Below are 115,343 nucleotides of genomic sequence, written 5' to 3' on the forward strand. Positions count from 1 at the left end.
AAAAGTCTGACCAAAGTGGCTTCTTATCCAGCACATTTAAGTTTAGTTTTTATAAAAAAGTTTGATCATATTTAAAATACTTAAGCATTCTATTCATTAAAATGCATCTATAAAATCATTAACGATTTCACTCATTTCCTTATAACGAGACCAATGTAGGTAGTAATGACCTTCTAATACAACGAGCTTATTAGAAGGTAAATGGCTTATTTGCGTTTGATAAAAAGATACAATTGTTTTCCCATCTTCCGTCACTCTGTCATCTTTGTCAGTAAATATCATGACAGGAATCTCTGAAGGAAATGACATATTAATCGTTTTATCGATATTATGTTTCATTTCATTTACTTCAGAAACTATATTTTTATTAGCTAGATTCCAGGCAGAAATGCTCTTAATCATCTTTAAATTATCATCAGAATAAGTTCCTTTATCCGTAATGGGAAGGTACTTCTCTGGATTCATATTTACTGCCAGCCTTGCAATTCCAGTCGGGGATAAAACGCTCAAATACCGGGGCATGGTTGGAGCAGGTTCATTAAAATACTCCACCACTTGTGGCAAAGTACAATCAATACCTATGATTGCCTTAATTTCATCAGGGTATTTATTAGCATAATACATGCTGTAAATACCAGAAACGGAATGAGGCATTAATATGTATGGCCCTTCTATATTGGCTTTTTTAAGTGCGTCTCTTATTTCCTCTACGATGTTTTCAACTGTTCGTTCCTTATTTGTGATATCACTCCAGCCATATCCAAATGTCTCTATCACTACTATTCTATTATTCTTTGATATTTCATTTATTAAAGGTTCATAATCCAATGCGGGTGCTGCCATACCCGCACCACTTAATAAGACAATAGTGTTTTCACCTTCACCCTTTGTATATACATGCATTTTCTCACCATTCACGTCAACTAATTGACCTAACGGAGGATATTTATTTCGTTCATTTAATAAAGACAAATAAAAACTAGCAAAATGAAATTTGCTAGTTTTTATTTACTTCGGGACTACTATTCATCAGAATCATCCCTAAACATTACATTATCAATTGCTTCCCTGTCTTTTGCAATCCCTTCTATTGTCCCAATTAAATTTCTTACCATCTCAAGTGTAATCCATTCTTCCTCTTCATAAATTTTTATACTTGCTCCCATTGAAAGTAAGTCCTCAGCACATTTTACTAAAGATCTCAATTGATCTGCATCATCATAATTACATTCCATTACAGGCTTTTCTGTTTTCATATTTTGTTTGATTTCACTTATCGATTTAGACGTTTTCTTTCTATTCAAAGGCAGATACTTATTACAATTCGAATCATGAAGCACTACTACATTCACAGTAACCAACTTAACTATCCCTCCTCCAATTAAAATTCTATTATTCCATCATTTCAACCACTATTATAATTTAAATCCATAAAAATATTTTTGACCTCTTTCCCAACTTCTTTTCGAGATAGTATCTATATAGGTTACAAAATCTTTATAGTTATCATTACAAATTATCGTATGATAATCAGCAGGTACTTTCTCTCCTGTCCATATTGATAATAAGGATGGTATCAACTCCATTTTTAATGGTTCTTCATGATTTGCTGCTCTTATGACTCTTTCAAACAGTTTCTTTGTTAAATCCCCAGGAAACGCTGGGCTCTGATAGCAATAATACTTTTCCATATCACAGTCTTTTGTCTGATTAAGATAAAATTCACCAATCTCGTCTATACTTGCTTCTTCTCCAATGATATCTTGATAATTTATATAAAAATCAATGGAATCCCTTATGATCATCGAAGTATCTGTGATTTCATCCCACTCTTCAAGTAACACTAATAAATACGGAATAACCTCCATAGAGAGCGATGTAATAGCTGCGGATGAAAATGTATCTACTGCGTATTCACTTGCTAAAGCTAAAAATGTAAGATTATTAGAATTCCTAATATCTTCATGTGTAGCAATAGAACAAAAAATTCGAATACATAAGTTTAATATTTGTTCATCATTCGTATGATTCATTAGTTGAATTAGTAATTGTTTTTGTGAAAAATCACCAGCCTTAAACAGCTCTATTACATTTAGCAAAACTTCCTTTTCTGTTTTAGCATTCAAAATATTCTTTTTTATATCTGAAATCGATTCAATTGGTCTATTCCCATACCAAATACGACTCATTATATTTGTACCCTCAATCAAAACATCCAACTCCCTTGTAATGACCGTTTTCTATATCCCTACATTTACTCTTTTCCTATCAAGAATGTCTGTGATACCTTTTTCATTCATTTTATTTAATACATATTTATAACCTTTCTCTAAGGCAAGTCTTCTTTCTTCCTCATAAATTGGTACAAGTGAATAAAAATTAATAATCTCACCTTGTGAAGTCACTAATTTCTCCAACCCCTTTTCTTGCACTTTACATACCATAATACAGGATAGCTTTGTATGAGACGCAAAAGGCTGCGGTGGTTCTCCATTTGGAAGAATAACTCCTTCGGTTAACCATCCGTCATAACTATGCGGAATATGGGCTGTTTTTCTTAACCATCCTAGAGGCCAATAAATATTTTGATCCTTCAAATCCTCTTTATTCATCGGCCAGTCTACAGGTAACTTTTGTATCAATTCAGCATACTTAAACTCACTTGCTTCTTCCGAATTGTCCATCGGATAATCACTCATCCCAGTAGTCACAAGCATTATGAAATGATTCTCTTTAGATGGTGGTATGATATGAATATGAATCCCTACTCTACTTCCAGGTATGATTTCACTTATAGTCGTAACTGGAGATCCGAAGTATTTTGCTACATGTTCTAAAATCTGATTTTGTTTACTCTGATTATCGTAATTTGTTACAGATGAGTTACTTTCATCTACAGTTTCTAATAATTGAATCATTTCAGTTTGTCCCTGCTCTCGAGCAAAAGCCAATGCATCCCTATCACCACTATACTTTACACTTGAATCAATACCACTTTTGATTAGAATCTCTGCAATATCTACATGACCATTACTTATTGCACCAAATAACGGATTCCTTTCTGGTTCGGTGACATCCATCTTTGCGCCGCAAGACAATAAATATGTAACAATATCTATATATCCTCCTGAAGCGGCCTCGTTGATTGCCCCGCCGCCGTATACACCACCATTTCGATTCACGTCTGCTCCTAAGGCTATAAGCTGCTTAACAATCTCAATTCTTCCTTTCGAAGCTGCTACATGAAGCCATGTTCCAAAAGGTGTCATCATATGTAATCTCTCAATATCATTACCAATTAGTTCAACAACTCTTTCCGTATTACCTAGCTTAATTGCTGAGCGAATTTCTTTTGCAATGTGTATATGATTCATAATTTCTCCTCCCATTGCGCTACATCACCTATTTATTTAACATAAAACAATCGTATATCATAATATAGATATTTTTAACAATTACTAAAATTAATTATATTACAAATAAACTTAACGTAAACTTCAATTCACTCAAAAACAAAGAGGATCTAAAATACGAGATCCTCTTCAATTTCCTATATAACCCTCCAATCCACACCATCTTCTAACTCATTTTCAAGTTCTTCTAATAGCCGAGTCCCTTCTTGTTCAATACCCGCTTCATATCCATGAACCTCAAAATATCTTTTTTTATATTTTGTATACCAATAATATGTACTATACATAATCTTATGTTTATCTTCTTTCGCGCTCAAATTCATTGCAGTATTACTTAAAAAATCATAATAACTCCAAAACTCTTTTAATCTCTCATCACTAAATATCTTACTAGCAACCTTTTCTACTTTGTCTCGTTGCATTAATTTTGTTAATTCCAATTCTTTTATTATTTCCACTAAGTTATCCCTTTCCGTCCGTGTTCATGTTTATTATATTCCGATTCTTCCATTGAACCCAATGTCTTTACCACCTCTCATCAACAATTACAGTATATTGAGCAACACCAATACACTCCAATTCGTTATTTTTATATGTAATCTTTGTTTTTCTAGCGTCATATTCAAAATTATAAACTAGAATCGCAGTATTAAATTCTTTATTAAAGTTAACATTATCAAATTGTTCAGTAAATTGTTCGTAATATGAAAGCCCTTCAATACATCTTGAATATTATTTGTAAGTGGTTGAAAAATCCATTTCTTTTCGACTAAATCACGATCATAATAACCTAGGTTAAAATGTTGTTCGAATATAGAAGGTATACTATCCCCATCTTCTGTATATTTAATATTCGTATAGTTTTCAAACTCATCATTACTCTCAAAATTCCCAATCCATACTGTTACTTTTTCATTCATCTTATACTCCCCTTTTATTCTTTTGGCGAGGTGATGTTTCGGTTCTTTAATTTATCTTTTCTATGATATGTACTATTTCGTTTAAACCATAATAGACCTTTATCGGGACTAGCTAATCCTCAATTTATAGACTCCCTGCTAACATGAAAAGGATCCACATGATTCTCTTCTAATAATTCCTCAAATTTCTCTGTTCCGTATTTTAGAAAATATTCATATTCCGACTCCGAAATAAAAAATGCCAGCAACACTTTACCATCCTTTTCTGCATTTCCAGTCAGTACATAGCTGTATTCCTCTGGGAAAGCGAACGGTTCAGTAAAGTAAACTGCACTTTTATTGTATTTTCGAACAAAAGACTTATCGATACTTTCAATGCCACTAATTGCTGTTCCACGACCTATTTCTATTCGATTCGCTATACAATAAAATAAAGCATTTGCCAAAATATATCCTACACTACGAAATGCCCCATCAACTACCATGGAAACTTCAACATTATCTCCTACTATTTCTTCATATCTACTAAACCCAAGTGTATGAAAAACAAGACATTCTTCAAATACATTTTCATATTTCAAAATTTGTATACTCGGCATGTCCTCACCATTTTTAAATACTTCCCGGTCGATTGGCTCACCTAGGTATTTACTATAATGGTCATAATACAGCTCTCCATAATGAATCATTCTTTGAATTCCCCTTTATACACATGAATTTTTATTCTATTCCCCTGAAGGCTATATAACTGTTTAACTTTACTCCTCATATAAATAATCAAGAAATTCATTTATATTATTGGCTAAAAAATACATATTTTTCATACCGTCGTGCTCTTCATCATGAGCCCAATGAAAGATTTTTTCACAGTATTCCTCATTGATCCCCAAACATATTTGGTTACCGCCAGGATCATCTGCAATTGGTATAAATCCCATATCTAAAAGATCATCAAAAAAATCTATTATTTTATCCAAATTATCATACATACTCCCAATTCCATAGAAAATATTTAATACACTTTCTCCTGCATCATCAGAGATTTTATACATACTTGCCTTTGGATAGCCTCCATTATATTTTAATAAAAACTCTCTATAATATTTCGGTAATCGCAACTGATGTTTTTCCTCAAAAGCTTCTAACTCTTCTAATGATAATTTTTCATGAATCATTTCAATCTCCACCGTAGTTCCACTCCTTGGCAAATTATTTTCACCATCTCTTTTTGATTGTGTATCATTGGCATAAGTTGGTTAGACATATCCTCTTCCAATAAAAATCATTTTTCTCTATTCTGTGATACTCTAAATCTATTAATGAAACATTATTATCTACTACTCTCTTAAAGCAACTACTTCTTCCCTGTTATAATCTATCATTGCTAAAAAATACTCTTCGAAATTTTCAAATCGATCTATTTCCTCTCCAGCAAACCAAATGACTGCTCCAGAAGTGGAAGAGTTCGGCAAACATATTGTAAATAAATCTCTGTCAAATTCCGTGACTGCGATTGGCAATAAGTGATGTCGGAAAAATCCACTTTCTTTTAACACATCGTCCTCTATTGCATGTAATAATACTTTTGCATAATTCATCACATTAGATTCTTTCAATTGCTCTGTACCGAATAAATCAACTGTTTGATAAAACCCTTTCCAGCCATTCGCATATTTCAGGAAATCTCTATACTTTTGATCAAGTTTGTATCCTATTTTTTTCTCAACAAGGCAAATCTCTGCCTCATTTGCTCCAACCTGCGGAAAGTGGTGTGGCCATATATGCTCCACATCCTGTTTCAGTAATTCCTGCTTTACTACTACCATTGTCGATAGATGATCCTTCCAGTTTATCATCGTTTAAATCTCCTTTTATAGCCAAAAATATTGTATAGCATAACGAATATCAATTGTAAAATCCGTATTCAAGATAGACTCTATATGTATACTACTTATCATTCACTAGACGACTTTGCCGATTATTGTTTTGGTGAATAGCAACCTAAGATTTATTAGTGAAGCATGTCCAAAAACTGTTGAAAAGTATTTGTAACATAATAAACTACTGGTTCAAGCTCAACAGAATTTTCATGATCCCACACGCAAACTGTAGGACTATTTCTTGATTCGCGAAAATCGAAACATAAAACATTACCAGCAAACAAAACAGCAATTGGCAATAAAGCTACTCCTAGTAAATCTCCATCATCTGTAAGCCTTTCATCAAATCGAGACCATATTACATCAATATCAAACATGCCACTTTCAATATGTTCTGGAGCTTCAAGGATACATAAGAACCTAATCACTGCGTAACTATGATTATTACAAATAAAAGAGTTCTTTTCTGGAAGTCCACCATTATGCAGTTTTATGAAATTCTTATAATCTAACGGTAATTCAACTCTCCAAGCCTCTTCTTTCTTAAATATTAAGTCTTCAGAAGGTAACGGAAAAATCACTGAATCTTTTTTTATTCTCATTAAAAATACTCCTTTTTTCCATATTTATCCTATTATCTCATCTCTTGTTCGCAAAATAAAACACCTAAACAACTTCATTTGTTTAGGTGCCATTTTTACCGTATTTGCTTATTTAATATTACTCACCTTAGTATAATTTCTTTAGAAATTCAGTAAATGATGCCGCTATGTAGAATACATTTTCTCGTGCAGCTTCCTTTGCTTGTTCTGCAGTAATCCCTTCGCTCTCCATCAATGCTTCTTTTTCCCATGCACCTTCATGTTTCCAAAAAACGACTATTGGATTCTCTTCATGATTCTTATAATCAAAACAGATTAAATTCCCCCCCTGGATCAATTCCAATTGGAAATAGTTCACTAGGAAAAGTATCTTTATATTCATTATTAGTTTCTAAGATAAACCCCTCACTCTCATGATTAAAAGATAAAAGCGAACCAAAAACTCTCTCAATCCCCTCAACATCAAACAGCATTGGCTCGACATGTCCTCCATTATTCATCGCAACGCATTCTATATAATCTAACGGAAAATCAAAACCGGTACTTTTTAAAATTTCTTTTACATCATCTGTACTAATTTGATTATATGTATACTTCCATACTATCTTATTCATCTTATATGTATTCGAAAAGGACATACCTTTCAGTAGTATCTACTTAAGGTATGTCTTTTTTTGAACAGAAAGGAATATAGACATGAAATATACAACAAAAAACAAAGAAATTACTAATTACAATTTAGAATACCCATGTAATCTAGATTTTCTTAAAGGCTGCGTGAATGGATTATTAATCGTGATTCCCTTTTGGATTGCTGTTATTATTGCATGCTATTTATTAATCATTTGATATATGTTGATTGAAAAACTAAATTTAATACTGAATCGATGATGGAACAAGTATATTAGAGCAGCCCCCTGTAACTAAGCCTTCTATCCCTGAAATTCCGAATATAGATGATTTATTTCAAAAAAAATTATGTTTGATTTTTATGTTATAAATAAATGTAACACTGATTAGATCGGGTTATGACGCTAAGGGAAGGGTACTTATAATATCAAAATTTTTCTCCATAGTTTCATTAATAAAATAGGGCATGTTATAAAATTACAATTACGTATAAATACGGTAAAATCATATTGAGATATTTGCTATTAGAAAGGAGGTGAATATGATGATAATGCAGATAATATTGTATTTTTTCTTCCCGGTAACATTGTTAGCTACTGTTTTTCTTTCTAAAAAGTCACATCTAAAATCAATCTTCAAATTCATTCCAGCTGCTGTTTCAGTAATTTTAGCGGTTTTCTTCTATTCCTTGTTTTTATATAATAATGGAATAGGTGAATTCATGTCCGCTCTCTTTTTATGCGGTATGGCATTAGCAAATCTATTTTTAATTTTAGTATTTAAATTATTCAATAATGCTGCTCCAAGTAATTAGAAAAAGGGCTGTTAAAAGGTAACAGAAGTAGAGCATTGATTTTAAATGCTCTACTTCATGTTCTTATCTCGTCTCCCCACAACACAAGCCTTATCATTTTCATCTGTATAGTCGAACAGTAAATGCGAAGAAATTAATCCACATAGCCAACCTCCGTTGTTCACTTACTATCAGCAAAAAAATCAATTCTATTACATTAACTTCACCTAAACATCCAAATTCTTTCTTAATCTTTTTAAATACACTAAATTTGCCATTTCATTTTAGGCTTTCAATTACAATGCAAGCAAATGAAACTGTTAATCCCACCACTTTTCCTCATCAGAAACCCATATATTTTTCTGTAAGTCAAATGATTGATTAGCATCATGAAAACCACAATAGGCAGGTAATTTTATACTTCCTCCATTTGCTTTATTCCAGCAATCAACAAACCATTCCACAAGGATTTTTTCCTCATCTTCCGATATGATCTCATCGTTTTCTTCATAAAACTCCCAGAACTCGTCTGATTTATCATAAGAAAGGTTATAGTATGATATACGTTCGAGTAATTCATGACTTCCTGCAAAAACACTACTATCGTTTCCTTCGTAAAAAACCTCACTTGCTTCTCTATTCATAGAAAACATCATGATAGAAAGGTCAAATGATCCGATAAAAATCATAAAATCTATTAACTCTATTTTACAGTAATAATTAAAATTAAGAATTTCTCTTATATTATGAATCAACCTTTCTGAATTTTTTTCAAGATTTTCTTTTACCGAGCTAATGTATGTATCTTTTGTAAACAATTCATTCACCTCATGCTTCATTTAAGTTTCAATAAATTCATACCATATATATTCACACAACTAAATGTCCATAAAAATATTTTTCACCAATCTTCCATTCTTTTTTTGTTAAAGAATCAATATATAACATCAACTCTCTGTATTTTTCATCAGTTATTATTGCACCATATTGTACAGGAGATTTAATCCCACTCCAAATAGATAAAATAGATGGAATTGTAACCATATCAAATGTTTTTTTGTCTCTTAAAGAAACCATTACTCTCGGGATTAATTTCTTTACCAAGTCTCCAGGAAATGACAAATCGTTATGATAGTAATATTTGGTGGCATCACAATTTTTAACGAGCTCAAAATATATTTCTCCTAATTCTTCTATTGATCGTTCATAATAGTCATCATTAATTCCTAGCATTAATGCAAGTGTATTTCTGATTGATTTCTCAATAAAAGTATCTTCCCATTCTTCTAACAAAGTTAGAAGGTATGGTACTACATTATATGAAAGGGTTTCACCAGCACTTGCCGCAAAAGTATGAACACCATCCTCTGAAGCATTTGAAAGGAATTTCAAGTTATTTGTGTCTAATAAGTCATCATGAGTAGCGATTGAGCAAAAAAGTCTTGTACATAAATTAAGAATCACTTCATCTTGCGTACTATTCATAAGTTGTATGAGTAATCCCTTTACAGAGAAATCACCTAATTTTAGCAATTTATTAATTAAGAGAAAGCTTTCTTTTTCAGTTGTAACATCTTTTAGCTTGGATTTAAGATTTTCGATTCTATCATTTGGAATATCACCATACCAAATATCTCTTACCATATTTTCCAAATTCATAATCCTTCTCCTTTGTAATTATTCTCTCAGGCCTTTTCTCTCTGTCACTTTGTCACCCAGTAAAATTTTTTCTCACTTATTTATCGTTCTTATCACACTATCCTAATATGAAAACAAAACTCCATGATGGTAAAACCTTCATAAGCTTTCGAACTTTTATATAATCAGCTAGCTATGTAATCAATCTCCACACTTCTTAATTGATCTATAACTTTTTTATTCGTTTAGCTAGGTCCTTTATAGGGTCTTGATCCAATGGTGCTTTTGCTGTTGGTGAAAAATCGGGGACTCCATTTTTGAAACAAGTGTGACAAGATCAAGCTACTGCCCGTCTTCCTTTATTTTTCGTATCAACTTGAATATAGCTTGACGTACAGCCGTAGAAAAGTGCTGCTCAGTTAGCCGGCATTTCTTAAACAGTTCACCATCAAGAAGCAAAAATCCTAATACCATTTTTCAGCCTCAACATGTTGAACACTCACGGCTGCCACCCTTCTTCCCGCAAGAACCTCTGTAGCTCTTCCTCAGACGGTACATTCTTCTTCCACTCTTCACATTCCTCCAAAAACTTCTCCGTTTCATTAACAACAGACGGCTCCTTCTTCCGAAACTTCAATGCCGCTCCCTCTACTTCACAGAGCTTTGTATATCCCTTCCTCTGCCAATCTCGTAAAATCCCCTTCACATAAGCAAGCGTCCGCTTATTATTTTCATACGCAATTTGGAGCGCTTTCAATACGAGCTCCTCTGACAATTCTGCCATCCATTCACTTAATGTTTCCACTGCATAAGATGACAAACTACCGAAGTTTTGTTCATAAAATGTGAATACACTGCTACCTGGATTCACTTCTTCTACTTCTATTTCTTCCTCTACTTCCTCATCCACTTCATAACCTTGAACAACTTCTTGCGGAATCATATCAGGTGCTTCAACCGGCATTCCGAAATACTCTAGCAATAACGGAATATTCAACTCTTCCTCGAGGCATCTTCGAAGAAACATATGTACAAACTCTTTATTTTTCACAGTTTTCAACTCACGTAACACACACTTTTCTATGTTCGTATTCGTAACAGGGTTATAGCGTAACCAATTTAGAACATATAACTCCTTCGTTGTCGCATCATACAATATCTTTCCATACGCAATAAACCTCTGCAACAACTTCTCAACCGTTTCACGATTATACCCCGTTTCCATCTCTACCAAACGTAGTGGCAGTGGGTAAATCCCGCATTGTCTTGTCTTCGAACATGTCAGCAAATACATATAAAAGTAGCGCTCCTCCGGCGTTAAATCAAGTACAAACTCATCTTGCCAAAAATTCACCTGTACACTCCGGTATACTCCCATGTTTTTTCCTCCTGCCCTTTTAGTGGTAAATATAGAATTGGTTACTCCTTCATATATATAGGATTGCAGGCAGAAATTTGGTGGATTTATTTTATAATTTTTACTAGTACTAGAATGTTACTTTTTTATTTTTTCATAGTAGTTCTTGTAGTTGTTTTTTCTTTTGTTTATTTAATGATTTATTACTTCGTAGGGGTTTATAAGGGGGTTGGAAGAGGCTTATAAGGGGCTTGTTTGTCATCTACTGAAGAACTTATAAAATAGAGCTACATGAAAAAACTAGTTTTGTTTTATAAGTTCATTAATGGTCACTTCTTTATCGGCGACTACATCATAAAATCCAATATGAATACCTTCTTCATATAGCCAGCATAGATCCGTTCCATAAGGCGCTTCAAAAATCTCAAACATTACAGGGGCGATTTTAAAAATAGATTCCGCGTTTAAAATGATGAAATTATCCGCATGATTCACATATTCATCAGTATCATCTATAGCATACAAATTCCAGCCATTTAATTGCGGGATAGAACTTTCTTGTCTAAATGAATATCTAACTGGTTTTCCAGCCAGAATATTTTTTGAAACGACAAAACCACCATACTCACTATTATTTATTTTCATTTTCAAACTCCTTAATACTTGAATTAACAGCATGCTTTATTAAAATTTCATAAACTAGTTTCATCTTATCAGTAGGCAATTTATTGTTTGTTACTATCCAGTTGCTTTTGTAGTTAATCTATCCTCGCCAAGATTAGCTAACAGCTCAAATCATAGAAATGGACGAGCAGCTCCAGGTAACCCTGCTTTAATTAGAAAATCATTGGTTTCTTAAAATAAAGATTATGAGTTTCTTTTTTATTGCATCATGGTTAACTAGACCTGCCGTTATCCTAATTATTCCGTCTTCTAAATAAAAAGAGTGTAACAAAAATTATTGATAATTTTCGATAGCCGAAATAAGGGAACCTGTTCCTTCTTCCGCATAATGAATGAAGTCCAAACATTTTTCACTCCAGCCACCGATTAAATTTGTTTTCTCTCCTACGAATTGTTGATTACCGTAACTATTTAAATTGAAAGAGTGAACCCAAACATCAGGATTCATTTCACGACGATATGTTTCAAGAAGAATTTGTGAAGAATTGTCTCCATACCTATCTCCGTACACTTGCTCATCAGAGAAGACAAGAATGCGGTCAACTTTGATTTTGTGATCTAATAAATATTTGATAGAAAGATGTAAGTTTGTTCCATATCCATGTTTATTCACTTCTGATAAAAATGTGTTCATGTTCTCTAAAATACCAGAACGGGTAGAAACATTTATCGCTTTGAAATCAGTTGCGAATACAGATGTAATAGAATTATCACAGAAGGAGTGTGCCATTGCCATCATTAGTGTAGCAATATCCGCACATTTAACACTCCCATCTTTTGAAACAGGATAACATGTCATAGATCCTGAGATATCTGCTGTCATAAATGTTGTTCCTGATAATCTCGGCATGTTTGTAACAGATGCTTCAATTGCGTCATTCAATATATCTAATAATTCGCTTCCTGCTTGTGGTAATTTTTCTTGCACAACACGATATGCTGAAAAAAAGCGAAATGGTAATTGTTTTGATTTTTTTACTCGCTCAGGATCGCGAAGAATGTTATATACTGTATCAATATTTGAGACACCTGAATTTACGATATTGCGAAGGTTACGAAGTAAGGCCATATAACCCACTTTTCCGCTATCAATTAATTCTTCCCACACTTCTTTTTTGTTTCCTTTTTGAGAAAGCTGTGTTTCCCATGTATATGGTACTTGCAGTGTGTTTTCTAACAAACGTTTATAAAGTTCGTAACGTTCTGTTCCTTTTTTGGCAGATGGGCTTACTAAACGGAATACATCTTTCAATGTAACGTCTTTTCCTGTGCGATTGTATTTTGCTAATTGATATTCATCAAATGTAGAAAAGGCATCTGCTAACCCCTTTTTCAAAGAGTTTGGAATTGGATTTTCCCGACCGTATACCCCTAATTGATATGCCATTATTTCTGTTACATCATCCGGACGCTGCGCAATACGAGAAACTGTTTGACGAGCATATTTACGACCTTCAGGGTGGTTTGCAAGTTCCACTGCTAATACATGTGTAACAGAACGCATGTAGAACACTTCACGTGCATAGACTGCTAAACTTGCAACAAATTTAGGGTCTCTGTCCATGATTTGTTTTGCAGTAGTAACTAATTCTTCGCTGTTATCACCATAAAATTTTGGCTCATTAAAGAAAGATGTTAATACCATCGTAACTAATTTATCTTTATCATACATTTTATAAGCTTTTCCGCCCTCTTTTGTATATGTTTGACGGCTTCCTTGAGAAGAATGATTAAACTTTGACATTATGATCTACCCCCAGAGATTTTTTGACACTACTGGTTGAAATACAAATAAAAAAGGCAACGTATATACGTTGCTCTTTTCACTCATTCCTAACACTTAAGAAATATTCAAAACAGGAATCGAATCCCACAAACACAATCCCTATATGACGAAGTAACTCCTACCTTAGTGTTATGAATCAAAGAAAAGTACGAATTCAGTGCGGACCTTTCCGCATCGATTAGGATCGAATCTATAGCACTTAATATTAGCAAACGAAGCATGAGCTATCTACACTGTTCCTGTTATACATAATGTTTAAAGATTTGGGAGATAAGCGAAAAGGCTCATTACGTTGCTCTACCACTGAGCTACCTTCCAAAATGGGAAGGATGGGATTCGAACCCATGACACACGGCACCCAAAGCGAAGAAATCCTTCTCTACACTGCCCAAATCTATTAAATATGAATTATAAAAAAGGGAGATAGGCGGAAAGACTCAATATGTTGCTCTACCAAACTGAGCTACTCCCCTAATGTTAATAAAACATCAGGGAAGGCAAGGATTCGAACCTGCGACCTACCGCGTGAAAGGCGAAGAAATTCTTTCCTACACTGCCCTTTTCTTTTTATCACTCATCGTTCTTACTATTATTATACTTGCAAATTAATATTTTGGCAATTATTAGTACTTTCGGAAAATCAGTACAATTTCTCCCCACTGCGAGCGTTTTCGTTTCTTCTTCAGCATACTTCTAGCGAAAACCTTTTTATTTAAATTCAATATTCATCTACTAACCCAGCTATTTATAAATGCAGCATTTCAGCCTTTATAACTTGAATATATTCCTGCAACTTACAAAACGCTTCTGTCAGTTTGTTTGTTTCTTCTTTATGAAGAAAGCGGGCCTTGTTTCGCTCTTCCTCTATGATAAGCACCTGCGTGGCGGCATAAGAAAGACCATACTTTTCGCATTCTCGTTTTATATCCTGAAAAAAGGAAAGAGGGACAGTCCCTGCTCCTGAGACAAGCATCTCATCTAGAACTTCTTCCAATTCATCAATTAGGCGCATTAACTCGATCATAGAACGTTCCCCCTCCACTCAGTGTAGTATTTATAATCTCTCCTGCTTCTGTATATAAAATGATAGGTGTAACAACGAGCTTTGTTCCTTCCTGATAAGGATGAACTAGCATTCTCTTTATATGCAACGAGTCCATATATATTTTTACAAGTCGAATCATTCGCTCATTTTCTGGTCGTTTCATCATTTGCATTTGCAATGTTTTCCCATTCTTATCGATAAGAGGTATGATCCATTTTTGTTCTTGCTTCTGAAACTTCCATTCTCCTATTTCAGCAACTTCGATACAAAAGATTCCTTGTTTATTTGCCTCTAACCTTTGCTCTTTTACTTTTTTTAATAGTTCTTCCCATGAGGTTAAAAAGAGAGATTGCCACTCTGCCACATTTGTTTTTCCTTCCACTTCTCCTAATGTCTGTGAGCTAGATGACAATTGAAAATCGACGTTAAGTTTTGCCTGCTTCAATCGGACAGATGAACGAGATAGTTCGTATCCTTTCCCTGCAATTCCCCATGGAACTTGCCTTTCATGGAGTTCTTCAGGAGTTGTGCTGCTCCCTTCATAAAACATGGGGCGCGACTGTGTGTATGTAATCCACTTTTCCTGTTCTCGATTATAGAAATAATACGTCACACCAACATAACCAGACTTCGTTTGCCAGCCAGATGCACCAAAAGCATGCAAAATAAGTGGTGGAACTTCGTAATATTCCGAACGAAACGGACCCTCTTGCAGATGGTGGCGTTCCAACAACAAAATGTGTTCATAAATCGCGGACACCGTTTGCCGATAAGATGCCATTTGAAAAGATGCATGCTTCATCCGATATAGCCCAATATCCGCCCCGAGCTTACGAAATAAATTCTCTAACTTTGCGAGTTTCAAAGAACGTGCTTTTACAGAAAGTTGTTCTATTTCATAGATTGTATTTTCGGTAAGGCGTGTTAATCCAAAGTGAACAATTTGCTCGATCATTTCTTTGAAAATAGATAGCTTATCCGGCGCAATGATAAGAGGATGCATCTGTTTCGTTTCGTGCGAGATTCCCTTCTCTTTTTGATACCAATATACCGCTTCTGCCTTATGCCGGCATATCCCCTCTGCTTTGCACGTACAGATCGCATCCGCTACCGATTCAGCTGTTAGAAAGCGAACTGTTATATTCTCTTCTGGGAAAGTGGCAATTAAAGCCCCCTCTTCTTCTAAAACAAACTTTTGCTGAAATGTTTCGCGAAACATCATTTCAGCCCACATTTTTTCGGAGACAATATTGCGAACGTTCACATTCAAAAGAGCAGAGAAATCAACTTTTATGTTCTCTTCACCTTCGTACATCTTCTTTGCTTCTAATAGAGCCATAATGACATGTTTACAAATCGAACGGGCTTCACAACTACAAGAGTAACTGCGTATATCACCCGTAAACGTTACAGTAATTCCGTCATCAAGATGTATTTGCGCTGCACCCTCTTCTACGTCCATTTTGACATTTGATACAACGGCCAAATCCTTCATTGCTCTCTTATATGTTCCTTTGTTAGACATGGCAATTAAGTATGTTTCATCAATAGAGGAAAGAACATTTAAGAAATGATTGTTGCGATCCATTGTGCCAACCTCCCTGGTGTTAACGCCGCTACATGAGCACCGAGCGCCGCCATTTTTTCAGCTGCCTGTTTATCATAAAAAGGCTGTGCAGTCGGATCCAGAGATGTTAGCACGATCAGCTTTGCTCCTGATTCTACAATCTTCATCGCTTCTCGGTACATTTCATTGTAACTGCCACCTTCATATAAGTCTGTTACAAGCACGACAATTGTTTTATGAGGCATCTCGATTTTATTCGTTGCGTAGCGCAGCGCCTGAGCAATATATGTTCCTCCCCCAAGCTGTACGCTCATAAGCGTTTCCACCGGGTCGTCAATACGATCCGTTAAATCAACAACAGCTGTATCAAAGATGAACAGATCTGTCTTAATCGTCGGTAAGCTTGCAAAAATACCCGCCATAACTGCGCTATGAATAACAGAATCAATCATACTTCCGCTCTCGTCTACTGCGAGGATCACACGCCATGGGCTAACGTGCTTCGTGGCAGCATAAAAGTACGGTTTTTCAATATGAATGGCGTTTGTTTCCTTGTCAAAATGCTTTAAGTTCTTTCGAATCGTTTTCTTAAAATCAAAGTTGCGCATCGTGCGAACGCGACTAGAACGATTTCGATCTGGTCTACCGCTTAATGCGTGCTTCACTTCTTGCTCTAAATTACGCCGCAACTCCTCAGCGACTTTCGCTACAATACGTTTAGCTGTGTCTAATACATCCGGTTTTACATAATCTTTAAATTGTAAAATGCATTTTAATAAATTCATATTCGGCTCCATTTTTTCAAGCGTTTGCTTATCTTGCAATAGAGCCGTTAATTCATACTTTTCTAGCGCATGATTTCCCATAATCTCAATGGTTTCTTTCGGAAATAACTCCCGCACTTTCGAAATCCAAGTCGGCACTGTTAGCTGAGAGGGATCCAACGACCCGCCGCGTTCTTCTCCGCGTTCTCTCTCGTACAAAAACTCCAGTACCTCATCCATTGCTCTGTATGCAGGGTCTTCTTCCTGAAATGTGATTTGGTCATCTGCATGTTTCCCAAGAACAAGACGCCAGCGATTTAAAGAAATGTTATTCTCCATCTTCTAGCCCCCGTCTTATTAAAATTTCCCGTGCCTTGCGATCTAACTGTATTGCATACGCCAGCACTTCTTCGGAAATTGCTTCTTCTTTTATCACTTCTTCTGTGGCTCCATATAACCGCGCAATCTGTTTAGCAATCGTATCCACCTCAAGCGCCGTGAATTGACTGAACAAGAGGCGCAACTGCGGCAATACTTGTAAAAATGTCTCTTCATCAAGTTCTTCTAGAACATGAGACATTCCGTCAAGCAGCGATTCGTTATATAAGAAGATATCTTTTGCGCCAGCAAACAAACCATTCAAAAATATCGGAGCTTGCTTTTGCATATCGCCACTTCCATAAAAATATCCTTCTGCCACTTGCATTACCTCATCGATTTTCCGCTTCCCTAAAGAAGTTAACAGCCCAAATACTGCCCCTTCTACTTGGCTTTCTCGTTTTTCCCTTTGCAAATAAAGCTCCAGTGCTTCAATAAATTGCTGGTCTGCAGGCTGCATTGTATACAAATCGATAAGTTTTTCCGCAATAATTGCTGGTTCGCCCCCATCTAAAACAGAAAATAACGAAAGTGCTTTATGTCTAGCATGATCCGCTTGCTGATTTACTTTTTCTATTTGTGATAAATAGTAAGCACAATCTGCCATAGAAGCAAAATCTCCATCCGCCTGTATTGCTTCATCTATAAACTGATTGTACATAGCGAAATCGGAAAACAAACCGCTTAAGTAGGCCTCTAGCAATAAAAGAGCCACCTCTCCAGCCCGTCCCTTTGCCTTATACAGCTTTGCCCTTAGCATTTCCTGCGCAGCTTCTCTCACCGTTCCGCCATACACAGATAAATCAATCAGAGCACTTTCTACTTGTGCTGAAAAACGATACTTCCAAGTTTCTCGCATAAGATTAATATTCTGCTTTCTAGCTAAGTTTGGGCCGCGCAGCTTCTCGCAAAACGGAACTCCTAAAAAAGCGAGGCAATGAAAGAATTGACTTAAACGCAAGTGCCTTTCTTTCTTGTATATGTCAAGAATCGTCTCCTGTGGTACAGTAGAATGCGCCGGAAGACGAAACGAACGAACAGAAGCACGAAAATCATGCACGAGCGGCGGCACATCCGCTTCTTTTGACAATTTTCCGCGCTTCGTCCCTTGCAAACTCGTCTGAAGCAGCGCTAAAGGCTTATTTGCCGAGAATATCTCACCTTTCACGAATGCACTACGCACTGCATCCATCAGTTCATACAATCCAGGTTGCATCTTTCCCCGAAGCAGTGCAAGTTCACGTATCATTCGCGCAGCCTCAATCTCATCTGCCATTGATATTCCTTCTGCCTTTAGCTGTCTAGCAATTCGTATCATAAATTGCTCAGCTACCGCTTCATCCCTGTTCTCCCAAATATGTTGGTAAAAAGCAGGTGCAGGCATACCGCTCTCATAGCCACGCATCTGATCGCTTTCCAAAAAAGAATACGGCATAAGGTAGTTTTTGGCATACGCTTTAGATAATGGGCTTTTGGACAGCTTTTTCTTTTTCCCTTCCAATTCAAGAAGCCCTTTCACATGAAAGCCTCCGGTAATAACGAGCACCTTGTCATACACTTTACACGCTTTTTCAATTTCCTTTGCCATGTGTATCTCCCTGGCTTCGCAACCGTCTTCTATCAACATCTCCTGCGTATAGTCCGCACGCGTATAATAACAATAATCGAAGAGCTGACGGACAAACTCCTCACTTGTCATATGAAAGCCTTGCAGTTCAAAATATTTCTCCCAAAATTCATGGAAACTTCGGCACCCCGTTTTTTCCGAAAGCATACGGACATATTGGCTATGCCGGAAATATTGCTCGTCATACTTCCCATTCTCTTCCTCATTTTTCGTTGCAAACAAATATTCTTTATAAGGAAGATCAATAAATGAAACTGGAATATTGCGCGCAGCTCCTTCCCGCAGCGCGACAAGTTCCGGTGAATAGTCGAGAAAGGGATAGTACACACGGTACTTTCCACTTTCTCCTCTTTCAAGCACATCCGTTTTATCATCATAACTGCAATATATACAAATTGGAGCCTCACTTTCTGCACTCACAATATGCGGAATAAGAGGATTGCAATCTATCGGTCCTTCTATAAGAATCGCATCCGGTTTATAGAATTTAACGATCTTTTGTACATGAAAAGAGCACGCAGGACTATGATGGCGAATCGGCACGTATACGACGTTGTGATCTAAATTGTAAGCTCTTTGAAACAATGCATTTACTTCAGCTGATTGCGAGCTTCGAAAAACGACTTCCATACCTCTCCTCCTACTTGACCTCGCGCCCTAACGATGCTTGTAAAGTAACTGCGCAGCTTTTCTAAATCATCCTTGTTTTCTTTCGCAATTGTGCCCGATAAATACCGAACAAGCGCATCCATCTTCACTTGTCCGCTTCCATAATAATACGCATCCATTGCGCTTTGATAATATACCGATACTGCTTCTGCAGTACTCATAACAGAAGATGGCTGATCGATTCGTTTTCCTTCAGCAGTTACACCTTCCCGTAGTTCATGAAAAACAGTCGCTAACAGCTGAACAACCGTCTCATCCACTTTTGGTGTGATGCCTGATGCTCCTAATAAGCGCGTTACTTGTGACTCTATTATTTTTGCTTCAAGCTTTACATCCTTAATCGGATGCACCGTTTCAAAATTAAAACGACGCTTCAATGCACTACTCATCTCATTCACACCGCGATCTCGTGTGTTAGCCGTCGCAATAATATTAAATCCAGGCTTAGCTGTAAGAATTCCTTGCTCCCCAAACTCCGGAATATTTAGTACTTTATCGCTCAGAACGCTGATCAATGAATCTTGCACTTCCTGCGGACAGCGAGTCAATTCTTCAAATCTAGTTAATCTCCCTTGTTCCATCCCAACAAAGAGAGGTCCTGGCACAAGCGCCTCCCTTACAGGCCCTTTCGCAAGAAGAAGTGCATAGTTCCACGAATACTTAATCGTATCTTCCATCGTAGCAGCTGTTCCTTGCACAGTGTTACGGCTATTTCTGCATATTGCGGCAGAAAGCAGCTCGCTTAGCATCGTCTTTGCTGTTCCTGGCTCTCCGATTAACATAAGTCCTCGGTTTCCTGCTAATGTGACAATTGCTCGTTCCACAAGCGCATCATTACCATAAAACTTACGACTAATTTCCACTTCTTTTCCTTCTAAAAGAAGCGGTTCTTCTTGTCCGATAATAAACGTCCGAACGGCACGCGGTGACAATCGCCAGTTAGGTGGTTTCGGAAACGAATCATTCGCTTCTAACGCATTCAATTCTATTTCATATAATTCTTCCATTAATGGTTTAATAGACTGCATATGTCAGTTCCTTTCTTATCGCTTGCTGCGCCAGTTTTCATCACGGCCAAGATTCGATTCTGTTGCCCGTTTTATATCATATAAAATTTCACTGAAAAAGCGTTCCGATACTTGCTTCGGTAAAACGCGTCTCTCATGATCAATTTCGTCGTAGTCATATGAACCGCGGCTCACCGTGCCTGCTTTGTAAAATTGAATTTCAAAAACGCACACATCCTCCTCACCTTCATATCCAACCGGTGCCCCTTCAAACGCAAGCTCCGCCCCTAGTCCGGCGCGAGTATCTTCTTTATAGAATGTATAATATACACCGGCATCTTGAACCGATCCACGACTCCAGCCGTACTTCGTCATCTTACCAAACAGCGAACGGCCATTGATCTGGATACCAGCAAACCTTTCCACAGTGACTTCCTCATTCTCCTCAACCTGAAATACTTCGCGGTCAATTTGCGGAAATGGCTGAGTAACCTCATAATCTTCTAGCTGTTCCTTCCATAATTCCCTTTCGTCCTCGGACAATTCTAACGGATGAATTAGACCGATAACAGTGTCTGGCGTAAGTTCATGCTCTTCTTCTTCAATCGTATTAAACGTGCCATCCTCCATATAGCGGAACATCGCAAGCAACTTTCCTTCCTTATACTCACCCCAAATAAGGGAGATAGCAAACTGCTGCAGAATTGGATTTTCTACAAACAGAGACTTCCATGTATTTTGTGACCAATAGCGATTCAGAGAAAGTGCTGTTTCAAGACGCTGCGTTTGCATCGTAATCATAGTTCGGAGCTGCTTCTTTATAGAGGATAACTCCGCCTTAGCCTCCTCGGCTTTTTCCGCATCATCTTTTGCATTTGGTTTCGGAAGCGACTTTATTCGTTTTCCTTCTCCCGTTTTTAGCTCAATTTTCAAGTTTGGAGTTAAATAGGCAGTAAATGTTCTGCTGCCGTAATCAATTGTCTTTTCACCGCGTTTATTAAACCCAAGGTCTGGGACAAGCTGATCTTCTAGCTCTTCTTCTGTAATACCACGCGTTTTAGCAGCGAGACTCAGCGCTTCTTTCGCAGCATTACGCACTTGCTTATGTTTATACTTAAATGCCATCGCATGGATAGACATTAGCCCAATATGTGATTGGGACAACGCTAGCGCCTGAACAGCTGCAGCAGCAATCGCTCCGCGCATACCAAGTGCCCACTCATCAATCTGCTTTTTGAGTTGCATCGCCATTTCATCATCACTGTAAATACCGTACAACGAAAGAATACCGCGTTTCTTCGATTCCGCGCCTTGAGAAACCCAAAGCTGATAGATCGCTTGTATATTTTCCTTCAAATCTTGTTCGTTAAGAGCAGCGCTTATTGCTTCTGCTACTTCCTTCTTCTCAATAACAGAATCTGATACGTACTGCTGAAAATATGTAAGAGGAATCATTGCATCTGCAATGGTATCGGAATCGCGAAGACGAATCTGCGGTTCAAATCCGAGCCACTGCACAAGTGCATTCCTTTTTTGCGGCGTTAAAATACGCGTGCAAAGAGCTTCTATACTTCCTGATGCTCCTTCTAATTCCCCGTCACCAAGCAATGGAGCAAACTTCTCCGTCAAAGAAGCGTTTTTCTTTTCTTGTAAAGCTTCCTGTACAAGCTTTGTATATTTGTCAATTTTATAATATAAAAGTGTTTGCATTGCATTTTCGCGAACAACTTTCTTTTTATGATTTAATTCCTTTGCTACATCTTCTGCAGCCTCCGTATCTTTTGTAAGAAGTTCTACTGCAGCGGTACGTACCTTTTTAGAGGAATCCCCAAGGCTTTGAATGAGAAGATCACGCGTCTGAACTACGTTATCCTTTGCCAGCTCATCCAAAATAAAAATCCGTTCATCTGCAGAATACTCAGGAAATTTCTCTGTCACATACGCTCGTTCTTTTACAAACAAACGAACGAGTGCCTCCGTTGCCTTATCTCGCTTCTCACTATGCCCGGAAGCTTGTTCAATAGAATAAGAAACGAGCTTCTCCATCGATAAACCGTAGGAAAGCAGATCTTCCAGCACCTTTTCTGGCGAGTTCTCCATAGCAGCATACCGCTGCAAAAGTTCATATAAACTATAGTTATAACCTTTCCCAAGTTGAAGCGTAAGAGCGGCTTCCCTCTTTGCTGCTTCCTCTATATCCCAAAGTAATGCAATTTCTAAAACAGGCATTCTCCAGTAATTATTTCTAAACTTCGAGCTTTCGAACCATTGCTTCATATCCTCAAATGATAAAGTGCCTAATAAATAGTCACGATATGTACCACGTATGTCAGATGATTTTGTTTGAAGGACAACCATTAAAAACTCTTCACGTACTTTGTTTCTATGTAACTCGTACCCTTTTTCCGCTAAAAGCATTGATACGAAAAGGTAATGACTTTGACTTAAATATTGCAGTGTACGCTGCACAAATTCCGGTTGCTCTTCTACCATACGAAGCAAAAATTGGTATTCATATACGCGATCAAAATCAACAGTACCTAAATGATGCTGCGTAAGGCGATATGCGAAAAATCTTTCCTCTGAAATACCGAATTGCTCACACAAATCTCGGGTTGTTTCATACAACTGTGCATAAAAACTTTTTGTTTTTTTGTAGTTTCCAGACTGTTCAAGAGTATGGCTGACATGTGAAATTGCATAATTCATAAAATTTTCCACAGAGCATTTCACTAATAATTCCATATATCTTCTTGCAACATCCGAATGCGGATACATACGAAAAATTTGCTGCCAAGTAAAGTCAGGTAAAGATGACCCGGCAAACACCTTACTAACAGATTCGCCTCGAACGTACCTTTGAGCTGCTTCAACCTTGTCTTCTGCACCGCTTAGCCTCAATATATACTCCGCATGCTCTTGCAATTCTTCTTCCAGTAAAGAACGATAAGGAAGAAATCTCTCATAATCTGCATCTAACATAACTAGAAGCAAAAGTAATTTTGGCTGACCTGTTATAACTTGCAACTGTTCTTCTATATACTTCGGATTTTCCTTTATTAATTGTCTTAGAAAAACATCCGCTTCATTTACAGAACGCGAAAGATTCGTTAAATACTTACAAGCAAATACTACAAGTCTATCGAATGAAAGACCGCTTTTTTCGAAATAAACCTTTATATCTGGAAAACTCATATATGAAAAACGCACGAGAAGAACATTCAACAATTGATCCTCAAGTAAATGATAGAATAACCGAAAAAACACTGGATCTTGCTTATATGTTTTCCTAAAGTCATTCATGAACTGCCAAGCAAAATCACTACGCTTATTTTCGCGAATGGTCGTTTGTTCTATATGCTTTAAAACTTCTTCATCTCTCGTCTGCAAGTAACGCAATGCTAATTCTTCTTGTGCTCCTGTCATATTAAGTTGTTGAAACAACTGATATGTACTGACTGCCATCCTCTCTGCCTCCCTAGTTCTTTTATAAATTCATCGTTATATCATATACATATGATAATACCTATTCTCTCGCATATCTGAAATTCCAGATATAAAAACGCGGAATATATTTACATTATTAGTATATCATATCAACCCGAATACGAACATACGTTTCTTTAAAACGATCATTAAAAATTTGATATAAAGATAAACAAAGTAAGTGATGAGCGTTTTCATGGTATGATGTATAGGTACTAATTTTTTAAATTATAAGTTTTTATGAAAAAACGTATGGAGGCATTGATTGGCAAATATCAACTAACATATGAAAGAAGAGCTATTGGCGATGTTTGTAAATGTATAAAAGTTGTGCCAAGACATGAGGAAGCATTACCGATAGGTTGTTCGAAAATGGGGAGAGCTCTTAATTTACCCGTATTATTTATGTATCCTACATATAAAGAGCATCCCCTTCATTTTATCACTCAATTGAATTTAGAAGAATTGCACAACGAACAAACACGCAAAATGGTTTACCGGAAAGTAGAATGTTATATTTTTGGATTTCAAATGAAGATTTAAAACATCGCCGCTTTGAGAATGTGTGTTGTATGTTGCAGTCCTGTTGGGCGAAATAGATTATATATAAATTGAAAAGGCACATAAACTTTTCAATTTATATAGGATAGGCATTTTGCTTTCGGTTCTGCATAGCGATGACGAATATGTTGGAAAATAAAGGTGGATTTATATGAGTGGGGGGGAATCGTATGAGAAAATATGATATTTATGAATCAAAGAGAAAAGTAGTTGGATTATTTTTTTTGACTTTGGTAGTTGAAGTGATGTTTCTCTTTATTGTTATGTATGCATTTTCGTCTGAGGAGCCTAATTTCATAGTTGGATTTTTATTTGGAGCTCTTGCATTCGTTGTACTAATTGCTCTTTGGAAAGTTATCCAAAAAATGCTTACGAAAAAACCAGCCATCATTTTAGAACAAGAATACATTACAATTATTAACAATCCAAACTTTCCTGTGAAAATTGCTTTGGAGGATGTATTAGGTGTTTTACCTTATGCAATCCAAGGGCAAAAGTATTTAGGAATTGTGATGGAAGATGATGTTGAAGATCGATATATTGCCTCTATACCTTCAAAAGGACAACGACTGTATCGAGTTAATAAGCGTGCTGGATTTATACCATTTAATATTCATATGAATTTATTGAGAATCGATGGAGAAGCATTACTTGAGAAGTTAGATGAGTATGATATAAGCTTTTTAATCCCTGAAGATGAAGCGAAATAATATAACAAAAGAATTAATTTAGGTATATGGAAAAAAAGAACATCTCGATGAAAAAGATGTTCTTTTATATTTATTTTGTTCTGCTACTTTCCATTAAATAGTTATAATTTTAATTAATGAGTATATTTATCCCCCCCATTCTTTATTCATTTGCAATTATGCTATGAAAGAATGGGGGGTACATTATGGTTTTAATTGCTTTAAATCTAGTATCTTTTCTTTCTGCTATTAGATATAGAATTCCCTTCTTGAAATCTTTTTTATAAATATTTTAACTTCATTTAATATCTACAATAAACATTTTGAACCTCTCATGTCTTTAGTTGTAAGAGGTTACTGCTCATCTCTGACGATGCATTACCTTTATATCATTTGATTCATGCGATGTTCATTTGTTTTTACGTCGATATTCATTCACTTGTTTTATGTACTTTTGTATTTTTAATTTTAGAACTATTAGCTTTATGACCCGTTTATATGTTTACAATAACAGTTATTAAAATCACTCCATAGCATTTAACCTTCTCAAATTAAACCTCGTCAGCCAAAGCATCATCGTAATCCTGTAATTCTTCCATAATTTCTTTTAATTGTTCAATACTATTCATAAATTCTTGGTGAGAAATTTTTTGATAATCACCCGCCTTGCCATATTCATCACTTTCAAATATTTTTATTTCTGCACCTAAGTCCAATAAATTGTCAATTAATTCTTTTAACTTCTCCATATTATCCAGATCATTCGCATCAGTTTCGGCAATAAAATCTCTGTTTGCAATTTTATTTTTGATTTCTATAATCGCTAAACTCGTGTACTTTCTTAAAGGTGCTATATATGTATGAAATGGAGCATTAGGAATTATTTTAATTGCTATTTTACTCATCTATTATTCTCCTCTATATATATTCTCCCGCCTAATTTAGGCTCTCATTCAAACTATCCACTATTCAATGTTAATTTTCTATAGTTTTCATAACTATTTATCTACCATTTTCATAAGGTCTAACCCTTGTTGATTATAGAATTAGGTTCTGTGTTTACTGCGTATAATGATGTGTTATGTTAACTTGACGTGAATGGAGTATTCATTGTTCCTTGTTCAACTAACGGACAGATTAGTAGAAGAATATCCAAGGTAAAAAGTAAATCGGCCTCCTTTACCAAGAGGACCGATTTATTATAGCTAAACAGATTATAATATTAATTCGAATTGCTTGGCATACAGGTTTGCATACATCCCATTGTTTGCAAGTAACTCATCGTGTGTACCTTGTTCCACAATGCCATCCTTCGTTACTACGATAATTCGTTGGACATTTCGAATAGTGGAAAGACGATGGGCAATTACGATTGTTGTACGCCCTTTTGCTAACAGTTCGAGTGATTCCTTAATGATGCTTTCGCTCTCATTATCTAGTGCACTTGTTGCCTCATCTAAAATGAGGATTGGTGGGTTCTTTAAAAAAACTCGAGCTATGCTTACCCTTTGTTTTTGACCGCCAGAAAGTTTAACACCTCGTTGTCCAATCTCGGAATGGTAGCCGTTTGGCAAGTTCATGATAAAGTCATGGGCATTTGCATGCTTGGCTGCATTCATTATTTCTTCATCACTGGCTGCTGGATTACCATATCGAATATTTTCCATTACCGTTCCTGCGAAGAGATAAACATCTTGCTGTACTATTCCAATACTTTTTCTTAAGGACTGTAGGTCGATATGGCGAACATTAATACCGTCTACTAACACCTCCCCCTCCGTCACATCATAAAAGCCAGGGATGAGTGAGCATAACGTCGTTTTCCCCACGCCCGACGGACCAACAAACGCCACGAACTCCCCTGGATGTATTTGAAGTGACATATTTACCAAGACATCGGTCAAATGGTCTTCGTAACGGAAGGAAACCTGCTTAAACTCAACTTCACCGCGAACTGCTTGCAGAGTCACTGCATTCGGATTACTTTCGATTGCCGGCTTCAAATTCATGATTTCCATAAAGCGCTGAAAGCCGGTGATTCCTTCTTGAAATAGCGTATTCATTTGAGTCAGTTTTTGAATTGGCTCAATCATAAAATTTACATACAGTAGAAATGTAATCAAATCCGCTAAATCTAACGTATTGTTGACAATTTTGGCACTCCCAAAAATGACCACTGTAATCGTTATCAGTTGGATAAAAGTTTGTATTCCGTTGTAAAAGTTCGCTTCTGTCTTGTAGAATTTTTTTCTACTATCAAGGAACCTTTTATTTTCCCGGTTAAACTTCTCGATTTCAACGTGCTCGTTGGCGAACGATTTTACTACACGGATTCCTGCTAGACTATCCTCTACCTGTGCGTTTATATATCCAATTCGCTCTTTGTTTCTTCTTAATGCCCTATTCTCGAGCCTGTTAAAATATAAAGAAAAGACACCTAACACTGGCAAAAAGCAGAAAACGGCAATCGTTAATGGAGCATTAATAAAGAATAAAATGAAAAACGCTCCCACAAAGCGAACTATATATTTTACATAATCTTCAGGACCGTGATGAAAAAGTTCAGAAATCATTAGCAGGTCGTTTGTTATCCGAGACATGAGCTGGCCTGTCTTTTCCTTGTCGTAAAAACTAAAAGAAAGCTTTTGCATGTGTGCAAACAGCTCACTGCGCATATCACCTTCCATCCGCGCACCTACTTCATGACCTTTATAGTCCACAAAGTAGTTCCCTATATTTTGAACTGCAACCAAGACAAGCATCAGCCCGCCGATCCATAACACTTTACTTAGCGCCGTTGATAAATCCCTTTCAAGAACATCCTTCGTAATATACCGAACAAGCAAAGGAAACACCAAAGACACTGAAGATACGATTAAGGCACATGCCAATATAATTAAAAACAGCTTTAAATACGGTTTGTAGTAAGAGAAAAATTTTTCAACTGGAAAATTCATGATTTACCCCTTTTTAGTGTTTTTGGAATGACACATATAAGGGAGTACACCGTTTACATTTAAGAAAGTGTTCCACCCTTATATGTTTGTGCGGTTTGAATCTTCACATTTTTCATGTAAATTACCTCCTTGTTCATTGATATTATCATTGTAATTTATTTACCAATCATTAAACAGAATATTCCGACGATTTTCCATAATTGGAACAAATGACAACACAAAAAAAGTACCTTTTTTCTTTTTGGTGAATTATCAACGTTAATGTTTAACATAGCAAAAAATACAAGCTTTTAACTTTCGTTTTTAGTACGTTACGTTAACCTTACATGAATGTTTATTCATCACCATTTTTCACAGTTTAAAGAGAAAACTTATACCCATTTTTCAAGCGTTCAAATTTCCGAACACCTCCTATTATTTCTTTCATATTTTGATTTAGGCATGCCCCTTGCTTTTGGTCTGTCGGCTTGGTGGTAAAAGCGAATCAAGCCGAAAAAAGTTTTGCAAGAATTAAATAAAAAAAGACAGCCATAACTGCCAACAATACTAATTATATGAACTCGAAAGCCCTTCAGTTCGTTTAACTGGAGGGCTTTCGGTTGTCTCCAAAATACATTGAATCCCGATAATATGATCTAATGTTAACTAGAACTGAATGGGATATGCATCATCTTTTTTGTATCTGGTTGTATTATTTTTAACATGATATGATGTTCGAAATAAGAAAATCAGAAAAGAGGGAATTTTCATACGGATAGTTCAACAATGGAATCAAGAAGATAGTAATTACATTAGACAGAAAGTTATAGAATATAATACTTCACAACTACCAGATGAAGTAAAATCTCCTTCTGAGAATGTAAGCCTGGTGGTAAGAGACGAAGAAGGAAACATAATAGGTGGTATAACAGGAACCATCTTTTGGCGTCACATGCATATTGATTATCTATGGGTAGATAATCAAATACTGTTTTGAGAGTTCCCTTCTTCTCTTCTATAATGAATGATAAAATTATATAAAAAATCATTCATCTTACTCTTCTCTACTAAATTTACAAGAATATTAAATGTATTCTTATCAATTTCTAACATAATACCTATAGAAAGGTATTCGTAACATTCCCAGATCATACTCCTCCACCTTCATCCGGGCATAATCAACATATGCAGTAACACTAACAACCAAAATTAATAAAGCAGCTATCCATAAGATAATTGCTTTATATTATTATGAACTACATGAATTTTATATTATTCTGGCTTATTTGGAGTGTTAGGGTTTGGAACATAATCAGATTTGTAATCTGTATATTTCACTTCTGTTACCATCCCTGCTGAAGCATGGTGTAAATCATGACAGTGGAACATCCATTCCCCCGGATTATCTGCTACAAAGGCTACTTCATATTCTTCTCCAGGTTTCAAGTTCAAAGTATCTTTAACAATTGGAGAACCTTCTATCGTTTTTCCATCTTTACTTAATACTTGGAAGAAATGACCGTGTAAATGCATCGGGTGATCATCTGTTTTAGAGCGATTTACTAATTTTACTTTTACTAAGTCACCCTTTTTCACTGGAATTGGGTCGATATCCGGAAATACTTTACCGTTAATTGTATATACCATTTCATTTCCATTTATTTGAGTATTCAAGTCCATATTATATGTGACAGTATACTGCTGGTCTAACGTGAAATCACCTAATTTTTTAGCACCATATTTTGTCATATCTAATTTTGGTAGTTTTTCTTTTTCATTTGTCTTGTCTTTCATCTCTTTGCTGCCATCATATTCAATAACAGCTTTCATTCCTTTTGCACCTTTATCTTCTGAATGGTCCTCAACATACCATTTTCCAGGGTTGTTAGCAGTAAATTCAACATCATAACGTTCACCTGGTGCAATTGAAATTACTTTGTCCTTAATAACTTTTGGATCATTAATTGGTTGGCCATCTGTCGCAATTACTTTAATATCATGACCATGAACATGGATATCATGTGATAGGTAACCAGCATTAACTAGTCGAAGTCGAACTTTGTCTCCCTTGTTCACTTTTAATGGCTCCACTAAATCCCCGCTTTTACCATTGATTGTGAATAAGTCATACATGCTCATATCATGACCTTTCATCCTCATATTCCCAGAGTCTTTTTTATCACTGCCCATGTCCATACCGGAATGTTCCATGCCTTTCATATCATCATTCTTTTTCGTATTTTTATTATCCATACTAGATTTATTACCGTCTGCTTTTTCTGTTTTCCCTTTTGTCATTTCTTTTAACTGCTTATCGATTTCTTGTTTATCTGTTACCCATTCATCTAACATTAATGTGTAATCTTTATCATACTTTTCATTCGTATCTTCTACAACGAGAGCACCATACAAGCCTCTATCTAGTTGATTTACAGAATCTTGATGCGAATGATACCAATACGTTCCTGGTACGTTCGCTTTAAATTCATAGGTGAAACTTTTTCCAGATTCAACCGCATCTTGTGTCACACCTGGAATTCCATCCATGTTATTTGGGACAGGATACCCATGCCAATGAATAGATACTGGTGCAGATAATTCATTTTTTAATGTCACTTTAACCTTTTCACCTTTTTTCACCCTAATTTCTGGTCCAGGAGATGAACCATTAAATGTCCAGACTGGAACAATAACACCGTTACTTAGCTTTTGCTTTTCTTCTTTTGCTATTAAAGTAACTTCTGGTCCTTTTACAACTTTCAATGGTTTTGTAGCCGTTTCAGTCTGTGCTGTTTTTTTATCATTCATATTTTTATAATCATTTGTTGTATTTGTGATCGCAGAACATGCAGCAATTAAAGATATTACGGAGACTGTAACTGCTGTTAATACAAATCTCTTCATGGAAAATTCCTCCTTTTGCTTTTTCAAGATTATTATATAAGACGATTTTCAAGAAAATATGGAGATGCCAAATGAACAAAATAGTAAATGTAAAAGACGCCCAAAAATTGAGCGTCTTTTACATTTACTATTTTGTAACAACTTGTCTTTCCTTAACGTTTTCATTATTTTCTCTCATAAACTCTTCAATCTCTTCAACCGTTCTAATGATATCTTTTGACAAGTTTTCATATCCGTCCTTTGTGACAAGAATATCATCTTCAATACGAATTCCAATTGATTCTTCTTCAATATACAAACCTGGTTCTATCGTAATGACCATACCTTCTTCTAATACTCTATCTTTGTATGTTCCTACATCATGAGTATCTAAACCGAGGAAATGGCTCACACCATGATAATAATATTTAGATAGTTCCTCATCTTCTTGAATTAAACCAATTTCTTTACACTCTTCTGCCAGTACTTTTTTTGTATGTTCATTTAATGCAGCGAATTTTAATCCTGGCTTTATAAGTTCAGTTGTTTCTTTTAATGCTTTTAATACAATATTATATATTTGTTTTTGGCGATTAGAGAATGTTCCACTAGCTGGGAATGTGTAACTAATATCAGCATTGTAGTAGTCTTTTTGAGCACCTAAATCGAGCAGTACTAAATCACCTTGTTGCACTTTTGCATCATTATCTTCATAATGCAGCACAGTAGCATTTTTACCACTCGCCAAAATTGTATCGAATGCATGATATTTAATACCAGACGATTTTAATGTGAAATCAAAATGCGCTTCTAATTCATATTCCATTATGCCTGCTTTCGCTTGTTTCAGCACATTATAAATACCCTCTTGAGTAACCGTAATTGCTTCTTTTATTTTTTCAATTTCTTCATCTGTTTTGAACACTCGTAATTCACAAATGTTCGGATAGACATTCCCAATTGAAAGATGAGGATATTGTTCTCTTACGTGCTTCGCAAATGCTAGCGCCTTCGTCTCAGTACCTTTCCAATTACGACGTTCCAAATCTAAATACACATGTTTCACATTTTCTGCGAAAAGTGTATTCGCAATTGTTACTTCAAAACTTTCTATATATACAACCTTCTTAATACCAGAAATATTTTCTGCTTCTTCTTTCGAAACGGTTTTACCAACCCATTTTTCAAGCACTGGATCTGGTTTTTCAATGAAAAGAGTTTCTTCTACACTATCTCCAAATTTTTTTAAAATAAAAATAACATTTGGCTCATCGATTCCCGTTAAATAGTAAAAATTTCGATTCGGCACAAATTTATAGTGTGCATCAGCTGACATATGTGGTGCCTGTCCGGCAAATAAAATAGTAATCGATTCATCTGGCAATGTTCTCGTTAATCGTTCTCTATTTTGGGCAAAAAATGTTGGCTTCATAATAATCCCCCTTGAATTCTATGTATCAAAACAAATTATCCAATGTAATTCATTTTATTATTGTTATAATTTTTCGTCAATTAATAATTATCGTGTAGAAAGTAAAACATTAATCAGTGAGCGTCCTACTGCCAGTTTAAGCGAGATACAGATTCCCCAACGATTCCTTTCCACTCGAAATCATGCATATCACTCCACAATTTCTTGACATTTATTCCATATACTTAAAATCTCATACATATAGGAAAGGAGTCTAAAAACGTGAAATATTATGTAGCAACAGGATTAGCAATTACTTCTTTATTTATAATTACAGGTTGTTCTAACAATGTAGAAACACAACTAGTAAAAAAAGAAACGATTCAATCTCAGCCCAAAAATAAAGAAACAGCAAATACGATTCCGCCAAACTTCTATAAAGAAATTACATCTGGAAAAATCGAGCACATTCATGGAATTGGCTATGCAGGAAATATGCCTGGGGTTTCTATCGCAACTCACAATGGTATAAAAGTTTATCAAAATGGCAAATGGTTTGATACTACTACCCAACTACACGATTATATGGGATTTCAGGCAACGAAAAACGGATTCTTTGCCAGCGGGCATCCTGAACCAGGCACAAATTTAAAAAATCCTTTAGGGTTAATGAAAAGTTCTGATGGTGGAAATACCCTTGAAAAGCTAGCCTTTTATGGAGAATCTGATTTTCATAACCTTGCTGTCGGATATAATATGGAAGCGATCTATTTATATAACGAGCGTCCAAATTCTAAATTACAAAATGGTGTTTATTTCAGTACAAATAACGGACAAGAATGGAAAAATAGTAAGTTAAAGGGGCTATCAAGTACAATCCATTCATTTTCAGTACATCCGGATCAATCTAGTGTAGTCGCGGTAAGTGCTAAAGACGGTGTTTATTTATCTACAGATTACGGGAATACGTTTGAATTATTCTCTAAATCACTTGAATCGACCGCAGTTACATTTAGTAATGAAGATGTTATTTATGCCCCTATTAGTAAGCAAAATCAACAAACGATAACGAAGCAATCTATTGCTACAAATGAAGAGACAAACATACAAATTCCATCTTTAGATTCTAAAGATAAAATTATGTATATTTCACAAAACCCTCAAAATTCATCTGAAATGGTTTTTGCTACAATGAAAGCAAATGTATTCTTTTCTACGGATAGCGGTAAAACGTGGAAGCAGGTTGCTAAAGATGGGACATTACAATATAACTAGTTAGAAAGGTGAATATAACGTGTTTTCAACAATTAGTGAATGGAGTTATCAACTGATGTCTCCTTTAATGGATGTCGCGAATTCTACGAAATCAAAACCTCTATTATTTGCGTTTTTATTAGGCATAGTAGGTACCCTTGCTCCTTGCCAATTAACAGGAAACATTAGTGCTAATGCCGAACTAATTGTCTCTGACTCCATCACTTTATTAACTACTATTTCATTTTTCGTCAAATATGGTTCAAGTACTTCTTTACAACCAGAAAGCGGCATTATAAAAGGATAATTTTTCAACTCTTTAATTGTAAGATCAGATGGAACAGACTTAGAAGAAACCATGACATACGGATCTTCACCAATGACATCATAATGAAACCCTGAAATTAAATTTTCTTTTATAGAAATAGAAAAATCTGCACTTCCAGAAGACAGCCAATCTAACACTTCCTGATAGCTTCCTTCTCGAACTGCAAGCACATACTGACTTTGATCAAAATTGCCTAATTCGATACACTCGCCAAACAATATACAGTAACTGAGTAAATGTAAAGTAATTCTAGAATCAACCTTTATTGTATATTTTGGAGTTACTTGACGTTTACATCTAAAGATTTTTATTAGTTGCAGTAGCCGTAGTTTATTTTTGTTTTACATACTTGATAGTGTTATAAGTCTTAGGACTAAATAATTGAATGTTCTTTCCATCAAAGTTTTGAACTGTATACGGAACATCTACATTCTTTGCTTCTTTTTGTTCTTCACCGTTTATTAAGTTCTTTTCCACATGCAATGTGATAGTTTGAGAATTAGAGTCATAAGTCCATTTACCTTTAGCATAAGTCTTATCCTTGTTTGAATAATCACCTTTTCCATACGCTTCGTATGTTCCATCTTCATTCATGATTAAAGAAACAATAAAACCTTCCAATTTATCTAATCCCCACTTACCTACTAGTTCTTTCCCTTCTTTAGATAAGTTAGTTCTTACTGCTTCTGAGTCGATACCAGATTTCTTATCTAATTCTCTTAAAGTTTTAGCGGTTACTGTACCATCAGTGCCGATTTTTATCTTATCTTCAAGATTTTTATAGAATTTAAACCAATACTCGTCACCCTTTTTCAGTTCAGATTCAGCTTCTTCCATTAATTCTTTATCTGTTTTTGAACCTTGTTTTGTTCGAGTGAACACTTCATTATTTAGTTTAAATGCCTTTGTATAATGTTCCATAGCTTTTCCCCCTCAAATGATCGCGAATCTAGAACCTCGTATTCAACAGATTACAGATGAATTATTGGATGCAGTACAGAAAAAAGGGAAGATGGATCTTATTGCAGATTTTGCTTTTCCATTTCGGGTTATTGCTGAGATGTTAGGAATACCTGTTTTGTATCAAGAGAAAATTTATGATTTGTGGGTGAGCATAAAGGCAGATCCTAATCAAGACCATCATGCATGGATCAAAGAGTATTACTCATGTTTCCGAGAAACATTGGAAGAAAAATGAAAACATCCAACGGAGGGTGTAATCAGCTCCCTGATACACGCACACGATCAGGAGGATAAACTGAGTGAACCCGAACTGCTCTCTACCGTCCAATTACTCATTACTGCTGAACATGAGACCACAACCAATTTAATTGGAAATGGTATGGTTGCTTTGCAGAAACATCCCGAACAATTAGCATTGTTGCGTAGTAATCCTTCTTTGCTACCGAATGCTATCGAAGAGCTACTTCGCTATGCTGGACCGCTCATGATCAGCTGGCGTTTTGCCAAATTCGCAGGATTTCAAAGTATTCGTCATGCTTCACGTACCTTGAAAGGCATTGAAACCGTTCATGCTCTATATAAACGAAAACGAAGTTTGCAACAACCAAACTTCGTTTTTTCGACGTATAATAAATTACAACAATTACTAAGGATTGCATAAAATCCATCTGCAATCCTACCAACTTTTTATCTGTTAAAAAACTTTGCAACAGAACTCTCTGAATCATCTTTTTCACTTAACTTAGTGTCCAGTTTAGTGTACCATCTCCAATAGCTGCGTAATTTTTCTGTCTAACTTTTCGGGTTCAGTTCATTATATTTTCTACTTTGTCTTTATATACAACGTATTCTTTCCCATCTACTACTGCTACCACCGCAAATTCATCTTTTGGATTGAATGAAAGCCAGTCAGCCCACATGTTTGTATTTGGTCCTCCACTCCACATATTATGAACAGTGTTTTTAGTTAAATTCATAACTTTATAAGACGCATTTGGTGCATTTGTTCCAGTCTTTATTTCAAATGTGTATGCGTTATGAATTTTTTTATAAAAGTAGAAAACGTTTGATGGACGAAGCTGATTCATAAGATCCTGTTCTTTTTTCTCTGCAATTTTCATCCCTTCTTGTAATGTGACAACATCTGTTCTTAATGTTTTCCAACTGTCTTTAGCTGAATTCAAGTTAGGGTTTAAGAATTTATATCTATTTTGATCAGCTTTTTGAGCTGCTGTATCAATATGTCCCAGTACGCCCGAATATTGAGATTCTAAATCATCCCATTGCGTGGACATATAAGTAAGAGCAGTAATAGCATTATCAATCGTACTATGCATATCACTAATATTATGAAACGCAACTCCAACTACACGATTTAATGTTATTTTATAATCTACAGTCTTACGTAATTCTGTTAATGTAGGCTCTAATCGGCCTAAGTTATCTCTTGCTGTACCTATCATTATACCACCAGAAATCAATGTGGGAATAAAAGGGATTTTCACCATTGTTAATCCATCAGATTCTAATTTTTTATAATAGTTTACTTGTCCTAAAACTTCATCTAAACGCTTTTGGTCAGTCTCCACATCAGCACCTTGGTTTTTTAAAATCGATTGCAAGGTCTCTTTATGGCTTCCAAACGCTCTAACATCTTCTCCAATATCGTTTTTTAATTTAGTTAATTCTTCTATTAATGCTTTTGCAGACTTTTGATTTTGTTGAATTTCCCCCCGTAAATCTGTAATCCCTGTTTTTAAAGTATCTCCATTCCCTGTATTGATCGCCTTTACTAATGTTTCATAATAATTTTCAAATTTTGTATCGTATTCAATAATGTCTGTCAATGTATCTAAAAGCTGTTTTTTTACTTGCGTATCCCATGTAACAGCATGTGCTCTAGCATTCTTTTGATCTTGTACAATTTTAATAGGTAAATCTGCATACCCATTAATAGTAATTCCTTCAAAACTCACATCTGGATTATTAATTAACAAATAAGAATATTCATTCATAGATTTTGCAAATACCCCAGCATCTTGCAAAACTTTTTTCATCTGTTCTTCATTTGCTGAAAGGGACATATCTCCATTGTTAGTTTGTTCAATTTCACTTGCAAAAGCTGCTACTGATGTGACCGCATAAGTGGTTGTTATAGTTAAAAACGTCGATACAGCGAGTATTTTGTAAGGGAGTTTTTTCATCATTTTATATTCCTCCTATATAGATTTTGATTTTAAATTCTATTCTTCTTTAAAAGCGATGTCTTTCGAAATGAGTTCTGCATCTTTTAGGAATATCATTCTAACTTTCTTTAGCAACCTCTACATCATCAAATATGAAAGAGAATCTATGTTGTTGCATAGATTCGATATTATCAAGTAAATCTTTATAATCTGTCCCCAATTAACCGATTCTGTTGCAAGTTTTTTAAAAATAAGTAAAATTGCACGTTTATCTTGTTATTTGGATGAAACTTCTATATAAGTGAAAGGCGAAGTCTTTCATGAGACTCCGCCTTTTCGGTGTATAAGGAATTACTAATTGTTGCATTACTATTTAACAATGTAATCATAGATTCTCTATGTTTTAGGTAACTTTGCAACGGAACCAATATTTCCTTATTTTTGCGGAGTAACAGGTTCCACTTTTAATTCTTTTATCCCTTCTTTTAATGTAACCGCATCTGTTCTTAATGTTTTCCAACTATCTTTAGCAGCATTCAAGTTAGGTTTTAAGAATTTAAATTTATTTTGATCAGCTTTTTGAGATGCATTCTCAATATGTCCCAGTACTCCCGAATATTGAGAATCTAAATCATGCCATTGCGTGGACATATAAGTAAGAGCATTAATAGCATCATCAAGTGCCTTATGCATCTCATTAATATTAATATACGCAACTCCAACTACACGATTTAATGTTGTTTTATAATCTACAGTCTGACGTAATTCTGCTAATGTAGGCTCTAACTTAGATAAATTATCTCTTGCTATACCCACTATGATACCACCAATTATCGGTAGGCCCAAAATGGCGCCCTTCATTACATTAAATCCATCAGACTCTAATTTTTTATAATAGTTTACTGAGTCTAAAATTTGTTGTAGACGCTTTTCATCGGCCTCAACATCAGCACCTTGGTTTTTTAAAATCGACTGCAAGAGTTCTTTATCGCTTCCAAATGCTCTAACATCTTGTCCAATAGCGTCTCTTAACTTAGTTAATTCTTGTATTAATTGTTGTGCAGACTTTTGGTTTTGTTGAATTTCACCTCGTAAATCTGTGATCCCTTCTTTTAAAGTCTCTCCATCCCCTGTATTAATCGCATCTACTATTGTTTCATAATAATTTTCAAATGTTGTATCGTATTCAATAATGCCTGTTAATGTATCTAAAAGCTGTTTTTTTACTTGCGTATCCCATGTAACCGCATGTGCTCTTGCATTCTTTTGATCTTGTACAATTCTACCAGGTAAATCTACATATCCATTAATAGTAATTCCTTCAAAATTCACATCTGGATTCTTAATTAACATATAAGAATAGGCATTCATAGATTTTGCAAATAACCCAGCCTTTTGCAAGGTTTCTTTCATCTTCACTTCATTTGCTGAAAGAGACGTATCTCCATTGTTCGTTTGTTCAATTTCACTTGCAAAAGTTGCTACTGGTGAGACTACAGAAGTTGTTGTCATAGTTAAAAGCGCCGATGCAACGATTAATTTGTAAGGGATTTTATTTAGCATTTCGTATTCCTCCTAATATAGGTTTTGATTATAAGTTCTATTCTTGTTTAAAAGCGATGTCTTTCGAAATGAATTCTGCATCTTTATGAATATCACTCCAACTTTGTTTAGCAGCTTTTAAATCATCAAGTATTAAAGAGAATTTATGTTCTTGCATAGAGTCGATATTATCATGTAAATCTGTATAGTTGGCCCCCATTTTATTCCATTGTTGTTGGATATTTGTTAGAGACAGTATCGCTTGATCCACTGTTTGATACAGATCTGTCAAAGTTGCTTTCGCGTTAGTAAGCGAAATAACTGCTTGGCTAGCAAGATCGGCCTTCGTACCTAATTCTCCGATTTTTTTAGAAATTTCGTTATAGGAGTCCATATGCTTAGACGCCGTGACACCAGCAGCTGTTCCTAAACCGATACCAGCTGCACCGAGAGCTGCAAGTCCACCAACAACAGCTGGTGTTGCTGTACCGCCAGTCACAACAATTACTACCGCTCCTCCAATGGCTGCAGCAACTAAAATGAATGCTCCCAATCCACCACCAATTGACCATGCTAATACATTGTTAAAATGCTCTGTCTGAGTAGAACGTAGCTTCTCAATTTCAGCTTGAAGTTGTGGAATCAGTGCATTATTTCCAGCTAATAGTGCCGTTAATCCACCTTGCCCATCTGGGCCACCAACATTATTTTTAAACCCTATAGAATTGTCATACAGTTTTGTTTTGAAGTCTTGTAACATCTTAATTACTTCTGTGACTTCTTTTGAATTTGTATTAATTGTAGTGATTAAATCATTTATGCCCTCTTTTAACTCTGCTTTATCTTTCTTTTGTACAGCAGCTTCCAATATATCGTAATAATTTTTAAATTGTTCATCGTAATTTACAATATTACGTGCTGTTTTTTGAATTTTCGGCTTCGCTGTATCTAACCAATAATTCGCATTGATTCGTGACAGTTCCTGATTAAGGTGAATATTTTTAATTAATTCTGCTCCTTCTGAACCTAAATCAATATTGGATAAATTTACATTTGGTTGTTTAATCATTGTTTTTGCGTACAAATCCATTACAAGAATATGAGATCCTGTTCCAGCTAATGCTTTCTTCAGCCCTTCAGGCCCTAATTCATAATTCCCTACTTTTTGTTCTTGAGCGGTCGTTTCTTGTGCAAATGCATGAATAGTGTTACCGGTAGTAGCAGTGATAACCGTTGCCAGAGTGGCCAAAGTCAACACTTTAAATGGAAATTTCTTCATATCTATTCTCCTCCTTAGTCTTTCGATAGATTCTTATAATCTTTGCAGATTTCAAAAAACATAATATTAAAATTTATAAACTTGTTCTTCAAGGTAACTTGTTACATTTTTTAATTGTCTTAATGTATCTTTTTGAGACTGCTGGTCAGTTGTATCAACATTAGTAGATAATTTTGTAATATTATTTTTGATTAGATTCAAATCTTCTTTATAGCGTTTTAGTAGGTCAAGTTCTACATTTACTTGATTTGCAAACGTATGCAAATCATTTTGCATAAGAATAAGCATTGATTTTTGTAAATCTGCTATTTTTAGGTTCTTTGTTAAATCATAAAATTTTTGGTTTTGTGTCTCTAAATCTGCTAAATGTGCTCGCTGTTCTGCTGTTAGTTTATTTACCTCAGCGAAGGCACTATATGTTTTCTTAACTTGTTCAGGGTCAATAACTTTCGTAAGGTCATACTCTTTTGTTTGTGCAACTGCAGCTGCAGCTATTTCAGCTTGTTTGCTTTTCTCAATTGCATCACGAGCTTCTTTTTTGGCAGCTTCAATCTCTAAAGCAGATTTCCCTTTTTCTATCGCTTCTTTCCCTGCTTTTTCCTCTGCTTCTAAAATAGATTTGTTAATTTCTTTTCCTTTGTTATACGCTGCCACCGCTGTTTGAGCAGCAGGTTCAATGATATCTTTTGAAAGGTTATAGACTTCTTTGAATATAACAAACCCTTGTTCATTTAAAGCTCCTGGTAACAATGCGATTTGTTGTAAATCATTTTGAATTGATTTTTGGGTATTTAGTAATTCATTTTTTAGCTGGTCTATTTTCCCTGTTCCATCTGAACTTAGTACACCCTGTGCTTTTGTCACATCAGTATCGAGATCTTGAAGTTTTTTATCAAGCTGTAATTTAAGATCTGTTAATTCATTAATCTGACGTTGTACGTTTTCTTGGTTTGTCATCGCTTTATCTTGAAGAACTTCTAGTCTATCCAAGAAACCTTCTTTATCTTCTTTATTGTCTACAAACTCTTTTAATGTTGGATAATAGCTATTAAATTGATTTACAAATCCTTTACTTTTTGAATTTAATAGAACTAATTTTGGATAAAGTTCCGATGACCATTCGTTCATATCTTGTTTGATTAGGGATTGGTTCGTATTTAAAGATGGAACTTCCTCTAGCTGTACATTAGGGCTCATTAAAGCTTGATCTATATATGTTTGGATTAATTTCGATTGTGCACCTAATTTTCGTAATGATGAGGAAATATCCGTGTTTTCCTGTTGCGTTTCTGCTTGAACGATTGGTGTTGCGAGAGTATTGATAGGAATAGTCGCTCCAGTAACAATGGATGTTATTAAAAATCCTTTAATTATTTTATTTTTCATTCCGTACACCTCTTCACTATTGTCTTTTTAGAATCTTATACATACATCTTGAACGCTCTAACGATAGGCTCTTTTCTTACACACTCTTGAGGAAGGAGAATTCTTTCAGATAGAGTGTTAAACTCTCGTTATTATTTACTTCTCATAGAATGTAAGAACCTTACTTCCCCCTCATTTAAAAGTAAACTATAAAATTTCATCACCTATATCTGAATTAGCTTCCAAATGAATAGTATAAATATTTATGTTTCTCTGGAATTGCTGCTTGACTTGCAGGAGCCCAGATAGATAAATCCATTGCTCCTACAGCTAACCCTGCCATGACTTTTTTTGATAGTAATTTCATAATATCCCTCTTAGTTTTGTCGGTAAGAGCCCTACAAGATTACAAAAGATGAAATTATACTGTACATTGCTTATACTTTCACCTCGGAATAAAATAAGATCATTTTTGCTTTGTAGAAACTTAGAATTCTATTTTTTACAAATGAGATGTTTTTTTGATTCTAAATTATTACCAAACAAAATTAACTGAGTATTACGAAAATTGCCTCGACATGATGTTACTTGCAACTTTAATTACACTTTTATTAGTACAACCTTCTCCTCCTCTTAGTGGTCATACCAATTACACCTTTATTAAAACATTAAACTTCCAATGCGTAAATAGTAGAATTTTGTCGATTATATTCAATAATTTGGTTATTTCATATTAATGTGAGTGGAAATATTATACTTCTAAAATTATTGTTTAATATTATTTAAGTAATTATAATAGTTACAACTTGATATATCCGATTGAAAAATAACTATTTAAATATTTAAACAATACTTGATTATTGTTTAATATAATTTAATCACACTCTGTATATTTATCTCCTTTATTTAGATATGCAAAATTACATATCCGAATAAAGGCTTAAATAAGATGTGCTCTTATAAATAGCTAGCTGTAGAGAAAGAAAATTTTTTGTTTACACGGAGTTCTGGTGCAAAAAATTATTTGATAGAGACATAGAACCTACACGGTTCTGGTACAAAAAATACGGTTCTGGTGCGAAAACTTCAAGATAATTGCAAGTAATCTCTAAATCTTGGACATACTGATACTATTATTCTAAAAAAGGTGCGTGAATGGAACCTACTATAACACGAGGATGAGCATGAGTAATTTCAGTATATCTTTTTATCATTTCTACTTCTTTTACAAAATCAAACTCATTATATAGTAGTATAAAAGCCAATGGTGCTATTCTCATGATTGCACCATTACCATTATCGAACTCAGCTTTCCCACCACATTTTTCTGGTGAATGTCCTTCCTCAAAACGAATAATAGCATCATTTGTAGTTCTTCCAATATCGAACATTTTTCCAAACGGAGTCCAATATCCCTCCTTTTTATATTTAATAAATTTATCCATTAAAATACTTATGCTTTCTTCTTTTATCAGATTTTTGATTAGACACAAAATCAAAGAGGTATCATTTGACCATGTTCCAGGTGGTTGGTTATAGGTTCCATATCCACTCACATCATCTATATAAAATGTGTCTCTTTGCTTAAATTCAACTGGAACGCCTAAAAAATCCCCAGTAATTTCACCATATATTGTGGGAAAAACTCTTTGTTTAATGCTCAAGCTAAGAAAAGACTTATTATCATCTTCCCATTTATCAATCATTCTTCTACCAGGCATTTCTATCACGCCTATTCCTTATCTAGCTAAATACTGTTAGATTTTTAAGAGATTGATGGATACCAAGAAAATTTTGTATCACTATCAAGTGGTGTATCCTGGGTTTCCTTTTTGATTATGCTGAACCATTTGTTTAATATTTGAGCTTTTGGTAATTGTGAGGCAGGGTCGTCTTCCCAGATGATGTGTGAAAACCAGGCCTTTGTTTCCCATTCAAATTGCAGTTCTGCAAACGAAATTGTAGGATGGTCCGCTTCATAAAATTGTCGGTTTACTGCATCTGAAACTTCCGAAGCTTGTGGTAACAACTCATTCTTAATTCTATTTTTAATCGTCTGATTTTCTAACTGATCCCAAAAATACAATTGCCCGTTCATTTGATAAAAAATATCAAATGAAGCCTCACCATTTTTCAAATTAAGCAATATAAAAGCACGTTCCACATTATTGTCAGCAGCTTTTACAGTATTGATAATTAAATTTTGTGCAATTGAGACCCAATAGCTATTGGCTTCTTCTAATGGGGATTCAACATACAATTCTTCATTTAATTCATTGAGGGTTGCCTCATTATTGTTTACTTGTTCCACTTTCTTAAAAAATCTATTGAAAAAACCCATGATTTCTCCTCCTCTTTTTCATTCCCTTATAATACATTTGAATAATTAGATAATATCGACAATGCAATCATATCATTTTCAGATGAGGTATGAAACCAATTTAATGAATGGAGTTTGTTCTTGTATTTACTTTTTATATTTGAGAAACTGAATTTAAACAAAACCTTTGTTTAAAGTAAGGATGGAAATTAGAAGTTCAATTTTGCAAAGATGGTGGGAAAATGGAAGAGAAAAAAACAAGAAGTAAGAAATATTATAGAATTGCTTTTCTTGTATCAACAAGTTACATTTGGTTTTTGATTCTAGCGGCATACAGTATGGGGATTCCGCAATATATCAAGTTGCTCGGGGAGATCGCTCTAATAACAGCCTTTACATGTTACTTTTCCGTGCCTATTTTTTATATTGCTTTGCCTTTAGTATATATTCGCGTTGTACTTTCCTGTTTCCGTATATACACTTCAGAGCGAATGTTGGCTTATTATGCACTTTCTTGTTTTGTTTTAGGGCTTGCTTTATTTCTTCCTTTAAAAATTTATGGTTTTTATGAGGAGAACTACATATTCACGAAGCAGGTTCATGATCAACGTATTGAAGAAAAAATAAAACAAGCGATTGAAAAAAATAATGGTCCCATTCAGATTACATATGTGACAAGGGAAAGTGTACTGCAATCGAATGAAGGTTCAGGAAGTCCTGTATATCCCAAAATAAACATTCATTTTGAGTTATTAAACTGTGCTAAACAAAATGGTGGAGGCAGTGGCTTTTCATGTGAATCTTCTGTCGAAGCATACTACAAAGATAAAAAGTGGTTGGTAGATTATAATTCAAAAGAAAATACAGGTGTTATGAATCTATCTAAAGATAACCAACGTGCTGTAGAAGTAGAAAAGCAGCTAGCTCTTACTCCTGAGGAAGAGGTGAATATCTGTAACAGTGCTGAATCAAAAGCGATTCAATATGTGAAAAATGAGTATAATTCAGATTTAACAATTGTTAAAAAAACGTTTAATAAGCATACAAGTTCCTACAAGAAAGAAAATAGACCATCGAATGCAATTCATGCGCTAACCATTAATGGATATTTAAACACGGATTCCCAAAAAGATATCACGGTTAGGGTAGAATATGATCCGATTGCAAGGGAATATTGGTCTCATATCTATGAAATGAGCGATGGAGCTAAAAAGGAGATAGAAAAACAAATCGAATTAAAAAAAGAGATACATAATAAAAAATGAAATAGCAAAGCAAACATCCCCCATGTCTTCTGTCATATATAGTGAACCACTGGTTGAGGTGTTTGTGTTTGTTTTCGTTCTAGAAACAATCTATAATTTCTCTTCAATTGTAAATTTAGCCATAAGAAAAGCACCTCCAATTGTTAGACTGTGTCTAACAATTGGGGTGTACTTCACTAAAGGTGGATTTCTAATTTTTATATTTATCTTTCTCCTGTTAACAAACTATTTTATATTCATTTAATATCTTCTTCAGCAATTATTATTTCATTTATTAACTTTGTTTCACATACCTAGTTGTATTAAATGATTTATCGTTGAATAATTGCAAGTTCTTTCTATCATAGTTTTGAACTTTATAATCTATGTCTTTTTGAACAACCTCTGCTTCTACACCGTTTGACATTTGTTTTGTGATATGTAGTTTTAATGTTAAACTAGCTTTATCATATTCCCATGTACCTTCTATATGGTTCGTTTTCTTTGGATACTCTTCTGCATTGTAAACTTCGAAAGTTTTAGGACTTCCACCTTTTAAGATAAATGATGGTTTAAATCCGTCAGAAGTCTGTACACCCCAGTTACCAATTAATTCAGTACCATCTATTACGTTCTTCTGTACCGCATCATAGTCGATTCCGGCTTTCTTATCTAAGTCTTTAATATCTTTAACCGATACTGTACCATCACCGACTTTTGTATTCTTATCTTTAAGTGAGTTAATTGCTTTATACCAGTATTCGTCACCTTGTTTCAGAATCTTCTCTGACTCTTCAACCATTTCTTTGTCAGTCTTTTCGCCTTTTTCTCTAGTTGATTTTCTAGTAAACACTTCTTCTACTATTTTGGAGGACTCTCTAAAGTAACCAGTCGCTTTTTCAAGGTTTTTCTGTTCTTCTATATACTCTTTAGGTGGGTCTATAGATTCAATCTTATCTAATACCCCATCAAGTTCTTTTATTGAATCTAATACGTCTGATTTCTTTTTCTTGCCGTCAAAGAGTTCTCCTATTGTATCATTATGCTTCTTAAATATAGTATCAAACTCTTCAACTAGTCCAACTACCCTAGTTGTGTAGTCTTCTTTTGATACCTTCACTTTCTTAACAGAAGACTTCTTTTCATCTTCTTTAGCGGATTTAGACTCTTCTGTCTTTGTTTCCTTAGATTCAGTTTTATCCGATACCCCACAACCGAATAATAACATAACTGGAATTGCTACACCTACTAGTTTCTTTGCTTTCATGACTAATTTATCCCCTTTAAATTTTACTGATTAAAACCGTTTTCGTTACTTCCACCATATCCATATTAATCCTATATATCGTACCATTCACCTTCTTCAACGTCAAAATGTCTTTCCTTGAAGTCTTCATTTCTTCTATAGGGATTTTCAAAGGTTTGTTAACACAATGGCTTTATGTTAACAAAAGGTGCTTTCATATACAGAAAACACCTTTTCAGTCTTCAATCTATTCGGTCGTCCTGCTGCGACTTGCATTCCTTTGTTTCGTTTTCCTTTTTTAAGTATTAAATTTTCCGCCTCAACTTCTACTATTCTACCAAGTTCATCTGTTGTATATTTATAACCTTCCTTCTTTAATTATAGGCATACAAATAGGCTCTCAAGTGCCCTATTTATATATTTTCTACATCTACACTTTCCATTTCATTATGAAAATAGCATTACACCTAACAGTTATTCAATCGGTCCCATAAATTGAGTAATTAAATAAATATGCTCGATCAATTTAACTTTTTGCAGATTCTCTACTTTTTCTGCGCCCCCTAATCCAAGAAGAGGAACATAGCCAAAACACTCATTATAAGCTGGAATTCCGTAATTCTGAATAGCTACTAAATAGGGATTCCATTCAATATATTCTTCTAAATATTCTTCTTCCTCAAGAAATCTTAAAAACAGGTTGAATTTAGAGGCAATAACTTTTGATTTTCCTTTACGATAATTTAATTGAATAATATATGATTTATCACCATACTTCTCAAATAAAAGGATATCCCCCATGCTTGTCGTAAACAACGGTATTGTATTTTGATTTCTAATATACGTTTCTTTAACAATTTCAAAGTACTCTTCTGGATTAATCAACCTAAGATAGCCATTTAAAACCTTTCCAAATCCATAGTTTTCCCAAATATTAATTAACGTTTCAGGAAGTACATTAGAATACTTTTCAACTAAACTTTCAGGAACTCTTTTTTCCAATTCAAAGTCCTTCATTATTTTTAAGTTAGTTATACAAAACTATTCCCCCTTTTCAATTGTTCCTCATCATGTTCGGTGATATTTATTGAATTTTTTCATCCAAAGTTTCTATTCGATGCCCTGATGGAGAACATAGTAAAGCGTTCATACTAATATCCTACATGCCCCACTATTAACTGCATATCTCCCAGCTACTTGATCTGGATTATGTATAGCTGTCTGCTAATATGTATTACTTTCTATTGCGCTATCTTCATCAAGAAGTCGTTTTCGATTTTCCAAATATTCATTTACCTTTAATATTTCCTTAAGCTTTAAACTGTCTTACAAATTCTTCAGAATCAAATTTAGTATTTTAGTTAAAATCCACTTGAATTTCTACTTCATCTCACCTCTTAGCCCTTCTAACTCCTTTACTAACTTCATAAACCGACTTAGTATGATGCTTAATTGAGCATAAAAAATCCACAGTTTAAAAGTTTTTCAATGTGGATTCTTACATTTATTTTTCTCGATAATGCACCATATCATAAGGATAATATGGAGTATCTCTCAAGGTTGAGTCATCTAAATTTAATATTTTTGCGATTGCTCCACTTTCAAAACTCCAGTAACCACTAAAAATCTGACTTCGAATGTTCACTATAGAAGTATTATGGGATTCTGTTATTTTTCCGCTAAAATCTCATCTGTTAATCCTTAACAATAGACTATAGCCATTTTCATTTGTTTATTCATTCCTAATCTACCTAAAATTCATAGTTTAATAAAAGAATACACTTCTAGGATACAAATCAATTTTTTGATATTAATTCAAATAGGTTGGTAATTGATTTAACCAGTCTTCAAAATTATCCGCTTCTTTGGTTACACCATGTTCTTCATGAAAATAATAGTAAACTCCCGTTTGGTGGCACTCCTTTGAATGAAAACAAAAATAGTCTCCATTACCTATACTGTAAAAAGGGATTAGTTCGTTTTTCCAAAAGCCTTCTTTCATTTCATAATCATAAGTAAATTCAATAGTATCATTTCCGTTCGTTTTACCACTAGAAACATTTAAAATCTCTCCTGGAAAGACATATTCAGACATTAGTTCAATAAAGTATTTAAATTCTTTAGGAAATTGACATCCAAACTTTTTCTCAATTTTTACCCAATCATTAGCTGAAGGGGAATCTAAATCCCCTAGTTCTTTATCTAACATACTCTCTAATAAATTTGCAATTTCATCTTTTGTCACTAACTTTTCCTCCCTTATACTAGAAAAACGAGGGAGTTCTCTCTTATTTACAAGTATTCCCTCGATTAAAATCAAATGCCGCTTCAACACCATTTTTCATTAACTTTTGTAATAACGTATCAAGTCCATCTTTGAAATAACAATGGATTTCCTCTTTATATAATGGTAATAATGTATGGAAGTAGATTGGCCAGTCACCCTCTATTCTTTTAACATCCTCACGAAATTCCATTTTGAATGTACCTGAACATTGTGGCAGCGGCGGTACAATCATAACAACAGAAAATTCCGTCTCTTTATCATATGGATGAATTGACGCATTTGGATCCCATATCATTTCACCTAATTGGACTCCATACGTCTGTTTTAAATATCCCTCTGATTGATTCGGAAATACAAGCCACTGTCCTAAGCCATATCCATTTCGCCGTACATTTTCCCCAAGCTGTCGTAAAATGCGCAAGGGTCAACCGTATTTCGCACTATCCAAAGCAGACGTTGATACTTCCCAATCTTTTGGCAGATACATGACAAGTTCTGCATAACCACTATCTACACTTGATGGAGTAGGCATACGGAAATAGCTATTTCGATTAAGATTTAAATGGCAACGTCTTGGTAACCCACTTCAGTTACTTTTTCATTTAATAGACGAATCCCTAGTCCATTTTCTGTGTCCCATGTACAATCAAAAGTTATCCCAATATCTCGCTCTTCATAAATATCTCCATATGGAACTACAATTCCAACTAAAGTTATCATCTCAAGTAATTGATTAGTTGTTTCGATGTGTGGATAATTTTCATTAAATTCAATATCATACCCTAGTTCTTGACGCTCTTGTTTGTAATAGTCTAATATCGCTTGTAAAAAACCTTGCTGTAATTGTTCCCAATTTTGCACTAATGAGTTATAAGCAGTATATTGTTCTTCATCAAACTTACCGTCTTCTTCACCTTTAACCATCAATGCTATTTCAGCTTCTTTCCCACAAAATTCAATGGTAATATACTTAACCCATCCATATGTATATTCAAGCTCACCAAAAACCACATCATTTATTATCATTTTCAAACTCTCCCTTTTTATTTATCAGAAAATCTCTTGGGCCAAGATTTACTTCTCTGATAGTACAAAAGTCATCCTCTTCATTAACATTATTTTTATTGTAAAACTAATCTAATCAGCTACAAAGTTGTTTAAATTAAAAACTTTGAAGGACTTTAAACCAATTAAAAAGTTGTTCTATCCTACTCTCTAATATTAACTGTTATTGCCAATAGGTTCTATACTCAGTACCGTACCACTGGTTCCTAGTTTTTCAATTAGTTTTTTTGCCTTACCATATGGAAATCTCTCTACTAATATATAAGGAGGATTTTTTGAACCCTTTAGCAAATCTGCAGTGGCAATCTCAATCCCTAATACGTTCTTTATTCTTATTAAATCTTTCAAACCTTCATTAGGAGTTTTTGCTAACACTATATTACAAATATCAGATGGCTTAATTATTGTTTTCTGTTCTATTTCACTTAAACAACCACTATTCACCCATTTGTTAAAATCAGAGGTAATTATAGTAGCATGGTTTGGATTCATATCCCCAGAATCAATAACTAATACCTCTTTTCCCTCTGCATCTTGAGACATAAAAAAAACATTGCCTCCACCGTCATCACCAATCGAGATATACCCAATTGCATATTCATCTACTTCCCAAACCTCATTTCTTTCTACAATATGCTCCGTACCATAAATAACTAACCCACTACCGATTGAAAAACCATTTGTACATCTTAATAAACCCTTATATACATTGGGGAATTTAACTTTCATACGATCTTCTACTTCTTGGATTGCAATATCACTTGCTGCCGTTTTTTTTATCAAGCTCGGAACCTTAGATAGATTAATCATTTGACAAATCCTCCTAAACTATCAAGATATTTATATACATCAATCATTGCCTTTCGTGCCGTTTTTGATCCTGCTTTAATCATTTGCCTATAGATCTCATTAAATTCATAACGTATATCAGTATTCAAGCCTTCATTTTTTCTCCGTTTCCTCTGCATAGAAGAAATTATTGCACGTGATCGGCCAAAGCTTGAAGGGAGAAGTATTACAGAAGCTTTCTTTTCCTTATAATCAAAAATCCTCCCTCTTTAGCCCATCCTTTTACCTATTCATTTTGCAATGGATAATGAGACTGTATTCGATTATCAGAAGCAATATCTTTCTTTCCTGGTGCACGATTATCATGAGTTATTCATTCAATTTAGATATAACTATTATTGTAAACCCTTTAAAGGTTATTATTTTTCACCTCTTCAAACCACTCATCAGCAATATGATTCGCCGTTTTAACATCATCATTCGTATATACCAAATCATAATTGTATTCAGCTTTAAAGTTGCCACTCTGAACATTATAGATTAATTTCATCTCGGTCGGCATCTCTCTCTCATATTCTTTACATAATGCTTCTACTTTTTCAATATCTTCATTTATTATGTTCAATACCATGAGCATTCTGTTTGGAGACACATCATATCTTTCGTCTCCATCCTCCAATGCATCATTCACTTTATGACATTTTACGTACTTATTGTTAATTAAATAAAAGAACTTACTCGAAATAATATTTCCTTCACAAGAAGCATAAACATACAATTTATCCGCTCTATCTTCAACAAACTCCATACATATGGAAATCATATCTGCTTGCAATTCACTAAATCTATCTTCAAATTCTTTCATACTACTTTTTCGCTCCTTAGATTAATTTTTAATAACTTTAGAGACAGGCTCTCCATCAATAAAATAATTAACTATAAATTTATCTGGACGCATATTATTCCCAGCATAAATTATTTCAACATCAACGGTTACTTCTTTAGGAGGTATTTCTTTCAAAGCCACAACCCATTCATCTTCAATCTTCTTATATCTTTCAAATTAACATCTGATAATTGCGAAACCAAATTGTCAACTTTAGGTGAACCTCCAAATCTATCACCTGCTAAATGCCCTGTATGATCTTGTCCTTTTACTTTTCCTGGTGTATTTCTACTATGCGACAATCTTCCTTCTCTCGTTGTTAATTGTAGCTTTTCTGTTTCAAACTTTACATCCTACCTGCATTATCTGTTTCATAAAAGTAATCATACTCTCCTGTTTTATACCTAATATCAGGTTTTAACCTATTTTTTCTTCCGTTTGTAAAGTGTTGTCCTTTATCTACTAATGTTTTAACTCCACTTACTCTAGAACTACCTTTATCCGTACCCTTAGTTTCACTCTTAACAGCAGAAAATAACTCCCCAAGTGTTTTTCTTTCTCCTACATTCCCAAATCCAGCTCTGAAAGTTCATGGACTTGATATAAATTTAGAATGGGATAAATATGAGGCGGGATTAACCCAAGAAGAGTGGGGGAATTTTTCTTTAAAACATATTCGAGAGTACTAAAAAAGCTATATTAACTCTTCAAAACGGACAATGAAAGATATACTTCCGATTAAAAAAGCCGTCTCAGATCAGAAACTCAAAAAGATTGTAAAATCGATATAATGATTACTTCTGTTACGATGAATTTGGAGAAATACTTGATGGGAACAAACATCCTAATCCTTACGATCAAGAAGTACGAACGAAAGTCAAGCTAAATGATGATGGGAAAGTTATTGAGAAAAAAACTTATAACTTTGATGATTTTGAGGACTAACTTAAAAAGCAGTAGCCTGAAATTAATTTCGGGTTACTGCTTTTTAACTATATTCAAAAAATAATTAATTCAACTTTTTATCTTCATGGCTTTAATATCTTTTCCAATCTTACTCGTTTAATAAAATCATCTAATGCCTCTTCTTCATTACCATAATGAGCAATTGAGGTTTCTACAATACTCGCTCTCTCATCAGTTGCACAAACAACCAACTTATTATCCTCTTTATAAATTAGAACCTCATCCGGATCCACATCTTTTTCATGAAACCAGTTATAATATTTTAATCCTTCTTCTGATAGGATTCGTTTTGCCTCATCCCTTGTCATATTAAAATTATCCTCCTTATTTTATTTGTTTCAATAATTTCAATCCTTCTAATTGTTCGACTGTTAAAGGAAGTTGTATTTGTGTTCCCCCTTTTATTGTCCCAAAACCTGGAGCTATCTCTCCAATTTGTGCTTTTAATTTGCTATAATCACCACAATAGTACTTTTGAATAGCAGCATCTACCTGTGCTTTTAGTGTAGGATCACTACAATTATCAATATAGGTTTTTATATTCGAGAAATCACCTACAACCTCATATTGATGGTATTTGCTCACATCTTCCAAATATGGAAGAGCTCTCTCGTCGTAACTATAAGGTTTTCCATTTACCACAGGTGATGTATACGTACCATTTGACGGTCCATATCGGTCAATAACTTCACCTATTTTTAGTGTATACTCATCCTTCATGACTTTCCCATCTTTATTTACAACATAGCTGCCGTTTGGTACTTGCCCCCAATCAATGTGTCCATCAGCCCTTAAGACATCAGAATTCTTTGGAATTTGTACTTCTTCTGGCCATTGCCCTGTTTTCTTGAATTCTTCTGCTAACTTACTGTCAATATTATTTAAGTAAACATGTAATTCATCAGTCGTACAAGTTGATTGTTTTAATAACTTCTGTACATGTTGTTCAGCCTTAACAGCTCCCTCACCAACATTACCCGTACCCTATGTTGTAATCTCAAAATAAAAAGCACTTGTTGTCTTTAGTTGACAATCAAGTGCTTTAAGTTCATCTATTTTTAAGTAGCATTAAACTTGTAAGTTTTGTAGTAATAGTATGACGCCTTTTGTATGTCGTGACAACTACTACGTTAAAACTTACGAGTTTGTACGAGTTCGTTAGTTTCATGTCTATCCCATGTCTTTATGTTCGTCGCATAGTAGAATGTCATCTCGCCTAAGCTCGTACTTCTTTTTCTATTCTATCATTGCGCATAATACTCTATGATGATACAACCATCATGAAGTATGTACTTTTTAACGGCTTATTTTTTTTCATCCATCTTCTGCTTTAAATATTCAGCAATTTCTGTTTGCCCTCTTTCAATAGCAAATGCATAAGCATCCATATCTTTCATGGTGTCACCAGAGTATTTTATAGATATATCTATATTGTTCTCAACTAACAATTTAACAATCTCCAAATGCTCACCGTATATTGCAGCAAACAGAGGATTTCTATCTGGTTCACTAATATCAATCTCTACATTCCGACTAATTAGATATTCAGCAATATCTAAATGTCCTTTTGTAGTCGCTCTTTCAAGAGCATTTGTAGAGAAAGTTCCACCTTGTGCATTAATATCTATTCCAGCATTAATAAGATATTCTACTATCTCTAAATGTCCATGAGCTGCCGCTACATGTAACCACGTACCAAAAGGTGTCATCCATGTTAACATTTCTGGTTCTTTCTCAAGTAAATCTCTTAAAGTATCCAATTGAACACTTTTTATGGCACTTCTAATATCTTTTGCAAATTGAGTCTTATTCATATTAATCTTTTAATAAATCTTCGTCTAAAAAGAGTTCGATGTCATCTAAATTTACATTTTTTTTTCTTTCATGAATTGAAAATTTTAAAATAAATTCTTCAAAAGAGTTTGCTATAAGATAATAATATTCTTTTCCATCTTCGTCTATTGTTTCACCTTCATGATACCAATAATAAATTTTACCCCTGTATTTATCTTTTAAGCCTATACATATTAAATCTCCCCCGTCCGCATCTGCAATAGGCATTACAATACTTCCTAAAATATCCTTATAAGTTTGAATGATTGATTCAATTTCATAGGCATCATTAGTAATACCATAAAAGCCACCTATCGAGTCAAAACCATCCTTGGGGGTTACAGGGGTAACTTCAATTGCCTGATACATTCTATTATCTTTAATAAAACACCCTCCATATTCAAGCAAAAACTCTTTGTAGTCTAATGGTAAATCTACACCATATATTCGTTCAATTGTTTCGATCGACTTATATGCATCTTCTTTTTTTGAGACTACCATTTCCGAATCAATTATTTCATTTAATACTTGCTTTATTATTTTGTTCATTTTATTTTCCTCCTCTTAAATCTGATGCTGAACCTATATGTGGTATATTAGCATGTAAATCTGTTGGAATTAACTCAATTTCAGTAGAACTTTTATGGTGAGGTGTTAACCCTTTTTCTTTTAACCAGGCCTTTCCTTGATTCTTTGATTTAGACCCTTTTAATTGCATAATTTTTTCATACACTAAATTAAAATCATTATTAGAGCCATCTAACATACCTTCTTTAAATTTTATAGAACCTTTACTCCAAGGTGTGAAGTTAGGTCTACCATCAATAAATTCTACACCTTCACCATTCGTTATACTTGTAACTTCAATTTTATCAGAATACCATTTCCCATTACCTGGCCCACCTTTCCAGTGACCATTACTTCTCGGTAACCTTGTTCCGCCTTCTTCTTTCTGCCTCTACTCAGCTTTAATACAATCTCGAGACATCGATATTGGTCTAGTAGCTCTAACATTCCATTTACTAAAAAATCATTGGGGTCATGCGTGTATATACTATAATTTGGTTGTTCAATCGCTTTCACATAAACCTCATGTTTCTTTAGCTCTCGTTGTATTAACACTTTTGCCATATCAGAGCTCCATAACCGAGATGTATTGAGTACAACAACTTGGCTCACTTTATGATATGCCATATCCGACAATAGCTCTTGTAGACCTTCACGTTCAACTGTTAATCCATCTTCCTCTACTATTGCTCCGCTAATTCCTTTATCTTTGTATATGTGAAGCAGTTGTAGTTTATTTTCGTTACAGTACCGCTCAATTTCTTCTACTTGATACGTTAGGCTGTACCCTTCACGCACTTGCCCTTCTGTTGAAACTCGTACATAACCAACTACTTTCTCCCCCATACTGAATCCCTTCCCGTTACAGCAATTAAAGTCCCTGTAACGTTTACCCGTTTTTTGCGGATAACTTGTGTGTAACATGCATCCGTTAAAACGTACTTTACGATGACTTCAAAACATAACACAACCCTTAAATTTTTTAGTCGTTTTTTCTCTAGTAGTGTCGTACACTGTGCAAAGCCATTACAGTCTATAAAATTTAACACTTAATACACTTATAAAATTATACGTGTACCTACTTATTTCTACGCTAAAACATAAAAAAGCACTCGTTGCCATAAGTGACAATCAAGTGCTTTAAGTTCGTTTGTTTTCTAAGTGTCTATGTTCGTTCTAAGTTTGTAAGTTTCATTGTATCGTAAACATAGTATGACCCTTTTGTGTCTCGTGACAAGTAATACCTTTAAAACGCACGAGCTTGTGTGCATTCGTTAGTTTACTATGCGTTCCATGTCATTTGTACCCGTCACCCATTAAAATGTCATCTCGCCTAAGTTCGTGTGTCTTATTTTATCGTATCAAGGGACGGAGGTCCAAACAAGAGCTTATGATGGTAAACCATCATAAGCTCAATTCTTCAAAATGACCTTTTCTTTTTTTGTACACTTCAAATAAAGTTTGTTTTATCAGTCTATATTTCCCTATGCCGATAAGTTCCAATCCATGTGTATTATTGATTAATAGTTACACTTAAATCGCAATATCCTGGTAATCCACTTCAGTTACTATCTCATTTAACATACGAATTCCTAGCCCATTCTCTGTATCCCATGTACAATTAAGTGTAAATCTAATGTCTCTACCTTCACACAAATCCCCATAAGGAACAACAATCCCGTCTAAATCTATCATTTCTAATATTTGATCCATTGTTTCAACTAGTGGATAATTTTCATTTACTTCAATATCATAACCTAATTTATGCCTTCTTTGTTTGTAATAGTCTAATATTGATTGTAAAAAGTTCTGTTGTAAGTGTTCCCAATTCTGCATAAGTGAAGTATATGCTACATATTGTTCCTCATCAAAATTGCCGTCCTCTTCCCCATCTATCATTAAAGTTATCTCAGTTTCTTTTCCCAAAAAACGAATTGTAGTACCCTTAACCCAACCATACTCATACTCATATTCAAGTTCACCGAAAACCGAATCATTTAAAATCATTTTACAAGCTCCTCCTTATGTCTATTAGCAAATCCTCCGGGTTTAAACGCTCCTGCGTTTATCTCTCCTACACCACCCAGATGTCCAAATTCAGCATTTATGATTGTTGGCACGAGTTTCATTGTTTTACCATCATTTAATTCATGCCACGTTAATTTATTTTTTTCTCTATATTTCTTTATATCTCTTACACTAATATTACCAGATTCCATACCAAATTGGCTTGCTAATTCAGGTGAACTATTAAGTTGATCAGCCAATTTTTGATCTGATTGAACAAAATTAATTCGTCTAGCTTTTCCTCCAAAACCATTTTTGCCACCTAGCATATAGTCAATTTCAATCTGTGCTTTTTCTACTGGTGAAAAATCAGGAACAGCATTTTTATATTGTATACCATCAATACCAGCTTCATCTAATATTTTTTGTATTTGAGGGTCTGGCGGTGGTTTAAGCGTACATAGAGATTCACCTCGTTCTCCTTTAAATTCGACCGTTGGGTTATCTGGTGCAGGTGTTTGATTATATCTACCTTTATATGTACTGGCAAATTCCGCTTGCTTGAAGGCTGGTGGAATATCCTCAACTTTACTTGCTCCCGTACCCTTAGTGCCACTCTTAAAAACCGAAAATAACTCTCCAAGTGTTTTTCTTTCTCCTACATTCCCAACGCCAGCTGCCGAAAGTTCATGGGATACATTCGGGATATGAATATTTTTAATCTTCTCCCCGACATTCTTCATACTTTTCGGCAACTTATTCACGAATGCCACTACTTCTTCCAACTTACCAACTATTTATGAAGTTAAAGCATACCAATCAATAAAAAAAGCACTTGTTGCCTATCATAGACAATCAAGTGCTTTAAGTTCATTTGTTTTTAAGTATCGTTAATTTTGTAAGTCTTGTAGTAACAGTATGAAACCCTTCATATGTCATGACAAGTAATACGTTAAAACTTACGAGTTTGTACGAGTTCGTTAGTTTACTATACATTCCATGTCTTTGTACCCGCCGCACAATAAGATATCATCTCGCCTAAGCTTGTACTTCGTTTTCTATTCTATCATTGCATATAGTACTCTATGATGGTACAACCACCATGAGTTATCCATTCAACTTAGATATAACTATTACTGTAAACCTTTTAAAGGTTATTATTTTTCACTTCTTCAAACCACTCATCAGCAATATGGCTAGCTGTTTTAACATCATCATTCGTATATACTAAATCATACTTATATTTAGCTTTAAAGTTGCCACTATGAACATCATATATTAATTTCATCTCCGTTGGCATGTCTCGTTCATATTCTTTGCATAATTCTTCAATTTTTTCAATATCTTCACATATGATACGCAATACCATAGACTGTCGTTTTGTAGACACATCGTATCTTTCGTCTCCATCTTCCAATGCATCATTTACTTTATGACGTTCTACATACTTATTGTTAATACAATAAAAGAAACTTCCCGAAATAATGCCTGCCTCACGTGAAGCATAAACATACACTTTATTGGCCCTATCTTCAACATATTCCATACATATAGATATCATATCTGCTTGCAAATCACTAAATTTATCTTCAAATTCTCTCATACTACTTTTTCACTCCTTAGATTAATTTTCAATAACTTGGAAATCCGCCTTACCATCAATAGAGTAATTAACTATAAATTTCTCTGGGCGCATATCATTTCCAGAATAAATTATTTCAACATCAACTTTTATTTCTTTGGGAGGTTTTGCTTTCAAAGCTGCAGCCCACTCATATTCAATCTTCTTATATTGCTTCAAATTAACATCAGATAATTGCGAAACCAAATTATCAATTTTAGGTGATCCTCCAAATCTATCACCTGCCAAATGTCCTGCATGGTCTTGTCCTTTTACTTTACCGGGTGTATTTTTACTATGTGATAATCTCTTCTCTCTTTCAGTTAATTGTAGCTTATCTGTTTCAAATTTTTCAATTCTTCCAAGGTTATCTATTTCATAAAAATAGTCGTACTCCCCTGTTTTATACCTAATATTCGGTTTCAACCTATTTTTTCTACCGTTTGTAAACTGTTTTCCTTTGTCCACTAATGTTTTAACTTCACTTACTTCAGCACTACTTTTACCCGTACCCTTAGTGCACTTATAAAATTATAACGCTCTTTTCACTTTTCATGCTTAAACAAAAAAGCACTCGTCGCCTATTGTAGACAACAAGTGCTTTAAGTTCATATGTTTTTTAAGTAGCATTAAATTTGTAAGTTTTATAGTAACAGTATGATACCTTTTATATACCATGACAACTGCTACGTTAAAACTTACGAGCTTGTACGAATTCATTAGTTTTAAGTCCATTCCATGTCTTTTCAATAAAATGTCATCTCGCCTAATTCTCACGCTTTTCTTTCTAGCCCAGTTGTAAAAATAAAAAAGTCAATAGCCACTACGTTCTCCTAACGTCGCTATTGACTTCCTTTATTGAGCATGTACCTTTGTCAGTGTCCAAGTAACTCACAAAATAGGCACATTTCTCAACTTATTTTTCTATTTCTAGTATCAAGCCTTCCAAATTCAAAACATCTTTATTATTTTGACTAATGTTCATGCGAAAAGTTTTAAATAAATTTGCAAGAACATGAACGATCACCGTAACACATGGCGTTATTACAATCGTACATGGCCAAAAATAGCACATTCTAGATAGCTATGCAATCTTGATATTAACTTATAAGGAAACCTTGACCGGAGTCAAGGTTGAAGACGTACAATCTTAGGTCTATCTATAATACTTGATACACCTTTCTTGAAAAGGGATTCTATCATCGAGCAGCACTTCTTCTTGCAGCAATTTTGTTATATTCTCTATTTTTACAATGAATAGTGCGAAGAAGTCGCCCGAATTTGGATATGAAAATAGTCCATACCCCTTTGGTGACAGTATTTTGTTGGCCTCCTTGATCTTTTCAGGTAAAAATTCATAATTAAATGCTTCTAATTTCTCGAGTTCTTCTTGTGTTGCTAATTCAATTTGGTGGGCAAATTCGTAATCAAGAATAAAGTTGACAATTTCTTGGTATTGCTCACCTTTATAGTCAACGTATAAAAACTGTTTCGTCGTCAATCCATATTTTAATAGGTCTTCATGTAAGTCATAACCTCCTTGCTCCTTCAAAAACGTTTCCAAATCCTTGCTATCAGGAAATATAATCTGTGCTATCCCTTGATCAGGCATATTAGCTTCCTCCCTTTTATTAAAATAATTCTCCATGCTTGTTAGGAATATATTCCGGGTAGTTTTTACGATAAAATTGATCGATTATCTCAAGCACGGGATCCCATTCAGGGTATGGCTCACGTTCTCCAAATACCATTTTCGCTTCTGGAGTATTCATCAGAAAATTATCGATTTGAGTAGGTACTGGCAACCCTAGTTGTTTCCTTACATGGATCAAGAATAAGATTTCAAAAGGATAAAATCCGTATCTGAAATCGCCAAATTCACCTAGCTGTCCGATTTCAGAAGCTAATGCAGAATGATACTGAGACATTATCGAAATTAGATGTTCTATTTCTTCTAAATCACCAGTCGACCAACGTCCCAGCACTTCATCATAAATGTTCAGGTCTTCAGGGATTAAGTCGCATCGCAGTTCAGCTTCCTTAAACTTATTTTTCACGGCTAGATGCAATTTTTCATCCGTTCCCATGATGGTTTTATTTTTATACTGCAAGTACAGCTCTAGCAAAAACCAAATATGTCTATTCTCTTCATTGGCATCTATTAAATGTCCACCGAAGTGATGAGCCATAAAATCATATAATATATTTTCTTCTTTCTCCCATCCATACATTGCAAAATGAACTAATGTGAGGACGACTTCTCTAAACGAATATCCCAAGATCATCCTTGGATACCTGATTGTATAGAGATCCTGTCCCATGCACCGATAAAATAAGACTTTCTGCATGTTCTTTAATCCTTCTACATTGTTTCCACCGCTGATCAATACATCGTTTTTCCATAGTGACAAGTGATATGAGAAAATTTTGCTTAGATTTATTAATAGTATGTGATCTTTCTCTGTTTCATTTTGCTCAACGATTTTCTCATTCTCTCTTCTACTAACATTATATTTATCTTTAACATCTTCAAATTTGATTCCATCCACAAAATTTTTGCTATATCTTTTAAAAGCCATTTCTAACTTTTTTTGGTTTATCATTGCATCCTCCCTATGAATTAATCTATTTTCTTATTCCAGTCTTTTACCTTTAACTCATCAACGCCGAATCCGGTATCAGTAATCTTGATATCTGTTTCAACTCTAATAAAATCTAATTGTAGACCAGGACTCTCCTCCATTAGTTCCTCTAAGTTATCTCTAAAACTGGCATACCTAGGATCATCGCTGTTAACCATGTTTTTGAAGTACTTATCTCCGCCCATTTTCTGTTTATCCGAGTAACTAAAACTAGCGGAATCTGATGCCTTCGATTCAATAATCGTTAACTTTGGCGGCGGCCCTTTCGATAGGAACGCTGCATCTATGCCGTTTCTCCCCACTTGGAACAGATCGGAAACGTCTTGACCTAAATTACTGTCTCTAGCTACGATTTTTGTTACTTCTTCCCCAAAATCACCTTTATCATGAGAGGAATATTTAGAATTATCGATTTTTCTTTCATACTCCTTTGCAACCTCCAAGTCATAATAATCACTAATATTATCTTTCGTATCCAACCTGTTGGCCAATTTATTTCTTTCTCGCGTTAATCTTTTGACTTCTTTGTCATTTCCTTCTTTTTTCAATCTTTCTATTTCTTTATCTAACTTTTTAATTTCTTTTGAGATATTGTCTGAATTGTTACTGCCAGAGCCACCTTTACCCACACCCTTAGCAAGCGAAGCCTCAATCCCCTGAATCTCATTATTAATTTTCTTACTACTCTCTGCATGGCGTGCATGAACCCACCCGGTAACCTTTCCTGGACCACCACCTTGCTTTCCTATCAATGTACCGCATTCCAGCTGGCAGTTTCACTAATAATCCAAGGCCAGCTGTTACTTTGATCCTTTTTACAACTTTCTCCCTACTATCATCGTATACTGTACATAACCATTATAATCTATAAAAACAGCAACAAAGGTGTAACACTTAGTGCACTTATAAAATTATAATGTGTCTACTTATTTCTATCTTAATACGCCAAAAAGCACTTGTTGCCATTAGTAGACAATCAAGTGCTTTAAGTTCATATATATTCGTATGGTCATATAGACACAACTTCATGAAGCTCTTACAATAGATCTCAAAGAGGAAATGTCCGTTTGATAACACTTGTATCAAGTCGTTTCATGCCATTCTAAAAAAAAAAGTACACTGCACACAATATGCCACGTTTGAACAAACAAATCTAGCACTATTTCAGTACATTGAGAAATTTTATAACTGTAAGCGAATCTATATTTACACCCGTTATAAAACTCCTCAAGCAATAAAAAATTGAATTAAAGAGGAGTTATATATTAATTTAAAACATTTTACAAACAAAGCTCTTTTTGAGAAATTTTTTGACAGTGTAGCAGAAGAGAGAGAGATTAGTATTGATGAAATAAACGCATCAGAAAAAAATTCATGATTACTCCTCTGAAAGAAAACAACACCCACAATGCCCCTTCGTCAAAGTGGGTGTTATTCATTTTTATTCCATTAAATTTCACCAATATCAGTTAATGTTCCAATTCATTTAAGCATTGCCTTTATTATCTATTCTATCTAATTCTTCATGCTTAAGCTCTTTAATAATACCGTTTTTTGGAAGATCATAACAATTACGTAGCCAAGCATATTTTCCACAAAGCAGTTCATTTTGGTGATAACTTATCCTACCACCTCTTTCATATAACATGATTATTGGTTCATACAGATCCTCAAACTGCATAGCAATTTTATTCTTTGAACTAATCAAATATGACCATTCTAAAAAACTCTTACATAGATATCTAGCAGTCCAACCATACCTTAGTAAATTTAGGTCATTAACAATACCTTCAATATCCACTTGGATTTCAGCGTTTATAGTCTCAGCTGCACTAAAAATTGCTAAACGATACTTATTTTCCGGACTATATATATCCCTGAAAATATTACCCCTTCTAATAAATTCTGAAACCAATAATTCAAATGATGGTTGGTTCTTCTTTACATTATCCCAATTTATATCTTTTATTCTTTGAATTGCATTTTCAAATTGTGTCACAAAATCACCATCCCATGTCTGGAATAAAATCTGGAAAATCCCCTGGAGGCTCTGGAGCTGAATCGCATGCTCCAGGGGGGTTACCAGTTGGGCGACCATCTTCAATCGCCTTTACATCTCTATAAGGCAAACCACTCTGCATCAATCTAGCTTCCTCAAGTTCATGTTCAGCTAACTGTTTAAACCAAGCTTTTTGCTCTGCAGTTAATTCACCTTTCAAAGCAAGATCCCAGCCATACGCAAGTGCATGTCGGATTGAAAGTAATCAGCGAAATATGTTCCCTCACCATAATTCACAAGATTTTCATGTTTTGTTAAAAATAAATGTTGCTTCAAAGTAGTTGCCTCCTCAACACTTAATCCAGTGTTTTTTGCGGAAATTCCTATTTCCTTTATGTCTACACCAGTTAATCTTAATCTTTCATATGTTTCAAGAGCAAATCGATCTTGATTAAATACTATCTCATAATCCAATGAGTTTCCCCTTGCCTTGGTTCAAGTCTTTCTATAACTCTTCTATCATCCACACCCTTAGCAAGCGAATCCTCAATCCCCTGAATCTCATCATTGATTTTCTTACCGCTCTCTGCATGGCGTGCATTAACCCTACTCGGTAACCTTCCCTGGTGTCCACCACCTTGCTTCTCTATCAATGTACCGCATCCAGCTGGCAGTTTCACAAATAATCCAAGGCCAGTTGTTACTTTGATCCTTTTTACAACTTTCTCCTTACTATCATCGTACACTGTACATGGCCATTATAATCTATAAAAACAGCAACAAAGATGTAACACTTAGTGCACTTATAAAATTATAATGTATCTTTTCTATGCTAAAGCGCAAAAAAGCACTCGTCGTCTATTGTAGACAATGAACTGCACCCCAATTGTTAGACACGACTAACAATTGGGGTGCAGTTCATATCAAGCGCTTTAAGTTCGTAAGTTTTATAGTGACAGTATGACACCTATTACATGTTGTAACAAGTAATACATTAATACTTACGACTTTGTACGAGTTCGTTAGTTTAACTTCCATGTCATTGTATTTGTTACCCAGTAAAATGTCGTCTCGTCTAAACTTGTACTCCTCTTTCAATTAAATCATTGCATATAGTAGCCCATGATGGTACAACCATCATGAGTCTCTACTTTTAAACAACTGATTCATTTTTTATCAACTTCAAATAAATTCTCTTCACCTGTATGTTTACAAGAGCTTTATCGTTTTCATACATATATAAGCTTATAAAGTTACTATAACCCCTTGCGCCTACTTAGCATCATGAATAAAATCATTTTATCCAACATTAACTTAATCTCCATCTAACAGTTAAAATATTCTTTTAAAACACATAAAATGCTGGCCAAGTTTCCTTTAACTCTCCGCTTAAAAGTAGCTCATCTCCACCTTCAAAATTAACCGAGTAAACTTTATCAGTTACACTATCAAGTACTAGTACAGCATTTGCTGACATTTCACTTAAAACTAGATACTTTTTAGGAAATCCATGTTCATTTCGAGCAATAATTGTGTATGATTCAATACTATTCTCTTCATCTACAACATCTAGTAACTCGTAAGGAACGTGTTCTTCCCAAAAAGGTCCTGCATATCGATAATAAAATTCTCTGAATGTATCAGATACTTCTACACCTAGGTTAGTTAATGTCTCCTTCACTTTATTCTTATCTTCACGTTTATAAATATCTTCTTCAAGAGCTTGGTCTAATTCATCAAGCAAAGCATTCATTGTAATTCCCTCCTAAAACTTCATTCCCTCTAGCTTTCCAATAATTTATAGAATCTACTTTTTGAGTGCTCTTCTTATTGGCTCATCCATGGGATAAAATGGATTTAACTTCCCTTTATACGGATGTAATGGTGCCCTTTTGGCATTACTAATGTTATGATACCTAGTCGATGTTTCAAATAATGGACCCACTCCCTTTGTTCGAACCATATTCCAATCAATATCTCCTCTTTGATAGACTTTATAACTAAAGCCTTTTCCTTCTTTACCTGCATTATACTCTACACTTAAAAGCTCCTGCTGGCTGCAGCCTTGAATCCAGATTTTCTCTAACTATTTTTACGTTTGTATATGGTCATATCTGTTTTTCTTTCTACATTCAGATACATTATTATTAATCCTCCCAGCTTCTTTGCATAAAAATAGAACCAACGCTTCTTCCATTAGAAACATTGGTTCTATTCTTAGTTATAATATAAATCTATTTCTTCTTTTCATTACATCTTTAATTTAGAGCAAAAGGTGGTTAAATAGCAGAATATTTTAAAACTTCCTTTAGTTTCATCAACTTAAAACTACTTTTTAATTTTATCTACCACTCTGCTCCTTTTCCCCTACTCACTACTTAATTACAGTTACGCAGTAGGTTAGGACAGAATTTTGCATTGAAAAATATTATTACCCTTCAAATTTATCCCAAATCACTGTTCCTTTTCCAAGAATAATATGATCAAATGCCTCCAAAGCATTATCTCCTGCCCACCCTGTTGATTTAAATATTCTTCCTGATTCCGATATGTATAAATTTAGCCCGAAATCATATAATGAACCTACAGGAATAACTTTTTCATCAATATAATCCTCTAAGCCAAAACACGAACTATCTAACACACCTATGACTTCCTTAATACAAGTGGTATGTTCAGATATGTCCTTAGTAACCCCATCTGGCCAAATCCTTTCAACATTGAATTGTAATTCTCCGAACTCCTCCATAAATTTTTTTGCACTTTCAAAAACTTCAAAGCCTCTTTCTTCAAGAAACTTTACATTTTCTGATATGTCTATTTTTCTATCCTCATACCATCCCGCTTTTTTTAATTCTTCTATTGTCTTATTTGATATTTCCATTTTCATTCCTCCTAGTAATCAATATTATAGAATCCAAAAACGTTCTACTACAATTCCTACAAAGTTCAGCAAAATCACCTCGTAAGTTTTCCGTTAATCATAAAATTATCATAGTGGTCGTAAACACATTGTTGGAAGTAAAGGTATCATTCATTGTGATTTTGTCTTTGACGAACTCTTCAAAAGCGTCCAACCTGCCGCAATAAGTCGTATTCGGTAAATATGCAGACATTCAGAAGAAAGCAAATAATCTTGGGAATGCTGCAAAAGAAAGTAAAAAAACAATTGAAATAAATAATCCAGTATTAGAAAATATTCGTACAGGTAGTGCATTAAAGAAAGATTCAGATCACGCTTTTAATAACATTATTGATAATTATGTAGGATCAGCTACACGATTTGATTTAGTTGGTGGTGATAAGATTAAACGGGATCTATATCAAATCGAGGGTTCATTAAATGGCAAAAAAGGGATATTTGAATGGATTGTTGATCCGGATCCTGCAAAGGATGTCACACATAGACGATTTATCGAAGGTGTTGGTATTACGGGTAAATCCAACGCAAGAAAGAAGTGAAAATTTAAATGTACAGCTATACAATCTTTATAACAAATAATATTCCATTTAATTGGGCAACTTTGCTAATAGGATTACAATCTAATTTTATTACGGTAAATGAGATAAATAAGTATGCAGAGAATTTTTTATTAGAACATCCTGACGCAAGTACAGATGAGATATTAGAGTTAAATTGGCTGAAAGATGATACTGAAAAAGCAATACTTTTATTAAAGGAACTGGCTAAAAATATAGATTGGAATCTCCATGATGAAATAAAAAAATGGAGATATTGTGGTTTAAAACATATTAGAAATTCTAGTAATAACTACGCTGATATGTTAGAACGAGTTGCTTTGTTATACAGTGATTTAGATTATCCTGAAGAAATGGAGAGTTTCATTTATTATTTACCACCAAATGATGATTATAATCCAGATGAATTTACAAAGGAACAAAATACGCAACGTCTTATTTCTAATTTAGATTACTTCCTAAAGTGTGAATATAACGATTTAAGACGATTTTACACTTTAGAATAATAGTGTAACTACTGTAATAAAAACGTAAGGGTTAGGAATCCTTACGTTTTTTATATTACATTTCTGGTTCTGGTGTCAGTAGAAAAGGAAACCCTTATGACAATGCATTGATGGAATCCTTTTACAAAACCATAAAAAGAGAGCTTATTCAAGGTGCCAAATTTAAAACACCTGAACAAGCTCGAAAAGAAATATTTAAATATATAGAGTTGTATTACAATCCAAAGAAGAATGCATTCTTCTTTGGATTATCTTTCTCCTATCGAATTTGAGAAAGCCTATTCATTATATTCACCTAACTTAGTGTCCAGTAAATGTCGACAAGTCCAACCTCCAATTGTTAGTCGTGTCTAACAATTGGGGTGCAGTTCACAATGAAGTTCTTTTTTGCTAACTATATGAATTAATTTGTTACAAATCTTATCCTCAAACCAATGGTCCTATTTAATTTCGTAAGTTTATGGTTTGTTCTCTGCGAAAATAAGTCGTATATTTAAAATTGCTTTTCGTCTACGTATCGTTCTTATTTTTATAAATAAATATCGTTATATAACTCCATAATTTCCTAACCATCATGAGTTCTTCATTCTACATATTTATTTCCTTATATTCTTAGTAAAAAGATTTATTCACTACTTGGTAGCCCCAAAAATAAATAAGTACTTTTTACTTAATCTCATCATCATTAAAAATGGCTTCAAACTCCTCATCAGTATAATCTCTATTACTTGATAGATGATAACGATGAGGTATCCCGTTATGGTCTAGAACATGATCTACAACACCTTCTTCATCAGAAACAACAAAAGTAATTTCAGCATCACCTTCATATGTCTTGGGTGTGATATCTGCCAAAACGAGCCAAGCACTTCCTTTAATTCTATAAAATTCACTATAAAATCTTACGGACCTTTCTATATCCTCATGTATGATCCCATGTATATTATGCTTTTTCTGATATCGCTTAGCAATTTGAATAGCTTGACTTGCAGTTAGATTTGTTTCCTTTTGTTCCATCACTATTTCTCATATCCTTTCCAATTAGGTAATGGCCATTGTTTGTTTCTAATGAAGAAAATATATCTTTGTGCTTCATATATCTCTTCAGCAATAAATTTTTCCTTATTCTTCATAATTTCATTATAAACGTACTCTTCTCTTTCTGATCTTGATTGTTTCAAATAATTTTCTTGTCCAAGTTCTCTAAATTGTTTAGCATGGTAGGATTCATGAAGGGCACTTAAAAGTGATGCGTCAGTTCTCAAAACCATTTGTTCAGTATAGGGGTCAAAGCCCCCCGCAACATTTCTAGGGAGAATTCCCTCCTTTTTGTCAAGAATAACTTTAATACCGATTTCATTCATGTCTTTCTTAAATTCCTTTAAATCTCGAATACTCATAATTCTTAATCCATCAGCTGTTAGACGAGTTTGACCACCAACATGCATCTCTTCCCATTCTTTAAAATCAAGATTATCAGTACCCTTAGTAGATTCTTTTAATTCTAAATCCTTCGCATCACTCTTCAAATTCAGTCCCTCAAAAACCTCTGCCGATTTCTTTTCCAATACAGGTTCATTTCCCACAGATGCTTTCTTCTCTATATTCAGCGAAAGATTATCGAGTTTCTCCTCAGATAACCGGTTCGCATTTTGCGCTTGCCCTGACCAACATTCCCTATGCTCTCCGCAAGCGAATCCTCAATCCCCTGAATCTCATTATTAATTTTCTTACTGCTCTCTGCATGGCGTGCATTAACCCGCTCGGTAATCTTTCCTGGACCAACTTGCTTCCCTATCAATGTACCATCTTCAGTAAATTCAACGCTTTTGAGTGTAGCTGTTACATAATCTACACCCCCGGCTATTGTTTGGCCAAGCTGATACAGTTTTTATTTTTCTGTTTTTAATCTTGCTAGTTACATGCGGTCAGGCGAAATATTTTTGTTGTCTCACAATGATTGTACTATATTTGGATTAAAACTAGTTTCTCTACCTCACCTTTTCGCTAATAATCCAAAGTTTGTTGTTACTTTGACACCTTTTACAATTTCCCTCTACTATCTTCGTATACTGTACATAGCCATTACAAACTATAAAAATTTAATGAATCTTTTAATTCTATACTTAAACGCAAAAAAGCACTCGTTGCCTTTCGCAGACAATCAAGTGCTTCAAGTTCATTTGTTTTTAAGTATCATTAAATTTGTAAGTTTTATAGCAACAGTATGACACCTTCTATAGTTCTAATGAGTGGATTACATCTTTGTATATGTTGTGACAAGTACTATCTCAAAACTTACGAGTTTGTACGAGTTCGTTAGTTTCATGTGTTTATATTCGTCACCTAGTAAAATATCATCTCGCCTAAGCTCGTATTTCTTTTTCTATTCTATCATTGCACGTAATACTCTATGATGGTACAACCATCATGGAGTATCTACTTTTTAACAGCCTATTCTTTTTCATCCATCTTCTGCTTTAAATATTCAGCAATTTCCGTTTGCCCAAATTCTCTAGCATATTCATATGCATCCATATTCTTAATACTCTCTCCAGTATATCTAATTGAAATATCTATTCCTTTTTCAACTAGAAACTCAACTACTTCTTTATACCCACCATAAATCGCTCCAAATAATGGATTCCTTTTTGCTAAGCTCACATCTAATTCTGCGCCAGCCTCTATTAAATACTTTACTATCTCCAAATGCCCCGCCCCTGCTGCCAATCTTAAAGGAGAAGCATCAAATATATCACCTTTTGTATTAACATCGATTCCTTTATGGATCAGATATTCTACTATTCCAAAATGTCCTTTCTTTGCTGCAACATGTAACCACGTACCAAATGGTGTCATTGAATGTAAAGATTCTGGATTATCGCCTATTAAACGCTTTACTTCATTAATATCACCAAGCTTAATAGCATTTCTTATAGTTTTATTTAGACTTTTTTCATCCATAACATTACCTCCTGTATTTCTACTATCTTGTACTAGCTATGTCTCCTAAATCTTCAAGAGCTTCAACAATATCATCAAAGTCACCGCCCATTGCTTCAACAGCCCTTAACCGATTCACTCCTTCCTCTAAAGCATCAAGGCTATGTTGTCCTATTACGGCATTTGGTGCCCAAACAAGATTTTCTTTACCAATTATCGGTTCTACTCCATACCTTTTTAATATTTCTTGACCTTCTCCAACAAATTCTTGTTGCTTCTGGCCCAGACCTTTTTTAAATAGAATATGATGTGCATGTGGATCTATCATAGCAGCAGGTAGGTTACCTATTAGTCCTCTAAGATACTTACCAAAATCAATTTTAATTAATGCTTCATTATATTCTTTTGTAATGCCTAACTCAGACATCTTTTTACTAATCTCAGATAGTTCATCTACACTAAAAGTATTATTTTGAATAGCATTTTTAATATTGTTCATCTTGTCTGTATTAACATTACCAGCCACAACTATATCATCTAAATACTCGTTTACATTGTTTACCGTACCCTTAATACCACCACTCTCCAAATTCGAGATCCGACTGATGTATCGTGGACTTCTTTTACTCTTTCACTGAAGTTCGTCCACCGTATTTTCTTATGCTTCCATCAGCTAATACTTCTCCACCTTTAAAAATGGCGGTTATGTTGTCTGCTATTTTGCTCGTGTAGTTTCAATTATATAATCTTAACGATTTATTTCATCTATTAATCCTTAAAACAATCTATTCTCATAGATATATTATTAAGCCTCAATATACCCATCGCCCATTATAATGTCATCTCGCCCAAATCTAGTATATTAAAATCAAACTCTATGATGATACTACCTTTATGGGCTCTGAATTTCAACATAACATCATTCATGTTGTCCAAAGCATAATTCCCGAAAAAAACACTTGATGCCCAAAAGGCAATCAAGTGCTTTATAGTTAGCTATATAAATTAATTCATTACTAATCCTATCTTTAAACCAACAAGCATGATATCATAATTAAAAGCTCTTGCAATCGCCTCCTTATTACTCGTTTTTTTAGATTCTTTATATTCAGTTTAGGCCTTATTTACATACTCTTCCTAACTATAAACCATTTTATAGGAACCTCTGAAATTCATTTTGAAGTTTTAGGTTGAATCAGTAGATCACCAATATAGACAACTTCAATTGTAATATTTTGATACTTTTCATTTTTTCTTAATTATGGCCTCAAACTAAGAATATATTCAATTCTTGATTTTGCACCAAAGCTTGATTCAATAACCTTATAATCTTTACTTTCCATTAACTGTCTACAATTATTTATATCTTGCAATAATTGTTCGATATCTTCTTTATTAGCATCACCTTTAAATTCAATACTATTGATATAAAAATCTGATTTTTCATATATAAAATCTGGTATTTCTTTTAGTTTAAAACACTCAATTGCAACACAAATATAGTATGCAGTCTTTGTAAAAGCATTATAGTTTAGCTCTCTCCAATCTTCTTCGAATACTTTTGCTGCAGATTGAGATGCTGTAAATCCATCATCTTCCACATATTCTTCAAAACCATATACAACAGAATCTTTGATACTTTCATAATCAACATTATTATTCATAGCACAAACCTCCTTAAATCTATGCCCCTATGGAGTTACTGTATTATTTGTAAAGATATTTAGCTTTATATTAGGATACTTTTCTCTAAATTCTAGTATAATATTTGTACAACTTTGACAAGTATCGAACTCTGAGAAAAGATTAACTTCACCTTTAATATTTGGGTCTTTTATTTTAGAAGCTATGTCTTCAAGAATCTTCGCTTCTGTATCCTTATACCTCGGAAATTCAACTACTACATAATTTTTGAAGATACGCTCACTTTGAAAAAGTGTGCTAAACTTGTGAGGTCGAGCACGAACGAATTCCACTGAAGACACCAAATATGAACGCCCCTATTGAATCATTTCATTGTTTACTGGAGTACGAATGTCTGAATCGCTACATGTTTCAAACATATGCCGAAGCTTATCAAGTAATAGCTACATATATTGAGTTTTACAACAACCGCAGAATCCATTCTAATATTTTGGATTTATCACCAAATGAATTTTATTGACGAACGTAAACAGAAACGTTAAAAATCAAAGAAGTTAGAGTATGAGACGAGATTTTTTCTTGTCTCATATGAAAAAAGAAGCAACTTGCCAAAATAAAGAGCAACTCTATGAAACAATAAGTTAAGGATAGTATGTGTCCAAAATTAGGGGAGAATCCGCAAAACCGATGTTTTGAAGGGCGTACCTAGATTCAGAAGGAATCCACAAATATTAGATGAAGATTAAGGTATTTTTCAAATCTCAAGAGATTTCCCATTTTCACTTTGGAAATCACAGAAAAAGACATTCAATAATTTTAGAATTCTTAAAGATAGAAAAAACAAGAGAACCCTCGTTGGTTCTCTTATGTCCGTTAGCATTCTAGGTTTGATCCGAACATGTCTCAATGAAGACTTTTCCTTTAAGCTGGTACCCCATGGATGTTAATTCATTATTTCTGCGAAATATTAATTGATTAATCATCATATTCATCTGAATCATCATCTAAATGCGAAGTTACAGGGTAGCCTGATGGATCATATATATATTCAACACATGATTTTTCATCAGAAATAATAAGATACACATTATCATCACCACCAAAAGGTGAAGGTGGTACCTTCATTTTAACTTGCCATGCATAGCCATTAAAACCATCATAACGTTCATAAAAAGCTATCGATTCTCTAATATTTGTGGGGAGTACCCCTTCCAAATGATTCTCCTCATTGTAATCTTGAGAAATTTGAATCACTCTGTCTATATTTAATTTAGGATGTATACTTGGTATTTTGTTTTTATCAACTCCTATTATTAAAAACTCAATAGCTTTTTTTTATCAGAAATAACCAAAAACCTGTCAAAATCCTGAAAATCTAATTCAGCAAGCCATACGCAACCATCAATTGCAAAAAACTTATTATAAAATTGAATTGATTGACTTGTATCATTATTTATTGTCCATGGAAGGTAATTCTTATTACGTTCATTTAAATATTCTTGTGCAACATGTAGTGCTTCCGTTACAGTTAGTCTGGGTTCATTACTCATCTAAACACCCCTTAAATATTTCAGAATCAGCGTGTGGCCATTTCTAAGCGCTTAAATATAACGTTCAGTAGCAATTATCTCAGCCCTTGTGAAGTTTGCTCTATTCTCCATAATTTTATTGTATACATGCTCTTCTCTTTGTAAAACGGTTTGTTTCAAGTAATTCTCTTTTCCCAACTCTAACCATTGTTGCGCATGTACATTTTCATGATAAGCAGCGATTTGTGACGGTCTTCCTCTAAAATAAATTTTACCTGTCTCAGGATCGAAACCACCAGCTTTTCCTCTTGGTACTATTTTTTTATCAATTACAACTTCAATTCCCTGTTTACTTAACTCCTCTCTATAGGCTTTAAAATCAGCTACTCGCATTATTCTATTTCCATTTTTATCAAGTTTAAATACATTCCCACTAACTCTTTTTGTATCCCAATTAGCGAAATCTAATTTATTTACCATCCATAAACTTACTACTCTCTGCATGGCGCGTATTAACCCACTCCGTAACCTTTCCTGGGCCACCGCCTTGCTTCACTATCAATGTACCGTCTTCAGCTACTTCAACACCTTTGAATGTAGCTGTTATGTAATCCACACCCTCGGCCATTTTTCCGCCAAGCTGATACATTTTGTGTTTTCTATATTTTTCTATTTTTAATCTGACCAGCTGAAAATACTCTAATTATTATTTTACCTATCTGAATTTTTTATTGAAACTATTTTTATACTAAAACAAAAGGGCTATCTATTAATCATGCAATTTATTTAAAAAATCAGTGAAACTACTTGCCACATAAAATACATTTTCTCTTGCTACTTCCTCTGCTTCTTCTGCTGTAATTCCTTCACTTTCCATCAGTGCTTCTTTTTCCCATGCATCTTCATGTTCCCAAAAGACAACAATTGGATTGTCTGCATGATTTTTATAATCAAAGCAGATTAAATTTCCTGCTGGATCGATTCCAAAAGGAATTACACCATTAGGCAAAGTAGCACGATAGTTATTATAATCTGTTACAATGTAATCACTACTTCCCTCATCAAACGAAAGTAATGAACCAAAGACTCTTTCTATTCCTTCAACATCAAAACAATATGGTATTACATTAGCGCCATGATTCACTTTTGCACACTCGATATAGTCTTTCGGAAACTTAATCCCCATTGATTTACCTATTTTTCCAATAATTTCTTCAGTAACCAGATCATCTGCATACTTCCATTCTAAATTTTCCATCTAATTCCGCCTCCCCATAACTTATTTCCCCTAAATGATTTACACTGTGAGTTTCAGATACTACTAACTGCATTTTCCCAGGTATTTGATGGTGACGCCAAGTTAAATCTGATATACGTGGCAACCCTATTTTTATTTCTTTTAACTGTTTGGGAGTGAATATATCTTTTGGAATTTTCCCCTTCTCTATCACCTCCTTTAGCATTCAAGTAAACTCTTTAAAGTGTGTATCATCTGGCTTAATATATAAATCTTTCTCTAATCTCATTGTAAACTTAACATCATTCCCTTTAAATATTGGGAATCCTAAAATATCAAAATCTACTCCTTTTTTCACATGCGTTCCTCTACATTTACTGTTTGTAAAAATTTAAAACTTTGTGAACTTATAAAATTATAATATGTCTACTTATTTCTATCCTAAAACGCAAAAAAGCACTCATCGTCTATTGAAGATAATTTATCCTCTTTCCTTAATAATCTTTTTCACCAATAATAAAAAGTTTTCTATCCATCTATTCCCTTAACATTTTTTGATCCAATGCGTATATACGATGATCACTAATTTTAGTATAAGTTCCACTTTCCATATTAATCCAGACGAGCCTACAATCCCTTTTATTGGTGCTATGCACAAAGGGCATTAACTAAGATTAAATTTCCTCAGTCAATGCCCTTAATTTTAATGATTCTTTACTACTTCAATCACATTCTCAATATTATCTTTTAACTCATTATTTTTAGCTTCTTCATATTGATAATACCCTTGAATTCCTCTATGAATGATAGAATGCATAGTTGGATGAAATGATTTATCTGTACACTCAATTAAAAAATTACAGAATTCCGCACTAGCTGCTGGAGAATAAAAGAACATTTCTATCAATATATCAATTGTAGCTCCCTGTATTTGTATGGCGTTCTTTTTATTTTTTAAAGAATAACCATTTATCATACCAAAACAAAATGTTGCTACTATTTGCTTTTCTTGCTCGTTTAACATTTCTGGAACCAATTGTGAAGTATTTAAAAACTGCTGAATCATTTTTTTCACTTCACTGTAATATTCTACATCATTAGTCATTTTTGTCCCCCTAGTATATAAATATATTTCCTTCTGTATACTTTCCATTCCACCCACAAGGAATATGTCCACTTAAATAGATTTCCAACATTTCGTTATAAAATGCTGACTTATAATATTCTTCATAAGATAGTACCATTATTAAATTCACTATATCGAACTTAATAGGATTCAGTATCTCTTTTGGTAATCCCAATATTAGGATCTGTTTTTCAATGTCGTCAGTAATTTTTGGCAATACCTCTGCTTTGATTTTTTTAACTAAGGTGTTCCAATTTTTATTATATATTTCAGGTTCATTCTTTGCTAAATAGCCAGTTAAATTATTTCTTTCCTCCAGACAAATATTTTCCCATTCTAGCTTTTTCATAGTCTTAATCATTATCTTTTTTTGTGATAAATAGGTATACCCAATTCCTTGGGGAAAATTGCTCTCTGTTCCACAATGTTTTAACCAATTATTAGACAATACAGCTTCCACTACAAAAGTATTTAATTCCATGTAAATGCTCCTTTATTGACGTTTTGGTAAATTAATTCTACCAGGAATCCTTGGAACAAGTGAATCTCCAGTTATTGTTGTTCCATTTCTCGTTGAACAGCCTTCTGAGCTTGTGCATCACTCAAACCAGCTGACTTTAAAGTTATATATTAGACCTTACTTTTGCTATACCTACTTTTTCCTTTTCCTCCTTGCCTTTTTCGCATGCAAAAAAGACCCATTCCAACTCATCACTCAAGTTGGAATAAGCCTTTTAAATTTATTAAGCGTGTTTGACAAATTTTTTAGCGTTTGATTTGTTGATTGTATCGTACAATCCTACTTCTAAAAAGTAAACCCACGAATTGATTTTCATGTACATAGTGTTTATCCAATATTAAATTTATGTCTAATTTCTTTCAAGCAAGCTTCAACTTCCTCTGCATTATGTTTATTCCGAGATACATAATTTCCACTGACCTCTTTTAAATAATTATAAAATGTTTCATAGTCTACAATTGCATAGACTTCCACACTTGTTACTGGCGGAATCGTAGTAAAGTTGACTCCAGTATCTCCAAAATACTCCTCATCATGTGGTTGACATTCGGTAGCAAAGTAGCAACTTGTAAATCCAATTCCAAATCCTTTAGCAAGTTTAAAATGATGTAATGCTTCTAAGAAATATCCGTCTCCAATGGTATTAAAATAAGCTTCCATATTCTGAACTTTTTCCTCAAAATTTTCTACGTAATAAATTTCATCATCCATTATCAACATTCTCCTTAGACTATTGTTTAGGAAACACATGGAAGAAATTTTTAACCTCTCCAGTTGTTTTATCAATCTCTATTAAATGGGTATCATATCCTGGCTTAAAAATAATATTTTCACCCATACCCTTAACTCCACTAACTTCCTTACTAACTCCTGAACCAGCATTCCCTATTCTCGTAGCAAGCGAAGCCTCAAGCCCCTGAATCTTACCATCCATAAACTTAGTACTCTCTGCATGGCGTGCATTAACCCACTCGGTAACCTTTCCTGGACCAGCTTGCTTTCCTATCAATGTACCGTCTTCAGCTGCTTCAACGCCTTTGAGTGTAGCTGTTACATAATCTACACCCTCGGCCATTTTTCCGCCAAGCTGATACATTTTTTCATTTCCGTATTTTTCTACTTTTAGGCTTGCTAGTTTTAGATAATCTAGCTATCAATTTTCTTATCTTATACTTAATTAATACAATGAAAGGTTTAACAAATAAAGAAAATCCACAGGTAAAAAAATCTTCTACTGTGGATTCTTATATTTATTTCTTTTGATTATGCACCATATCGTATGGATAATGTTAGATATCTTTCAAAGTTGAATTAGATCGAGACTTAACACATTCTATCGTGCCAGCCGTATCATTAAAGTGTTTTTTCGTTATTCACAAATAATTCTTATTATACAAAATATAAAAATATCAATAAAAATCATCAATTTTACACTTTCGGATAAATTACTAAAGTTTATATTTTTCAACTTAACTTTTCAAACTCATTATAAATCTAGTTATACCAAGCCTTACAAAGATTTATTGCCTATATTCCTTGCTCTTCCTCTTCTTCCTCCAACAATTCTTCAAAATAATCTGCATAAGTCTCCCACTCATCTGGTTTGGACGTAAAAGACTTTTTCTCTAATTCAGAAATTTCTACTCCATCAAACCAGATAATTGCAGGAGTATTTAGAGTATCCATTACTATTAAACTTTCAGGCGGTTCAGCTAAAACAATAAATCTAGAGGGTAAATGAACAACCTCTCTTAATCTAATTGTTTCATCTATGATATTTAGACTGTTATCTACATTCGAAAATGAGTGATTACTTATTCCCCCAAAATATCCCCCACTGAAAAATGTAGCTATCTCACAAAAATCTTCTGGTAATTTTATATTCAATTTCTCTTCTATTTTCACTAAATCTTCATCATTAATTCCTTCATTAGAGTATAGTGCTTCATATCTTTTTTTCATTCCAGAGATTTTCTCACCCCTTTTAATACCTCTCTCTATAATTTATTTATTTTCTACTCTCCATTTCCAATATTCTCTTGTATCTACTCCAAATTTTTTCCTATCAATTGGAAAACTAGGATTAGGTTTACTTTTACCAAATTGACTGTGTAAAATATCTTGACCATATTTTCCAACACCATGATACCTTGTACTAGCTTCAGCTAATGGCCCCCTTGAATCCTGTCCAATGTGATACAATGTAGCAAATCCACCATCCGGGAGTTGTGGTGCTACTCGACTTACGGCAGCTTCAGCATTTGTTTTACCGATGAATCGTTTTTCATCCGTAGTCCTTATTTGATTCCAATCAATATCATTTTTTAAACACCTCATATGTTTGTTGTGTTCCTTTAGGTCTAGTAGCTGTCCATTCTACCTTAGAATCAAATACTTTTATTCATATCCACTAACCTATTATCTCCAATAGTTTCCTTGCCTCATCTACCACCCACCATTCCCTTTCCTCACCGCAAGCAAAGCCTTAAGTCAGCACCTTCATAATTAGCTTTTACATTATTCTTTTATGTCCGCCGCTCATTGATTTTCTAACTTCTTATATTTACTCAAATTTACACTACTCGATAGTAATGCAAGATTATCTAAATCTGAAGAACCTCCAAATCTATGACCAGTTTCTTTTCCTGTCTTACTAGATTTATGCCCTAATCTACTTTTGTTTTTAACACTGCAACCAATCTCGTACATCTGTTTACAATCATAGAATGTTAATTAAAATATAAAAAACCTTGAAAAGCTTGGAGCCAATCAAGGTCAATATAGTTTTATTCCCTATTTGTTTACCTATCAATAATTCATTTAGTTTTTTTCTATATCTATTAAAGATTAAATTTTTTCATTTGAATACACTTTATCTATCTTATGAAGTATCTTTCATTCAAATGCTCTAACAATCTATTATCCATCTTACCCCAAAAGTTAACTTATTTACTTCGATTCATATAAACCATCTAAAAAATCATTAATATTATCGGCTAAGAAATACATATTTTCCATAGACTCATCAGTTTCTTGTTCATGATCCCAAAAATAAATCTTTTCATAAAAACTTTCATTTATACCTAAACAAATTTGGTTTCCACCTGAATCACTCGCAATAGGAATAAAGCCTATTTCCAATATCTCATCAAAGAAATTAAATTTTTTCTCTAGGTTATTATGCATGTTACCGATACCGTAGAATACATTCAAAGCACTCTCTCCCTCTTCAGAAGAGATAGAAAACACGTTAGGATTTACGTATCCCCCATTATAATTCAGCAAAAATTCCCTATATAAATCAGGAAATTTCAAATTATGTTCCCTTTCAAAAACCTCTAAATCCTTCAAAGATAATTTATCATGTATTAATTCAATTTTCGCCATAAATTTTCCTCCTATTTTTTATTTTTTCCATTAACCGTGGATTGTCCCCCAATATGTTTAAATTCATCATGAATATCTTCCTCAACCAATATCATTGTCTTACCATCTTCGTGATGATGCCAAGTATAACCTTCTGGTGGTTGACTTTTGTTAGGTACTGGAGGATTTGAACCCTTACTTAACCCGGCTTCTAAATTTGCTGCTTCAAAATCTTTTTGATTATTTTTTGGAGAATGGACTTTAATTGTAACCGGCGGTATATCTGGATGGGCATAAGGTGTAAAATCAGGATAGCCATTTGGGTATCTTACTGACTGTCCATTTTTATTTGTATATGTCCAAACTCCCTTGTCGTCAATAGAAATTTGCCCCCCTTTTTTTAATAGCCACCTTTCAGGTCTTGGAGAATTCATAGGCTTGGTTTTCAAGACTTCTTTTGTAAAGTCTTCTAGTTTTAAATTTTTAGCCTTACTAGCTCCCTTAGCAAGCGAAGCCTCAATCCCCTGAATCTCATCATTGATTTTCTTACTACTCTCTGCATGGCGTGCATTAACCTACTCGGTAACCTTTCCTGGGCCAACTTGCTTCCCTATCAATGCACCGTCTCCAGCTGCTTCAACGCCTTTGAAGGAAGCTGTTACATAATCTACACCCTCGGCCATTTTTCCGCCAAGCTGATACATTTTTTCATTTCCGTATTTTTCTGCTTTTAGGCTTTCTAGTCTCACGCGGTCAAGCGTAATATTTTTTCCGTCTTGCAATGATTGTACTATATTTGAATGAAAAAAATTCCCCTCATTCACTTTTTGTGAATAAATCCAAGATTAGTTGTTAATTTAATCCCTTTTATATTTTTCTCTATGACCGTCATACACTGTACATAGCCGTTACAAACTATAAAAATTGCTATAAAATTTTAGCCCTTCATGCTTTTATAAAATTATAATGAACCTCTTAATTTCTATACTAAAACAAAAAAAGCACTTGTTGCCTTTACTAGACAATCAAATGCTTTAAGTTTATATGTTTTTAAGTAGGATTAAATTTGTACTGTCTTTTGATTATATGGTTACACATAGTACCCTATCATGAGTCTTTACTTTTAAATAGCATACTTTTTTGTCCACTTCAAAAGTAAATCCTTTTTATCTGTGTATATTTAACTTTAACAACAAAAGTTTTGTCGTTCTCATGTGTAAATATATACCGAGCAGTAAGTGTTATTTTTATTTTTTGTCACAGGTTTACTCATCTTCATGAGTTTTGATTCAGATATCAGGGTATTTTAACTATAAAATTTTTTAAGTAAAAAACCTTGAAAAGCATTTAGCCAATCAAAGTATGTAAAACTTTAATTTTCTTTAATCTGATATTTCCCTTTTATTTGTTCTAATAGATTTTTAACTTCAACTTTTTTATCAGTGTATTTCTTAATATAGAAGTCACAAGCCACTCCTAAATAGTCACAAAGTTCTTCATGGTTGACAATATCCTCTTGTGTTTCATCTAATCCGTAGTAATAATAAAATAATACTTTATCCTCTCCAAAGTATTCATCGTCGTCAGGATCAAATTCATCAGAATACACAACACCTAATGTATCTCTTCTTACAACATTTTCAACTAAAAATCCTTGTAAAATTTCTATGAAGTTATAATCTAGAGTTAATTCTACTAAAACATTTATTACATTTTGCTTTTTTAAATTTTTATTAGTGTAAGTATCTCTAAATAATTTTCGTTCTGATTTAAAGTTTTCGTTCATACGTATCCATCCTTTATTTATCAAATTAAATAACTGGATAAAAGTTACTAATTTCGCCTGTTTCTTTGTTTCTAAACCCTTCAAACTTAAGTCCGTTACTGGATGTTCCCCATATTTTATCTTGATATCCTAATTCATCTATTTGTTTTTTCAGAAGACCATCTTCCATAGCTTCTTTACCAAGTTTGATAATTTGTTCATTTGAAATCACACTAGGATCATATCCGGTCTTGCGTAAGGGGTCTTTTCCTTCCTTCGGTACAAATTTAAATTCCCCGGTCCCTTGACCTCTATAATCTTTTGTCTCAATTTTCAATCTATACTCTATATCATATATACCTTTAATATCTGAGTGCTCAACTCTCTTGACTTCCTCCAATTTATATTGGTCACTGTTATCAAAGTATTTTTTAAATTGATCATAGTTATGTCCATCACTTACACCGTGACGGTTTGTACACTTTTCTACTTCTCCAGTTAAATGTTCAACATAGTAGCCTTCTTTATATTTTATATTATCCTTAGCAAGCGAAGCCTCAATCCCCTTAATCTTACCCTCCATAAACTTAGTACTCTCTGCATGGCGTGCATTAACCCACTCGGTAACTTTCCCTGGACCAACTTGCTTCCCTACCAATGTACCGTCTTCAGCTGCTTCAACGCCTTTGAATATGGCTACTATGCGACCCACATCCTCGGTCATTTTTCCGCCAAACTGAGACATCTTTCGATTCCCATATTTACCCATTATTACTCCGGAGAATTTGAAATAATCTAATTATTATTTTACCTATATGAATTTTTTATTGAAATTATTTTTATACTAAAACAAAAGGGCTATCCCATAAGCAAGTGAAACCAACTTATGGAACAGCCCTTTTATTTTAAATACCTGTTAATCATGTGATTTTTTTAGTTCGTATTTTACTGATTGTATTTTAAGCCCCTGCTACCTGCTAATTGGATTGTAAAATATAATACTGAGACCCAATTTATTTGGGACATTTATCTAGAAAATATGCACAAAATATTTGCGAACTCGGTTCATTCATCGGTAGACATTGCATAAGCTTAATTTTCTTTCTCTAAAACACTAGCTTTTATTCTGTGCTTTAATTATTTCCATACCCTTCATAAATTTCTTAATAGAATCCTCATTCTTCATTAATCCACTTAAGTATAACAATACATCAAATTCTTCAGGGTCTGCATCATAATATATCATTCCTGGATCGATAAAAGGCTCATAAACTATATTACATATGTTTTGTCCCCCTATTTGTACACTAAAACATCTTTCCAATTTGGAAATATAACTATTTGTACAAATTAGATCGTCTACAGATGTTTCAAATGATTGTCCATTGTAGAAAAAAAATAGTTTGTTATCTTTAACATAAATACCAACTACCTGTCCATCTTCACTTATCCCACCAATCCCTTGTACTGTTTTATACCTATCCCCAGTTTCTTTTATTGAATACGTATTATTATCAATTAATATGTATGATTCCAGTTTTGGATAATTATGCAATGTTATCATAATGATTATACTCCTTTCCAAATAGAAGACGTTATTATTTCACTGCTATACATTGTTATTTTCTATTTTAATTATAAGTTAGGAATTTAGATAATTTATGACTTTGTAGCAAAATTATACTCCTGATGTTAAAATTTCTTATGAGTTTTTTAATCTATTCATTCCTTTAATAAAACTTAACATGGAATCCTTACTTAACATCAAATTACTTAGGTATAGGAAATAATCGAATTCATCCTCATCATCGCCAAAAGTTAAAACGAATGGGCTTATATATGGTTTATATGTAATATCACACACAACCTTATCTGTTATTTTAACTTGAAAATTACGTTTTCCATTATCAGTTCTCTCATTTATACAGATAATCTCATCAGGAATTGCCTCATATTTCTTCTCATTATATATAAAAAAGAATTTATTTGAATCAACAGAAATACCTATCAATTGTCCATCTTCACTAAATCCTCCCACACCTTGCCTAACTAACTGTACTTTATTTTTTTCAACTATTGAATATCCACTAGGTTCTAATATAATATATGTGCCAGTCTTAGAGTAATTATTCAGTATTATCATAGGTTACACCTCCTAATGTACTAATCCTAATAGTGTATTTATTGCATCTTTTTGCATTGATTTTTCAATTATAATTTTCCATACTTGTTCATCTCATTCATAAATTCCTTTATCAATGTATGAATCTTTTATCTTATTAAACATACTCTCAGCTGTTGTTCCTATTGGATTACCGTATTTTTAATATTTCTTTCCTCTAAACCAGCTCTCTCCTCTGCAGTCATATTTCCCCTTGCTGTAATTTTTGCCGATTACACGCTTCTACAACTTGCACCATAAAAAGCAGCAGAGATTTCTAGTATTTATCTCTGCTACTTTTTTCATTAACTTCCAAAACAAACTAATTTTCATTCCTCATAATCGTACAAATACTTTTCAGATAAGATTATCTAATGAGAGCCTCTTATTTCTTTCATAACTTTTTGAATTGTCTTACTTATGTCTCAACTCACTCAAATCCGTCTAAACTATTCAGAGTTTTATCACTTATGTCAGAAGGTTCAAATTCCTCCCAATTGTTTAATTGAAACGATACTCCATCTACATTTACAAAGCCACTTCTCTTATAGAAATAACCACCGCGTTCATAAAGTTTTATTACTGGCTCAAATAGATCTTTGTTTTCAATAGCGATTTGATTTCCCTCATCTATAAGTGCATTTAGTTCAAGGAAACTTGTAACTATTGCCTTTTGATAACTATTCTTCACTTCATTAATTAATTCAATTCCTTCTATATTTACTTGCGGTGATGTGATTGAATTAGAAATACTTATAAAGGGGTAAACACATTTACCTGGATATGTCCGGAAAAATATCGCAGTTCTTCTTAAATACTCTTTGCACAATTGGACATTCGATTTTCTTTCTATTTCCCCAATACGACTCCAATCAATTGCTGAAATCCGCTTAATTGCTCGGTTTAAATTCCCCAAATATTTCCACACTTTACATTCATCGCCCATTATAATGTCATCTCGCCTAAGCTTGTTTTTCTCATCCTATTTTTATGCACGATAGTTCACCCATCATGAATTTTCAATTTTTATATAATCAGCTAATGTACTCAATCTCTTATAAATATCACTGTTCTGCTGAGGGATTATAATCAACCTCTGCATTTTTTAAGCCTTCTATTACTTTATTTATTCGTCTCGATAAGTCCTTTATTTCTTCTGATGTTAATTCATCTTCTGCTTCCTGTGGATTAAACAAACTTAAACTCTTTGTTATACCTTCAACGTAACCAACGAAAACTTTATCATAAGTAATTAAAATCTCTCCTATAGCAACATCAACGATAATATCCTCTATTTTACCTAAGTTATTGAAATCGTCTACTATTCTTGCTATTGTGTGTCTATGCCCTCTATTTTGAGATAAAAATTCTTTATATACCCCTTGAATTGTTTCAAACAACTCGTTGTATGTCCAGTCTTCCATTAAAAATCTCTCCATTACCCATTAATTTGGTTTTAATCTTTCCCCATTATTATGTATTATCTCTAATTGTTATTACTTCCTACAATTTCTTTGCATGAGAAAAAGAGATAATGTTTCTTATTTGAAACACTACCTCTTTTCATTGTTATAACATATATTTACTTTTAGTTACAATTAACTATTTTATTATTTTATCAAACAACACTTTTATGTTGTTACTTTATTATATAATGCATTCAATATTATAAAACTATTTATGCGTATTTTTTAATTCCATCCTTTAATACCTAATTTAGGGTTAATCATCTTATCTGCATCATGTTCTTCAATAAAAAAATAAATTAAATCTACAAAAAGCCTTAAGTCTTTCTTGTCTACAATATAATACCACTCTTGCATATGATCTCCACCTATACAATACTTAAGTCCTCTTTCAGAAACTTCATCATCAAATCCCCACATTCCCATTGGCATGATAATGTTATACCCATTATAATTCAACCAAATATTTACTTTATCTTCATTTACTTTTATCTTCAATTGACACTTATCACTGGTATACCATAAAAAATCTTTTTTATCTTCTATTTTCCAAATCATTTCAACTTTCCCCCATGATATATATCATATAATCCAACACAAGCATCCATACCTGGATTACTACTTACAGATGCATTAACAACTCCCTCCCATGAACCATATTTTTCAAAAAAAGACTCTGGTGTTGGACCGTCTGCATTATTATAAGTTTGTAAATTACTCTTTCTTACTAATTCATATCCCTCCATATCACCTTTTTCAATATAGCTATTTAACCTATTTGCATTGCGTTCATTAACCATCTTTCTTGCAATATCTTCTGTAGAATATCCCTGACTATAAAGATTATCCAACATTTTCTCATTAGCCTCGTGATATGCTTGTCTTGTCTGTTTGGCAATTTCAACTTGATCAGAATCGCTCCAATCTATTTTATTTGCATATTTACCTATACGAGTTGAATCAGGATTAGGTGAAAAACCATAAACTGCATCTGGATTTTCAAGTATATCTTTTACCGCCTTTGGGTTATCCATAGGATTATTCTTATAGGTAAATTTAGCATCTCCCGTACCCTTAGCAAGCGAAGCCTCAATCCCCTGAATCTCATCATTAATTTTCTTACTACTCTCTGCATGGCGCGTATTAACCCACTCAGTAACCTTTCCTGGACCGCCTTGTTTTCCTGGACCGCCTTGTTTCCCTGCTACTACACCGTCTCCAACTATTTCATGACCCTTGTTGAAGAAGGCAAGTGTATTCTCCATTCCTTGGGTCATTTTTCCGCCAAGCTGATACATTTTTTCATTTCCGTATTTTTCTGCTTTTAGGCCTGCTAGTCTCACGCGGTCAAGCGCAATATTTTTGTTGTCTCGCAATGATTGTACTATATTTGGATTAAAACTAGTTTCTCCAGTTCGCAGTTTCGCTAATAATCCAAGGTTAGTTGTTACTTTGATCCTTTTTACAACTTTGTTTCTACTATCGTCGTACACTGTACATAACCATTATAATCCATAAAAACAGCACCAAAGATGTAACACTTAGTGCATTTATAAAATTGTAATGAATCCTTTAAATTAAACTCTATGCTTAAACGCAAAAAAGCACTTGTTGTCTTTAGTAGACAATCAAGTGCTTTAAGTTCATGTATATCCGTATGGTCCTATGGACGCAATTTCATGAAGTTCTTACTTTTTACAATAGATTTCAAAGAGGAAGTGTCCGTATGATAACACTTGTATCAAGTCGTTTCATGCCATTTTAAAGAAAGGAGAAGTATATCGTACACAATACGTCACATTTGAACAGGCAAATCTGGCACTATTTCAATATATTGAAGGGTTTTATAACCGCAAGCGAATTCATAGTAGCATTGGTTATAAAACTCCTCAAGCAATAGAAGATCTAGCTAAAAAGGTAGCTTAGATTTAACTTTCTCGTGTCCAAAATATTGACTCAAATCCACTCCTTGCTTTTTCAAGTTCTTTTAAGATTTCTTCTTTTTCTAACTCCTTAAATCTAGAAATCTTCTCTTCTAAACCATACTCTATTAATTTAAAAAACTCTTTATATTTTAAACATGATATCTCTTCTGGATAACCAGGAAATCCCATACTTAATACAACTTCATCCATCTCACATCTTTCAGAATCACCGTCATCATAGGTACTGTAAGTAGCTATCATACAAACATCATCAAAAACAACATCTTCTTTTGTTAAAATTACATTTATACATTTTATTATTCTTGATTTATTAATAAAAATCCCTCTAATAAAATTCTTATTCCATTCATCACCCATAATCTTTTTCTCGCTCATAAACATTCTCCTAACTACATATCTTAATCAAAACTTGTTACTGGGTGGAAATTTGCAATTTCCCCGTCCCTAAAATATCCCATAAACTTCATTCCGTTTGATGCTTCACCACAAATTAAGTGCCCATCTAAATATCCATATTCAGCGAATGATTTTCAAGTTTCTTCTCTAACAATTTTTCCACATTTTGCACCCGTTCTGCCAGCAAATCCTATGTCTTTTTCAAACTACCACCAAACAAATAATATTTTTTAGGAAGTAATTTATCAATCCTTCGGTACATATACTACAAAATTATCCAAATTCAAGAACAAGTGTAGCATAGACCCTTTTACAATCTTTAAATTATCATCACATCAATGACTACTAAAGAAAATAAAACCGAAACAATACAAGAGCACTGAAAAAAACATTCATACGGAAAAAGAACTATTCCCATCTTCAATTATATGTGTGTTGAATTGCCCTACTATTATTATCATTACACTTATTCCTCCCTTTATTTCTTTTAAGCATAAAAAAAGACTAACAAAGAAATCATCATCCAATGTTAGTTCATATTTTAGGTTGTATCTAGATCGCAGTTTGATTACATGTAAAAAAGTTCATTCCTTCTTATCGTTTAAGTTAGAATAAGCCTTTGAAAATTTATCAAGTAATTAGCAAATTGTTGAGCGTTTGGTTTTTTGGTTATATTTCACAATCTTATCACAAAGGCTGTAAACGTAAATTATAATCAGTTCAATTATTCTCAATATCAATATTGTCTAAATTTTCATCTGAAATATCAGCAGCTTGTAACTTTACATATCGTTCCCGCCAATTGTCTATAGGAAATGCTCCAAATCCATAGTCTAAATAGATACCCTTATCAATTCTAAGAGTGCCTCCCCTTTCAAAGTACTTTATTAATGGCTCCTAAACGTCTTGAAAATCACCGTTAATGATCTTTCCATTCTAAGTAACGCAGACAAATTGTTTTACATAATAAATTTGGTTTACCTGGCTCAGTAAAAATACTTGTAATAACATCCTCGAAATCCAGATTAATATCTAACACTTTTGCGGGGCTAAAAAATGGTCCACATTCAAATGGATAAACTTCTAAAAACAACGAGCTCCTTCTCAAATACTCAGTGATTAAAAGTTCACTAGATTTCTTTTTCACTTCAGAGGCTCCACATGTAACCTGAGAAATACGAGTTATTGCCTGTTTCATTACATCATTCATATCATTCACTCCATTTGAGATTATAAAATTGAGCGACACTTTCCTCATATTAACTCTGCCTTTTTTTCTGTCGCTGTATCAATCTTTAATTTTACCTTCACAGGGGGTCCCTCGTATCGTTTCGGGGCTTTCCCCGCCTCCTCTATAAGTACGTTCTGCCCACTCTTCAAATTCAAGTTCGAAAAAAACTATGCCGTTTTTTTCTCAAGCCACTGTCCTAACCAATATCCATTTCGCATAACATCTTCACCAAAGTTTTGTAAAAGACGTAATGGCCATCCGTACCTTGGATGTTCTAAAGTAAATGTAGATACTTCCCAATTCTATTGAAAGAATCCCCGATAATCCTGATGATTTTGAGATTATAGTAAATAGTAAAGGATAGCCCGCAATGTTTTTTCGAAAGCTGGCTATCCTTTTACTTAATTCATATAAGTTTCCCATTAAACTGCGTATGCTTCTTTTTTGGAACTTACACAGTTTAATTTACACTCTTATTGAATATTTTTTACAATTTTTAACTTAGTTTTGCATTTTTCATGCTCCGCAATCCAAAACCACTTGTATACGCTGTGCCAACTTTTCTTTCTCATCATCAGATAGCTGTTCACCTTGAATATTGTCTAATGTAAACTTCTTCAATTCGTTTATAAAACTCATGTCTTCTATTTGTGGCATCAAATTATATCGTAATAAATTTTCAGCTAAGGTTGTATACACTATAATTTTTTCACTTGCTGTATTTTTGCAGTCACGCTCAAAACACTTGAATACTTTAGCAACTACCTCATTTTCATCTGTATCATTAGAGTTGATTTCATCAAAAAATTTATTAACTTCGTCTGTTAATTCTTCATAGTACCAACATACTCTTGGATAATAGTCTGACGGCTTTGCTTCTAATTGTTTAAGTACCTGCCCCTTACGAAAGAGGAAATCATTGTACTGTTCCTGTGTAAGTTTATGCTCCTGTTCTATTAACATAAAGTTAATATTTGATATCGTTTCAATCATATAATTTTTGAATGTATTGGAAATTTTAGAATGCGAAACTAGAATTTCTGCAAATATTACACTGATAATTAATTTATCTGTCTCGCTTTTTTTCATTAACATATCATACTCATTAAATGTTCGTGCAACTGCCTCCTTTCTGCTCATTTTTTCATCTTCTACATATTCACTATACGTCTCATATATATATTCTGAATACTCGTCACAGCTATAAGCCATTTATAAAACCTCCGAATTTTATTATTTTGAATTTTCAAGCGGAATAGGTGTATCACCATTATGAAGTACTTCAACTTTAATATTAGGATAGTCTTTTTGAAATTGCTGAATGATTTTATTGCAACTACCACATGTATCCTTTTCGGTGAACAATCTGATAGTTCCCGTCACATCTTTATTACCACCTAATCTATTTGCTACGTCATTTAGTATTTTATACTCTGTATCTGCATCTCTAAGGTAAATATTCCCTGCATTGTCAGGTGCTTCAGTTGCCTTGTATACCGGGTTCTCGGGTTTGAATGAAAACTCCTCTGTTCCTGGAATTCCTTTTGCTGAGTTATGAATGCCACTATGTGCATAGAAATCTGTCTTATCAACACCTGTAACATTTACTTCTGCATATGCAAAATTACCCCGTTCTTTATATTTATTAGATAATCCTCCTCTTGCTTCAGCCACCTTATCAATAATATGTTTATCAGCTTCTGGATCAATCAATTTGGTAGGGAATCTACCTCCACTATCACCCGTACCCTTAGCAAGCGAATCCTCAATCCCCTGAATCTTACCATCCATAAACTTAGTACTCTCTGCATGGCGCGTATTAACCCACTCGGTAAGCTTCCCTGGACCAACTTGCTTCCCTATCACTGTACCGTCTTCAGCTACTTCAACGCCTTTGAAGGAAGCTGTTACATAATCTACACCCTCGGCCATTTTTCCGCCATACTTAATTACTTTTCCAGCAACACTGAGGACTTTTCTAACCGGAATAATGTTCAAAAGCGTCCAACTTGCCGCAATAAGTCTTTCTTTTGTGGATAGCTCTTTTCCTGTCCGTTGGTCTGTACCTGTAACTGCTCTAATCGCATCGTTTACATCAATAAACTCATCAGCTTGCAAATACTTTTAAACAATATTTCGTAATTTTTTTAGATGACTTATATTTCCTTCTTTTAATTATATCTCGTTTTTTATTTCAACAAAAAACTGGAAGATTATTCACATCTTCCAGTTCAGATCATATAGACAAAAACTTCAACAAATAACGTTATAAAGTGGAGATGTTCCTTTACCAGTAATCGAGAAACTCGCAAAATTGCATAATAACGATATTTATTCTATTTCTAAAACTATACACTAAGTTATTAATTTAATTAATCTTCAGAATCCTCATTATTCATAATATATTCGATATCTTCATCCGTAAATTCATTTCCTTTAAATACCGGATGCCCGTTTGGATCAAGCATCCCCATCACTTTTTTATCTTTATCAGACACAATCAATGTATAGTCCTCCATAAGAAAAGGGGGTTCTGGTAAATCTACTAATACTCTCCATGCCGGTCTCACATCATTATTATTTCTATTCTCTTTATCAATTTTGAATGTATAAGCCTCATCAAAGAAAAGTTGGTGGATGTCTTCATTAACCACTCCATCTAAGTTACTTTTCTTATGATATTGTTTCGTAATTGCTATTACTTCCTCAGGTTTTAATACCACATCTACAGTAATTTCATTTATTTTTCTATAATGCCTAGAGAAATCTTCTTTCTTTAACTTAATATAATCTTGAAATTCTTCATTAGACAATTGTTTAAACTCTTCATCAGACATGTTTTTATACTTATCTAAAGACATAAAAAATCCCCTCCATAATAAACAGTACAGTAACTTTCTTTCAACTGTCTACTATAAGGGGAGAATGCCAGAATACAAAAATCATCTTTTTAACACATACTCTTAAAAAATTTTTCATTTATTAATTTTATTAATAATAGTATTTATACCTTCAAAATAATATATTTATTTTCTTGGTTTTTAATTTTCTTTTTCATCACCACCGAATATTTCTTCAAATTCTTCATCAGTCATAGTTTCTAAATGAGGAGAAAAAATATGACCATTAGGGTCGATAATATATTTAACGGCTGCTTCTTTGTCTGAAATAACAATCGTGTATTCATTCTCTGCAAAAAAATCATTTGGTTCTATGCTTACTATAACCAACCACACTGGTCCATTGACACTATCAAACTCACTATAAAATTTTATTGTACGTTCCAAGTTTTCTAAAATATCACCTGATAAATTATATTTACTCTTATAATCTATGGCAATGTTCATAGCCATATTCAATGTTATATTTGTATTCATTAGTATCCTCCCTTATCATTCAAAGCCTTTCCACCCTGGTGGAGGCCATTCACCAGTTCTTAATTTAAATATATACTTTTGTGAAAACAAAATCTCTTCAGCAGTGTTATCCGTACCCTTACTAGCAAGGGAAGCCTCTACACCCTTTATCTTATCATCTATAATCTTATTGCTCTCTATATGATGCTTATTTACCCAGCTATGGAAATCTGTATCGCCTTGCTTAGATGTTATTAAGCTATATTCATTGATTTCATTTTTCAGTTTTAGCAGTCATGTGATCTATGTTTTTCGCCATTTTTTTCTCCAAGCTGATACAGCTTTTCATTTTCAAGTACTAAAATAAAGCTCCATGATGGTACTACCTTCATTAGCTCTCAATTCTCAAACAAATCACCCCTTTTTATACATGACTAATGTGCCTATATTTAAACAAATATTAACCATTTATTTAATAAGCAAAAAACCTTGAAAGGCATGAGCCAATCAAGGTCAAAAATAGTGATTTATAATCTTCACTTTCTTTACCAATTCCAGTAATAAATATCCAGATTCATTTGCTATCATCTCACACCTTTAAACAGTTAGCAGTTGGTCAGGTTCTGTGTGCTACACAACACTCTCCATCCGCCAAAAGTTGACGGCGGGTTGTACATTTAACTAAGTGCTACAGAGAAAGCAGATTCAAGCATAGTATCAAAATCGCAAAAAGTTTCCATATGCTCACCTGAAGGCTTATCTAGTTCAACAAAGTTTTTTTTAGAAACATTATAACAATACCAAGCTATATCTGAATCTCCCAAAAAAACCAGCTCATCTTCGTCTTTAATTGACTCCCATGTTTCATTGGCATCAAAAAAACTATCCACCTGATTTTTTGGCTTTGAATCCAAAAAATTTTGGTCAATCCCATAAATTTTAAGTCCATTAAATTCAATTCCATTAACTGTTTCTAAAAATTCATAGTATTGCTGTGGCAGTACATCTTCACCAAATTTTTCTACTACAGATTTACGAAATCTTGATAACTCGTTTTCATTGGTAGGTAAATTGAGTTTTCGGTTTCGTTTCTCTCTTATTTTGGATATCTGACTAACTTGCTCTCTCCACATATAATCACCTTCTAAAAAATATTTATTCCTTATTAGGAGGATAAATGTCTCCTTTTGGAATAGGAAAATCTACTATTTTACTGTCCCCAGGTTTCATACCCTTTGTTAATGAATTTTGTTCATTTGTAATAATCTTGTGATAGGGATGGTTTTTATTAGAACTAAGTTTTCCACATCATTGCTACCACCTTGATCCAAAGGGATTTTATGATGAGCTTGCCAATCGTCAGGAACTAGTCCGAATTCCTTCGTATCTTCAATATCATTATCTGAAATTGCAGATTTTTTTAATCCTTTTATTTTTTCAGGATTATCAGCCATAGATTTCATCAACTCTTTCCTGACCTTATTAAAATCCTTTCGCAATTGAGCTGTGTCATTTGGATTTCTTTTATTAAAAGTAACCTTTTCGGTTTTAACATTAGGAAGTTTGACTTACTAACTCCTGAGCCAGCATTCCCTATTCTCTCCGCAAGCGAAGCCTCAATCCCCTTCTCATCATTGATTTTCTTACTACTGTCTGCATGATGCTTATTGATCCATTCGGTAACCTTTCCTGGTCCACCGCCACATTGTACCGTTTCCAACTGGTTCATGGCCTTTGAAGACAGCTGCTATATATCCACACCCTCGGCCATCTTTCCGCCGATCCGATACATTTTTTGAACAATATCTATTATTAAGGTCACTAGTTTGAGAAAGCCTAAAATCTACATACTCTAACTGAACAGTTCATTTTTTTATTTTAATCAAGAAAATTATTAATACCTATAAACCTACTCATCAGATTCTAACTCTTTCTTAATATATTTTCCATGTTTATCCTATTATATTATCTCTAATTTACAAAATAAAACACCTAAACAACTTAAATTGTTTAGGTGTCTTTATTACCGCATTTACTTATTTAATATTACTCATCATCTTCATCATAAAATGTTTTTTTAGAAATTCAGTAAATAATCCCGCTATATAAAAAATATCTTCTCAAGCAGTTTCTTCTATGACATAGTATTATCTTCTTGCTTTATTTAAAATTTCACGTATAACCGTTTCCATTCCTTGAATACGATGTTCCACTATGAACGAATCCTGTTTTATAGGTTTCCCACTATATACTGGTTCAATCCTTCCTGACACTTTGAATAAAATTGTACGTAAAGATTCAAAAGAACTTAAAGATAATAAGATTATGGGTATGAAAATTTCGAAAGACAGAAAAGAGAATCCAGAGGACTAACTCCCGGATTCTCTTGTTAGAAAAATAATGTCCAGCTAAAAATTCTGCTTTCCAAGTATTTTATAGCATCAGAAAAAAGTCATATTTATGCATACCACTCAGCATCTGAAAATTGATCAGCATTTTCATTAGGTTTTACATTAAATTCATTAATGAATCTTTTTATTTCCGACATAATTATTACTTGGTCTTTACTGTCTATAATAAAACCTCTATGATTATTCCAACTCTTATCAATCTCCAAGTTTATATTTATCTCTCGCTCACACCAATCCATAAAATCATACATAATCAATGTAAAGCAAATGTTTAACTTATCAATTGCCACCCACAGTTTTGCTTTTCCATCCTCTATTTCCTGTATACGGATTCTTAAATTATTTTCCACATAACACCGTGTATTTTGATTTTGTTTTTCCTCAATCATAATCATAACCTCCTACTACTTATACAAACCTGTTAACACATCCATTGCTGGGCTTGATTTTGTGCTACTGTATATTACATCTTCCCATGAACCATATTTGTCAAAAAGTTGTTCTGGTGTAGGCCCTTCCTCTCTACCATATGTTTGACGATTCCGTGCTTTCATTGCATTGAGTCCTTCAAGATTATTGGAATCAAGATATGATTGTATTCTATCCAAATTTCGCTTTTCAACCTTCTTTCTTGCAATTTCTTCAAGCGACATTCCTTCACTTTGAAGTTTAGTAACCTCATTTGTAAGCTGATTCCTTTTTTGTTCTAATTCCTTAAGATACTTCATTCTTTCAGTTTTTGCAAAAGCAACTTCTTCTGGATTGGTCCAATCAATTCCGAATTTATCTAAAGGCGACCCTTGTTTAGGTGAATATCCATAAACAGCATCAGAGTTAGCTTCAATTTCTTTTGCTATTTTAGGATTACTTAGAGGATCTATTTTACCTGCAACACCGCTAACTTCCTTACCTAACTTCCTCTCCGCAAGCGAAGCCTCAAGCCCCTGAATCTTACCATCCATAAACTTACTACTCTCTGCATGGCGCGTATTAACCCACTCGGTAACCTTTCCTGGACCGCCTTGCTTCCCTGCTACTACACCGTCTCCAACTATTTCATGCCCCTTGTTGAAGAAGGCAAGTGTATTCTCCATTCCTTGAGTCATTTTTCCGCCAAGCTGATACATTTTTTCATTTCCGTATTTTTCTGCTTTTAGACCTGCTAGTCTCATGCGGTCAAGCGTAATATTTTTTCCGTCTCGCCATGATTGTACCATATTTTTCCCTTGATTTGGATTAAAACTCGTTGCTTCCTCCTGTAATTTCCCGAATGATCCAAAAGCTTTGAATCCTTTTATAGCTGCTCCAGCACTCGCAATATCGAAGACACCAAAAACATATCTTTCTACTTTTTCTCCTTGACTTAATTTCCGGTGTGTTCCCCAGTCTTCTCCGTCATGGGCACTTTTTACTTGGAGCCCGCCAAATACCAGTGATGCTGCAACCCCTAATGGTGGACAAATGAACATTGCTCCGACTGTTAGAACTCCTAATCCAAAGTCACGCCATGCCTCTAGTTGTTTTTGCTCATCCTCTATTGATCTGTATTCAAACCCTCGCGTCGAAGGAACACGTTTTCTGTATTCTTCATAGTCAAGCTTCATGTTTGGATCTTTTCTTTTCCATTCTTCATATTCAGCATGAAGAACTTTATCAAATGCACGTGAGTCTTTGAAAATATCATCCACCGTTATTTTAGGTTTTGTTGTTGTGATCGTTTGCGGTGTGTTACCGTAACTATATGAACCTGGTACTGTAGTTGTTGTTGTAGAGCCAATTCGGTTTGTAGTTTCAAAGTTTTTAATTGATAAATCTCTCATTTTTTGTGCAAATTGATCCATTGTTACTAAAAATGGTTTATCAATATGATCATAAACGACTTGCCCTGCGTCATCACAATATTTTTGTAGAGTCGTATATGCAACATGTAATTCCGCAATTGTTTCAGTCTGATCTTTATGATGAAAATAAATACTTCCATCTGAATCAAGGTCATGTATTCTTTCCTGTACATCTTTTAAAAGACCATTCGCTTGATGTAATTTTACGAATGTATCTTTTGTGATTTGGTTCAAGCCATCTTTCATATCTACCCAATCTTTCGGCTTATAACTAACATCCATTTTTCTTCCATCCCCCATTCCCATATCAGCCGTAGTTATTCTTGAGGTTGTAATTTATTATGTAATTCTTCATCTTGTGTTTTCATTTCTTGGCGAACAACCTCTACAATGGATGCCGCTCGGTTATAATGGTCTGCTAGTTCCAATATTTTATTTAATATTTTCGGATACACGTCTATAACTCGCATCGCTTCTCCTTCAAGATAGAATTGACACTTCTCTAGATTTTTCGCATTTGTCGCTATAGCACCTGAATAAATGTTATATATGCTTTGAAGACGTCTTATAATGTCTTCTATCTCATCATAATTCAATACAATTTCTGAACTGCTACTTGCTCCGCCATCTTCCATTGGTATTTGCATTAATTTCGTCCTCCTAACGAGAATTGTCGTGGATCACTTATTTTCTTATACGGCATTTTTAAAACATCATATAATTTCTTATTCACCGCATACAGACTAGCCCATTCATAACGCTTACGTTCTACTTCTATTTGAATAAAGTCTTCCCCCTCTGTAAAGTACAAGAAGCATTCCCATTTCCCTCTATCTTCTGCTCTTCGGCTTCGCGGGCGAGACACTGTTTCGATAGCTAGTAAATCCTTTTCAGATAAATCCATTTCTTCAAAAGTTTGCTGCTCTTTTTCTGTCATCTTCTTTGTAAAGAAGGTATCTTCAATTTCTCTTGGTTCTCGCATTAAAAATGGAATCCGTTCTAGTAATGAAAAATAGACATCTCGCTTCGCTATGTAATGAATTTCATATTCTTCATTTTGTTTTCGTTCTGTTAAGACAGCTACTCTGTCTTTATCTTGTGGCAAAAATCCAATTAATAGATTATTAATTCGCGTATACTCTTGGCTTTCTTGATATGCCTTCAGTAATTCAATCAGCTGAAAAGCTGCTGGTGTCAGCCCGTTATTCTCTGTAATAAGCCCTTTGTCTTTTAATTTCGCTGTTGCTTTCGTTATGCAGTCTTCATCGGTTAAAGCAAGAATTTCACGCTCTTGTAAGCCGAATATGTACGTGACTCCAGCTGCACCAGCTAATGTGTACAGTTCAGCAGGTGTAAAGCTCCACACTTCTCTTCCCATCTGTTTTATCCTCCTCTCTATTTCAATCTTTTTATATTTTCTACTTCATCCCTATTTGTAAAGGAATGAATGTTCTTATCAAGCTCCTTAAGCGCCTTTGTCTGTCCTTCAAGTGCATCTGCGACTTCAGAATTGTACTGGATGAGCAATTCTAAATAACATAAAAAGGCATCTCGTGTTTTCCCATTCCAACGAGAACCGGTTACATGTGATTTTAGTTCATTTGCTTGCTGGAGTGATTCTTTTACTCCCTTTTCAATCTGCTCTGCATAAGAAATGGCACTCGATATTTCATTTCCATGAATCTCAATTTCTTGACGATGCATTCCCATTCCCCTTTTCCTTCAATACTTTATACAATTTTCTACTCTACTATCTCTAAGAGTTTTTTAACTTATTTTTTTCTGCTTCTATAGCTGCTGCAGCTGTTTGTTCTTCTGAAATTGCTTGTGCCTTATATTCCTCCCATTTTTGATATGCCCTGCTTTTAGCAGACCTTACATTACCTAGGGCTTCGCGAAAATAACTGATTGTCTTGGAGTATTCTTGATCCTTTTGAGGACGTTTTACTTCAAATTCACGAGCTGGAATTTTATCAGATGATAATCCACCATTTTTCGCATCATACCTTTTCTTTGCTGATTCAATCTCTTCAATCAATTTTTCTAATTCTTTTTCCTTACTTTTTAAGTAATCATGCAATTTATCATATTGATCACGCTTCCGTTTACTTTCTGTATACCCGAAAAACTCTAAAAACGAATCCACCAAACTTCCCGACATCATGATCCCCCTTATTTACCTTGATAAGATAATATATTTTTCAATATATTTCGTATAGAATTTCTTGCGATTACATTCTGATTTATTAATATATAATGAATATTTTTTTATATCAATATTTTACCAAAAAATGATAGTCATTTCACTATCTATTAAGATAGAACACTTCATCATGCCCACTTTGTAAATAGCAAGTAATTTTATAAAGCTATACAACCCAGAAACTTCCATCAGTAGAATACTTACTGCCAGCGAATAGCAGGTTAAAAATGCGTCTTGTTGAAGAATCTCTTAATTCGAGTTATGGTTATTCTACTCTTTTGAAAAAATACGGTATTCCTTCATTTGAACTGGTTAGTCAATGGATGAAACTGTCTGAAAGGTTTAGTGCTAGAAAATTAAACTACTCCCCTGCTTACTCTGTTCGATTTATTCTAAATATTATAAACTATAATGAGTTAGAGCAAGTAAGTAAGACAGTGTAATGTAAAAAAATGATATAGGAGAAAGATGATGACAATGCAGTTAGTGAAACCAACACACCAGCATAGCAAACAAATCATGGCTTATCGGCAAGCATTCCTAGATGCAAGAGAACAACCGCATGGTAGTTGTTCCTTACAACAATTTGATTCCTTTGACGAATGGCTTGAAAAAGTCACAATCCAAGAAAAGGGAGAAAATTTACCACTAAATCGAGTTCCATCTACTCAGTTTTTGAGCATTGAAAAGGGGAAATTAATCGGTTTCATCAATATCCGCCATCGATTAACACCAGAATTACTGATGGAGAGCGGACATATCGGTTATAGCGTGCACCCGGGCGAACGTCGAAAGGGTTACGCCACTGGGCAACTTCAGCTTTCCTTATTTGAAGCGAAAAAATTAGGATTGGAGAAAATTTTGATAACTTGTGACAAAGCAAATATCGCCTCTGCCAAAACCATTCAAAAAGTTGGAGGTATCTTAGAAGATGAAGTAATTTCCCAGAATACTGGCGAAATTGTTCAGCGTTACTGGATCGAACTATGATTCCATAAAACCCCAAGAGTCATACTTGAAATCGTATCGAAACTGGATTAAAACGAAAAGAAAAATCGGAGTGAGGAATCACTCCGATTAAAGTCTAACTTTTGAGGTTCAGTACAAAGAACCTCTCCTTATTTCAACTTTCCTTCAAAAACAATTTTTCTTCCGCACGGTTCTACAACTGTTTGTCCATCTTTCTTCACTTCATGAAAGATCGGCTCTTCCATGCGACGCGAAGGTGCATATCCTTCACGTTCCATACGTGCTAAACAATCTGTAATACTTTCGTTCTCTTGTACTTCAAATTTTTTCTTATTAGGTTGTTTTGTCATGCCCTAACCTACTTTCTATTTTTCTTGATGCGAATTGACTTTTCATATATGTGATATATAGAAGTGCAATAATTGCCATTATTATCATAACTGCTATAAAAAAGCTTGTATACTGTATTTTTTCTATAAATACGCCTCCTAATACAGGTCCCATAATACTTCCTATACTAAAGGCAATTCCGGATAATATATTCCCTGCTGGCAGTAAGTGTCTTGGTAATAAATCCGTCATAAAGCCAAGTCCTAATGAGAAACATGAACCGATTACCATTCCAGCTAAGAGCATGCACCCAAATACAATCCAATAATACCCGTCAAACACCGCAGCAAGTAAGAAAACTACTGTACTGATGCTGAATGTCCACGTTAAAATGCGGTCTCTTCCATATTTATCACTTAATATACCAAGTGGAATTTGTGTAATGATTCCCCCGATTGCAAATGCGGGTAATAAGAAGGATACATCAGAAACAGACCAACCTTTTCGAAGTGCATATACTGGCAAATTACTATTCAGCATTGCTTCTAGCGCACCGTATGCCAAAGGTCCCATAAGTGCAATCCACGCAAGTACAAATACTTGTTTATAACGAGAAAGCGATGATTCATTTTCTTTCCCTGTTTCATCTTGAGCTGGAAAAGCATTTTTAGTTGGAAGTAATAGCAACCACCCTATTAAGCAAAGAATCGTCGATACAATAAATGGAGTTGCAAGTCCATATTGAACAGTACTCGCTAAGTATGGTCCTACTGCAAAACCGATACCAAAAAACACTCCATATATAGATACTTGTCTTCCAATTTTACTTGGATCAGATGTCGTTGTAATCCACGTTTGCGTTCCAACATGTAACATATGATCTCCTATTCCTACTAGAAAGCGAAGTAAAAACCATATCCAGAATGAAAATGTTTGTGTAAAAAAGAATAATGAAATGATAACGAGAAATCCACCGATTACGATAATTGGCTTCATTCCAAACCGCTGCATCGGTTTTTCAAGCCATGGCGAAATAAATAATATTCCAATATATAACGCAGTTGCATGGATTCCATTAATACTGGAACGAATTCCTTCTTGTTCAAAAATCATTGCGATAGCTGGTAGAAGCATCCCTTGCGATAATCCAGAAATCGCAACAATCCCCACCATAATCCAAAATGTAAATCGTATTGACATCCTGTTCCCTCTCCCTTTTCAAGCTCACCAATTTTCATTATAAAGTGAAACTTTAATCAGTGGGGGGTTTTTTTCATCCCCACTGATTATTAGCCCTCATCAATCGGATTTTTACGGACAGCCCGTCTCCCACCTAACTTCTTTGCTCTTGCTGAATTTTGAGGTGGGGGTCTTACTGCCCGCAAATAGCGGGATAAACTTTTTTCAAGAATGAGTGTGTGAATATCAACATAAAAAAGAAGTTAAAAGATTACTCTTCTAACTTCTTAGCCATCCCAAATTTGTGCTTTTACAATATGATTAAAATGTTTAAAAAACGGACTTCCATATAAGATAGGGCCATAAAAGAAATTATACATAGCAACACTTGGTATAAGCTGTACTTGCGATTGTGGAGCAAAAGGTTGCTCATAAACTTGTATATACATAGGATGGACAAATACTTTTGTATATGCATGACTACTATATGGTGAGTGAAATATAAGAGAAGGTTCATGTATTCTTTCTGCAAAAACATTCATTGCAAATTCCCCTTTAGATACAAATATTATAGTATATGTAACATTGGGGTCTTTGGGAATGTACTATTTCTCTAACCAATTTATAACATGCTGCGTAAATTCATCTAAACAGTCAACAAACGGCGAATGCCCACAATCCTCTAATATGACTAGCTCAGCATCCGGGAGATGTTTTGCTAATTCTTCTCCTACCACTTGCGGTATAACGTAATCACGATCTCCTTGTACGACAAGAGTTGGAACTTGCAGACGGTGGATATATCCATTTCCAGGAACGACTCCATTATGTTCATCTGAAATATTAAATGTAATTAAAGCATAGTTTACATCAACAAAATTACGCTGCGTTAACATATCATCTAAATATTTTTCATAGCGCTCTGGATCTGGTTTGTTATGTGTATAAATGAGTAAGTCCCAAACCGTTCGATAATAGAGCTTGTTCATATTTTTAATGGCATCTAGTACAGGAGCAATTTGAACAGGATCTTGTGCAATTTCTTCTTTTGTTTTTAATAACGTGGATACGATAGGCTGACCATTAATATCCTTTTTAAAGATTGGATATCCTTTCATTCCGACTGATTCTACCAAAATAAGTTTCTCTACAAGCTCCGTATGGCAAGCCGTAAACTCCATCGCGACGCCACCACCCATTGACCAGCCCATCAGTGAAAACTTCTTCAATTGTAGCTCATCTATAAATAGCTTTACATCACCTACAAAGTCTTGCAATGAATCTATTGGCTTATTGTATGTCGATTTCCCAAAACCTCTTAAATCAATGGCATAAATATGATATTCATCTTGTAATTTCTCAATGACTAAATCCCAATGCTGTGAAGATGTCATATTCCCGTGAATGAGTATAAGTATTTCTTTATTTCGCCTTCCAACTTCTTGGTATGCGATTGTTTCTCCATTTGATAACGAAACAAATTCCATTGTTGCAGGCTTAATCATCACACATTCCCCCATCCAACCGTAATAGAAAGAAAATTCTAAACTTATTTTTAGAATACCATATAGAATGTATGTTCTCAATACGAAAACGATACAAAATTTTTACATAAAACTACAGGCCTTTCACTAGACAATTATGGTAAAGAGGTATATAGTTAGCTAGGTAACTAATTTGAAAGGATTAAATACATGGACGAAAAACAACATTTTTTTCACATTGTCAGCCAAACTTCTCGAAAGTTTACTAAGAAATTTAATGAACGTGTGTCACCAACAGGTTTATTTAGTGCACAATGGGCTGTCATTTTCCGAATCAATCAAACGGGGCCTTGTACACAAACTGAGCTATGTCAATACTTAAACGTTGAATCCCCAACGATGACTCGTACATTAACACGTATGGAAACGATGGGATGGATCATTCGAACTGAGGGAAAAGATCGCCGCGAAAAGCTCATTTCCTTATCAGAAACAGCATTAGAAATGATTCCAGTATGGCAAGAAGAAGTTGATACTTTTGAAGAAAAAACGTTGCAGGATATTAATGAAGAAGACTTGCAGCGAGCATTTCAAGTACTAGAAGCTATTATTAAAAATTTAGATGATTAATTGGAGGGATGACGATGCAAAGTGAGAGACTTTGGACGAAGGACTTCCTTGGAACTTGTTTTAGTAGTCTGTTTCTCTTTTTAACGTTTTACATGCTTATGACCACCCTGCCCGTCTATGTAATAGATGGATTGAAAGGAAAACCAGAAGAAATTGGTTTAGTCGCAACAGTATTCCTTATTTCTTCTGTCCTATGCCGTCCGTTTACCGGGAAGTGGCTTGATGATTTAGGAAGAAAGAAAATCTTATTTATTTCTCTTTCGTTATTTTTAGCTGCTACCGTCATGTATTTCGGTGCACAAAGTTTATTTTTATTACTTGCCCTTCGCTTCCTTCACGGGATTGGGTTTGGAATGGCGACTACAGCAACAGGTACGATTGTCACAGATGTCGCACCACCGCATCGCCGTGGTGAAGCACTTGCCTATTTTGGTGTATTTATGAGTCTGCCGATGGTAATCGGTCCTTTTTTAGGTTTAACGATTATTTCGCACTTTTCATTTACTATTCTATTTATCGTTTGTTCTGTATTTTCATTACTAGCATTTCTATTAGGTTTACTTGTAAATATTCCACATGAAAAACCAGTAAATAAACAAAAACGTGAACGAATGAAATGGAAAGATTTAATTGAACCTTCTTCAGTTCCAATTGCTCTAACAGGATTTGTTTTAGCATTTTCTTATAGTGGCATTTTATCTTTTATTCCTATTTATGCAAAAGAAATTGGCTTAGGAGAAGTTGCAAGCTACTTCTTTATTGTGTACGCACTCGTTGTTGTACTTTCTCGTCCATTCACAGGGAAAATATTTGATCGTTTCGGTGAAAATATACTTGTTTATCCTTCGATTATTATTTTTACAATTGGAATGTTCATCTTAAGCCAAGCACAAACGTCATTTTGGTTCCTTGGTGCAGGTGTATTAATTGGTTTAGGCTATGGAACATTAATTCCAAGTTTCCAAACCATTGCTATTTCTGCGGCTCCAAACCATCGACGCGGCTCAGCAACAGCTACTTATTTCTCATTCTTTGATAGCGGTATTGGGTTTGGTTCTTTCATATTAGGTATCATCGCTGCAAAATCAAGTTATCATAATATGTATTTTATTGCAGCCATTATCGTTGCATTTACATTACTTATTTATTACTTCTTACATGGCAGAAAACAAAAGTTCAAAAAGCAACATACAGACAGGAAATTATCAGCTTAATGTTAATAAGGAAAGTAAACTCCTCTGTTTACTTTCCTTATTTTGTATTTCTAAGAAAACGAGCGTATACTTACTGTAGAAATAACAAGGAGGTACATAGATGAACTTTAAAAAATCTCCCCTTTTATTGCTCATACTTACACTACTATTTATCGTAACTGGGCTTGGATTTGCATTTTTTAAACAAAATAAAATCTCTCCTTCTAAAGAGAACGTGACAAAGGAAAACTGGTTGCAAGATCCCTACTTACGTTGGTCATACACAAATATGAAAGAACTAGCGTTAACAAATGAAGTAAAAAACAATCCTATGCAAGTATTAGCATTCCCTACTGCATTACAAAACTTAGATGATTTTTCTGTTGAAAAGGAAAATGGGGGCAATATTCCTTTAAAAAAACTATTAGATGAGAATAAAACAGATGCATTTGTCGTTGTACATAACGGAAAACTTGTTTACGAGCATTATTTCAATGGATATAAACAAAATGAGCCGCATGGAATGGCCTCTTTAGCAAAAGTATTTACTGGTGCACTTGTACAATCATTAACCGAAGAAGGACTCATCGATGTACATAAGACCGCTGAAACATACGTCAAAGAATTACGAAATACACCTTTCGGGAAAGCAACGATTCAGCAATTAATGGACATGCAGGTTTCTGCTGAATACCCGACACATGGGTATATACAGCAAGGATTAGAAAATCAAGATGCACAGTTATATTTAGCTAGCAATATTCTTCCTCGTGGTAAAAACTATGATGGTCCTATGAAAATTTATGATATGTTACGAGAAGCAAAAGAAACAGCATCACCTGAAACTGCATTTTCATATAATAACGGCTCATCTGAAACACTCGGCTGGATTATACGGACAGTGACCGGTAAATCATTAGCCGAAAATGTAAGTGAACGAATTTGGTCCAAAATAGGTATGGAAGAAAATGCGTATTATGTTACGGATGAAACAGGAGTTGAACAAGCAAGCGCCGGTTTAAACGCCACTGCAAGAGATATGGCCAGATTTGGGCAATTGATTTTACATAACGGTCGCTATCATGACGTGCAAGTTCTCCCTTCCTCTATTTCGGAAAGTGTAAAGAGCGTACAAGAAGGCGAATTAGCAATCGGACAAGGTGCACCTATTTCTTATCATAATCAATGGTGGATTCCTCATAACGAACAGGGCGCTTTTGAAGTGTTAGGAAGTTACGGACAATGCCTCTATATCGATCCAAAAGCAAATATGGTGATTGTTCATTTTTCATCAAATGCTAGTCCGAGCAGTGATGTCCATTCTACTTACTCCAATATGTATATACAAATTGCAAAACACTTAGAAAAGCTTTCACAGGAGTGAGAGCTTTTCTGCTTTCTTTTAATTTAAGTTTGAAACATACAAAAAGCTAGTTTTATACTAGCTTTTTTACATAATAACTATTATTGTGATTGTCCATTTTCAATACATATAATCACATTTTCCCATTCCCTAGTAGTGAAATTCAAACTCCCGTACCCAAATAATTCTGTACATACATTTTCTATACTCGAAGGATTTGCTCGTAAAAGATCCCACCGTAATGCTTTGGGTAAGTCATACATCTTATACTCCTTGCTTTCTTTAATAACCCCATCGACTTCTCGTTCACAAATTCCCCTTACTAAATAATCAACTCTTAGTTCTTGATACACTTTTTGAAACATCTCGCTATGGTGTTTCAATTGAAGCAAACAAGCAATATATGTACGGAACAATTCATCAGTACGATTACAGCATCTCATTATGTTTTCTATTTCACTCATAATTTTTTAGCCTTTTCTTGCATTTCTAGCAGCCACTTTTCCCGTTTTATCGCTTTACTTGTTTTTACAGATTGAAAGACTGAACGTTTTATTTGGCGTATACCACAAAATCGTAAAATCCCCTTTTTCATAATCACCCAATCAGCAGAGCGATATAAGAGTGCCACGTACCATAACGGCGAATCTAAAGTATTAATAACCCATGCTTTTTTTCCTATGAGTAATCCTTTTGGTAACGCCCCTTCATATTTATAAGCAAATCCTGTAACAAAAACGCGATCAATAAACCCTTTCAAAATAGCTGGCATTCCCCACCACCATATTGGATAAATAAAAATAAAAAAATCTGCCTCTTTGATCAATCTTCTGTATTTTTCTGTCTCTTCTTCATATACTAAATCACGTCTTCTCTTATCTTCATTAAAAATAAGTACTGGGTTAAATTGTTCCTTATATAGGTCAAGCAATGTAACAAAATGATTCGTTTCTTGAAGTCCTTTTTGCACATGTTCTAAAATGGATGCATTGAAACTAGATGGATTGGGATGTGCATATATGATTAGTACATTCATCTCCAAACAACACCTTTCCTTAAATTCCCTTTTGACTCCGCCTGGTTTGCATGATATTCTAATACATGTCAAGTAGCAAGCCTACATGACACAACAACTGACACCTACTCGGCGAAGGTGTCTCTTTTCGTTTTTAGCCGAATGAAATGCCTCTTTCAGGGCATATTCAACTTTTGACACTACACACTCAACACCATTCCCTTGTATCAGGCTGCTTCTGCAGTCTTTTACTCTACATACTCCTTTTAATTTTCAGATAAATTATAGCATGAAAAAAGAGAGCCTAGCTCCCTTTTCGCGCCTTATAATATACCCCTTTTTCAGCATAGAGGTATTCTTCATCAGCTAAAGTAATTTTCCCATCCAGTTTCAATTCGTCTAATAACCTTGATAAATAAAATTGGTGTAACATTTTTTTCGTGAATTTTCCTTCATGATGCGAAACGATATGTTCTTGAATATCTAATAGTGATATTGGTTTATCTTGCTCCATCATATATTCATATACTGCATTACGCAGCTTTACGTATTTTTCAAGTGTCACAGTACAATTGCAACCCCTTTCTTCTTATTCTGTTGTTTTTAGAATCGGTTTTTTTGCAACAAAAAAACCTCTTCGATAAGAAGAAGTTACGTATATATCTTCGTCTTATCTCCCAGAACAAATATGTTCTGCTGGAATTAGCACCTGCATCGCGGTTGCTGGGTTTCATCGGGCCAGTCCCTCCACCTCTCTGGATAAGAAAATATTCACTTTATAGCCTACTATAGCCATTTTCATTTCAATTGTCAAATCATATAAAGTGAAACTTTAATCAATTGAACCATTACTATCTGTAATAGCAGGGATAAAACATTTAAAACAAGTTATATTTTCTTTTCTAACGCTCATACTAGAAGTGTATGCAATAGAGTGGAACTTTAATCAGTGGGGGTTTTCTACATCCCCCACTGATTATTAGCCCGACCAATCGAGCTTTTACGGGCAGTTTAACTCCCACCTAACTTCTTTAGAAAAGCGGAAGCGGCTCGCTCAGAATCACAGGACGTTGGAGCCCCCGACAGAGAGGCGCTTTTTGCCTCGTCCGAGGGAACGAAACGACCGGAGATTCTAGCCGCTAGAGCTGGACAATGCTTTCACCGAATTTTGAGGTAGGAGTATTACTGCCCACAAATAGCGGGATAAAGGAGGAATATATAATGAACAAAAACGCACGTGGATATGTTCAAGATTCTTATCATTCTTTACATGAAGCTAAACAATCTTTAGAACACGCATTACAAACAGTCGAAAAAAGTGATAATCGAGAACGTATAGAACAATCATTACAGGCTGTGGAGCACGCCTTACAAAAATGTGATCATGCGGTTCATATTTTGGAACAAGAATAAATACATCCCATCTATTTACTAGATGGGATGTAACTCAAATGGCATACTAAAACAGTATTGCCGTGACAATTAAAAAATATACAGAATTAACGATTTCTAAAACCCCTACTTTTAAAATAGATATTTTCTTACCATATAATATAATTGCTCGAACTAGACTAGGTATAAAAACTAGAGAAAGCCATGGGTTTACTACAAACAATGCAACAGTTAAGAAAATGTGATATCCCCATGATACATAGCGATATGTCGGGTTATTCTTTTCACGTATCATTGTTTTCACATAAAATGTACTACCTAAAAAGTATAAAAAAGAAGTTGCTGCAATCCAACATGCTGTTTCATCAATTGTTTTCATTGAAAAATAATAACTAATCAAACCGCCCGTGCAGAAAACAAGTATTGCACAAATATCATTTACTAAAGCTCGTTCCCTTTTTTGACGAGCAAAATATATATTCACAAAAAAGAGCGGAATCATAACAGCTGCGAAGAAAAGAATTCTCCACTCGTATAGTAAAGATAGTATACCGAAGACACATGCAATAATAAAATAAATAATTGCTGAATGTAAAAATTCTTTCTTTCGCGGTTGCTTCATGTACATTAAAAATGGATATGTTGCTAAATAGATAAATAACCAAGCGATAAAGAGTGGAATATGATAGAAAGTAGCTTTACCAAGTATTACACTAAGTATAAATGGAATCAGCAGCATCCCCCATGCACCGTGCTGCTTTGGAACAACTAGCTTCATGAATAAGGCATCTCCTCTTTGAATTTTTTCTCATTTACTATTATATAAAAAATCTTATATAAAAATCGAAGCATATTAAATCGATCTCTTGACATTTTTCACAATATAATATGTATGAAAAAATGCTTCTCACCAGTGGTAAGAAGCATGAAAGAGGCAAACGAATATGTAAGTCGCGACCCTACTTTATATTCTTATGCTTTATGATATGTACTTATGCTTTGTTTACTTGAGATAATAGCTCTTTATCATCATCTAAAATTCCATATTTCTTTTTAAACCTTGTAATAATTCTAATCCACGATGAGCTAAACAAAACAAGAAAAATTACATTTGAGAGTGCATGATCTAGATCAAAGTAAAAACTTGCAGCGTAGTATGCAATAAAGTCTTTCCATGTTAATCCTTCTAAAAAGCCAAGTATCCCCCACAAGTTCATAATCCAGCCAAAAACAAAGCCGGCTATGAACCCATAGATGACTCTCCCCCATAACTTTCTCATTATAAATGTATTTCGAAGTAAACCAGCTATAAAGCCTATCATTCCCCAAGAAAACATTTGCCACGGTGTCCAAGGCCCCTGTCCTAAAAATATATTAGATACAAGTGCTGCCGTTGCCCCAATCATAAAGCCTGTTTCACTTCCAAAAACAATTGCAGATACAATAATAACAAAAGATGTTGGTTGTACACTCGGCATAATGGAAAACGGTACACGACTAACTGCTGCTATTGCTGCTAAAACAGCTACAATGACTATTTCACGTGAAACAAATGCTTTCCTCTCAAATCGTATATAAAAAGGTAACATGATAATGGATAATAAAAATAAACTACACCAAATATAATATTTATCTGTTACAAAAGAAGTAAAGAGAAGCGTACTTATTACAATAATGAAACTAAGCATTATGAGAGCAAAATATCGTTTGGACACGATTTGTACACATCCTCCCACGTTAATGCATAAGGTAATTGCTTGCGAATAAAACGATTAATAGATGTTGTATAAAAGAAATTATCACTAAAGAATTTCTTTGGTGTATCATCCATAATTACGTTCCCATCAAATAACATCATACAATGATCAACATATTTAGCTGCAAATTCAATGTCATGTGTTGCCATCACAATTGTTGTTCCTTCTTTTTGTAACTCTTGAAACAGCACACCTAATTTTTCTTTTTTTTCTGGATCAAGCCCTTTTGTCGGTTCGTCTAGTAATAATAAATTTGGCTTCGATAATAAAGCCGTACATAGTGCGATTAACTGTTGTTCTCCCCCACTACAATCATGTGGATGACGATCTCGAATAGAATGAAGCCAAAATCTTTTCAACATATCCTCTGCGATTTCTTTCCCTATATCACCATATAATTCATTTGCTCTTTCAAAAACTTCATCCCACACCGTCTCAAATGTAAAATGATAATATGGATGTTGCGATACAAAACCTATTCTTTTAAATCGTTCCTTTGAATCAATTTTATGAATCTCCGTTCCGTTCCACCGTACTTTTCCTCTTCTAGTTTTGTTTAATCCTGCCAAGATGGTTAAAAGTGTTGATTTTCCAGTACCATTTTTCCCAACAAGCGCAGTCCACTTCCCTTGTTCAATTGATAAGGTTAAGTCCCGTAAAATAAAAGGGCTATTTTTTTCATATTGAAAGGATATATGTTTTACTTGTAAAATCACTTCTTTTTTTTCTGTTTGCGATATAACTGGCACTTCATGTTCGATAGGTAACTCGGAATGAATTTGTGTTTGTGCTCCCCTTACCGTAAAGGGTATTTGCTCTACATTCCATTCTAAAAACAATCTTGGAATTTGAGGAATAAACGGTCGAAATTCTTCTACTGTCCACATTTTAGATATAACCTGTTGCGGGATTCCATCATAAATAATTTCCCCAGCATTCATAAACACAACTCGAGTTGCTAGTGGCATTACTTCGTCTAAACGATGTTCACTCATGATAATTGTAATCCCGAGTTCTTCGTTAATTCGTTTCAATAACCCTAAAAAATCTTTTGCTGCAATTGGATCAAGCTGTGCTGTCGGTTCATCAAGCAGTAACAATTTAGGTTGTAAAACAAGAACTGCCGCTAAATTAACAAGTTGTTTTTGTCCTCCCGATAACGTGTGAACAGACTGGTGTAACAAATCTTGAAAACCTAAAAAACTAATTAATTCAGCGATTCTCTTTTGAATTATATTTGTCTCTAGACCAACATTTTCAAGAGAAAATGCCAATTCTTGAATTACCGTATCCATAACAAGTTGATTTTCTGGATTTTGAAACACCATTCCCACTTCTTGTGCTGACAATAAGTCTGGCATCTCCAGTAAAGAAGTTCCATTATAATACATACTACCTGTGCGCTTTCCAATTGGGAGTAACTCTTTCTTAAAATGTTTCAAAAGTGTTGTCTTACCACATCCTGAACCACCAGCGAGCACAATAAATTCACCTTGAGAAACCGCTAAGGAAACGCCTGTTAATGCTTGTACTTTTTCATCAGCATACATAAATGCTAAGTTTTTTATTTCTGCATGCGCCACCATAACCATTCCCTCCCTTCCATTATGATTGGTAAACTAATAAACAGTATAAATAACACGAATAATAGTCCATCATATTGCTGAAATACAAGTGATTCCATCCTTGGATAGATTAATAGTTTACCAGCACCACAATAATTAAACACAAAACAGCTTAGTAATAAAATCACTAAACAGACAAGTATATACCAATCTTGCCTTTCCATTCGATATCGAATGTACGTACTACGCTTCGTCACTCCAAATCCACGCGCTTGCATAGAATCTGCCGTTTGTAATGCATCTTCTAGAGAACAAACAAGCAACACCTGCAAGAGTTTCATTCCATTTTTGATTCTCCCTATGAATGAGCCTGAATCTAATTGAACACCTTTTGTTTTTTGAACAAGTGTAATTTGTCTTAAACGCCGGATGAATAAAGGAACAAAACGCACTGTTATCATTGTCAATAGCGCCACTTTCGGTGAAATCCGTGAAAATAAATACAAAAATTTATGACTTGAAATCATGTCATTGTAGGAAGTAAATGTGAACATAATAGCAAGTAATAATAATCCCATTATTAACCCATACATGCACGCTTCTAATGTAATTCGATTATCCCCTAAACGAAACAATGTCGTCGCTCCCCTATGCGTTAGCAAAGGATTTAACACAATCACCATTACAAAGAAAACAAATGTGCTTGGTAACATTGTTCTTATTTTCTCGCCATTTCCTTGCATGATGTTTAACAGTACAATCATAATAATCGCACCCATTAAAAAAAGAGGGTGAAGACACATCGTACATAGTATCATCACCCCAATATAATAGAAAAAATTCACAAAAGGATGTAAAGAAGAAAAAATGATTTTCATAACCTTTACCTAAAGCCCTTTCCTAATTTAACACATATACCCATTCGATTTTATCTCCTGGTTTTACTTTATATGCACCTGCACTTCGGTTTGGAAAAGTACCATTGACACGGTATTTCCATCCACTTTTCGGTCCTTTGTCAAATTCATATAAGTCATTGATTCCTTTTATATATTTACTATTTCCAGATCCAGTTGAATCAATCTCCAATCCCGTATTCTTTAGTACATCAAAAACTGTAGTTCCTTCTTGCATATCTACTTTTTTCGCACCTAATAAATACCCCTGATCTCCATGTACAGAAATGGTAACTTTCTTTTCCTCTGGTTTTGGTACTGGCTTTGGTTCTGGTTGTGGTTCTGGCTTTGGTACTACTTTAGGTTCTGGATCTTTCTGCTGTTCCTGCTTCGGTGTTTCTTTCGGCTGATTTACTACTGCCTCTTCTTTTGCTTCTGGCGCTTTCGCTGGCTCAGGTTGTTCTTGCTGCGCTTTTGTTTGTCCTTGTTGTTTTTGCTGAGCAACTGGTTCTTGCTCTTTTTTCTCTTCGTTCTTTATTTCAGGTTGTTCTTGCTGCTTTTGTTCCTCATTATCCTTTCGCTGCTCTTCTTGTTGCTTTTTCTCTACTGATTCTTGCTGTTCTTCCGGTTTACTTTCTTCCTTTTTCTCTTCTTGTTTCAGTTTCTCTTTTTGTTCCGTTTTTGAAATTGCTTTTTGTTCAGATTTCGATTCATTTTGGCTACATCCAACAAGCAATCCAAATGAAAGGACAACTGAGAATAACCATTTCATCATATTCATGTTTTTCTCACCTTTCCTAATAAAATTAGGAGCAAATCATTGCTCCTAATTTTTGTTAAGCTGCTTTTCGTCTCCATAAAACATATGCTGAAGCGATACATAATACGCCCATTCCTACTGGCATAGCAGTATCCCAAGCAGATGCTCCTGTTTTTGGTAACTGACGATTTTTCGCAGTTTTTTCATTATTTATTGTGTTATCTTTCGTAACAACACGAGAGTTCTCATCGTTTGTTTGTTTCTCTTGTTTTTGAATCACTTCTTGCTTTTCAATCACATTGCTCTCATCCACTACAGGTTCCTTCGGCTCATCAACTAAGTTTATATCATCTTCAGTTGATGAATTTGTCCAATCATATATAGAACCTTTACCATTTACAAATGCCTTATATTGAACAAGTGCTAAAAGTGCTTGTTCAGTAGCCATACTACTACCCTCTTCGTCGCTTGGCAACCATTTAAATTCACCATTTGCAAGTTGGTATGATATTAAATTTTGAACTGCGTTTACATTATTTTTAGTAAATGCTTCACTAGTTGGATCAATCCCTGTAATAGCAAGTCCAATAATTGCTTGTGCAACACTATTAGAATTTTCTTGGCCATCAGCTTCGAATCCGCCAGTGTTCAATTGTTTATTTGATAAATATTGCACTGCTTTTTTTACAGCTTGCTTTACCTCTGGTTGTTTCTGATATGGTGCTAATGCCGATAAAACCATACCCGTTACATCAATATTACTAGCTTCTTTCTTACTACTTTCAACATTGTATGTCCAACCACCGTCTGTATGCTGTCCATTTAAAATCTCTTTTACTAAAGCCGCACGATTCCACTTTGCTCCAGCCGGTACTTCATATTTTTTTGTATCAAGTGCAAGTAAAGCAAATGTATAACCAGTAACAGAATTTAGTTTTTCAGATTGATATAGTTTTTGAACTAAATTCTTTCCTGCAACATTTGTTGGATTTCCATTTACCGCTGATACCGCTAAAACAGTTCTCGCTATATCTGTAGCGCTAAATCGTTCCACACGTTTTTCTACTTTTTGTGTTAAAGATTGTAAATAACTAATTTTTGTTTCTACTGGAATATTATTTCCTGAACGAGCAAGTGCAATTGCTACCCAATCACTATCGATTCCATCTTCCATCATTTTTTTTGATGTTTTAGCAATCGCTTGATCTAATTGCTTCATTAGTAATTCATTTTTGATTGGCTCTTTCAACTCATTAGGCTTTTGTTCTTGTGGCTTCTGAGCTTCAGGTTTTTGTCCAACCGGCTTTTGTTCTTCTGGTTTTTGTTCTTCTGGTTTTTGTCCCTCTGGCTTTTGTTCTTCTGGTTTTTGCTCCTCAGGCTGTTGTCCATCCGGCTTTTGTTCTTCTGGTTTTTGTCCCTCTGGCTTTTGTTCTTCTGGTTTTGCTGTACCTGAATCTTTTTTACAAGTTCCATTCTTATCGAGTACTTGTTGCAACTTTTCTATGCTCATATTGTCCCAATTTACAACAAAACGAAATGCAACAACATCTCCAGATTCTAATTTATAACTATCTGCCCCTACCATGGCAGCTTGATCATTTACATCATATGCCCATCCGCTTGTAGCACTTATATCACCAGCCATTAAACCGTCAATACCTTTAACATACATACCATACTTCGTATTCTCAGCTGTTACTTTAGTCCCCATAACTTTTTGTAACAAACTATAGGCTGTTTCCCCATCTTCAATTGACACTTCTTTCGGACATAAAATAACTCCTTTTTGCGATTCCCCAATGATCGCAAGTGTTGCTGTTTTCCCTTCAGCAAACGTAATATGTACAGTATTTGTAAATGAAACAAATACTAATGCCACTGCCATTATCAACGTAAGCAGCCATTTTTTTATCATTGCCATCCTTGGTTATTCCTCCCTTTGCTTACATATACATAAAAAAAGGCCCTTCAAGGGCGTGCAATAGCACTCTACCGTGAGTGCTAAACCAAAATGCACAACACCTCCTCCTATCCGCATAGGTAGCGGTTGTATTTGTATAGGAAAGATCATGTAGCTGATGAATGTATCATTGTGATAACATTCACTTTTAGCGGCGAACCCATTTTTATTTCCACCAATTTCCTTTTAAAGTTATCGTATAAACGACATACCTATACATTCATCAAATTATAAATTTCTGTATTATTTTACTATTGACACGAGATTTTGTCTATGTTTTCTCTGATTTATTTTCTAAGAATAATAGCCGGTTACATTAAATTATAAAGCTTCTATTATATAGATACTACAGGTTACTATGAATCGGTTGTTCACATACTATAATACCATCTTCATCAGCATACACATACTGATTAGGAATCCACTCAATTTCTCCAAATTGCAAAGGAATTTCTGTTTCTCCTTTTCCTTCTTTTCTACTTCTCTTCGGCATTGTACCTAATGCTAAAATACCAATATTTATGTTTCGCAGTTCCCTAGAATCACGAACACATCCATATACAATAATCCCTGCTATATTTCGTTCCTTTGCAATGTTTGCCAAGTTA

The 115,343-nt window shown here is 34.3% G+C and carries 128 protein-coding genes, 17 pseudogenes and 1 riboswitch (1 of these 146 only partly in view); of the genes and pseudogenes, 18 read left to right on the forward strand and 127 right to left on the reverse strand.

The window, feature by feature from the left end:
• Positions 1-96 precede the first annotated feature (96 nt).
• The 11 genes and pseudogenes from NSQ40_RS15665 to NSQ40_RS15715 all read right to left on the reverse strand — a co-directional run bounded on the left by NSQ40_RS15665 (position 97) and on the right by NSQ40_RS15715 (position 7,429).
• Positions 97-918, reverse strand: a complete 822-nt coding sequence (locus NSQ40_RS15665; protein WP_341286127.1) for an alpha/beta fold hydrolase — start codon at positions 916-918, stop codon at positions 97-99.
• A 104-nt stretch (positions 919-1,022) separates the two neighbouring features.
• On the reverse strand, positions 1,023-1,352 hold the full coding sequence (locus tag NSQ40_RS15670) for a hypothetical protein (RefSeq protein WP_240522720.1): 330 nt from the start codon (positions 1,350-1,352) through the stop codon (positions 1,023-1,025).
• A gap of 63 nt (positions 1,353-1,415) precedes the next feature.
• Positions 1,416-2,210 (reverse strand): Imm47 family immunity protein, encoded by a 795-nt coding sequence (gene imm47 / locus NSQ40_RS15675; protein WP_033796631.1) that lies wholly within the window; start codon positions 2,208-2,210, stop codon positions 1,416-1,418.
• 30 nt (positions 2,211-2,240) lie between these two features.
• The gene (locus tag NSQ40_RS15680; protein WP_170957058.1) at positions 2,241-3,374 is read right to left on the reverse strand and encodes a suppressor of fused domain protein; all 1,134 of its coding nucleotides are present in this window, start codon (positions 3,372-3,374) and stop codon (positions 2,241-2,243) included.
• A gap of 176 nt (positions 3,375-3,550) precedes the next feature.
• Positions 3,551-3,871 carry a hypothetical protein gene (locus NSQ40_RS15685; RefSeq protein ID WP_003202666.1) on the reverse strand — a complete coding sequence of 107 codons (321 nt, stop codon included), beginning with the start codon at positions 3,869-3,871 and terminating at the stop codon, positions 3,551-3,553.
• 177 nt (positions 3,872-4,048) lie between these two features.
• Positions 4,049-4,333 carry an immunity 22 family protein gene (locus tag NSQ40_RS15690; RefSeq protein WP_003202665.1) on the reverse strand — a complete coding sequence of 95 codons (285 nt, stop codon included), beginning with the start codon at positions 4,331-4,333 and terminating at the stop codon, positions 4,049-4,051.
• Between the two features lie 119 nt (positions 4,334-4,452).
• On the reverse strand, positions 4,453-5,022 hold the full coding sequence (locus NSQ40_RS15695; protein WP_003202662.1) for a suppressor of fused domain protein: 570 nt from the start codon (positions 5,020-5,022) through the stop codon (positions 4,453-4,455).
• A 69-nt stretch (positions 5,023-5,091) separates the two neighbouring features.
• A complete protein-coding gene (locus tag NSQ40_RS15700; protein WP_018783382.1) occupies positions 5,092-5,520 on the reverse strand; it encodes an SMI1/KNR4 family protein in 429 nt (142 codons plus the stop codon).
• Positions 5,521-5,670: 150 nt separating this feature from the next.
• Positions 5,671-6,189 (reverse strand): SMI1/KNR4 family protein, encoded by a 519-nt coding sequence (locus tag NSQ40_RS15705; protein ID WP_033796630.1) that lies wholly within the window; start codon positions 6,187-6,189, stop codon positions 5,671-5,673.
• 155 nt (positions 6,190-6,344) lie between these two features.
• Entirely contained in the window at positions 6,345-6,815 is a 471-nt protein-coding gene (locus tag NSQ40_RS15710; protein WP_003202657.1) for an SMI1/KNR4 family protein, read from the reverse strand.
• A 127-nt stretch (positions 6,816-6,942) separates the two neighbouring features.
• A pseudogene (locus NSQ40_RS15715) lies at positions 6,943-7,429 on the reverse strand (SMI1/KNR4 family protein).
• Between the two features lie 82 nt (positions 7,430-7,511).
• Between NSQ40_RS15715 and NSQ40_RS15720 the strand changes: the two are divergent.
• Positions 7,512-7,664 carry a hypothetical protein gene (locus NSQ40_RS15720; RefSeq protein ID WP_003202652.1) on the forward strand — a complete coding sequence of 51 codons (153 nt, stop codon included), beginning with the start codon at positions 7,512-7,514 and terminating at the stop codon, positions 7,662-7,664.
• Positions 7,665-7,989: 325 nt separating this feature from the next.
• Positions 7,990-8,259, forward strand: a complete 270-nt coding sequence (locus NSQ40_RS15725) for a hypothetical protein (protein ID WP_033796629.1) — start codon at positions 7,990-7,992, stop codon at positions 8,257-8,259.
• 299 nt (positions 8,260-8,558) lie between these two features.
• Here NSQ40_RS15725 and NSQ40_RS15730 read toward each other — a convergent pair whose 3' ends face one another.
• The 12 genes from NSQ40_RS15730 to NSQ40_RS15785 form a co-directional block, all read right to left on the reverse strand.
• Positions 8,559-9,065, reverse strand: a complete 507-nt coding sequence (locus tag NSQ40_RS15730; protein WP_239499963.1) for a hypothetical protein — start codon at positions 9,063-9,065, stop codon at positions 8,559-8,561.
• 43 nt (positions 9,066-9,108) lie between these two features.
• Positions 9,109-9,897, reverse strand: a complete 789-nt coding sequence (gene imm47 / locus NSQ40_RS15735; RefSeq protein ID WP_097786892.1) for an Imm47 family immunity protein — start codon at positions 9,895-9,897, stop codon at positions 9,109-9,111.
• A 321-nt stretch (positions 9,898-10,218) separates the two neighbouring features.
• Positions 10,219-10,350: a DnaB-like helicase N-terminal domain-containing protein gene (locus NSQ40_RS15740; RefSeq protein WP_371388882.1), complete on the reverse strand. Its 132-nt coding sequence runs from the start codon at positions 10,348-10,350 to the stop codon at positions 10,219-10,221.
• 25 nt (positions 10,351-10,375) lie between these two features.
• Positions 10,376-11,254, reverse strand: a complete 879-nt coding sequence (locus NSQ40_RS15745) for a DnaD domain-containing protein (protein WP_097786891.1) — start codon at positions 11,252-11,254, stop codon at positions 10,376-10,378.
• Positions 11,255-11,533: 279 nt separating this feature from the next.
• The gene (locus tag NSQ40_RS15750) at positions 11,534-11,878 is read right to left on the reverse strand and encodes a DUF2185 domain-containing protein (RefSeq protein WP_003209416.1); all 345 of its coding nucleotides are present in this window, start codon (positions 11,876-11,878) and stop codon (positions 11,534-11,536) included.
• A gap of 313 nt (positions 11,879-12,191) precedes the next feature.
• Positions 12,192-13,661 carry a TROVE domain-containing protein gene (locus NSQ40_RS15755; protein ID WP_018783376.1) on the reverse strand — a complete coding sequence of 490 codons (1,470 nt, stop codon included), beginning with the start codon at positions 13,659-13,661 and terminating at the stop codon, positions 12,192-12,194.
• A gap of 787 nt (positions 13,662-14,448) precedes the next feature.
• Positions 14,449-14,727, reverse strand: a complete 279-nt coding sequence (locus NSQ40_RS15760) for a hypothetical protein (protein ID WP_018766753.1) — start codon at positions 14,725-14,727, stop codon at positions 14,449-14,451.
• Complete coding sequence (locus tag NSQ40_RS15765) at positions 14,702-16,336, reverse strand: SWIM zinc finger family protein (protein WP_258248328.1); 1,635 nt, start codon at positions 16,334-16,336, stop codon at positions 14,702-14,704. The genes NSQ40_RS15760 and NSQ40_RS15765 overlap by 26 nt, the downstream gene beginning before the upstream one ends.
• A complete protein-coding gene (locus NSQ40_RS15770) occupies positions 16,312-17,418 on the reverse strand; it encodes a VWA domain-containing protein (protein ID WP_018783374.1) in 1,107 nt (368 codons plus the stop codon). The genes NSQ40_RS15765 and NSQ40_RS15770 overlap by 25 nt, the downstream gene beginning before the upstream one ends.
• Entirely contained in the window at positions 17,408-19,714 is a 2,307-nt protein-coding gene (locus NSQ40_RS15775; RefSeq protein ID WP_258248327.1) for a DUF5682 family protein, read from the reverse strand. Before NSQ40_RS15775 ends, NSQ40_RS15770 begins: the two co-directional genes overlap by 11 nt.
• On the reverse strand, positions 19,675-20,781 hold the full coding sequence (locus NSQ40_RS15780; RefSeq protein WP_003202619.1) for an ATP-binding protein: 1,107 nt from the start codon (positions 20,779-20,781) through the stop codon (positions 19,675-19,677). Before NSQ40_RS15780 ends, NSQ40_RS15775 begins: the two co-directional genes overlap by 40 nt.
• Positions 20,782-20,796: 15 nt before the next feature.
• Positions 20,797-24,225 carry a DUF4132 domain-containing protein gene (locus NSQ40_RS15785; RefSeq protein ID WP_258248326.1) on the reverse strand — a complete coding sequence of 1,143 codons (3,429 nt, stop codon included), beginning with the start codon at positions 24,223-24,225 and terminating at the stop codon, positions 20,797-20,799.
• A gap of 261 nt (positions 24,226-24,486) precedes the next feature.
• Here NSQ40_RS15785 and NSQ40_RS15790 point away from each other — a divergent pair, with 261 nt between their 5' ends.
• Complete coding sequence (locus tag NSQ40_RS15790) at positions 24,487-24,789, forward strand: hypothetical protein (RefSeq protein WP_003202614.1); 303 nt, start codon at positions 24,487-24,489, stop codon at positions 24,787-24,789.
• Between the two features lie 188 nt (positions 24,790-24,977).
• Positions 24,978-25,517 (forward strand): STM3941 family protein, encoded by a 540-nt coding sequence (locus NSQ40_RS15795; RefSeq protein ID WP_018766747.1) that lies wholly within the window; start codon positions 24,978-24,980, stop codon positions 25,515-25,517.
• Between the two features lie 530 nt (positions 25,518-26,047).
• On the opposite strand, the gene NSQ40_RS15800 is transcribed toward NSQ40_RS15795, so the two are convergent.
• From NSQ40_RS15800 to NSQ40_RS15820, 5 genes are all read right to left on the reverse strand, one after another.
• Positions 26,048-26,401, reverse strand: a complete 354-nt coding sequence (locus tag NSQ40_RS15800; protein WP_003209400.1) for a hypothetical protein — start codon at positions 26,399-26,401, stop codon at positions 26,048-26,050.
• A 309-nt stretch (positions 26,402-26,710) separates the two neighbouring features.
• Positions 26,711-28,453 (reverse strand): ABC transporter ATP-binding protein, encoded by a 1,743-nt coding sequence (locus NSQ40_RS15805; RefSeq protein WP_258248325.1) that lies wholly within the window; start codon positions 28,451-28,453, stop codon positions 26,711-26,713.
• 960 nt (positions 28,454-29,413) lie between these two features.
• On the reverse strand, positions 29,414-29,584 hold the full coding sequence (locus NSQ40_RS15810) for a hypothetical protein (RefSeq protein WP_018766744.1): 171 nt from the start codon (positions 29,582-29,584) through the stop codon (positions 29,414-29,416).
• Positions 29,585-29,704: 120 nt separating this feature from the next.
• Positions 29,705-31,336, reverse strand: coding sequence for a multicopper oxidase family protein (locus tag NSQ40_RS15815; RefSeq protein WP_258248324.1), 1,632 nt, complete (start codon positions 31,334-31,336; stop codon positions 29,705-29,707).
• 127 nt (positions 31,337-31,463) lie between these two features.
• Entirely contained in the window at positions 31,464-32,747 is a 1,284-nt protein-coding gene (locus tag NSQ40_RS15820) for an aminopeptidase P family protein (protein ID WP_098101464.1), read from the reverse strand.
• A gap of 261 nt (positions 32,748-33,008) precedes the next feature.
• Between NSQ40_RS15820 and NSQ40_RS15825 the strand changes: the two genes are divergently transcribed.
• On the forward strand, positions 33,009-34,001 hold the full coding sequence (locus NSQ40_RS15825) for a F510_1955 family glycosylhydrolase (protein WP_003203074.1): 993 nt from the start codon (positions 33,009-33,011) through the stop codon (positions 33,999-34,001).
• A 150-nt stretch (positions 34,002-34,151) separates the two neighbouring features.
• On the opposite strand, the pseudogene NSQ40_RS15830 reads toward NSQ40_RS15825, so the two are convergent.
• Both NSQ40_RS15830 and NSQ40_RS15835 read right to left on the reverse strand, forming a co-directional pair.
• Positions 34,152-34,540: pseudogene (locus NSQ40_RS15830) on the reverse strand (LysR family transcriptional regulator substrate-binding protein); the annotation flags it as partial.
• Between the two features lie 98 nt (positions 34,541-34,638).
• Positions 34,639-35,229: a DUF3994 domain-containing protein gene (locus tag NSQ40_RS15835; protein ID WP_003203071.1), complete on the reverse strand. Its 591-nt coding sequence runs from the start codon at positions 35,227-35,229 to the stop codon at positions 34,639-34,641.
• Between NSQ40_RS15835 and NSQ40_RS29485 the strand changes: the two are divergent.
• Together NSQ40_RS29485 and NSQ40_RS15845 are read left to right on the forward strand one after the other, a co-directional pair.
• Positions 35,225-35,759 (forward strand): annotated as a pseudogene (locus NSQ40_RS29485) (cytochrome P450); the annotation flags it as partial. The gene NSQ40_RS15835 and the pseudogene NSQ40_RS29485 sit on opposite strands and share 5 nt — an antisense overlap.
• Positions 35,759-35,932 (forward strand): annotated as a pseudogene (locus NSQ40_RS15845) (cytochrome P450); the annotation flags it as partial. The pseudogenes NSQ40_RS29485 and NSQ40_RS15845, both read left to right, overlap by 1 nt.
• 145 nt (positions 35,933-36,077) lie before the next feature.
• Here the strand turns inward: NSQ40_RS15845 and hblB are convergent.
• From hblB to NSQ40_RS15885, 8 genes and pseudogenes are all read right to left on the reverse strand, one after another.
• The gene (gene hblB / locus NSQ40_RS15850; protein WP_003210068.1) at positions 36,078-37,478 is read right to left on the reverse strand and encodes a hemolysin BL regulatory component HblB; all 1,401 of its coding nucleotides are present in this window, start codon (positions 37,476-37,478) and stop codon (positions 36,078-36,080) included.
• A gap of 36 nt (positions 37,479-37,514) precedes the next feature.
• Positions 37,515-37,677, reverse strand: a pseudogene (locus NSQ40_RS15855) (hemolysin BL lytic component L1); the annotation flags it as partial.
• Between the two features lie 215 nt (positions 37,678-37,892).
• Positions 37,893-39,020, reverse strand: coding sequence for a hemolysin BL binding component B (gene hblA, locus NSQ40_RS15860; RefSeq protein WP_033797466.1), 1,128 nt, complete (start codon positions 39,018-39,020; stop codon positions 37,893-37,895).
• A gap of 37 nt (positions 39,021-39,057) precedes the next feature.
• Complete coding sequence (gene hblD / locus NSQ40_RS15865; RefSeq protein WP_003203683.1) at positions 39,058-40,278, reverse strand: hemolysin BL lytic component L1; 1,221 nt, start codon at positions 40,276-40,278, stop codon at positions 39,058-39,060.
• A 66-nt stretch (positions 40,279-40,344) separates the two neighbouring features.
• Entirely contained in the window at positions 40,345-41,664 is a 1,320-nt protein-coding gene (gene hblC / locus NSQ40_RS15870) for a hemolysin BL lytic component L2 (protein ID WP_033796773.1), read from the reverse strand.
• 214 nt (positions 41,665-41,878) lie between these two features.
• Complete coding sequence (locus NSQ40_RS15875; RefSeq protein WP_003202836.1) at positions 41,879-42,010, reverse strand: hypothetical protein; 132 nt, start codon at positions 42,008-42,010, stop codon at positions 41,879-41,881.
• Between the two features lie 787 nt (positions 42,011-42,797).
• Positions 42,798-43,364, reverse strand: a pseudogene (locus NSQ40_RS15880) (ADP-ribosylglycohydrolase family protein); the annotation flags it as partial.
• Between the two features lie 44 nt (positions 43,365-43,408).
• Positions 43,409-43,984, reverse strand: coding sequence for a hypothetical protein (locus NSQ40_RS15885; RefSeq protein WP_006095376.1), 576 nt, complete (start codon positions 43,982-43,984; stop codon positions 43,409-43,411).
• A 221-nt stretch (positions 43,985-44,205) separates the two neighbouring features.
• Here NSQ40_RS15885 and NSQ40_RS15890 point away from each other — a divergent pair, with 221 nt between their 5' ends.
• Positions 44,206-45,228 carry a hypothetical protein gene (locus NSQ40_RS15890; RefSeq protein WP_258248477.1) on the forward strand — a complete coding sequence of 341 codons (1,023 nt, stop codon included), beginning with the start codon at positions 44,206-44,208 and terminating at the stop codon, positions 45,226-45,228.
• Positions 45,229-45,502: 274 nt separating this feature from the next.
• On the opposite strand, the gene NSQ40_RS15895 is transcribed toward NSQ40_RS15890, so the two are convergent.
• From NSQ40_RS15895 to NSQ40_RS16015, 24 genes and pseudogenes are all read right to left on the reverse strand, one after another.
• On the reverse strand, positions 45,503-46,474 hold the full coding sequence (locus NSQ40_RS15895) for a DUF3994 domain-containing protein (protein ID WP_097795663.1): 972 nt from the start codon (positions 46,472-46,474) through the stop codon (positions 45,503-45,505).
• A gap of 222 nt (positions 46,475-46,696) precedes the next feature.
• Positions 46,697-46,831 (reverse strand): annotated as a pseudogene (locus NSQ40_RS29490) (DNA/RNA non-specific endonuclease); the annotation flags it as partial.
• A gap of 96 nt (positions 46,832-46,927) precedes the next feature.
• Complete coding sequence (locus NSQ40_RS15900) at positions 46,928-47,470, reverse strand: T6SS immunity protein Tdi1 domain-containing protein (RefSeq protein WP_258248478.1); 543 nt, start codon at positions 47,468-47,470, stop codon at positions 46,928-46,930.
• Between the two features lie 487 nt (positions 47,471-47,957).
• Positions 47,958-48,089: pseudogene (locus NSQ40_RS15905) on the reverse strand (PoNe immunity protein domain-containing protein); the annotation flags it as partial.
• A gap of 174 nt (positions 48,090-48,263) precedes the next feature.
• Positions 48,264-48,698 (reverse strand): SMI1/KNR4 family protein, encoded by a 435-nt coding sequence (locus NSQ40_RS15910; RefSeq protein ID WP_003202851.1) that lies wholly within the window; start codon positions 48,696-48,698, stop codon positions 48,264-48,266.
• A 43-nt stretch (positions 48,699-48,741) separates the two neighbouring features.
• Complete coding sequence (locus tag NSQ40_RS15915) at positions 48,742-49,161, reverse strand: suppressor of fused domain protein (protein WP_003202852.1); 420 nt, start codon at positions 49,159-49,161, stop codon at positions 48,742-48,744.
• A 137-nt stretch (positions 49,162-49,298) separates the two neighbouring features.
• Positions 49,299-49,766 (reverse strand): DUF2004 domain-containing protein, encoded by a 468-nt coding sequence (locus tag NSQ40_RS15920; RefSeq protein WP_003202854.1) that lies wholly within the window; start codon positions 49,764-49,766, stop codon positions 49,299-49,301.
• Between the two features lie 195 nt (positions 49,767-49,961).
• On the reverse strand, positions 49,962-50,615 hold the full coding sequence (locus NSQ40_RS15925) for an SMI1/KNR4 family protein (protein WP_098217738.1): 654 nt from the start codon (positions 50,613-50,615) through the stop codon (positions 49,962-49,964).
• Complete coding sequence (locus NSQ40_RS15930) at positions 50,612-50,854, reverse strand: hypothetical protein (protein ID WP_141521865.1); 243 nt, start codon at positions 50,852-50,854, stop codon at positions 50,612-50,614. Before NSQ40_RS15930 ends, NSQ40_RS15925 begins: the two co-directional genes overlap by 4 nt.
• 149 nt (positions 50,855-51,003) lie before the next feature.
• Positions 51,004-51,459, reverse strand: coding sequence for an immunity protein YezG family protein (locus NSQ40_RS15935; RefSeq protein WP_258248479.1), 456 nt, complete (start codon positions 51,457-51,459; stop codon positions 51,004-51,006).
• A gap of 21 nt (positions 51,460-51,480) precedes the next feature.
• Positions 51,481-51,782, reverse strand: a pseudogene (locus tag NSQ40_RS29495) (DNA/RNA non-specific endonuclease).
• 726 nt (positions 51,783-52,508) lie between these two features.
• Positions 52,509-52,754: an Imm59 family immunity protein gene (locus tag NSQ40_RS15950; protein WP_098604473.1), complete on the reverse strand. Its 246-nt coding sequence runs from the start codon at positions 52,752-52,754 to the stop codon at positions 52,509-52,511.
• A gap of 16 nt (positions 52,755-52,770) precedes the next feature.
• Positions 52,771-53,166: a TNT domain-containing protein gene (locus tag NSQ40_RS15955; RefSeq protein ID WP_098604474.1), complete on the reverse strand. Its 396-nt coding sequence runs from the start codon at positions 53,164-53,166 to the stop codon at positions 52,771-52,773.
• Between the two features lie 584 nt (positions 53,167-53,750).
• The gene (locus NSQ40_RS15965) at positions 53,751-54,260 is read right to left on the reverse strand and encodes an ankyrin repeat domain-containing protein (RefSeq protein ID WP_258248480.1); all 510 of its coding nucleotides are present in this window, start codon (positions 54,258-54,260) and stop codon (positions 53,751-53,753) included.
• 1 nt (position 54,261) lies between these two features.
• Positions 54,262-54,828: an SMI1/KNR4 family protein gene (locus tag NSQ40_RS15970; protein WP_098604475.1), complete on the reverse strand. Its 567-nt coding sequence runs from the start codon at positions 54,826-54,828 to the stop codon at positions 54,262-54,264.
• A gap of 1 nt (position 54,829) precedes the next feature.
• Complete coding sequence (locus NSQ40_RS15975; protein ID WP_098604476.1) at positions 54,830-55,045, reverse strand: HNH endonuclease; 216 nt, start codon at positions 55,043-55,045, stop codon at positions 54,830-54,832.
• Positions 55,046-55,209: 164 nt separating this feature from the next.
• A pseudogene (locus NSQ40_RS15980) lies at positions 55,210-55,692 on the reverse strand (recombinase family protein); the annotation flags it as partial.
• A gap of 687 nt (positions 55,693-56,379) precedes the next feature.
• Entirely contained in the window at positions 56,380-56,853 is a 474-nt protein-coding gene (locus tag NSQ40_RS15985; protein WP_258248481.1) for a DUF2004 domain-containing protein, read from the reverse strand.
• Positions 56,850-57,596, reverse strand: a complete 747-nt coding sequence (locus NSQ40_RS15990; RefSeq protein WP_341286128.1) for an HNH endonuclease — start codon at positions 57,594-57,596, stop codon at positions 56,850-56,852. The genes NSQ40_RS15985 and NSQ40_RS15990 overlap by 4 nt, the downstream gene beginning before the upstream one ends.
• Positions 57,597-58,000: 404 nt before the next feature.
• On the reverse strand, positions 58,001-58,456 hold the full coding sequence (locus tag NSQ40_RS15995; RefSeq protein ID WP_098604478.1) for an immunity protein YezG family protein: 456 nt from the start codon (positions 58,454-58,456) through the stop codon (positions 58,001-58,003).
• Positions 58,457-58,477: 21 nt separating this feature from the next.
• Entirely contained in the window at positions 58,478-58,942 is a 465-nt protein-coding gene (locus tag NSQ40_RS16000; RefSeq protein ID WP_098604479.1) for a DNA/RNA non-specific endonuclease, read from the reverse strand.
• A 688-nt stretch (positions 58,943-59,630) separates the two neighbouring features.
• Positions 59,631-60,086, reverse strand: a complete 456-nt coding sequence (locus NSQ40_RS16005; protein WP_098604480.1) for a DUF6630 family protein — start codon at positions 60,084-60,086, stop codon at positions 59,631-59,633.
• Positions 60,087-60,105: 19 nt separating this feature from the next.
• On the reverse strand, positions 60,106-61,077 hold the full coding sequence (locus tag NSQ40_RS16010; protein WP_258248482.1) for a hypothetical protein: 972 nt from the start codon (positions 61,075-61,077) through the stop codon (positions 60,106-60,108).
• Between the two features lie 17 nt (positions 61,078-61,094).
• On the reverse strand, positions 61,095-61,868 hold the full coding sequence (locus tag NSQ40_RS16015) for a hypothetical protein (protein WP_257150789.1): 774 nt from the start codon (positions 61,866-61,868) through the stop codon (positions 61,095-61,097).
• 296 nt (positions 61,869-62,164) lie between these two features.
• Between NSQ40_RS16015 and NSQ40_RS16020 the strand changes: the two are divergent.
• Positions 62,165-62,362: pseudogene (locus NSQ40_RS16020) on the forward strand (IS3 family transposase); the annotation flags it as partial.
• Positions 62,363-62,602: 240 nt separating this feature from the next.
• Here the strand turns inward: NSQ40_RS16020 and NSQ40_RS16025 are convergent.
• The 6 genes and pseudogenes from NSQ40_RS16025 to NSQ40_RS16050 form a co-directional block, all read right to left on the reverse strand.
• Entirely contained in the window at positions 62,603-63,115 is a 513-nt protein-coding gene (locus tag NSQ40_RS16025; RefSeq protein WP_098604482.1) for a hypothetical protein, read from the reverse strand.
• A gap of 4 nt (positions 63,116-63,119) precedes the next feature.
• Complete coding sequence (locus NSQ40_RS16030; protein ID WP_098217841.1) at positions 63,120-63,335, reverse strand: hypothetical protein; 216 nt, start codon at positions 63,333-63,335, stop codon at positions 63,120-63,122.
• Positions 63,332-63,589: a hypothetical protein gene (locus tag NSQ40_RS16035; RefSeq protein WP_098217843.1), complete on the reverse strand. Its 258-nt coding sequence runs from the start codon at positions 63,587-63,589 to the stop codon at positions 63,332-63,334. Before NSQ40_RS16035 ends, NSQ40_RS16030 begins: the two co-directional genes overlap by 4 nt.
• Positions 63,574-63,861 carry a hypothetical protein gene (locus NSQ40_RS16040; RefSeq protein ID WP_255258814.1) on the reverse strand — a complete coding sequence of 96 codons (288 nt, stop codon included), beginning with the start codon at positions 63,859-63,861 and terminating at the stop codon, positions 63,574-63,576. Before NSQ40_RS16040 ends, NSQ40_RS16035 begins: the two co-directional genes overlap by 16 nt.
• Positions 63,862-64,440: 579 nt before the next feature.
• Positions 64,441-64,868 (reverse strand): annotated as a pseudogene (locus NSQ40_RS16045) (SMI1/KNR4 family protein).
• A gap of 678 nt (positions 64,869-65,546) precedes the next feature.
• Complete coding sequence (locus tag NSQ40_RS16050; protein ID WP_258248484.1) at positions 65,547-65,999, reverse strand: SUKH-3 domain-containing protein; 453 nt, start codon at positions 65,997-65,999, stop codon at positions 65,547-65,549.
• A 586-nt stretch (positions 66,000-66,585) separates the two neighbouring features.
• Here NSQ40_RS16050 and NSQ40_RS16055 point away from each other — a divergent pair.
• On the forward strand, positions 66,586-67,101 hold the full coding sequence (locus NSQ40_RS16055) for a DUF2247 family protein (RefSeq protein ID WP_258248485.1): 516 nt from the start codon (positions 66,586-66,588) through the stop codon (positions 67,099-67,101).
• 68 nt (positions 67,102-67,169) lie between these two features.
• Positions 67,170-67,377: pseudogene (locus NSQ40_RS16060) on the forward strand (IS3 family transposase); the annotation flags it as partial.
• Between the two features lie 390 nt (positions 67,378-67,767).
• On the opposite strand, the gene NSQ40_RS16065 reads toward NSQ40_RS16060, so the two are convergent.
• From NSQ40_RS16065 to NSQ40_RS16090, 6 genes are all read right to left on the reverse strand, one after another.
• Positions 67,768-68,118, reverse strand: coding sequence for a hypothetical protein (locus tag NSQ40_RS16065; protein ID WP_098604356.1), 351 nt, complete (start codon positions 68,116-68,118; stop codon positions 67,768-67,770).
• A gap of 2 nt (positions 68,119-68,120) precedes the next feature.
• Positions 68,121-68,687, reverse strand: a complete 567-nt coding sequence (locus tag NSQ40_RS16070) for a zincin-like metallopeptidase toxin domain-containing protein (protein ID WP_098604355.1) — start codon at positions 68,685-68,687, stop codon at positions 68,121-68,123.
• 868 nt (positions 68,688-69,555) lie between these two features.
• A complete protein-coding gene (locus NSQ40_RS16075; RefSeq protein ID WP_098604354.1) occupies positions 69,556-70,065 on the reverse strand; it encodes an ankyrin repeat domain-containing protein in 510 nt (169 codons plus the stop codon).
• A 22-nt stretch (positions 70,066-70,087) separates the two neighbouring features.
• Positions 70,088-70,633 (reverse strand): AHH domain-containing protein, encoded by a 546-nt coding sequence (locus tag NSQ40_RS16080; RefSeq protein ID WP_257150790.1) that lies wholly within the window; start codon positions 70,631-70,633, stop codon positions 70,088-70,090.
• 670 nt (positions 70,634-71,303) lie between these two features.
• Positions 71,304-71,708, reverse strand: a complete 405-nt coding sequence (locus NSQ40_RS16085; RefSeq protein WP_098604353.1) for a hypothetical protein — start codon at positions 71,706-71,708, stop codon at positions 71,304-71,306.
• A gap of 27 nt (positions 71,709-71,735) precedes the next feature.
• A complete protein-coding gene (locus NSQ40_RS16090) occupies positions 71,736-72,029 on the reverse strand; it encodes a deaminase domain-containing protein (protein WP_306476531.1) in 294 nt (97 codons plus the stop codon).
• Here NSQ40_RS16090 and NSQ40_RS29500 point away from each other — a divergent pair.
• A pseudogene (locus NSQ40_RS29500) lies at positions 72,011-72,208 on the forward strand (IS3 family transposase); the annotation flags it as partial. The gene NSQ40_RS16090 and the pseudogene NSQ40_RS29500 sit on opposite strands and share 19 nt — an antisense overlap.
• Positions 72,209-72,663: 455 nt before the next feature.
• Here NSQ40_RS29500 and NSQ40_RS16095 read toward each other — a convergent pair.
• The 23 genes and pseudogenes from NSQ40_RS16095 to NSQ40_RS16205 form a co-directional block, all read right to left on the reverse strand.
• Positions 72,664-72,903 carry a hypothetical protein gene (locus tag NSQ40_RS16095; RefSeq protein ID WP_257150791.1) on the reverse strand — a complete coding sequence of 80 codons (240 nt, stop codon included), beginning with the start codon at positions 72,901-72,903 and terminating at the stop codon, positions 72,664-72,666.
• Between the two features lie 98 nt (positions 72,904-73,001).
• A complete protein-coding gene (locus NSQ40_RS16100; RefSeq protein ID WP_257150792.1) occupies positions 73,002-73,238 on the reverse strand; it encodes a hypothetical protein in 237 nt (78 codons plus the stop codon).
• Between the two features lie 51 nt (positions 73,239-73,289).
• Positions 73,290-73,721: a zincin-like metallopeptidase toxin domain-containing protein gene (locus NSQ40_RS16105; RefSeq protein ID WP_341286129.1), complete on the reverse strand. Its 432-nt coding sequence runs from the start codon at positions 73,719-73,721 to the stop codon at positions 73,290-73,292.
• Positions 73,687-73,866, reverse strand: a complete 180-nt coding sequence (locus NSQ40_RS16110) for a hypothetical protein (RefSeq protein WP_257150794.1) — start codon at positions 73,864-73,866, stop codon at positions 73,687-73,689. Before NSQ40_RS16110 ends, NSQ40_RS16105 begins: the two co-directional genes overlap by 35 nt.
• 120 nt (positions 73,867-73,986) lie before the next feature.
• Positions 73,987-74,475, reverse strand: coding sequence for an SMI1/KNR4 family protein (locus NSQ40_RS16115; RefSeq protein ID WP_258248486.1), 489 nt, complete (start codon positions 74,473-74,475; stop codon positions 73,987-73,989).
• Positions 74,463-74,821: pseudogene (locus tag NSQ40_RS16120) on the reverse strand (HNH endonuclease); the annotation flags it as partial. The gene NSQ40_RS16115 and the pseudogene NSQ40_RS16120, both read right to left, overlap by 13 nt.
• Positions 74,822-75,157: 336 nt before the next feature.
• Positions 75,158-75,559 (reverse strand): Imm48 family immunity protein, encoded by a 402-nt coding sequence (imm48, locus tag NSQ40_RS16125; RefSeq protein WP_258248488.1) that lies wholly within the window; start codon positions 75,557-75,559, stop codon positions 75,158-75,160.
• Positions 75,560-75,569: 10 nt separating this feature from the next.
• On the reverse strand, positions 75,570-76,061 hold the full coding sequence (locus NSQ40_RS16130) for a hypothetical protein (protein ID WP_098604349.1): 492 nt from the start codon (positions 76,059-76,061) through the stop codon (positions 75,570-75,572).
• 366 nt (positions 76,062-76,427) lie between these two features.
• Complete coding sequence (cdiI, locus tag NSQ40_RS16135; RefSeq protein ID WP_098604348.1) at positions 76,428-76,811, reverse strand: ribonuclease toxin immunity protein CdiI; 384 nt, start codon at positions 76,809-76,811, stop codon at positions 76,428-76,430.
• Between the two features lie 19 nt (positions 76,812-76,830).
• Positions 76,831-77,196, reverse strand: coding sequence for a hypothetical protein (locus NSQ40_RS16140; RefSeq protein WP_257150797.1), 366 nt, complete (start codon positions 77,194-77,196; stop codon positions 76,831-76,833).
• A 431-nt stretch (positions 77,197-77,627) separates the two neighbouring features.
• A complete protein-coding gene (locus NSQ40_RS16145; RefSeq protein WP_098604347.1) occupies positions 77,628-78,062 on the reverse strand; it encodes an SMI1/KNR4 family protein in 435 nt (144 codons plus the stop codon).
• Positions 78,063-78,104: 42 nt separating this feature from the next.
• Positions 78,105-78,437 (reverse strand): HNH/ENDO VII family nuclease, encoded by a 333-nt coding sequence (locus NSQ40_RS16150; protein WP_258248489.1) that lies wholly within the window; start codon positions 78,435-78,437, stop codon positions 78,105-78,107.
• Positions 78,438-79,049: 612 nt separating this feature from the next.
• Positions 79,050-79,487, reverse strand: a complete 438-nt coding sequence (locus NSQ40_RS16155; RefSeq protein WP_098604346.1) for an SMI1/KNR4 family protein — start codon at positions 79,485-79,487, stop codon at positions 79,050-79,052.
• Positions 79,488-79,498: 11 nt separating this feature from the next.
• Entirely contained in the window at positions 79,499-79,900 is a 402-nt protein-coding gene (locus tag NSQ40_RS16160) for an HNH endonuclease (RefSeq protein ID WP_341286130.1), read from the reverse strand.
• Between the two features lie 141 nt (positions 79,901-80,041).
• A complete protein-coding gene (locus tag NSQ40_RS16165) occupies positions 80,042-80,248 on the reverse strand; it encodes a hypothetical protein (protein ID WP_341286131.1) in 207 nt (68 codons plus the stop codon).
• A gap of 590 nt (positions 80,249-80,838) precedes the next feature.
• Positions 80,839-81,252 (reverse strand): ribonuclease toxin immunity protein CdiI, encoded by a 414-nt coding sequence (gene cdiI, locus NSQ40_RS16170; RefSeq protein ID WP_098604345.1) that lies wholly within the window; start codon positions 81,250-81,252, stop codon positions 80,839-80,841.
• Between the two features lie 25 nt (positions 81,253-81,277).
• On the reverse strand, positions 81,278-81,976 hold the full coding sequence (locus tag NSQ40_RS16175; protein ID WP_341286132.1) for a CdiA family toxin C-terminal domain-containing protein: 699 nt from the start codon (positions 81,974-81,976) through the stop codon (positions 81,278-81,280).
• 369 nt (positions 81,977-82,345) lie between these two features.
• Complete coding sequence (locus NSQ40_RS16180; protein WP_098604344.1) at positions 82,346-82,795, reverse strand: hypothetical protein; 450 nt, start codon at positions 82,793-82,795, stop codon at positions 82,346-82,348.
• Positions 82,796-82,933: 138 nt separating this feature from the next.
• Positions 82,934-83,374 carry a hypothetical protein gene (locus tag NSQ40_RS16185; RefSeq protein ID WP_018766334.1) on the reverse strand — a complete coding sequence of 147 codons (441 nt, stop codon included), beginning with the start codon at positions 83,372-83,374 and terminating at the stop codon, positions 82,934-82,936.
• A gap of 448 nt (positions 83,375-83,822) precedes the next feature.
• Complete coding sequence (locus NSQ40_RS16190; protein WP_258248491.1) at positions 83,823-84,338, reverse strand: hypothetical protein; 516 nt, start codon at positions 84,336-84,338, stop codon at positions 83,823-83,825.
• A gap of 118 nt (positions 84,339-84,456) precedes the next feature.
• Complete coding sequence (locus tag NSQ40_RS16195) at positions 84,457-84,816, reverse strand: Imm3 family immunity protein (protein ID WP_018766333.1); 360 nt, start codon at positions 84,814-84,816, stop codon at positions 84,457-84,459.
• A 267-nt stretch (positions 84,817-85,083) separates the two neighbouring features.
• Positions 85,084-85,416 carry a hypothetical protein gene (locus tag NSQ40_RS16200; RefSeq protein WP_240522747.1) on the reverse strand — a complete coding sequence of 111 codons (333 nt, stop codon included), beginning with the start codon at positions 85,414-85,416 and terminating at the stop codon, positions 85,084-85,086.
• The gene (locus NSQ40_RS16205; protein ID WP_258248492.1) at positions 85,413-86,351 is read right to left on the reverse strand and encodes a hypothetical protein; all 939 of its coding nucleotides are present in this window, start codon (positions 86,349-86,351) and stop codon (positions 85,413-85,415) included. Before NSQ40_RS16205 ends, NSQ40_RS16200 begins: the two co-directional genes overlap by 4 nt.
• A 214-nt stretch (positions 86,352-86,565) precedes the next feature.
• Here NSQ40_RS16205 and NSQ40_RS16210 point away from each other — a divergent pair.
• Positions 86,566-86,784 (forward strand): annotated as a pseudogene (locus tag NSQ40_RS16210) (IS3 family transposase); the annotation flags it as partial.
• Between the two features lie 2 nt (positions 86,785-86,786).
• Here NSQ40_RS16210 and NSQ40_RS16215 read toward each other — a convergent pair.
• The 16 genes and pseudogenes from NSQ40_RS16215 to NSQ40_RS16285 all read right to left on the reverse strand — a co-directional run bounded on the left by NSQ40_RS16215 (position 86,787) and on the right by NSQ40_RS16285 (position 98,200).
• A complete protein-coding gene (locus NSQ40_RS16215) occupies positions 86,787-87,179 on the reverse strand; it encodes a hypothetical protein (protein WP_018766330.1) in 393 nt (130 codons plus the stop codon).
• 940 nt (positions 87,180-88,119) lie between these two features.
• A complete protein-coding gene (locus tag NSQ40_RS16220; protein ID WP_018766329.1) occupies positions 88,120-88,410 on the reverse strand; it encodes a hypothetical protein in 291 nt (96 codons plus the stop codon).
• A gap of 537 nt (positions 88,411-88,947) precedes the next feature.
• The gene (locus tag NSQ40_RS16225; RefSeq protein ID WP_097786877.1) at positions 88,948-89,643 is read right to left on the reverse strand and encodes an Imm3 family immunity protein; all 696 of its coding nucleotides are present in this window, start codon (positions 89,641-89,643) and stop codon (positions 88,948-88,950) included.
• Positions 89,644-89,664: 21 nt separating this feature from the next.
• The gene (locus NSQ40_RS16230; protein ID WP_258248493.1) at positions 89,665-90,549 is read right to left on the reverse strand and encodes a deaminase domain-containing protein; all 885 of its coding nucleotides are present in this window, start codon (positions 90,547-90,549) and stop codon (positions 89,665-89,667) included.
• Between the two features lie 254 nt (positions 90,550-90,803).
• Positions 90,804-91,292, reverse strand: a complete 489-nt coding sequence (locus NSQ40_RS16235; RefSeq protein ID WP_258248494.1) for a hypothetical protein — start codon at positions 91,290-91,292, stop codon at positions 90,804-90,806.
• Positions 91,293-91,472: 180 nt separating this feature from the next.
• Entirely contained in the window at positions 91,473-91,808 is a 336-nt protein-coding gene (locus tag NSQ40_RS16240) for a hypothetical protein (protein ID WP_258248495.1), read from the reverse strand.
• 105 nt (positions 91,809-91,913) lie between these two features.
• Positions 91,914-92,137: pseudogene (locus NSQ40_RS29505) on the reverse strand (HNH endonuclease); the annotation flags it as partial.
• A 327-nt stretch (positions 92,138-92,464) separates the two neighbouring features.
• Positions 92,465-92,920: an SMI1/KNR4 family protein gene (locus NSQ40_RS16245; RefSeq protein WP_258248496.1), complete on the reverse strand. Its 456-nt coding sequence runs from the start codon at positions 92,918-92,920 to the stop codon at positions 92,465-92,467.
• A 105-nt stretch (positions 92,921-93,025) separates the two neighbouring features.
• Entirely contained in the window at positions 93,026-93,241 is a 216-nt protein-coding gene (locus NSQ40_RS16250) for an HNH endonuclease (protein ID WP_231382333.1), read from the reverse strand.
• Positions 93,242-93,249: 8 nt separating this feature from the next.
• Positions 93,250-93,516, reverse strand: coding sequence for a hypothetical protein (locus NSQ40_RS16255; protein WP_018766324.1), 267 nt, complete (start codon positions 93,514-93,516; stop codon positions 93,250-93,252).
• Positions 93,517-94,245: 729 nt separating this feature from the next.
• On the reverse strand, positions 94,246-94,587 hold the full coding sequence (locus NSQ40_RS16260; RefSeq protein ID WP_018766323.1) for a hypothetical protein: 342 nt from the start codon (positions 94,585-94,587) through the stop codon (positions 94,246-94,248).
• A gap of 15 nt (positions 94,588-94,602) precedes the next feature.
• Positions 94,603-96,321: a hypothetical protein gene (locus tag NSQ40_RS16265; protein ID WP_098206471.1), complete on the reverse strand. Its 1,719-nt coding sequence runs from the start codon at positions 96,319-96,321 to the stop codon at positions 94,603-94,605.
• Positions 96,322-96,356: 35 nt separating this feature from the next.
• Positions 96,357-96,686, reverse strand: a complete 330-nt coding sequence (locus tag NSQ40_RS16270) for a hypothetical protein (RefSeq protein ID WP_006095325.1) — start codon at positions 96,684-96,686, stop codon at positions 96,357-96,359.
• Entirely contained in the window at positions 96,686-97,417 is a 732-nt protein-coding gene (locus tag NSQ40_RS16275; protein ID WP_003202888.1) for a DUF5081 family protein, read from the reverse strand. The genes NSQ40_RS16270 and NSQ40_RS16275 overlap by 1 nt, the downstream gene beginning before the upstream one ends.
• A gap of 17 nt (positions 97,418-97,434) precedes the next feature.
• Positions 97,435-97,743, reverse strand: a complete 309-nt coding sequence (locus tag NSQ40_RS16280) for a WXG100 family type VII secretion target (protein WP_018766320.1) — start codon at positions 97,741-97,743, stop codon at positions 97,435-97,437.
• A gap of 52 nt (positions 97,744-97,795) precedes the next feature.
• Complete coding sequence (locus tag NSQ40_RS16285; RefSeq protein ID WP_018766319.1) at positions 97,796-98,200, reverse strand: hypothetical protein; 405 nt, start codon at positions 98,198-98,200, stop codon at positions 97,796-97,798.
• A 519-nt stretch (positions 98,201-98,719) separates the two neighbouring features.
• Here NSQ40_RS16285 and NSQ40_RS16290 point away from each other — a divergent pair.
• Positions 98,720-99,232 carry a GNAT family N-acetyltransferase gene (locus NSQ40_RS16290; RefSeq protein WP_309137987.1) on the forward strand — a complete coding sequence of 171 codons (513 nt, stop codon included), beginning with the start codon at positions 98,720-98,722 and terminating at the stop codon, positions 99,230-99,232.
• Positions 99,233-99,360: 128 nt separating this feature from the next.
• Here NSQ40_RS16290 and NSQ40_RS16295 read toward each other — a convergent pair whose 3' ends face one another.
• The 4 genes from NSQ40_RS16295 to phaZ all read right to left on the reverse strand — a co-directional run bounded on the left by NSQ40_RS16295 (position 99,361) and on the right by phaZ (position 102,240).
• Positions 99,361-99,561 carry an NETI motif-containing protein gene (locus NSQ40_RS16295; RefSeq protein ID WP_018766317.1) on the reverse strand — a complete coding sequence of 67 codons (201 nt, stop codon included), beginning with the start codon at positions 99,559-99,561 and terminating at the stop codon, positions 99,361-99,363.
• Entirely contained in the window at positions 99,545-100,741 is a 1,197-nt protein-coding gene (locus NSQ40_RS16300; protein WP_018781751.1) for an MFS transporter, read from the reverse strand. The genes NSQ40_RS16295 and NSQ40_RS16300 overlap by 17 nt, the downstream gene beginning before the upstream one ends.
• Positions 100,742-101,007: 266 nt before the next feature.
• Positions 101,008-101,262, reverse strand: coding sequence for a hypothetical protein (locus NSQ40_RS16305; RefSeq protein ID WP_003202898.1), 255 nt, complete (start codon positions 101,260-101,262; stop codon positions 101,008-101,010).
• Between the two features lie 63 nt (positions 101,263-101,325).
• A complete protein-coding gene (phaZ, locus tag NSQ40_RS16310) occupies positions 101,326-102,240 on the reverse strand; it encodes an intracellular short-chain-length polyhydroxyalkanoate depolymerase (protein WP_258248512.1) in 915 nt (304 codons plus the stop codon).
• A 174-nt stretch (positions 102,241-102,414) separates the two neighbouring features.
• Here phaZ and NSQ40_RS16315 point away from each other — a divergent pair, with 174 nt between their 5' ends.
• The 3 genes from NSQ40_RS16315 to NSQ40_RS16325 all read left to right on the forward strand — a co-directional run bounded on the left by NSQ40_RS16315 (position 102,415) and on the right by NSQ40_RS16325 (position 105,411).
• A complete protein-coding gene (locus NSQ40_RS16315) occupies positions 102,415-102,834 on the forward strand; it encodes a MarR family winged helix-turn-helix transcriptional regulator (RefSeq protein WP_003202902.1) in 420 nt (139 codons plus the stop codon).
• A gap of 14 nt (positions 102,835-102,848) precedes the next feature.
• Positions 102,849-104,048, forward strand: coding sequence for an MFS transporter (locus NSQ40_RS16320; protein ID WP_033797474.1), 1,200 nt, complete (start codon positions 102,849-102,851; stop codon positions 104,046-104,048).
• A 100-nt stretch (positions 104,049-104,148) separates the two neighbouring features.
• The gene (locus NSQ40_RS16325) at positions 104,149-105,411 is read left to right on the forward strand and encodes a serine hydrolase domain-containing protein (protein WP_033797475.1); all 1,263 of its coding nucleotides are present in this window, start codon (positions 104,149-104,151) and stop codon (positions 105,409-105,411) included.
• Positions 105,412-105,491: 80 nt separating this feature from the next.
• On the opposite strand, the gene NSQ40_RS16330 is transcribed toward NSQ40_RS16325, so the two are convergent.
• The 3 genes from NSQ40_RS16330 to NSQ40_RS16340 all read right to left on the reverse strand — a co-directional run bounded on the left by NSQ40_RS16330 (position 105,492) and on the right by NSQ40_RS16340 (position 106,970).
• Complete coding sequence (locus NSQ40_RS16330; protein ID WP_258248498.1) at positions 105,492-105,854, reverse strand: hypothetical protein; 363 nt, start codon at positions 105,852-105,854, stop codon at positions 105,492-105,494.
• Positions 105,851-106,426, reverse strand: coding sequence for an NAD(P)H-dependent oxidoreductase (locus tag NSQ40_RS16335; protein ID WP_258248499.1), 576 nt, complete (start codon positions 106,424-106,426; stop codon positions 105,851-105,853). Before NSQ40_RS16335 ends, NSQ40_RS16330 begins: the two co-directional genes overlap by 4 nt.
• Before the next feature lie 283 nt (positions 106,427-106,709).
• Positions 106,710-106,970 carry a hypothetical protein gene (locus NSQ40_RS16340; RefSeq protein ID WP_003202914.1) on the reverse strand — a complete coding sequence of 87 codons (261 nt, stop codon included), beginning with the start codon at positions 106,968-106,970 and terminating at the stop codon, positions 106,710-106,712.
• A 102-nt stretch (positions 106,971-107,072) separates the two neighbouring features.
• A riboswitch (SAM riboswitch) is annotated at positions 107,073-107,171 on the reverse strand.
• A 455-nt stretch (positions 107,172-107,626) separates the two neighbouring features.
• Between NSQ40_RS16340 and NSQ40_RS16345 the strand changes: the two genes are divergently transcribed.
• Complete coding sequence (locus NSQ40_RS16345; RefSeq protein WP_033796274.1) at positions 107,627-107,818, forward strand: hypothetical protein; 192 nt, start codon at positions 107,627-107,629, stop codon at positions 107,816-107,818.
• Between the two features lie 46 nt (positions 107,819-107,864).
• On the opposite strand, the gene NSQ40_RS16350 is transcribed toward NSQ40_RS16345, so the two are convergent.
• From NSQ40_RS16350 to rraA, 7 genes are all read right to left on the reverse strand, one after another.
• Positions 107,865-108,575, reverse strand: coding sequence for a YwiC-like family protein (locus NSQ40_RS16350; protein ID WP_003207707.1), 711 nt, complete (start codon positions 108,573-108,575; stop codon positions 107,865-107,867).
• 214 nt (positions 108,576-108,789) lie between these two features.
• Positions 108,790-109,512 carry an ECF transporter S component gene (locus NSQ40_RS16355; protein ID WP_258248500.1) on the reverse strand — a complete coding sequence of 241 codons (723 nt, stop codon included), beginning with the start codon at positions 109,510-109,512 and terminating at the stop codon, positions 108,790-108,792.
• Entirely contained in the window at positions 109,485-111,146 is a 1,662-nt protein-coding gene (locus NSQ40_RS16360; protein WP_170957085.1) for an ABC transporter ATP-binding protein, read from the reverse strand. Before NSQ40_RS16360 ends, NSQ40_RS16355 begins: the two co-directional genes overlap by 28 nt.
• The gene (locus NSQ40_RS16365) at positions 111,119-111,997 is read right to left on the reverse strand and encodes an energy-coupling factor transporter transmembrane component T (RefSeq protein WP_258248501.1); all 879 of its coding nucleotides are present in this window, start codon (positions 111,995-111,997) and stop codon (positions 111,119-111,121) included. Before NSQ40_RS16365 ends, NSQ40_RS16360 begins: the two co-directional genes overlap by 28 nt.
• 22 nt (positions 111,998-112,019) lie before the next feature.
• Positions 112,020-112,796 (reverse strand): DUF4430 domain-containing protein, encoded by a 777-nt coding sequence (locus tag NSQ40_RS16370; protein WP_003207711.1) that lies wholly within the window; start codon positions 112,794-112,796, stop codon positions 112,020-112,022.
• A gap of 55 nt (positions 112,797-112,851) precedes the next feature.
• Complete coding sequence (locus tag NSQ40_RS16375; protein ID WP_098217478.1) at positions 112,852-114,696, reverse strand: DUF4430 domain-containing protein; 1,845 nt, start codon at positions 114,694-114,696, stop codon at positions 112,852-112,854.
• 385 nt (positions 114,697-115,081) lie between these two features.
• A protein-coding gene (gene rraA, locus NSQ40_RS16380) for a ribonuclease E activity regulator RraA (protein ID WP_041488465.1) crosses the window boundary here: on the reverse strand, positions 115,082-115,343 show its 3' portion. Its footprint extends 224 nt past the window's final position; only the last 262 of its 486 coding nucleotides appear in the window; its start codon lies beyond the right edge, outside the window — the gene reads right to left on this strand; its stop codon occupies positions 115,082-115,084.

The organism is Bacillus sp. FSL K6-6038, from assembly GCF_038050455.1.
GTDB classification, from domain to species: Bacteria; Bacillota; Bacilli; order Bacillales; family Bacillaceae_G; genus Bacillus_A; species Bacillus_A pseudomycoides.

Excerpts from the sequence above, each read along its gene's own strand:
- NSQ40_RS16175 (WP_341286132.1), bottom strand. The coding sequence starts at position 81,976 with ATGTCTCAGTTTGGCGGAAAAATGACCGAGGATGTGGGTCGCATAGTA.
- NSQ40_RS15805 (WP_258248325.1), bottom strand. The coding sequence starts at position 28,453 with ATGAATTTTCCAGTTGAAAAATTTTTCTCTTACTACAAACCGTATTTA.
- NSQ40_RS15990 (WP_341286128.1), bottom strand. The coding sequence starts at position 57,596 with ATGAAGAATGTCGGGGAGAAGATTAAAAATATTCATATCCCGAATGTA.
- NSQ40_RS15745 (WP_097786891.1), bottom strand. The coding sequence starts at position 11,254 with ATGGGAGTATACCGGAGTGTACAGGTGAATTTTTGGCAAGATGAGTTT.
- hblD (WP_003203683.1), bottom strand. The coding sequence starts at position 40,278 with ATGAAGAAATTTCCATTTAAAGTGTTGACTTTGGCCACTCTGGCAACG.
- NSQ40_RS15755 (WP_018783376.1), bottom strand. The coding sequence starts at position 13,661 with ATGTCAAAGTTTAATCATTCTTCTCAAGGAAGCCGTCAAACATATACA.
- NSQ40_RS15810 (WP_018766744.1), bottom strand. The coding sequence starts at position 29,584 with ATGATCTGGGAATGTTACGAATACCTTTCTATAGGTATTATGTTAGAA.
- NSQ40_RS16280 (WP_018766320.1), bottom strand. The coding sequence starts at position 97,743 with ATGCATCGTCAAGAAATTGAGATTCATGGAAATGAAATATCGAGTGCC.
- NSQ40_RS15750 (WP_003209416.1), bottom strand. The coding sequence starts at position 11,878 with ATGAAAATAAATAATAGTGAGTATGGTGGTTTTGTCGTTTCAAAAAAT.
- NSQ40_RS15795 (WP_018766747.1), top strand. The coding sequence starts at position 24,978 with ATGAGAAAATATGATATTTATGAATCAAAGAGAAAAGTAGTTGGATTA.
- phaZ (WP_258248512.1), bottom strand. The coding sequence starts at position 102,240 with ATGGGGGAATGTGTGATGATTAAGCCTGCAACAATGGAATTTGTTTCG.
- NSQ40_RS15885 (WP_006095376.1), bottom strand. The coding sequence starts at position 43,984 with ATGGGTTTTTTCAATAGATTTTTTAAGAAAGTGGAACAAGTAAACAAT.
- NSQ40_RS16335 (WP_258248499.1), bottom strand. The coding sequence starts at position 106,426 with ATGAATGTACTAATCATATATGCACATCCCAATCCATCTAGTTTCAAT.
- NSQ40_RS16155 (WP_098604346.1), bottom strand. The coding sequence starts at position 79,487 with ATGGCGAAAATTGAATTAATACATGATAAATTATCTTTGAAGGATTTA.
- NSQ40_RS16100 (WP_257150792.1), bottom strand. The coding sequence starts at position 73,238 with ATGAGTAATGAACCCAGACTAACTGTAACGGAAGCACTACATGTTGCA.
- NSQ40_RS16225 (WP_097786877.1), bottom strand. The coding sequence starts at position 89,643 with ATGGCTTATAGCTGTGACGAGTATTCAGAATATATATATGAGACGTAT.
- NSQ40_RS15775 (WP_258248327.1), bottom strand. The coding sequence starts at position 19,714 with ATGGAAGTCGTTTTTCGAAGCTCGCAATCAGCTGAAGTAAATGCATTG.
- NSQ40_RS16145 (WP_098604347.1), bottom strand. The coding sequence starts at position 78,062 with ATGAAAAAAAGATATGAAGCACTATACTCTAATGAAGGAATTAATGAT.
- NSQ40_RS15690 (WP_003202665.1), bottom strand. The coding sequence starts at position 4,333 with ATGAATGAAAAAGTAACAGTATGGATTGGGAATTTTGAGAGTAATGAT.
- NSQ40_RS16185 (WP_018766334.1), bottom strand. The coding sequence starts at position 83,374 with ATGATAATACTGAATAATTACTCTAAGACTGGCACATATATTATATTA.
- NSQ40_RS16275 (WP_003202888.1), bottom strand. The coding sequence starts at position 97,417 with ATGGGAAGAGAAGTGTGGAGCTTTACACCTGCTGAACTGTACACATTA.
- NSQ40_RS15895 (WP_097795663.1), bottom strand. The coding sequence starts at position 46,474 with ATGAAAGCAAAGAAACTAGTAGGTGTAGCAATTCCAGTTATGTTATTA.
- NSQ40_RS15970 (WP_098604475.1), bottom strand. The coding sequence starts at position 54,828 with ATGAACAAAATAATAAAGCAAGTATTAAATGAAATAATTGATTCGGAA.
- NSQ40_RS16325 (WP_033797475.1), top strand. The coding sequence starts at position 104,149 with ATGAACTTTAAAAAATCTCCCCTTTTATTGCTCATACTTACACTACTA.
- NSQ40_RS15900 (WP_258248478.1), bottom strand. The coding sequence starts at position 47,470 with ATGAAGGACTTTGAATTGGAAAAAAGAGTTCCTGAAAGTTTAGTTGAA.
- NSQ40_RS16270 (WP_006095325.1), bottom strand. The coding sequence starts at position 96,686 with ATGCAAATACCAATGGAAGATGGCGGAGCAAGTAGCAGTTCAGAAATT.
- NSQ40_RS15800 (WP_003209400.1), bottom strand. The coding sequence starts at position 26,401 with ATGAGTAAAATAGCAATTAAAATAATTCCTAATGCTCCATTTCATACA.
- NSQ40_RS16265 (WP_098206471.1), bottom strand. The coding sequence starts at position 96,321 with ATGGATGTTAGTTATAAGCCGAAAGATTGGGTAGATATGAAAGATGGC.
- NSQ40_RS16255 (WP_018766324.1), bottom strand. The coding sequence starts at position 93,516 with ATGAACCAGTTGGAAACGGTACAATGTGGCGGTGGACCAGGAAAGGTT.
- NSQ40_RS15815 (WP_258248324.1), bottom strand. The coding sequence starts at position 31,336 with ATGAAGAGATTTGTATTAACAGCAGTTACAGTCTCCGTAATATCTTTA.
- imm47 (WP_097786892.1), bottom strand. The coding sequence starts at position 9,897 with ATGAATTTGGAAAATATGGTAAGAGATATTTGGTATGGTGATATTCCA.
- NSQ40_RS15950 (WP_098604473.1), bottom strand. The coding sequence starts at position 52,754 with ATGACAAGGGATGAGGCAAAACGAATCCTATCAGAAGAAGGATTAAAA.
- NSQ40_RS16300 (WP_018781751.1), bottom strand. The coding sequence starts at position 100,741 with ATGTCAATACGATTTACATTTTGGATTATGGTGGGGATTGTTGCGATT.
- NSQ40_RS16345 (WP_033796274.1), top strand. The coding sequence starts at position 107,627 with ATGAACAAAAACGCACGTGGATATGTTCAAGATTCTTATCATTCTTTA.
- NSQ40_RS16245 (WP_258248496.1), bottom strand. The coding sequence starts at position 92,920 with ATGTGGAGAGAGCAAGTTAGTCAGATATCCAAAATAAGAGAGAAACGA.
- NSQ40_RS15705 (WP_033796630.1), bottom strand. The coding sequence starts at position 6,189 with ATGATAAACTGGAAGGATCATCTATCGACAATGGTAGTAGTAAAGCAG.
- NSQ40_RS16105 (WP_341286129.1), bottom strand. The coding sequence starts at position 73,721 with ATGCAGAGAGTAGTAAGTTTATGGATGGTAAATAAATTAGATTTCGCT.
- NSQ40_RS15760 (WP_018766753.1), bottom strand. The coding sequence starts at position 14,727 with ATGATCGAGTTAATGCGCCTAATTGATGAATTGGAAGAAGTTCTAGAT.
- NSQ40_RS16295 (WP_018766317.1), bottom strand. The coding sequence starts at position 99,561 with ATGACAAAACAACCTAATAAGAAAAAATTTGAAGTACAAGAGAACGAA.
- NSQ40_RS16085 (WP_098604353.1), bottom strand. The coding sequence starts at position 71,708 with ATGAATAATAATGTTGATTATGAAAGTATCAAAGATTCTGTTGTATAT.
- NSQ40_RS16370 (WP_003207711.1), bottom strand. The coding sequence starts at position 112,796 with ATGAATATGATGAAATGGTTATTCTCAGTTGTCCTTTCATTTGGATTG.
- hblB (WP_003210068.1), bottom strand. The coding sequence starts at position 37,478 with ATGATGAAAAAACTCCCTTACAAAATACTCGCTGTATCGACGTTTTTA.
- NSQ40_RS15995 (WP_098604478.1), bottom strand. The coding sequence starts at position 58,456 with ATGAGAGAATTTGAAGATAAATTTAGTGATTTGCAAGCAGATATGATA.
- NSQ40_RS15770 (WP_018783374.1), bottom strand. The coding sequence starts at position 17,418 with ATGGAGAATAACATTTCTTTAAATCGCTGGCGTCTTGTTCTTGGGAAA.
- NSQ40_RS16260 (WP_018766323.1), bottom strand. The coding sequence starts at position 94,587 with ATGATTGAGGAAAAACAAAATCAAAATACACGGTGTTATGTGGAAAAT.
- NSQ40_RS15985 (WP_258248481.1), bottom strand. The coding sequence starts at position 56,853 with ATGATTTTAAATGATTCGGTTTTCGGTGAACTTGAATATGAGTATGAG.
- NSQ40_RS15975 (WP_098604476.1), bottom strand. The coding sequence starts at position 55,045 with ATGTTAGATGGCTCTAATAATGATTTTAATTTAGTGTATGAAAAAATT.
- NSQ40_RS16350 (WP_003207707.1), bottom strand. The coding sequence starts at position 108,575 with ATGAAGCTAGTTGTTCCAAAGCAGCACGGTGCATGGGGGATGCTGCTG.
- NSQ40_RS16290 (WP_309137987.1), top strand. The coding sequence starts at position 98,720 with ATGCAGTTAGTGAAACCAACACACCAGCATAGCAAACAAATCATGGCT.
- NSQ40_RS15680 (WP_170957058.1), bottom strand. The coding sequence starts at position 3,374 with ATGAATCATATACACATTGCAAAAGAAATTCGCTCAGCAATTAAGCTA.
- NSQ40_RS16315 (WP_003202902.1), top strand. The coding sequence starts at position 102,415 with ATGGACGAAAAACAACATTTTTTTCACATTGTCAGCCAAACTTCTCGA.
- NSQ40_RS15965 (WP_258248480.1), bottom strand. The coding sequence starts at position 54,260 with ATGAATAAGACTCAATTTGCAAAAGATATTAGAAGTGCCATAAAAAGT.
- hblC (WP_033796773.1), bottom strand. The coding sequence starts at position 41,664 with ATGAAAAATAAAATAATTAAAGGATTTTTAATAACATCCATTGTTACT.
- NSQ40_RS16130 (WP_098604349.1), bottom strand. The coding sequence starts at position 76,061 with ATGGAATTAAATACTTTTGTAGTGGAAGCTGTATTGTCTAATAATTGG.
- cdiI (WP_098604345.1), bottom strand. The coding sequence starts at position 81,252 with ATGAACGAAAACTTTAAATCAGAACGAAAATTATTTAGAGATACTTAC.
- NSQ40_RS16140 (WP_257150797.1), bottom strand. The coding sequence starts at position 77,196 with ATGTATCAGCTTGGCGGAAAAATGGCCGAGGGTGTAGATTATGTAACA.
- NSQ40_RS16010 (WP_258248482.1), bottom strand. The coding sequence starts at position 61,077 with ATGATAAACCAAAAAAAGTTAGAAATGGCTTTTAAAAGATATAGCAAA.
- NSQ40_RS15785 (WP_258248326.1), bottom strand. The coding sequence starts at position 24,225 with ATGGCAGTCAGTACATATCAGTTGTTTCAACAACTTAATATGACAGGA.
- NSQ40_RS15935 (WP_258248479.1), bottom strand. The coding sequence starts at position 51,459 with ATGAAAGAATTTGAAGATAGATTTAGTGAATTGCAAGCAGATATGATT.
- NSQ40_RS16320 (WP_033797474.1), top strand. The coding sequence starts at position 102,849 with ATGCAAAGTGAGAGACTTTGGACGAAGGACTTCCTTGGAACTTGTTTT.
- NSQ40_RS16180 (WP_098604344.1), bottom strand. The coding sequence starts at position 82,795 with ATGATAACATTGCATAATTATCCAAAACTGGAATCATACATATTAATT.
- NSQ40_RS15710 (WP_003202657.1), bottom strand. The coding sequence starts at position 6,815 with ATGAGAATAAAAAAAGATTCAGTGATTTTTCCGTTACCTTCTGAAGAC.
- NSQ40_RS15740 (WP_371388882.1), bottom strand. The coding sequence starts at position 10,350 with ATGGTATTAGGATTTTTGCTTCTTGATGGTGAACTGTTTAAGAAATGC.
- NSQ40_RS15725 (WP_033796629.1), top strand. The coding sequence starts at position 7,990 with ATGATAATGCAGATAATATTGTATTTTTTCTTCCCGGTAACATTGTTA.
- NSQ40_RS16360 (WP_170957085.1), bottom strand. The coding sequence starts at position 111,146 with ATGGTTATGGTGGCGCATGCAGAAATAAAAAACTTAGCATTTATGTAT.
- NSQ40_RS15835 (WP_003203071.1), bottom strand. The coding sequence starts at position 35,229 with ATGGAACATTATACAAAGGCATTTAAACTAAATAATGAAGTGTTCACT.
- NSQ40_RS15790 (WP_003202614.1), top strand. The coding sequence starts at position 24,487 with ATGAAAAAACGTATGGAGGCATTGATTGGCAAATATCAACTAACATAT.
- NSQ40_RS16150 (WP_258248489.1), bottom strand. The coding sequence starts at position 78,437 with ATGAGGTGTTTAAAAAATGATATTGATTGGAATCAAATAAGGACTACG.
- NSQ40_RS16200 (WP_240522747.1), bottom strand. The coding sequence starts at position 85,416 with ATGATTTGGAAAATAGAAGATAAAAAAGATTTTTTATGGTATACCAGT.
- NSQ40_RS16160 (WP_341286130.1), bottom strand. The coding sequence starts at position 79,900 with ATGAATTCTCCAAGACCTGAAAGGTGGCTATTAAAAAAAGGGGGGCAA.
- NSQ40_RS16110 (WP_257150794.1), bottom strand. The coding sequence starts at position 73,866 with ATGTATCAGCTTGGCGGAAAAATGGCCGAGGGTGTGGATTACATAACA.
- NSQ40_RS16250 (WP_231382333.1), bottom strand. The coding sequence starts at position 93,241 with ATGGCTGATAATCCTGAAAAAATAAAAGGATTAAAAAAATCTGCAATT.
- NSQ40_RS16220 (WP_018766329.1), bottom strand. The coding sequence starts at position 88,410 with ATGAATGATGTAATGAAACAGGCAATAACTCGTATTTCTCAGGTTACA.
- NSQ40_RS16215 (WP_018766330.1), bottom strand. The coding sequence starts at position 87,179 with ATGAGCGAGAAAAAGATTATGGGTGATGAATGGAATAAGAATTTTATT.
- NSQ40_RS16330 (WP_258248498.1), bottom strand. The coding sequence starts at position 105,854 with ATGAGTGAAATAGAAAACATAATGAGATGCTGTAATCGTACTGATGAA.
- NSQ40_RS15875 (WP_003202836.1), bottom strand. The coding sequence starts at position 42,010 with ATGAAATTACTATCAAAAAAAGTCATGGCAGGGTTAGCTGTAGGAGCA.
- NSQ40_RS16005 (WP_098604480.1), bottom strand. The coding sequence starts at position 60,086 with ATGCCTGATCAAGGGATAGCACAGATTATATTTCCTGATAGCAAGGAT.
- NSQ40_RS16195 (WP_018766333.1), bottom strand. The coding sequence starts at position 84,816 with ATGGAAGACTGGACATACAACGAGTTGTTTGAAACAATTCAAGGGGTA.
- hblA (WP_033797466.1), bottom strand. The coding sequence starts at position 39,020 with ATGCTAAATAAAATCCCTTACAAATTAATCGTTGCATCGGCGCTTTTA.
- NSQ40_RS15955 (WP_098604474.1), bottom strand. The coding sequence starts at position 53,166 with ATGAAGGATGAGTATACACTAAAAATAGGTGAAGTTATTGACCGATAT.
- NSQ40_RS16305 (WP_003202898.1), bottom strand. The coding sequence starts at position 101,262 with ATGAATGTTTTTGCAGAAAGAATACATGAACCTTCTCTTATATTTCAC.
- NSQ40_RS16075 (WP_098604354.1), bottom strand. The coding sequence starts at position 70,065 with ATGGATGAAAAAAGTCTAAATAAAACTATAAGAAATGCTATTAAGCTT.
- NSQ40_RS16065 (WP_098604356.1), bottom strand. The coding sequence starts at position 68,118 with ATGGAACAAAAGGAAACAAATCTAACTGCAAGTCAAGCTATTCAAATT.
- imm48 (WP_258248488.1), bottom strand. The coding sequence starts at position 75,559 with ATGACTAATGATGTAGAATATTACAGTGAAGTGAAAAAAATGATTCAG.
- NSQ40_RS16235 (WP_258248494.1), bottom strand. The coding sequence starts at position 91,292 with ATGTCTTTAGATAAGTATAAAAACATGTCTGATGAAGAGTTTAAACAA.
- NSQ40_RS15695 (WP_003202662.1), bottom strand. The coding sequence starts at position 5,022 with ATGATTCATTATGGAGAGCTGTATTATGACCATTATAGTAAATACCTA.
- NSQ40_RS16240 (WP_258248495.1), bottom strand. The coding sequence starts at position 91,808 with ATGAATACAAATATAACATTGAATATGGCTATGAACATTGCCATAGAT.
- NSQ40_RS15925 (WP_098217738.1), bottom strand. The coding sequence starts at position 50,615 with ATGATTAATCTATCTAAGGTTCCGAGCTTGATAAAAAAAACGGCAGCA.
- NSQ40_RS16190 (WP_258248491.1), bottom strand. The coding sequence starts at position 84,338 with ATGGGCGATGAATGTAAAGTGTGGAAATATTTGGGGAATTTAAACCGA.
- NSQ40_RS16285 (WP_018766319.1), bottom strand. The coding sequence starts at position 98,200 with ATGTCGGGAAGTTTGGTGGATTCGTTTTTAGAGTTTTTCGGGTATACA.
- NSQ40_RS15920 (WP_003202854.1), bottom strand. The coding sequence starts at position 49,766 with ATGATAATAAATGATGTGGTTTTTGGTGAGCTTGAATATACATATGGA.
- NSQ40_RS15890 (WP_258248477.1), top strand. The coding sequence starts at position 44,206 with ATGGAAGAGAAAAAAACAAGAAGTAAGAAATATTATAGAATTGCTTTT.
- NSQ40_RS15820 (WP_098101464.1), bottom strand. The coding sequence starts at position 32,747 with ATGAAGCCAACATTTTTTGCCCAAAATAGAGAACGATTAACGAGAACA.
- NSQ40_RS15765 (WP_258248328.1), bottom strand. The coding sequence starts at position 16,336 with ATGGATCGCAACAATCATTTCTTAAATGTTCTTTCCTCTATTGATGAA.
- NSQ40_RS15720 (WP_003202652.1), top strand. The coding sequence starts at position 7,512 with ATGAAATATACAACAAAAAACAAAGAAATTACTAATTACAATTTAGAA.
- NSQ40_RS16115 (WP_258248486.1), bottom strand. The coding sequence starts at position 74,475 with ATGGAAAATTTAGAATGGAAGTATGCAGATGATCTGGTTACTGAAGAA.
- NSQ40_RS16375 (WP_098217478.1), bottom strand. The coding sequence starts at position 114,696 with ATGGCAATGATAAAAAAATGGCTGCTTACGTTGATAATGGCAGTGGCA.
- NSQ40_RS16365 (WP_258248501.1), bottom strand. The coding sequence starts at position 111,997 with ATGAAAATCATTTTTTCTTCTTTACATCCTTTTGTGAATTTTTTCTAT.
- cdiI (WP_098604348.1), bottom strand. The coding sequence starts at position 76,811 with ATGGATGATGAAATTTATTACGTAGAAAATTTTGAGGAAAAAGTTCAG.
- NSQ40_RS16055 (WP_258248485.1), top strand. The coding sequence starts at position 66,586 with ATGTACAGCTATACAATCTTTATAACAAATAATATTCCATTTAATTGG.
- NSQ40_RS16050 (WP_258248484.1), bottom strand. The coding sequence starts at position 65,999 with ATGGAAATATCAAATAAGACAATAGAAGAATTAAAAAAAGCGGGATGG.
- NSQ40_RS15780 (WP_003202619.1), bottom strand. The coding sequence starts at position 20,781 with ATGCAGTCTATTAAACCATTAATGGAAGAATTATATGAAATAGAATTG.